The organism is Novosphingobium subterraneum, from assembly GCF_000807925.1.
GTDB lineage: Bacteria > Pseudomonadota > Alphaproteobacteria > Sphingomonadales > Sphingomonadaceae > Novosphingobium > Novosphingobium subterraneum.
The window spans coordinates 1-113,213 of the sequence record NZ_JRVC01000009.1 but is presented as its reverse complement, the minus strand read 5'-3'; the positions used below and the strand labels follow the sequence as shown (position 1 = coordinate 113,213).

General features: G+C 63.8%; 104 protein-coding genes and 2 tRNA genes (1 of these 106 running past the window's edge). 69 read left to right on the top strand and 37 right to left on the bottom strand.

The window, feature by feature from the left end; genetic code table 11:
* The 3 genes from NJ75_RS10700 to rpsA form a co-directional block, all read right to left on the bottom strand.
* Nucleotides 1-987 carry the 5' portion of a LacI family DNA-binding transcriptional regulator gene (locus tag NJ75_RS10700; RefSeq protein ID WP_174544567.1) on the bottom strand. It extends 42 nt beyond the left edge of the window, so only the first 987 of its 1,029 coding nucleotides appear in the window; its start codon is at nt 985-987; its stop codon lies off the left edge, out of view.
* Nucleotides 988-1,026: 39 nt separating this feature from the next.
* Nucleotides 1,027-1,791 (bottom strand): hydroxyacylglutathione hydrolase, encoded by a 765-nt coding sequence (gene gloB, locus NJ75_RS10695; protein WP_039334261.1) that lies wholly within the window; start codon nt 1,789-1,791, stop codon nt 1,027-1,029.
* Between the two features lie 148 nt (nt 1,792-1,939).
* Nucleotides 1,940-3,646: a 30S ribosomal protein S1 gene (rpsA, locus tag NJ75_RS10690; protein WP_039334259.1), complete on the bottom strand. Its 1,707-nt coding sequence runs from the start codon at nt 3,644-3,646 to the stop codon at nt 1,940-1,942.
* 284 nt (nt 3,647-3,930) lie between these two features.
* On the opposite strand from rpsA, the gene NJ75_RS23315 reads away from it, so the two are divergent.
* On the top strand, nt 3,931-5,217 hold the full coding sequence (locus NJ75_RS23315) for an adenylate/guanylate cyclase domain-containing protein (protein ID WP_052242342.1): 1,287 nt from the start codon (nt 3,931-3,933) through the stop codon (nt 5,215-5,217).
* Here NJ75_RS23315 and NJ75_RS10680 read toward each other — a convergent pair.
* From NJ75_RS10680 to aroA, 3 genes are read right to left on the bottom strand one after another with little or no spacing between them, the layout of a single operon-like run.
* On the bottom strand, nt 5,214-5,843 hold the full coding sequence (locus NJ75_RS10680) for a (d)CMP kinase (protein WP_039334257.1): 630 nt from the start codon (nt 5,841-5,843) through the stop codon (nt 5,214-5,216). The two genes, NJ75_RS23315 and NJ75_RS10680, sit on opposite strands and share 4 nt — an antisense overlap.
* Nucleotides 5,840-6,097, bottom strand: a complete 258-nt coding sequence (locus tag NJ75_RS10675; protein WP_039334256.1) for a CBU_0592 family membrane protein — start codon at nt 6,095-6,097, stop codon at nt 5,840-5,842. The genes NJ75_RS10680 and NJ75_RS10675 overlap by 4 nt, the downstream gene beginning before the upstream one ends.
* A complete protein-coding gene (aroA, locus tag NJ75_RS10670) occupies nt 6,094-7,416 on the bottom strand; it encodes a 3-phosphoshikimate 1-carboxyvinyltransferase (protein WP_039334255.1) in 1,323 nt (440 codons plus the stop codon). Before aroA ends, NJ75_RS10675 begins: the two co-directional genes overlap by 4 nt.
* 198 nt (nt 7,417-7,614) lie before the next feature.
* Here aroA and NJ75_RS10665 point away from each other — a divergent pair, with 198 nt between their 5' ends.
* From NJ75_RS10665 to NJ75_RS10650, 4 genes are all read left to right on the top strand, one after another.
* Nucleotides 7,615-7,932: a TIGR02300 family protein gene (locus tag NJ75_RS10665; protein WP_039334252.1), complete on the top strand. Its 318-nt coding sequence runs from the start codon at nt 7,615-7,617 to the stop codon at nt 7,930-7,932.
* A 153-nt stretch (nt 7,933-8,085) separates the two neighbouring features.
* Nucleotides 8,086-8,161: transfer RNA gene (locus NJ75_RS10660), tRNA-Ala, on the top strand.
* A 228-nt stretch (nt 8,162-8,389) separates the two neighbouring features.
* Nucleotides 8,390-8,920, top strand: coding sequence for a hypothetical protein (locus NJ75_RS10655; protein ID WP_236727125.1), 531 nt, complete (start codon nt 8,390-8,392; stop codon nt 8,918-8,920).
* Nucleotides 8,920-9,627, top strand: coding sequence for a COG3904 family protein (locus NJ75_RS10650; protein ID WP_039334248.1), 708 nt, complete (start codon nt 8,920-8,922; stop codon nt 9,625-9,627). The genes NJ75_RS10655 and NJ75_RS10650 overlap by 1 nt, the downstream gene beginning before the upstream one ends.
* A 49-nt stretch (nt 9,628-9,676) precedes the next feature.
* On the opposite strand, the gene NJ75_RS10645 is transcribed toward NJ75_RS10650, so the two are convergent.
* Nucleotides 9,677-10,618, bottom strand: a complete 942-nt coding sequence (locus tag NJ75_RS10645) for an isopenicillin N synthase family dioxygenase (RefSeq protein ID WP_039334246.1) — start codon at nt 10,616-10,618, stop codon at nt 9,677-9,679.
* A gap of 64 nt (nt 10,619-10,682) precedes the next feature.
* Between NJ75_RS10645 and NJ75_RS10640 the strand changes: the two genes are divergently transcribed.
* The 3 genes from NJ75_RS10640 (at nt 10,683) to NJ75_RS10630 (ending at nt 11,808) form a co-directional block, all read left to right on the top strand.
* Complete coding sequence (locus tag NJ75_RS10640) at nt 10,683-11,126, top strand: EVE domain-containing protein (protein WP_039334244.1); 444 nt, start codon at nt 10,683-10,685, stop codon at nt 11,124-11,126.
* Between the two features lie 80 nt (nt 11,127-11,206).
* Complete coding sequence (locus NJ75_RS10635) at nt 11,207-11,389, top strand: CsbD family protein (protein ID WP_039334242.1); 183 nt, start codon at nt 11,207-11,209, stop codon at nt 11,387-11,389.
* A 161-nt stretch (nt 11,390-11,550) separates the two neighbouring features.
* Nucleotides 11,551-11,808, top strand: coding sequence for a hypothetical protein (locus tag NJ75_RS10630; RefSeq protein WP_039334239.1), 258 nt, complete (start codon nt 11,551-11,553; stop codon nt 11,806-11,808).
* On the opposite strand, the gene NJ75_RS10625 is transcribed toward NJ75_RS10630, so the two are convergent.
* Nucleotides 11,809-13,119 (bottom strand): MFS transporter, encoded by a 1,311-nt coding sequence (locus NJ75_RS10625; RefSeq protein ID WP_039334426.1) that lies wholly within the window; start codon nt 13,117-13,119, stop codon nt 11,809-11,811.
* 135 nt (nt 13,120-13,254) lie between these two features.
* Here NJ75_RS10625 and pgsA point away from each other — a divergent pair, with 135 nt between their 5' ends.
* Nucleotides 13,255-13,848, top strand: coding sequence for a CDP-diacylglycerol--glycerol-3-phosphate 3-phosphatidyltransferase (pgsA, locus tag NJ75_RS10620; RefSeq protein ID WP_039334423.1), 594 nt, complete (start codon nt 13,255-13,257; stop codon nt 13,846-13,848).
* A 150-nt stretch (nt 13,849-13,998) separates the two neighbouring features.
* Nucleotides 13,999-15,318 (top strand): chromate efflux transporter, encoded by a 1,320-nt coding sequence (gene chrA / locus NJ75_RS10615; RefSeq protein WP_039334237.1) that lies wholly within the window; start codon nt 13,999-14,001, stop codon nt 15,316-15,318.
* 5 nt (nt 15,319-15,323) lie between these two features.
* Here chrA and NJ75_RS10610 read toward each other — a convergent pair whose 3' ends face one another.
* Together NJ75_RS10610 and rnd are read right to left on the bottom strand one after the other, a co-directional pair.
* Nucleotides 15,324-16,220, bottom strand: coding sequence for a hydrogen peroxide-inducible genes activator (locus NJ75_RS10610; RefSeq protein WP_039334235.1), 897 nt, complete (start codon nt 16,218-16,220; stop codon nt 15,324-15,326).
* A gap of 6 nt (nt 16,221-16,226) precedes the next feature.
* Nucleotides 16,227-17,444, bottom strand: coding sequence for a ribonuclease D (gene rnd, locus NJ75_RS10605; protein ID WP_039334233.1), 1,218 nt, complete (start codon nt 17,442-17,444; stop codon nt 16,227-16,229).
* Between the two features lie 174 nt (nt 17,445-17,618).
* Between rnd and aspS the strand changes: the two genes are divergently transcribed.
* From aspS to NJ75_RS10570, 7 genes are all read left to right on the top strand, one after another.
* Nucleotides 17,619-19,400: an aspartate--tRNA ligase gene (aspS, locus tag NJ75_RS10600; protein ID WP_039334231.1), complete on the top strand. Its 1,782-nt coding sequence runs from the start codon at nt 17,619-17,621 to the stop codon at nt 19,398-19,400.
* Nucleotides 19,401-19,517: 117 nt separating this feature from the next.
* The gene (locus NJ75_RS10595) at nt 19,518-19,754 is read left to right on the top strand and encodes an acyl carrier protein (RefSeq protein WP_011444997.1); all 237 of its coding nucleotides are present in this window, start codon (nt 19,518-19,520) and stop codon (nt 19,752-19,754) included.
* 134 nt (nt 19,755-19,888) lie between these two features.
* Nucleotides 19,889-21,151, top strand: coding sequence for a beta-ketoacyl-ACP synthase II (gene fabF / locus NJ75_RS10590; protein WP_039334225.1), 1,263 nt, complete (start codon nt 19,889-19,891; stop codon nt 21,149-21,151).
* 11 nt (nt 21,152-21,162) lie between these two features.
* Complete coding sequence (gene mltG, locus NJ75_RS10585; protein ID WP_039334222.1) at nt 21,163-22,140, top strand: endolytic transglycosylase MltG; 978 nt, start codon at nt 21,163-21,165, stop codon at nt 22,138-22,140.
* A gap of 228 nt (nt 22,141-22,368) precedes the next feature.
* Nucleotides 22,369-22,932 carry a 2'-5' RNA ligase family protein gene (locus NJ75_RS10580; protein WP_052242356.1) on the top strand — a complete coding sequence of 188 codons (564 nt, stop codon included), beginning with the start codon at nt 22,369-22,371 and terminating at the stop codon, nt 22,930-22,932.
* Nucleotides 22,929-24,209 (top strand): adenosylmethionine--8-amino-7-oxononanoate transaminase, encoded by a 1,281-nt coding sequence (locus tag NJ75_RS10575; protein ID WP_039334219.1) that lies wholly within the window; start codon nt 22,929-22,931, stop codon nt 24,207-24,209. Before NJ75_RS10580 ends, NJ75_RS10575 begins: the two co-directional genes overlap by 4 nt.
* Nucleotides 24,210-24,286: 77 nt before the next feature.
* Nucleotides 24,287-24,362 (top strand) — tRNA-Thr (locus NJ75_RS10570).
* 99 nt (nt 24,363-24,461) lie between these two features.
* Here NJ75_RS10570 and NJ75_RS10565 read toward each other — a convergent pair.
* The 5 genes from NJ75_RS10565 to NJ75_RS10545 all read right to left on the bottom strand — a co-directional run bounded on the left by NJ75_RS10565 (nt 24,462) and on the right by NJ75_RS10545 (nt 30,507).
* Nucleotides 24,462-25,241 carry an SMP-30/gluconolactonase/LRE family protein gene (locus tag NJ75_RS10565; RefSeq protein ID WP_211257938.1) on the bottom strand — a complete coding sequence of 260 codons (780 nt, stop codon included), beginning with the start codon at nt 25,239-25,241 and terminating at the stop codon, nt 24,462-24,464.
* A 311-nt stretch (nt 25,242-25,552) separates the two neighbouring features.
* The gene (locus NJ75_RS10560; protein ID WP_039334217.1) at nt 25,553-27,112 is read right to left on the bottom strand and encodes a carboxylesterase/lipase family protein; all 1,560 of its coding nucleotides are present in this window, start codon (nt 27,110-27,112) and stop codon (nt 25,553-25,555) included.
* On the bottom strand, nt 27,109-28,107 hold the full coding sequence (locus tag NJ75_RS10555; protein ID WP_039334421.1) for an alpha/beta hydrolase: 999 nt from the start codon (nt 28,105-28,107) through the stop codon (nt 27,109-27,111). Before NJ75_RS10555 ends, NJ75_RS10560 begins: the two co-directional genes overlap by 4 nt.
* Before the next feature lie 34 nt (nt 28,108-28,141).
* A complete protein-coding gene (locus NJ75_RS10550) occupies nt 28,142-28,645 on the bottom strand; it encodes a DUF3237 domain-containing protein (RefSeq protein WP_236727124.1) in 504 nt (167 codons plus the stop codon).
* Nucleotides 28,642-30,507, bottom strand: a complete 1,866-nt coding sequence (locus NJ75_RS10545) for a bifunctional sugar phosphate isomerase/epimerase/4-hydroxyphenylpyruvate dioxygenase family protein (protein WP_407668263.1) — start codon at nt 30,505-30,507, stop codon at nt 28,642-28,644. The genes NJ75_RS10550 and NJ75_RS10545 overlap by 4 nt, the downstream gene beginning before the upstream one ends.
* 99 nt (nt 30,508-30,606) lie before the next feature.
* Here NJ75_RS10545 and NJ75_RS10540 point away from each other — a divergent pair, with 99 nt between their 5' ends.
* The 4 genes from NJ75_RS10540 (at nt 30,607) to NJ75_RS10525 (ending at nt 36,666) form a co-directional block, all read left to right on the top strand.
* A complete protein-coding gene (locus NJ75_RS10540) occupies nt 30,607-31,437 on the top strand; it encodes a TetR/AcrR family transcriptional regulator (RefSeq protein WP_236727123.1) in 831 nt (276 codons plus the stop codon).
* Nucleotides 31,438-31,510: 73 nt separating this feature from the next.
* Nucleotides 31,511-32,728, top strand: coding sequence for an MFS transporter (locus NJ75_RS10535; RefSeq protein ID WP_039334216.1), 1,218 nt, complete (start codon nt 31,511-31,513; stop codon nt 32,726-32,728).
* Nucleotides 32,729-32,868: 140 nt separating this feature from the next.
* Nucleotides 32,869-35,784, top strand: coding sequence for a TonB-dependent receptor domain-containing protein (locus NJ75_RS10530; protein WP_236727122.1), 2,916 nt, complete (start codon nt 32,869-32,871; stop codon nt 35,782-35,784).
* A 54-nt stretch (nt 35,785-35,838) separates the two neighbouring features.
* Nucleotides 35,839-36,666 carry a shikimate dehydrogenase gene (locus tag NJ75_RS10525; protein ID WP_039334214.1) on the top strand — a complete coding sequence of 276 codons (828 nt, stop codon included), beginning with the start codon at nt 35,839-35,841 and terminating at the stop codon, nt 36,664-36,666.
* A gap of 63 nt (nt 36,667-36,729) precedes the next feature.
* Here the strand turns inward: NJ75_RS10525 and NJ75_RS10520 are convergent, their stop codons facing one another.
* From NJ75_RS10520 to NJ75_RS10505, 4 genes are read right to left on the bottom strand one after another with little or no spacing between them, the layout of a single operon-like run.
* The gene (locus tag NJ75_RS10520) at nt 36,730-38,595 is read right to left on the bottom strand and encodes an asparagine synthase-related protein (protein WP_156135763.1); all 1,866 of its coding nucleotides are present in this window, start codon (nt 38,593-38,595) and stop codon (nt 36,730-36,732) included.
* 4 nt (nt 38,596-38,599) lie between these two features.
* Nucleotides 38,600-38,866: a PqqD family peptide modification chaperone gene (locus tag NJ75_RS24730; protein WP_039334211.1), complete on the bottom strand. Its 267-nt coding sequence runs from the start codon at nt 38,864-38,866 to the stop codon at nt 38,600-38,602.
* Between the two features lie 47 nt (nt 38,867-38,913).
* A complete protein-coding gene (locus tag NJ75_RS10510) occupies nt 38,914-39,744 on the bottom strand; it encodes a sulfotransferase domain-containing protein (protein WP_052242338.1) in 831 nt (276 codons plus the stop codon).
* A 5-nt stretch (nt 39,745-39,749) separates the two neighbouring features.
* The gene (locus tag NJ75_RS10505; RefSeq protein ID WP_156135762.1) at nt 39,750-40,697 is read right to left on the bottom strand and encodes a hypothetical protein; all 948 of its coding nucleotides are present in this window, start codon (nt 40,695-40,697) and stop codon (nt 39,750-39,752) included.
* Between the two features lie 129 nt (nt 40,698-40,826).
* On the opposite strand from NJ75_RS10505, the gene NJ75_RS24330 reads away from it, so the two are divergent.
* Entirely contained in the window at nt 40,827-40,991 is a 165-nt protein-coding gene (locus NJ75_RS24330; RefSeq protein ID WP_156135761.1) for a hypothetical protein, read from the top strand.
* Between the two features lie 393 nt (nt 40,992-41,384).
* Entirely contained in the window at nt 41,385-42,737 is a 1,353-nt protein-coding gene (locus NJ75_RS23310) for a lasso peptide biosynthesis B2 protein (protein WP_052242336.1), read from the top strand.
* A 45-nt stretch (nt 42,738-42,782) separates the two neighbouring features.
* Here the strand turns inward: NJ75_RS23310 and rnhA are convergent, their stop codons facing one another.
* The 3 genes from rnhA to ispH are packed head-to-tail and all read right to left on the bottom strand — an operon-like array spanning nt 42,783 to nt 45,163.
* Nucleotides 42,783-43,214, bottom strand: a complete 432-nt coding sequence (gene rnhA / locus NJ75_RS10495) for a ribonuclease HI (RefSeq protein WP_039334207.1) — start codon at nt 43,212-43,214, stop codon at nt 42,783-42,785.
* Nucleotides 43,211-44,182: a homoserine kinase gene (thrB, locus tag NJ75_RS10490; RefSeq protein ID WP_039334205.1), complete on the bottom strand. Its 972-nt coding sequence runs from the start codon at nt 44,180-44,182 to the stop codon at nt 43,211-43,213. The genes rnhA and thrB overlap by 4 nt, the downstream gene beginning before the upstream one ends.
* A 12-nt stretch (nt 44,183-44,194) precedes the next feature.
* Nucleotides 44,195-45,163 carry a 4-hydroxy-3-methylbut-2-enyl diphosphate reductase gene (gene ispH, locus NJ75_RS10485; protein ID WP_039334202.1) on the bottom strand — a complete coding sequence of 323 codons (969 nt, stop codon included), beginning with the start codon at nt 45,161-45,163 and terminating at the stop codon, nt 44,195-44,197.
* Nucleotides 45,164-45,298: 135 nt separating this feature from the next.
* Here ispH and NJ75_RS10480 point away from each other — a divergent pair, with 135 nt between their 5' ends.
* The 3 genes from NJ75_RS10480 to NJ75_RS10470 all read left to right on the top strand — a co-directional run bounded on the left by NJ75_RS10480 (nt 45,299) and on the right by NJ75_RS10470 (nt 48,655).
* Nucleotides 45,299-45,961, top strand: coding sequence for a hypothetical protein (locus tag NJ75_RS10480; protein ID WP_039334200.1), 663 nt, complete (start codon nt 45,299-45,301; stop codon nt 45,959-45,961).
* 131 nt (nt 45,962-46,092) lie between these two features.
* A complete protein-coding gene (gene argS, locus NJ75_RS10475; protein WP_039334199.1) occupies nt 46,093-47,841 on the top strand; it encodes an arginine--tRNA ligase in 1,749 nt (582 codons plus the stop codon).
* 37 nt (nt 47,842-47,878) lie between these two features.
* The gene (locus NJ75_RS10470; RefSeq protein WP_039334409.1) at nt 47,879-48,655 is read left to right on the top strand and encodes an SPOR domain-containing protein; all 777 of its coding nucleotides are present in this window, start codon (nt 47,879-47,881) and stop codon (nt 48,653-48,655) included.
* 13 nt (nt 48,656-48,668) lie between these two features.
* Here the strand turns inward: NJ75_RS10470 and NJ75_RS10465 are convergent, their stop codons facing one another.
* Nucleotides 48,669-49,715, bottom strand: a complete 1,047-nt coding sequence (locus tag NJ75_RS10465) for an aromatic ring-hydroxylating dioxygenase subunit alpha (RefSeq protein WP_039334198.1) — start codon at nt 49,713-49,715, stop codon at nt 48,669-48,671.
* Between the two features lie 108 nt (nt 49,716-49,823).
* Between NJ75_RS10465 and NJ75_RS10460 the strand changes: the two genes are divergently transcribed.
* From NJ75_RS10460 to tatC, 7 genes are all read left to right on the top strand, one after another.
* Nucleotides 49,824-50,474 carry a TetR/AcrR family transcriptional regulator gene (locus NJ75_RS10460; protein ID WP_169745715.1) on the top strand — a complete coding sequence of 217 codons (651 nt, stop codon included), beginning with the start codon at nt 49,824-49,826 and terminating at the stop codon, nt 50,472-50,474.
* 87 nt (nt 50,475-50,561) lie between these two features.
* Complete coding sequence (gene nagZ / locus NJ75_RS10455; RefSeq protein ID WP_039334195.1) at nt 50,562-51,578, top strand: beta-N-acetylhexosaminidase; 1,017 nt, start codon at nt 50,562-50,564, stop codon at nt 51,576-51,578.
* Complete coding sequence (locus tag NJ75_RS10450; RefSeq protein ID WP_039334193.1) at nt 51,578-52,375, top strand: segregation and condensation protein A; 798 nt, start codon at nt 51,578-51,580, stop codon at nt 52,373-52,375. The genes nagZ and NJ75_RS10450 overlap by 1 nt, the downstream gene beginning before the upstream one ends.
* Complete coding sequence (gene scpB / locus NJ75_RS10445; RefSeq protein ID WP_039334191.1) at nt 52,372-52,983, top strand: SMC-Scp complex subunit ScpB; 612 nt, start codon at nt 52,372-52,374, stop codon at nt 52,981-52,983. The genes NJ75_RS10450 and scpB overlap by 4 nt, the downstream gene beginning before the upstream one ends.
* A 66-nt stretch (nt 52,984-53,049) precedes the next feature.
* Complete coding sequence (locus tag NJ75_RS10440; RefSeq protein WP_039334189.1) at nt 53,050-53,289, top strand: twin-arginine translocase TatA/TatE family subunit; 240 nt, start codon at nt 53,050-53,052, stop codon at nt 53,287-53,289.
* A 27-nt stretch (nt 53,290-53,316) separates the two neighbouring features.
* Nucleotides 53,317-53,727: a Sec-independent protein translocase protein TatB gene (tatB, locus tag NJ75_RS10435; protein ID WP_039334187.1), complete on the top strand. Its 411-nt coding sequence runs from the start codon at nt 53,317-53,319 to the stop codon at nt 53,725-53,727.
* Complete coding sequence (gene tatC, locus NJ75_RS10430) at nt 53,724-54,542, top strand: twin-arginine translocase subunit TatC (protein ID WP_039334185.1); 819 nt, start codon at nt 53,724-53,726, stop codon at nt 54,540-54,542. The genes tatB and tatC overlap by 4 nt, the downstream gene beginning before the upstream one ends.
* 151 nt (nt 54,543-54,693) lie before the next feature.
* On the opposite strand, the gene NJ75_RS10425 is transcribed toward tatC, so the two are convergent.
* Together NJ75_RS10425 and NJ75_RS10420 are read right to left on the bottom strand one after the other, a co-directional pair.
* Nucleotides 54,694-56,382 carry an amidohydrolase gene (locus NJ75_RS10425; RefSeq protein WP_039334183.1) on the bottom strand — a complete coding sequence of 563 codons (1,689 nt, stop codon included), beginning with the start codon at nt 56,380-56,382 and terminating at the stop codon, nt 54,694-54,696.
* Nucleotides 56,379-57,311, bottom strand: a complete 933-nt coding sequence (locus NJ75_RS10420; protein WP_052242354.1) for an NAD(P)-dependent oxidoreductase — start codon at nt 57,309-57,311, stop codon at nt 56,379-56,381. Before NJ75_RS10420 ends, NJ75_RS10425 begins: the two co-directional genes overlap by 4 nt.
* Before the next feature lie 95 nt (nt 57,312-57,406).
* Here NJ75_RS10420 and NJ75_RS10415 point away from each other — a divergent pair, with 95 nt between their 5' ends.
* The 5 genes from NJ75_RS10415 (at nt 57,407) to NJ75_RS10395 (ending at nt 66,570) form a co-directional block, all read left to right on the top strand.
* On the top strand, nt 57,407-57,793 hold the full coding sequence (locus tag NJ75_RS10415; RefSeq protein ID WP_052242334.1) for a VanZ family protein: 387 nt from the start codon (nt 57,407-57,409) through the stop codon (nt 57,791-57,793).
* A 37-nt stretch (nt 57,794-57,830) separates the two neighbouring features.
* A complete protein-coding gene (locus NJ75_RS10410) occupies nt 57,831-59,081 on the top strand; it encodes a threonine ammonia-lyase (RefSeq protein WP_039334181.1) in 1,251 nt (416 codons plus the stop codon).
* 217 nt (nt 59,082-59,298) lie between these two features.
* Entirely contained in the window at nt 59,299-60,165 is an 867-nt protein-coding gene (locus tag NJ75_RS10405) for an arginyltransferase (RefSeq protein ID WP_039334179.1), read from the top strand.
* On the top strand, nt 60,134-62,365 hold the full coding sequence (locus tag NJ75_RS10400) for an autotransporter assembly complex protein TamA (protein ID WP_236727121.1): 2,232 nt from the start codon (nt 60,134-60,136) through the stop codon (nt 62,363-62,365). Before NJ75_RS10405 ends, NJ75_RS10400 begins: the two co-directional genes overlap by 32 nt.
* Nucleotides 62,365-66,570, top strand: a complete 4,206-nt coding sequence (locus tag NJ75_RS10395) for a translocation/assembly module TamB domain-containing protein (RefSeq protein WP_039334178.1) — start codon at nt 62,365-62,367, stop codon at nt 66,568-66,570. Before NJ75_RS10400 ends, NJ75_RS10395 begins: the two co-directional genes overlap by 1 nt.
* A 66-nt stretch (nt 66,571-66,636) precedes the next feature.
* Here the strand turns inward: NJ75_RS10395 and NJ75_RS10390 are convergent, their stop codons facing one another.
* A complete protein-coding gene (locus tag NJ75_RS10390; protein WP_039334177.1) occupies nt 66,637-68,061 on the bottom strand; it encodes an aldehyde dehydrogenase family protein in 1,425 nt (474 codons plus the stop codon).
* A gap of 122 nt (nt 68,062-68,183) precedes the next feature.
* Nucleotides 68,184-68,330 (bottom strand): lmo0937 family membrane protein, encoded by a 147-nt coding sequence (locus NJ75_RS24325; protein WP_118073370.1) that lies wholly within the window; start codon nt 68,328-68,330, stop codon nt 68,184-68,186.
* A gap of 235 nt (nt 68,331-68,565) precedes the next feature.
* On the opposite strand from NJ75_RS24325, the gene NJ75_RS10385 reads away from it, so the two are divergent.
* Nucleotides 68,566-70,776, top strand: a complete 2,211-nt coding sequence (locus NJ75_RS10385) for a bifunctional diguanylate cyclase/phosphodiesterase (RefSeq protein WP_236727120.1) — start codon at nt 68,566-68,568, stop codon at nt 70,774-70,776.
* On the opposite strand, the gene NJ75_RS23305 is transcribed toward NJ75_RS10385, so the two are convergent.
* The 6 genes from NJ75_RS23305 to NJ75_RS10355 form a co-directional block, all read right to left on the bottom strand.
* The gene (locus NJ75_RS23305) at nt 70,777-71,469 is read right to left on the bottom strand and encodes a tetratricopeptide repeat protein (protein WP_052242332.1); all 693 of its coding nucleotides are present in this window, start codon (nt 71,467-71,469) and stop codon (nt 70,777-70,779) included.
* Nucleotides 71,470-71,570: 101 nt separating this feature from the next.
* The gene (locus tag NJ75_RS10375) at nt 71,571-72,056 is read right to left on the bottom strand and encodes a CHAP domain-containing protein (protein WP_039334400.1); all 486 of its coding nucleotides are present in this window, start codon (nt 72,054-72,056) and stop codon (nt 71,571-71,573) included.
* A gap of 214 nt (nt 72,057-72,270) precedes the next feature.
* Nucleotides 72,271-73,680 (bottom strand): type I glutamate--ammonia ligase, encoded by a 1,410-nt coding sequence (gene glnA / locus NJ75_RS10370; protein ID WP_039334175.1) that lies wholly within the window; start codon nt 73,678-73,680, stop codon nt 72,271-72,273.
* A gap of 155 nt (nt 73,681-73,835) precedes the next feature.
* Entirely contained in the window at nt 73,836-74,174 is a 339-nt protein-coding gene (locus NJ75_RS10365) for a P-II family nitrogen regulator (RefSeq protein WP_039334174.1), read from the bottom strand.
* A gap of 272 nt (nt 74,175-74,446) precedes the next feature.
* Complete coding sequence (gene map / locus NJ75_RS10360; RefSeq protein ID WP_174544569.1) at nt 74,447-75,277, bottom strand: type I methionyl aminopeptidase; 831 nt, start codon at nt 75,275-75,277, stop codon at nt 74,447-74,449.
* A gap of 54 nt (nt 75,278-75,331) precedes the next feature.
* Complete coding sequence (locus NJ75_RS10355) at nt 75,332-76,132, bottom strand: DUF4163 domain-containing protein (protein WP_039334172.1); 801 nt, start codon at nt 76,130-76,132, stop codon at nt 75,332-75,334.
* A 53-nt stretch (nt 76,133-76,185) separates the two neighbouring features.
* Here NJ75_RS10355 and NJ75_RS10350 point away from each other — a divergent pair, with 53 nt between their 5' ends.
* From NJ75_RS10350 to argC, 3 genes are all read left to right on the top strand, one after another.
* Nucleotides 76,186-77,568 (top strand): leucyl aminopeptidase family protein, encoded by a 1,383-nt coding sequence (locus NJ75_RS10350; protein ID WP_039334399.1) that lies wholly within the window; start codon nt 76,186-76,188, stop codon nt 77,566-77,568.
* A gap of 99 nt (nt 77,569-77,667) precedes the next feature.
* The gene (locus NJ75_RS10345; RefSeq protein WP_039334398.1) at nt 77,668-78,006 is read left to right on the top strand and encodes a hypothetical protein; all 339 of its coding nucleotides are present in this window, start codon (nt 77,668-77,670) and stop codon (nt 78,004-78,006) included.
* Nucleotides 78,003-78,932, top strand: a complete 930-nt coding sequence (gene argC, locus NJ75_RS10340; RefSeq protein ID WP_039334170.1) for an N-acetyl-gamma-glutamyl-phosphate reductase — start codon at nt 78,003-78,005, stop codon at nt 78,930-78,932. Before NJ75_RS10345 ends, argC begins: the two co-directional genes overlap by 4 nt.
* 129 nt (nt 78,933-79,061) lie before the next feature.
* On the opposite strand, the gene NJ75_RS10335 is transcribed toward argC, so the two are convergent.
* Nucleotides 79,062-82,043 (bottom strand): TonB-dependent receptor domain-containing protein, encoded by a 2,982-nt coding sequence (locus NJ75_RS10335; RefSeq protein ID WP_236727128.1) that lies wholly within the window; start codon nt 82,041-82,043, stop codon nt 79,062-79,064.
* A 595-nt stretch (nt 82,044-82,638) separates the two neighbouring features.
* Entirely contained in the window at nt 82,639-82,956 is a 318-nt protein-coding gene (locus tag NJ75_RS10330) for a 2Fe-2S iron-sulfur cluster-binding protein (RefSeq protein WP_039334168.1), read from the bottom strand.
* Between the two features lie 137 nt (nt 82,957-83,093).
* Between NJ75_RS10330 and NJ75_RS10325 the strand changes: the two genes are divergently transcribed.
* Nucleotides 83,094-83,711, top strand: a complete 618-nt coding sequence (locus NJ75_RS10325) for a DNA-3-methyladenine glycosylase family protein (protein WP_039334165.1) — start codon at nt 83,094-83,096, stop codon at nt 83,709-83,711.
* A 35-nt stretch (nt 83,712-83,746) separates the two neighbouring features.
* On the top strand, nt 83,747-84,550 hold the full coding sequence (locus NJ75_RS10320; RefSeq protein ID WP_039334164.1) for an SDR family oxidoreductase: 804 nt from the start codon (nt 83,747-83,749) through the stop codon (nt 84,548-84,550).
* Nucleotides 84,551-84,581: 31 nt separating this feature from the next.
* Here NJ75_RS10320 and NJ75_RS25425 read toward each other — a convergent pair whose 3' ends face one another.
* Both NJ75_RS25425 and NJ75_RS10315 read right to left on the bottom strand, forming a co-directional pair.
* The gene (locus NJ75_RS25425) at nt 84,582-84,680 is read right to left on the bottom strand and encodes an NTF2 fold immunity protein (protein ID WP_169745714.1); all 99 of its coding nucleotides are present in this window, start codon (nt 84,678-84,680) and stop codon (nt 84,582-84,584) included.
* Nucleotides 84,681-84,934: 254 nt separating this feature from the next.
* Nucleotides 84,935-85,225 carry a 4a-hydroxytetrahydrobiopterin dehydratase gene (locus NJ75_RS10315; RefSeq protein ID WP_039334162.1) on the bottom strand — a complete coding sequence of 97 codons (291 nt, stop codon included), beginning with the start codon at nt 85,223-85,225 and terminating at the stop codon, nt 84,935-84,937.
* A gap of 86 nt (nt 85,226-85,311) precedes the next feature.
* Here NJ75_RS10315 and ccmA point away from each other — a divergent pair, with 86 nt between their 5' ends.
* The 25 genes from ccmA (at nt 85,312) to NJ75_RS10185 (ending at nt 112,908) form a co-directional block, all read left to right on the top strand.
* On the top strand, nt 85,312-85,887 hold the full coding sequence (ccmA, locus tag NJ75_RS10310; protein WP_039334160.1) for a heme ABC exporter ATP-binding protein CcmA: 576 nt from the start codon (nt 85,312-85,314) through the stop codon (nt 85,885-85,887).
* Nucleotides 85,884-86,546 (top strand): heme exporter protein CcmB, encoded by a 663-nt coding sequence (gene ccmB / locus NJ75_RS10305; protein WP_039334158.1) that lies wholly within the window; start codon nt 85,884-85,886, stop codon nt 86,544-86,546. The genes ccmA and ccmB overlap by 4 nt, the downstream gene beginning before the upstream one ends.
* A gap of 76 nt (nt 86,547-86,622) precedes the next feature.
* Nucleotides 86,623-87,621: a cysteine synthase A gene (locus NJ75_RS10300; protein WP_039334156.1), complete on the top strand. Its 999-nt coding sequence runs from the start codon at nt 86,623-86,625 to the stop codon at nt 87,619-87,621.
* Between the two features lie 14 nt (nt 87,622-87,635).
* Nucleotides 87,636-88,052, top strand: coding sequence for a hypothetical protein (locus tag NJ75_RS10295; RefSeq protein WP_052242329.1), 417 nt, complete (start codon nt 87,636-87,638; stop codon nt 88,050-88,052).
* Entirely contained in the window at nt 88,053-88,769 is a 717-nt protein-coding gene (locus tag NJ75_RS10290; protein ID WP_052242327.1) for a Gldg family protein, read from the top strand. It begins immediately after the preceding gene.
* A 311-nt stretch (nt 88,770-89,080) separates the two neighbouring features.
* Nucleotides 89,081-89,578: a division/cell wall cluster transcriptional repressor MraZ gene (locus NJ75_RS10285; RefSeq protein ID WP_039334154.1), complete on the top strand. Its 498-nt coding sequence runs from the start codon at nt 89,081-89,083 to the stop codon at nt 89,576-89,578.
* Nucleotides 89,575-90,561 (top strand): 16S rRNA (cytosine(1402)-N(4))-methyltransferase RsmH, encoded by a 987-nt coding sequence (rsmH, locus tag NJ75_RS10280; protein WP_039334153.1) that lies wholly within the window; start codon nt 89,575-89,577, stop codon nt 90,559-90,561. Before NJ75_RS10285 ends, rsmH begins: the two co-directional genes overlap by 4 nt.
* A complete protein-coding gene (locus NJ75_RS23300) occupies nt 90,558-91,391 on the top strand; it encodes a hypothetical protein (protein ID WP_052242323.1) in 834 nt (277 codons plus the stop codon). Before rsmH ends, NJ75_RS23300 begins: the two co-directional genes overlap by 4 nt.
* Nucleotides 91,388-93,133 (top strand): peptidoglycan D,D-transpeptidase FtsI family protein, encoded by a 1,746-nt coding sequence (locus NJ75_RS10270; RefSeq protein ID WP_039334151.1) that lies wholly within the window; start codon nt 91,388-91,390, stop codon nt 93,131-93,133. Before NJ75_RS23300 ends, NJ75_RS10270 begins: the two co-directional genes overlap by 4 nt.
* Nucleotides 93,130-94,578, top strand: a complete 1,449-nt coding sequence (locus NJ75_RS10265) for a UDP-N-acetylmuramoyl-L-alanyl-D-glutamate--2,6-diaminopimelate ligase (protein ID WP_039334150.1) — start codon at nt 93,130-93,132, stop codon at nt 94,576-94,578. The genes NJ75_RS10270 and NJ75_RS10265 overlap by 4 nt, the downstream gene beginning before the upstream one ends.
* The gene (locus NJ75_RS10260; protein ID WP_039334148.1) at nt 94,575-96,044 is read left to right on the top strand and encodes a UDP-N-acetylmuramoyl-tripeptide--D-alanyl-D-alanine ligase; all 1,470 of its coding nucleotides are present in this window, start codon (nt 94,575-94,577) and stop codon (nt 96,042-96,044) included. Before NJ75_RS10265 ends, NJ75_RS10260 begins: the two co-directional genes overlap by 4 nt.
* A complete protein-coding gene (gene mraY, locus NJ75_RS10255) occupies nt 96,045-97,109 on the top strand; it encodes a phospho-N-acetylmuramoyl-pentapeptide-transferase (protein ID WP_039334147.1) in 1,065 nt (354 codons plus the stop codon). It begins immediately after the preceding gene.
* Entirely contained in the window at nt 97,106-98,437 is a 1,332-nt protein-coding gene (gene murD / locus NJ75_RS10250; protein ID WP_039334145.1) for a UDP-N-acetylmuramoyl-L-alanine--D-glutamate ligase, read from the top strand. Before mraY ends, murD begins: the two co-directional genes overlap by 4 nt.
* A gap of 38 nt (nt 98,438-98,475) precedes the next feature.
* The gene (locus NJ75_RS10245; RefSeq protein ID WP_052242321.1) at nt 98,476-99,669 is read left to right on the top strand and encodes an FtsW/RodA/SpoVE family cell cycle protein; all 1,194 of its coding nucleotides are present in this window, start codon (nt 98,476-98,478) and stop codon (nt 99,667-99,669) included.
* On the top strand, nt 99,666-100,832 hold the full coding sequence (gene murG / locus NJ75_RS10240) for an undecaprenyldiphospho-muramoylpentapeptide beta-N-acetylglucosaminyltransferase (RefSeq protein WP_039334144.1): 1,167 nt from the start codon (nt 99,666-99,668) through the stop codon (nt 100,830-100,832). Before NJ75_RS10245 ends, murG begins: the two co-directional genes overlap by 4 nt.
* A complete protein-coding gene (gene murC, locus NJ75_RS10235) occupies nt 100,829-102,241 on the top strand; it encodes a UDP-N-acetylmuramate--L-alanine ligase (RefSeq protein WP_039334142.1) in 1,413 nt (470 codons plus the stop codon). The genes murG and murC overlap by 4 nt, the downstream gene beginning before the upstream one ends.
* Nucleotides 102,238-103,131, top strand: coding sequence for a UDP-N-acetylmuramate dehydrogenase (gene murB, locus NJ75_RS10230; RefSeq protein WP_230487676.1), 894 nt, complete (start codon nt 102,238-102,240; stop codon nt 103,129-103,131). Before murC ends, murB begins: the two co-directional genes overlap by 4 nt.
* A complete protein-coding gene (locus NJ75_RS10225; RefSeq protein ID WP_039334137.1) occupies nt 103,128-104,081 on the top strand; it encodes a D-alanine--D-alanine ligase in 954 nt (317 codons plus the stop codon). The genes murB and NJ75_RS10225 overlap by 4 nt, the downstream gene beginning before the upstream one ends.
* Before the next feature lie 3 nt (nt 104,082-104,084).
* Nucleotides 104,085-105,050 carry a cell division protein FtsQ/DivIB gene (locus NJ75_RS10220; RefSeq protein ID WP_039334123.1) on the top strand — a complete coding sequence of 322 codons (966 nt, stop codon included), beginning with the start codon at nt 104,085-104,087 and terminating at the stop codon, nt 105,048-105,050.
* A 9-nt stretch (nt 105,051-105,059) separates the two neighbouring features.
* Nucleotides 105,060-106,343, top strand: a complete 1,284-nt coding sequence (ftsA, locus tag NJ75_RS10215) for a cell division protein FtsA (RefSeq protein ID WP_039334122.1) — start codon at nt 105,060-105,062, stop codon at nt 106,341-106,343.
* Between the two features lie 195 nt (nt 106,344-106,538).
* Complete coding sequence (gene ftsZ / locus NJ75_RS10210) at nt 106,539-108,020, top strand: cell division protein FtsZ (protein WP_039334121.1); 1,482 nt, start codon at nt 106,539-106,541, stop codon at nt 108,018-108,020.
* A 66-nt stretch (nt 108,021-108,086) separates the two neighbouring features.
* A complete protein-coding gene (locus tag NJ75_RS10200; RefSeq protein WP_052242319.1) occupies nt 108,087-110,348 on the top strand; it encodes an SPOR domain-containing protein in 2,262 nt (753 codons plus the stop codon).
* Nucleotides 110,349-110,560: 212 nt separating this feature from the next.
* Complete coding sequence (locus NJ75_RS10195) at nt 110,561-111,064, top strand: type III secretion system chaperone family protein (protein WP_039334116.1); 504 nt, start codon at nt 110,561-110,563, stop codon at nt 111,062-111,064.
* A gap of 170 nt (nt 111,065-111,234) precedes the next feature.
* Nucleotides 111,235-112,041: a pyrroline-5-carboxylate reductase gene (gene proC / locus NJ75_RS10190; RefSeq protein WP_039334115.1), complete on the top strand. Its 807-nt coding sequence runs from the start codon at nt 111,235-111,237 to the stop codon at nt 112,039-112,041.
* 123 nt (nt 112,042-112,164) lie between these two features.
* Nucleotides 112,165-112,908 carry a Bax inhibitor-1/YccA family protein gene (locus NJ75_RS10185; protein ID WP_039334114.1) on the top strand — a complete coding sequence of 248 codons (744 nt, stop codon included), beginning with the start codon at nt 112,165-112,167 and terminating at the stop codon, nt 112,906-112,908.
* The last annotated feature ends 305 nt before the right edge of the window (nt 112,909-113,213 follow it).

Sequence of the window (113,213 nt, the reverse complement as noted above, 5' to 3'; positions counted from 1 at the left end):
GCGCCGTCCCGACCCACCGGTGCCGTTTATCTTCGCCAAGAGTTGCTCGACCAGCAGGGCCCCTGCCATCTGGAAGTCCGGTTCGATCGAGGTGAGGGGCGGGGTGGACCACGCGCCGGCGCGGATGCCGTCGAAGCCGATGATGCCGACCTGGTCTGGGATAGCGTAGCCGCGCGCGGTCAGTTCCTTGAGCGCGCCCAGGGCCATGTCGTCGCAGACGGCGAAGATGGCGTCGAACGGGGTGCCGCTCTCGGCCAGGGCAATCGCGGCGCGGCGGCCCTGTTCTTCGCGGGCGAGGCCGCTTTCGACCTGTTGCAGGACAGGTTCCAGGCCTGCCGAGCGCATTGCCTCGGCATAGCCTTCATAGCGCTCCTGGAACTGGCGCTGGGGCGAGGTGGCTGAGCCGATGCAGACGATCTGGCGGTAGCCGCGCACCAGCAGATGGCGGGTTGCGAGCGTTGCGCCCGAGAGGTTGTCGCTGCGCACCCATGGCATGTCGTTGTCGGGCGAGCCCCAGCAAGTCCAGTGCGTGCCTTCCGGCATGTCGCGGAAATAGTCCCAGGCCTTGGTGTTGGTGGTCGTGCCGATCACGATCATGCCGTCGGCCTTGCGGCGCTCCTGAAAGTGGCCCCAGAAGTTCTCGGGCGCATCCTGGAAGGAGACAAGGGTTTCGTAGCCCTTGGCCGAGGCGGCGGCGCAAGTGGAGCCGAGCAGCGAGAAGTAGAAGGGGTTGATGTCCTTGCGGTCCTGCGCCTCGCGACAGATCATCACGACGGCCAGTGTGCCGGTGCGGCCCCGACGCAGGCGAGCGGCGTTCTCGTCGACCTGATAGTTCAGGCGGCGGGCGGCTTCCATGACACGCTGGCGGGTGGGTTCGCTGATCGAGGTGTCACCGGCAAGGGCACGGCTGACGGTCGACTGGCTGACGCCCGCCGCCTCGGCCACGTCGAACGACGTTACGCGGATGATCTTTCTCTCGCCGGCCATGCTACCCCCAAGTCAACTATCGCTTTAGCAGGATCGGCGTCAGCGGAAAGTGTCCTTGGCCTTGCGCAGGGCGGCAAATGTCTCTTCGGGCGATGATCCGCCCCAGCGCGAGGCCATCTCCGCGTCGTCCGCGCGCAGGAAGGGGTTGGCGGCGAGCTCTGCGGCGAGGGTGGTAGGCACGGTCCATTCGCCGCGCGAGCGCTTTTCATCCACGCCTCGGGCATAGCCGGCGAGGGCTGCGTTGTCCGGATCGGCGAAGAGCGCAAAGCGGGCGTTGGACTGGGTGTACTCGTGTGCGCTGTAGAGCGTGGTTTCCGGCGGCAGGGCCTTGAGGCGCGAGAGGCTGGCCCAGAATTGCGGCGGGGTGCCTTCGAACATCCGCCCGCACCCTAGCGGGAAAAGCGCGTCACCGACAAAAGCCACCGAAGCTGTGGGCAAGTGGTAGGCGCAGTGACCCATGGTGTGACCGCCAACGTCAATGACCGTCGCATCAAAGCTGCCGAGTTGCACGGTGTCGCCTTGAGCCACAGTGCGGTCCACGGCGGCGATCTTTCCGGCGTCATCTTCGGGGGCGATGACGGTGCAGCCGGTGGCCGACTTGATCGCCTCGTTGCCGCCGGCATGGTCGGGGTGCCAGTGCGTGTTCCAGATCTGAGTGATGCGCCAGCCCTTCGCCTCGGCCTCGCGCAGGTAGGCTGGCGCGTCGGGCGTGTCGATGCACGCGGTTTCGCCGCTTGCCGGATCGTGGACGAGGAAGCCGTAGTTGTCGGACAGGCAGGGGAATTGGTGGATCTTTAGCGTCATGGCTGCAGCTTAGCGCCGCGTTCCGGACAAAGCAAAAGCCCGCCCGGATTTCTCCGGACGGGCTTTTGCTTTTTGCTCGCTTCGAGGAAGCGCAGCGCTTGGCCGAGGGAGGCCCCCGCCTTCGCGGGGGCGCAACCTTCGGTCGCGCTTACTGCTTCGCCTTCAGAGCGGCGCCGAGGATGTCGCCCAGCGATGCGCCGGCATCCGACGAGCCATACTGTTCCACGGCTTCCTTCTCTTCGGCCAGCTGGCGGGCCTTGACCGAGAAGTTCGGCTTCTTCGAACGATCGAAGCCGGTGACCATGGCGTCGAGCTTCTGGCCGACCTGGAAGCGGTCCGGACGCTGTTCGTCACGGTCGCGGCCCAGATCCGAGCGCTTGATGAAGCCGGTTGCGCCGTCTTCGCCAGCCTGCACTTCGAGGCCGCCGTCGCGGACTTCGAGAACGGTGACGGTGACGACTTCGCCGCGACGCAGCGAGCCAGCGCCAGCAGCCGAAACGCCACCAGCAGCCGGAGCGCCCTTTTCAAGCTGCTTCATGCCGAGGCTGATGCGTTCCTTCTCGACGTCGACATCGAGAACCACGGCCGAAACCTGCTCGCCCTTGCGGTGCAGAGCCAGCGCGTCTTCGCCCGAGATGCCCCAGGCGATGTCGGACATGTGGACCATGCCGTCCACGTCGCCATCGAGGCCGATGAACAGGCCGAATTCGGTCGCGTTCTTGACTTCGCCTTCCACGGTCGAACCGACCGGGTGCTTTTCGGCGAAGGCTTCCCAGGGGTTCTGCTGGGCCTGCTTGAGGCCGAGGCTGATGCGGCGCTTGTCGCTGTCGACTTCCAGAACCAGCACGTCGACTTCCTGCGAGGTCGAGACGATCTTGCCGGGGTGGACGTTCTTCTTGGTCCAGGACATTTCCGAAACGTGGACGAGGCCTTCGATGCCGGCTTCGAGTTCCACGAACGCACCGTATTCGGTGATGTTGGTGACAGTGCCCGAGAGCTTCGCGCCGACCGGGTACTTGGCGGCAACGCCATCCCACGGATCGCTTTCAAGCTGCTTCATGCCGAGGCTGATGCGCTGCGTATCCTGATTGATGCGGATGATCTGCACCTTGACGGTATCGCCAATGGCGATGACTTCCGACGGGTGGTTGACGCGCTTGTAGCTCATGTCGGTGACATGGAGCAGGCCGTCGATGCCGCCGAGGTCCACGAACGCACCGTAATCTGTGATGTTCTTGACGACGCCGTCGATGATCTGGCCTTCCTTGAGGTTCTGGATCAGGCCCGAGCGCTGTTCGGCGCGGGTTTCTTCCAGCACCGCACGGCGCGAGACGACGATGTTGCCGCGGCGGCGGTCCATCTTGAGGATCTGGAACGGCTGCGGCATGTCCATCAGCGGGGTCACGTCGCGGACCGGGCGGATGTCGACCTGCGAGCCGGGGAGGAAGGCAACGGCGCCGTCGAGGTCGACGGTGAAGCCGCCCTTCACGCGGCCGAAGATCACGCCTTCAACGCGCTTGCCTTCGCCGAATTCATTCTCGAGCTTGTCCCACGCGGCTTCGCGGCGGGCGCGGTCACGCGACAGCATGGCTTCGCCATCGGCGTTCTCTACGCGGTCGACGTAGACTTCGACTTCGTCGCCGACCTTGAGGCCGTGCGCCTGGCCGGGGGCAGCGAATTCGCGCAGGGCAACGCGGCCCTCGCTCTTCAGGCCCACGTCGATGACGGCCTTGTCGTTTTCGATGGCGGTGATGGTGCCCTTGACGACGCGGCCTTCGAAGCCACCGTTGGCGGCTCCGCCAAGCGATTCGTCAAGCAGCGCGGCGAAATCGTCGCGCGACGGGTTGGTAGCCATTATCAAAGCTTCCTGTTTCTAGGTATTCCGGCCAGGCGGTTGTTTCCGCCGGTCTTTCCTCCACGTACCGCCCCATGCGGGCCGTGGGCCAAAAAGGGCCGAACCGCCCCCGGAGCCGAATGCTGCCGAAGGCACCCGCTCAGGCAAAGACCTGCGCGGACGGGCGGCGCTTAGGCTCATGGCCCGAGAAAAGCAAGGAAAATGGGGTATTCAAGATATCGTGTGGCCGTTCGCAGAACCTGTTAAACTTCTCGTGATAGTCTGCATCTTCAAGGAGATCCGCGATGGAGCAGCCCGGGGTGTTCAGCACGTTCCATGACGCGGCGACCGAAGCCCGCTACAACGAGACGGCGCGTACTTTGCGGACGCCGTTCGTCCGGCTTTACGCTGTCCTGTTCATGGCAGTGATGCTGGCCTATTCCGTCATCAATCCGCTCTATCTCGATCCGGTCGAGAATGCGCGTCTGGCCTTCTGGCTGGGCATCGGCCTGATGTGCATCGGGGCCTATATCGGCGCCACATTCTGGCAGGACTACGTCCGTCATCCGATGGTCGATTTCACCGCCCTGCTGGTGATTTCGCTGATCGTGGCGCGGATCAATTTCGTTCTGTTCGACCATCTGCTGCACATCCATACCAACCTTCACGCCGTCGGCGTCATCAACAGGCTGGCGATCACGGCATTTGCGGCAGTGACTCTGGCCGGCCGTCCGCACCTTTTTCTGGGATGGCTTGGATGCGACCTTCTTGGCTGGCTGGGTCAAGTCATTCCGGAACAGTCTGTCGATGCCGCGGTGGTCTATGCCTTGCTGAGCTACTTGAGTGGAGCCCTGGTCATGGCGGCGATAAATCTGGCGGTAGGACGGACGAGCCGCGCTGCCTTCATGCTGGCGGATTCGCTGGACGCAGAGCGTGCCCGCAACGAGGAGCTGGTGCTCAACATGCTGCCCACCACGGCGGTGGAGCGGATACGGACAGGGCAGATGGTTGCGGATTCGTACGCCGATGCCAGCGTGATCTTCATCGACATGGTCGGTTTCTCGAAGCTGACGAAGCGGGTTTCGCCGGGCCATCTGGTGGAGTTGCTCAACAGCTTCTTCAATCATGCTGACGCCTGCGCCCGCGAGTTTGGAGTCGAAAAGGTCAAGACGGTGGGCGATGCCTACCTCGCGATCGCCGGCGGGAACATACCGAGCGGTAACAGTGCCGATGCCGCCATCGCGTTTGCACGCGCGGTGCTCTCCGGTGTCGAGGAGCTCAAGCGCGTTGCCGGCGTCGATGAAGTAGGCCTGCGAGCCGGCATCCACTCCGGACCTGTGGTTGGCGGCGTGATCGGCGCGACCCGCATGGCATACGATTATTGGGGCGACACGGTGAACATTGCAGCACGCCTCGAAGGGACCGCGGCGGCAAATGGGATCGCGATCTCGGAAAGCACATGGCTGCGCGCAAATGACCGTGGCGCGTTTGGTCCGCCCATGATGATGACGTTGAAAGGAATCGGCGAGACCTGCGTTTTTCAAGCGGTGGTCGAAGAGGCCGATCTGAAGATGCGTCCAGCTGCGGCCTAGGCCTTTTCCCCTAGCTGTTTTTCGACAAGCGCAATCGCTGTCGCCACTGCCATTTCCTTGGTCAGATTTGATGTATCGAGCAGCGCCGTGCCTGCGGCCTGGCGAAGCGGAGCCTCGGCGCGGTTGCGGTCGCGTTCGTCCCGGGCTTCGAGGTCGGCTTCGATCTCGGCGCGCTCCACGTCCTTGCCAAGCTGCTTCATTTCCACCCAGCGGCGCATCGCGCGGGCGCTTACGCTGGCGGTGACAAAGAGCTTGGCGTCGGCGTGGGGGGCGATGACGGTGGCGATGTCGCGGCCGTCGAGGACCGCGCCGCCGGGCTGGTTGGCAAAGGCTTGCTGGCGTTCGAGCAGCGCGGCGCGGACGGCAGGGTGGACTGACACGCGGCTGGCGTAACCGCCGGTCTCTTCGCTGCGCAGTTCAGGGTCAGCCAGCAGGCTTTCCGGGAAGGCGCAGGCAGCAAGGGCGGCGCCCGCGTCATCCGGGTTGCCTTCGCTCAGAAATACCTGTCGGCCCACGGCGCGATAGAGCAGGCCGGTATCGAGGTGAGGCAACCCGTAATGTGCGGCCAGCGCCCTGGCGATGGTGCCCTTGCCCGAAGCGGTCGGGCCGTCGACAGCGATGATCACGGGTTGGAACTCCGGTTGCGGAAGGCCTTGACCAGCCCCCATATCGCAATTGCCGCCCAGAAGAACTCCAGCACGAACGAGGCGGGGTTCATGTTGAACAGCAGCGAGATCGTCAGCAGCACCGCGCCGAGCAGGTTGACGCCGTGCTGGACGAGGGGGTCGGGGCGGTCCTGCCGGGTGGCATAGCCGTAGGCGAAGATAATGCAGGCGGTGCCGCAGAAGCCGATGATGTTGGCCAGATCGTGACTGGTCAACGCGTCGCGCCCTCCAGCAGGCTTTCGAAGACCGGGAAACTGGTGGCGATGGGGCGGGTGTCGTCAACCTCGACGCCGCGCTTGCTGGCGATGCCGGCAATGGCCATCGACATGGCAATGCGGTGATCGAGGTGGGTGACGACGCTGGCACCTTCCGCGGTGCCGGGAAGCGGATCGCCGCCGGTGCCATCTATGATCAGCCCGTCCTCGGTTTCGGTGACGGTAGCACCGGCCAGTTCCAGTGCGGCGCGCATGGCGCTGATGCGGTCGCTCTCCTTGACGCGCAGTTCCTCGAGACCGGTCGTTACCGTGCGGCCCTTGGCCAGCGCAGCGGCGACGAACAGGATCGGGAATTCGTCGACCATGCTGGGCACCACGGCGGGATCGACGTCGATGCCGGAGAGCAGCGAATGCCGCACGCGCAGGTCAGCCACGGGCTCGCCGCCGACATCGCGACGGTCAAGCTCCTCGATGCTGCCGCCCATGAGGCGCAGCACATCGAACAGCGCAGCGCGCGTGGGGTTGAGGCCGACGTTCTCGACCACGAGGTCCGAGCCTTCGATCAGAAGCGCGGCGACCACGAAGAACGCGGCTGAGGAGGGGTCGCCGGGCACGACGATGTCCTGTGGCTTGAACTCGGCCTCGCCCCGCACCTTGATCACGCGCGCGCCGTCATCGGCGATGTCGACCGTCAGCTCGGCGCCGAAGCCGCGCAGCATGCGTTCGGAATGGTCGCGCGTGGGGATCGGCTCGATCACCGTGGTGATGCCGGGGGTGTTGAGGCCTGCGAGAAGGATCGCGCTCTTCACCTGCGCCGAGGCGACTGGCAGTCGGTATTCGATCGGGACTGCGGGCGAGATGCCGCGCAGCGTGAGGGGCAGGCGGCCGCCGGGGCTCGCGGTGAATTCCGCGCCCATGGTCGAGAGCGGATCGATCACGCGCCCCATCGGGCGCTTGGACAGCGATGCGTCGCCCACGAATGTCGCGGTGATCGGATGCGTGGCGACAAGGCCCATGAGCAGGCGAGTCGAGGTGCCGGAATTGCCCATGTCGAGCGCGGCCTGAGGCTGCAGCAGGCCGCCGACGCCGACGCCATGGACGTGCCACATGCCATCGGCATCACGCTCGATCGTCGCACCCATCGCGCGCATGGCAGCAGCGGTCGAGAGCACGTCCTCGCCTTCGAGCAGCCCTGTCACTCGCGTCTCGCCCACGGCCAATGCGCCGAGCATGATCGAGCGGTGGCTGATCGACTTGTCGCCGGGCACGCGGATCCGGCCCCTGAGAGGTCCGTTGGCAGTGAAGCGGCGGGGGCGCATCTGCGCCGGATCGTGAGAGGACACGGAATCTCTACTTTCGAAGCGGGGAGGGCTGATAAAGCGCGCGGCTTTTGACAGCAGCGCGCCGCTATGGCAAGGCGCGCGCTCTCTTGATTCCGCGCACGAGCGGACCCATCAAGCGTGCAGTTCTCCGCCCGGCGATGTTCTGTCCTGCCGGGCCAGTCTTGAGGAAGTTTCATGGTCAAGCCGGAATGGGGCGCCAAGCACAGCTGTCCGAAGTGCGGCACTCGCTTTTACGATCTGGGCAATGCCGACCCGATCACCTGCGTCGAGTGCAAGTACACCTGGACCGCCGAGCCGGTGCTCAAATCGAAGCAGCCGATCCCGTACGAGGAGATCCAGAAGGACAAGGTTGATGTCGCACCTGACGTCGATCTGGCCGACGAGGATCTCGACATCGATGAGGACGGTGATTCGCCGGACAACGACGTCGATCTCGGCGGCGACGATGATCTTGGCGTTGCCGGTCACGACGGCGACGACGACGAAGTGTAATGGTTTCGGGGCCGGTTTTCGGACCGGCTCCAAAAAATTTCCGGGGGCGATTTTTTCGTCTTGCCAGCCAAGGCAACCTCCCTTAGAGGCGCGGCTCCCGGCGAGAGACACCGCCGGAACGGTTCGCCTCCCAGGGCGAGCCTGATGGGAAATGGGGCCTTAGCTCAGCTGGGAGAGCGCCTGCATGGCATGCAGGAGGTCAGCGGTTCGATCCCGCTAGGCTCCACCATCCCCTCCTTGAAAGGCCGCCTCCGGGCGGCCTTTTGCGTTGGTGCGCGTAGCATCTGAGGTGGGTGATGTGATCAGCCTGTCGCGCCGCGATTGACGAAGATCACAGCCTTGCTAGCCTCCGGTCACCTAAAGGGCCGCACAAGTCACATTGCCGGAAAGACCTGTCATGCGCCGCGCGCCAAAGCCTCTTGCCATTTCCTGCCGTATTGCGGCGACTCTCGCAGCCATGGCCCTGGTCGGTAGCCAGGCCTCGGCGCAGTTCGGCGGCTTCAGCATTCCGTCGATCCCGCGCAGTTCGTCGTCCTCGCAAAAAAGCGCAGACGGCTGCCCCAAGGGCAAGAGCAAGAGTACCGGGTCTTCGATTCTTGGCGGGCTGATCGGACAGGGCGTGGGGCGGGCCGCAAGTTCGGCAGGTGTCGGCAGCTTCTTCCCTTCGGCCGAGTTCGCCGACACGCTGACAAACGCGATTGCCTGCCGTCTCGATCCCGAGGAGCAGAAGCAGGCAGCCGAAGCCACGGTTGAAGCGACGCGGGGCGAAGAGGTTGGCAGCACCTCGTCGTGGACGTCGAACACCCGCGAGAACGTGTCGGGCACTTCGACCGTCACCGCGCGCAATGATGAGCTGGCATCGAACGGAGCGGTGGGACGCCAATGCATAACCGTGACCGACGTCATCATCGTCAACGGTGAGGAGACGACTGCCAACAAGCGCATGTGCCGTGCTCCGGGTTCCGCACGCTATTCGCTGGCGGCCTGATGCGGCTGGCTTTCCCGTTTCTGGCCCTGCTGCTGGCCACAGGGGCAACAAAGCCGGTCGCGATGGACCCCAGGAACCCGACATGCCCTGAGAAACCGGAATGGGGCCTTGCCCAGGCCATGAAGCTGACCCCTGTCGACAAGGGCGGCAAGCGCGTGCTGATTGCCGACGGCATCATCGATTCGCGTTTGCCTGAACGCCTGAAAGCGGCGATCGACGCCGACGAGCGGATCGAGGAGGTCTGGCTGAAATCCCGAGGGGGAGATGCCGCTGCCGGCAATCGCGCGGGGAAGGTGATTCGGTCCTATCCCGGCATGGTCACCCGCATTCCTTCGGGATGGACGTGCTTTTCGGCCTGCAATTTCGTGTTCATGGGCGGCGATCGCCGGTTTGTGGAGCCCGGTGGAATGTTCATGGTCCACATGTTCACCCACACCGGCGACCGCGACGTCATCGAGATATCGGTCGATGAAGGCACCGAGGAGACCACTCGGTTGATCGGCGAGATCGAACAGGCCAGCGCCTTGTTGGCAAGCGAGGACAACGATTTCCTGATCCGCATGGGCATCAGCCGAAAGCTGCTGACCGAGGTGATGTACAAGCAGCAGGCCGTGGCGACGAAGGAGAACCCGTCGACACGCTATTGCCTGAGCCAGGATGAGGTGCGCAAGTACAACGTTGTCCCGGTGGAGCGGCCGGCGGGCTGAATCTGCAATGCCGTGCCCCCGCTCGGGCGGGGGGCGCGGAATTCCGAGGTTACTTCTTCAGCCCGATCTCGCGCAGGCGTTCCTGCAGGTAATCATCGGCCGTGATCGAAACCGGGTAACGGTCGGGGTTTTCCGGGGTGATGCACTGGTCCAGCGTCCTGAAGGGGAAGTCGCTGCGCAGGTGCAGGAAGAAAGGCATCGAATACCGGCTGTGGCGGGCGCGCTCGCCTTCGGGATTGCGCACGCGATGCGTCGTCGAGGGCAGGACGTGGTTGGTCAGGCGCTGCAGCATGTCGCCGATGTTGACCACCAGCGCGCCTTCAGGCGGCGAGACGCCAATCCATTCGCCCTGCTTCGTCAGCAGTTCAAGGCCTGCTTCCTCTGCGCCCAGCAGCAGCGTGATCAGGTTGATGTCCTCGTGCGCACCGGCGCGAATCGCGCCGGGTTCGGCATCGGCGGGCAGGGGGGGATAGTGCAGGAGGCGCATGACCGAGTTTCCATCCTCGATCGCCGGGTCGAACCAGTGCTCGTCAAGCCCCAGCCACACCGCAATGCGCGACAGGATGCGCGCGCCGACGCGGTCGAACTCGGCATAGAGCGCTTCGAAAGTCTCGCGGAAGCCTGTGGGGCGGGTCGGCCAGACGTTGGGGAACATCGACATCGCGGCAAGCGGATGGTCTGCTGGCAGATCGCGGCCGACGTGCCAGAATTCCTTGAGGTCGTGGCGCTTTGCACCCTTGGCGATTTCAGTGCCGAATGGCGTGTAGCCACGGGCGCCGCCAAGGCCCTCGATGTAGTAGCTGCGCTTCTCGTCCTCGGGCAGGGCGAAGAACTCGGCGGTGAGAGTCCAGGCGCGCGCGATCAGTTCGGCATCGATACCGTGGTCGCGGACCATGGCAAAGCCGAAGGTCTGGAAGGATTCGCCAAGGTCACGGGAAAGCGTTGCGGGCTCGCTGTTCAGCGAGATCACCGGCAGGGTTTGCAGGGGCATGGTGTTCCAGTTCGGAAAATTGTCGCTATGGAAACCGCCTGTAACGGGATTCGCGTGGGGTTTCATGACCAAAATCAACATCACCGACACGACTGGCCGCAACCTGTGGCTGATGAAGTCCGAACCGGACGTCTATGGCTGGGATGACCTCGTCGCAGAAGGGGAGGGGACGTGGGACGGCGTGCGCAACCACCTCGCCGCGCGCAACCTGCGCACAATGCAGGCTGGCGATCTGGCGTTCTTTTATCATTCCAACATTGGTGTCGAGGTGGTTGGCGTGATCGTGATCAGCGAGGGCGGTCTGACTGATCCTACCGATCCGGAAGGCAAGTGGGCGGCGGTGAAGGTTAAGCCGGTCGAGAAGTTGCCGCAGACAGTGACCCTGAAGCAGATAAAGGCCACGCCGGAACTTCAGGAGATGGATCTGATCCGGCTTTCGCGCCTTTCTGTGGGTGCCGTGCGACCAGTCGAATGGAACCTTATCCTGCGCATGGCAGGCGTGCTCTAAGCCGGAACCGCGGCGGATTCAGTGCGTACTGATCTTCGTGAAGGCGATGCAACTTCGCCGTAAATTCAAGGAGATCAAAGATGGGTGAGCTGACCGATCGCGCCAAGGGCCTTGCCAACGAAGCCATTGGCAACACCAAGCAGGCAGCGGGCAAGGCAACCGACAATGCCAGCCTCCATGGTGAAGGCGTGGCGCAGGAGCGCAAGGGTGAAGCGCAACAGGCGGCCGGGAAGGTCAAGGGCGCACTCGGCGACGACGTCTGATTCAATTCAGGACCAGTTTTGACCGGCAGGCCGGTCACAGGAGGCCGTCCCGGATGGGGCGGCCTCTTTCTGTGTGCGCCAGACTGTCCCGAACAGGCACGACTGCAAAAAGCGCAGAATGCCGGGATACCGAAGGGTGAAAAAAGCGTTAAGGTCAGGTCATGACCATGTCGCCCAGCACCGCCTATGGCACCGCACGCCACCCGTTCCGCGCCCAGTTGCCGCGGCACGCGTTGCGCGAGTTGCCGCGCCATGAGCCGGAAGTGCTGGCGGCGATGAAGCGGGCAGAGGCTCTGCTGCGCGAAGCAGACATACGGTCTGAACCAGTCAACCTGCGGCGCATATCCATGCAGGATATCCGCGATTTCCTGATCGCCTATTGCGCCTGCTTCCTGGCAATCATGGTGTTTATCGCCTGATCAGACTGCCTTGGCAGCCTTCTCCGCGCGGTACAGCAGATAACCGAGCCAGGCCGAGACCACGCACATCGCTGCGCCGAGCAGCAACTGGTCGACAATGGCGACCCCTGCTGCGCTGAGGCCAACCGCGAGCAGCGACCCCACCACCATGGCTCCTGAATTAACGATGTTATTGGCAGCGATCGTGCGGGCTGTCTCGGACTTGTCGACCACGGTCGTCAGGAATGCGTAGAGCGGCACGACGAACATGCCGCCTGCCACTGCGATGCCGAGCAGGCAAAGCAGCAGGGGGATGGCGAGGGGCTGAGCGATGAAGGTGGCAACGTCCATCAATGGCATGCCGGGATGTGCGGGCCAGTAATCGCAAACCTGATGGAACGCGGCGATGAACAGGCCCATCACGATCACCGACGCGGGCGAATAACGCGCCGAGACGGTCCCCTTGAGCAGCGCGTTGATCGACATCGAACCGATGGCAATGCCGATCGAGAACATCACCAGAAAGAGGCTTGCCACCTCCTTGCTGGCAGAAAGCACGTTCTTGGCAAGGGGCGGAAACTGGATGAACAGCACGGTGCCGACGGTCCAGAAGAAGCTGATCGCCACGATCGCCATGAACACCTGTCGGTGCCGCGTCGTGTTGCGGATCAGTCTCCACGATGACGTGAAGACGTTGAAATCGATCTTCTGTGCCTCGATCATCGGCGGGGCAGGGGGGACCTGTCGACCGGAGAAGTAGCCGATGAGCGCCGTCACGACTACGCCACCTGCCGCCACTTCCACCGGAATCCAGCCTGCCAGGATCGTGCCGGCGAGGATGGCGATATAGGTGCCTGCCTCGACGAGTCCGGTGCCTGCCAGAACCTCGCCGTCATGGAGATGCTGCGGCAGGATGGCGTACTTGATCGGGCCGAAGAACGTGGAATGCACGCCCATTGCCAGCAGGGCGGCAAGCATCAGCGGAATCGCCACCTGTTCGACTTCAAGCCCCAGCCAGGCCAGGACGAGGCCCGTCCCACCGACAAGCATGATCGCGATCTCACACGCTTTCACGACGCGGATGATCTTCGCCTTGTCACGCATGTCGGCCAACTGGCCTGCCAAGGCTGAGAGCAGGAAGAAGGGCAGGATGAACAGGCCCGAAGCGATAGCGGAGAAGCGCGCTTCGGCAGCCTCCGAATTGTAGACGCTGTACACAACGTACAGGACCATCGCGTTCTTGTAGAGATTGTCGTTGAAGGCCCCCAGCAGCTGGGTGACGAACAGCGGCAGGAAACGGCGCGTGCGCACCAGATGCGTCGATGTTGTCATGAACCCTTTGCCGACATCGCTTCTTGAGCGCACCCTTAGCCCGGTGAGGATTGCGGGCAAGAGGTTTTGCGGTGGCTGTCTTAAGCGGTGAATGTTGCGATTCCGTTTGGCGCGAATGCAGGCTATGCCTTTTCCATGCTGACGCTGCCCAATCTGCTCACCCTGTCACGGATCGTTACGGTGCCCTTGCTGGCAGCGCTGCTTTGGTGGCCGGAATGGCACCTCGGTTATGGGCTCGCCTTTGGCGTCTATTGCCTGATGGGGATCACCGATTATTTCGATGGCTATCTTGCTCGCGCTCAGGGGACCGTCAGCAAGCTGGGCGTCTTCCTTGATCCGATAGCGGACAAGATCATGGTCGCTGCCGTTATCCTGGTGCTGACAGCGCAGGGCGTGCTGCGCGGACCGTACGTTGGCGACATGCACGTGATCGCCGGATTGGTGATTCTGCTGCGTGAGATCGCGGTGTCTGGTTTGCGGGAGTTTCTCGGGGGCCTGCGTGTCTCCGTGCCGGTCAGCCGCCTCGCCAAATGGAAGACGACGTTCCAGATGATCTCGCTCGGCGCGTTGATCCTCGGTCAGGCCCTGCCCGATTGGCTGGTGACAGCTGGAGGTTTGACGGTGAACGTCCCGCATACCGTTGGCCTCACCACGCTGTGGGGCGCAGCGGTGCTGACCGTGGTCACGGGCTGGGACTACTTGCGCGTCGGCCTCAAGCACATGGATTGAGCGCGCTTGCGGTTTTGGATAGCGGCAGTTAAATGAGCACTACTGGATGTCCGGGGCGATGCAACCTCCCGGTCAGGCGTTCTGCCATGGCAGAAGCCCAAGCGTTGCCTGCACGGCCCGCTTTGCGGGCCGCAGGTAGTTGGGCTGACCATGAGTGAACGTACAGATTTGCTGAATAAACCCGATTTCTCCGAGCTGGTTCGCGTGGGCGCGCGGATCGGCTGCCTCAGTTTCGGCGGTCCGGCCGGACAGATCGCCCTGATGCATCGCGAACTGGTGGACGAACGCCGCTGGGTCAGCGAGGACCAGTTCCTGCACGCGCTGAATTTCTGCCATCTTCTGCCTGGCCCTGAAGCGCAGCAGCTGGCGACGTGGATCGGCTGGAAGGTGCACGGCAATCGCGGTGGGCTGGCCATGGGGCTGCTCTTCGTCCTGCCGGGGGCCGCGGTGATCCTCGCCCTGTCGATGCTCTATGCGGCCGCGGCAGGTCTTGGCTGGTTTTCCGCACTGTTTCTCGGCATCAAGGCGGCCGTTCTGGCGATTGTCGTGCAGGCGCTCCTGCGGATTGCCGGGCGGGCGCTTGGCACGCCGACCAAGAAGATCATAGCGCTCGCGGCCTTCATCGGGCTGGCGTTATTTGCCGTACCGTTCCCTGCGGTCGTTCTCGGAGCAGGGGCACTCGGCATGGTGCTCGCAGCGCGGCGACCCGACATGCTCGGGGTCAAGTCCAGCGCGCCGGCTGAAACCAGCGGGCCGCGACCCTGGGGTGCCACGATGCGCGCCATTGCCGTGGGCGCGATGATCTGGGTGTTGCCCCTGGCTCTGGTGCTGACAACTCTGGGCGCCGACCACGTGCTGTGGAAGATCGGCGTGTTCTTTTCCCAGCTGGCAGTCGTGACCTTCGGCGGGGCCTATGCCGTGCTTGCCTACATGGCGCAGCAGGCGGTCGACGGGTTCGGCTGGCTGCGGCCCGGTGAAATGGCCGATGGACTGGGCCTTGCCGAAACGACGCCCGGGCCGCTGATCATGGTTACGCAGTTCGTGGGCTACCTTGCCGCGTTTCGCGCGCCAGAGCCGTTCGGCCCCTACCTTGCCGGACTCCTGGGCGCAATCCTGACGACTTGGGTGACCTTCGTGCCTTGCTTCATGTGGATATTCGCGTTCAGCCCTTGGTTGGACCGGCTGGAGAATGCGCCGCGTCTGAAGGGTGGATTGGCGGCTATCACCGCGGCCGTGGTGGGCGTGATAGCGAACCTGACGCTGTGGTTTGCCCTGCACGTCCTGTTCGCGCGTCTTACGCCGACTAGCTTGGGGGCCATCACGCTGGATCTGCCCGACCTAGCTTCCCTTGACTGGAGAGTGCTGGTCATCGCGCTTGGAAGCGCGGTGATGATCTTTCGTCTGCGCCTGGGCATCATCACGACGCTTGGTGTCTGCGCCTTGGCGGGTCTCGTGCTAGCGGGAATTTAGAGCGCTCAACCCGCCCGGAGTTCCTGCGCCAGCATGTGGAACTCCTCGGCGCGGGGGCTGTTGCGGCGCCAGACCAACGCAATGTCGCGCCAGGCGTGGTCGGCCTTCAGCGGGCGGGCGACGATCTGGGTATCGTGCAGGATGCCCGCATCGATCGCCATCTGTGGCAGCATGGTGAGGCCAAGCCCGTTGTCGACCATCTGCACCAGCGTGTGGAGCGATGTGCCGATCATCGTGGCACTGGCGCGCATTTCGGGGCGGTTGCAGGCGGCCAGTGCGTGCTCTTTCAGGCAGTGGCCGTCTTCGAGCAGGAGCAGGCGGTTCTCGTCGATCAGGTCTGCGGTGATCGTTGCAGGCGGATCGCGCGGATCGTCCTTGGGGAAGGCGACCAGCAATTCGTCTTTGAACAGGACTTCGGTTTCGACTTCGCCAGTGGCGTAGGGGAGGGCCAGCAGCACGCAGTCAGCCCGGCCATGGTGGAGCGATTCGATTGCCGCGGCGCTCGGCTCCTCGCGCAGGAAGAGCTTGAGCTGCGGGCGCTCCTTGCGCAGGCGCGGCAGTATGCGCGGCAGCAGGAACGGCGCGATCGTCGGGATCACGCTCATGCGCAACTCGCCGGCGAGGGGCGCGCCGTGGCTCTGCACCAGTTCGGAAAGCTCCTCGGCCTCGCGCAGCAGACGATGCGCCTTGGCCACCACCTGATTTCCCAGCGGCGTGAAGCGGACCACGCGGCGAGTGCGTTCGACCAGCACGACGCCCAGCAGCGATTCCAGCTCGCGCAGACCGGCTGACAGCGTCGATTGCGAGACGAAGCACGAGTCCGCCGCACGCCCGAAATGCCCATGCTCGTGCAAGGCCACGAGGTACTGCAATTGCTTGAGCGTGGGCAGGTATGTGCTCATCTTGACCTATTCGTCCACGTGAACGACGACTTCGGGCTTGTCTGCGGAACCGCCGATATCGTCGATATGCGCCATCTTGAGCCGGCCGTTCACCACTGCAAACGCCAGCTTGCCCTCAACCAGTTCAAGGGCATCGCGACCGAACTGTTCGAAGCGCCAGCCCTCGAGGATCGGCAGATTCTTGCGCTGACCTGCCGCCAGCAGTTCGAGATCGTCCGTCCGCGCGAGCAGGCGCGCAGCGATATCGATCTCGCGGCTGCGGATCTTGAGCAGGAGCTTGAGCAGATCGGCGACCAGCGCGCCTTCCTTGCCGAGTGGGGCGCCGCGGGGCGCCTTGGGCGGCATCTCGGCATCGGTCAGGGGCTTGGATTCGGCCAGCGTCTGCATCAGTCGGCGGCCGATGTCGTTATCCTTCCATCCCGTCGAGAGCCCGCGCACCTTGGCAAGGTCCTGCTGCTCCTTGGGCGGGTGGCTGGCGATATCCGCCAGCGTTTCATCGCGCATGATGCGGCCGCGCGGGATGTTCTTGTCCATCGCCTCGCGCTCGCGCCATGCAGCCAGCGCCTTGAGCCGACCGAGCACGGCCGGGTTGCGGCTGGGCGCGCGGATCTTCTGCCAGACGGTGTCCATGTCGGTCCGGTAATTCTCCGGATCGGCGAGCTTCTCCATCTCGATGTCGAGCCACTCGCCACGACCGGTCTTGATCAGGCGCTTGAGCAGCTTGGGGAAGATCTTGGACAGATGCGTGACGTCGCCGATGGCATATTCGATCTGCCGGTCGGTCAGCGGACGGCGCGACCAGTCGGTGAAGCGGGCGCCCTTGTCGATCGAGAAGCCGAGCCAGGATTCGACGAGGTTGGAATAGCCGATCTGTTCCGACTGGCTGACCGCCATCATCGCGATCTGGGTGTCGAAGATCGGGTGCGGGGTCTTGCCTGTGAGGTTGTAGATGATCTCCACGTCCTGCCCGCCGGCGTGAAAGACCTTGAGCACATCCTCGTTGTCCACCAGCAGGTCGAGCAGCGGCGTCATGTCCAGCCCAGGCGCCAGCGGATCGATCGCTGCGGCTTCCTTGTCATCGGCGATCTGCACCAGGCACAGTTCCGGCCAGTAGGTGTTCTCGCGCATGAATTCGGTGTCGACCGTGATGAAATCGGCTTTTGCCAGACGCTCGCACAAGTCAGCCAGAGCGTCGGTCGTCGTGATCAGGGGATGTATCTTCATCGGTCTTTTCTGTATGGCGCGCCGGTAAGGGCGACCAGGTGGTGCTCCCTGCCGGGGGCTTCGGCTGGCCCGCCTTCCTTCGTCAGTCTGGGCGTGGCTTGACAAAAGCGCGGCCATCGCCTGTTAGCCGCCCATTCCCCCTGCCCGATTGCAGACCGATTGGAAAGAGTTTCGATGCACCTTTACCGTTCCCATACCTGCGGCGCCCTCACGCGCGGTGATGTCGGGCAGACCGTCCGCCTTTCGGGCTGGGTGCACCGCAAGCGCGATCACGGCGGCGTTCTCTTCGTCGATCTGCGCGATCACTATGGCATGACGCAGATCGTCGCCGATGCTGACAGTCCGGCACTGCCGATCCTGGAAGCGCTGCGCGTGGAATCGGTCGTGACCATCGACGGCGAGGTCAAGGCGCGCTCGGAAGGCACTATCAATGCCAACCTGCCGACCGGCGAGATCGAAGTCTTCGCGCGTGGTGCAACAGTGCTTTCCGCCGCCGAGGAATTGCCGATGCCGGTGGCTGGCGAGCAGGAGTACCCTGAAGACATTCGCTTGCGCTATCGCTTCCTCGACCTGCGCCGCGAGACGCTGCACGCAAACATCGTCACGCGCACCAAGGTCATTTCCGACATGCGCCGCCGCATGGAAGGCGCTGGCTTCACCGAATACTCGACGCCGATCCTCACCGCATCCTCGCCCGAAGGTGCGCGCGACTTCCTCGTGCCGAGCCGCATCCATCCCGGCAAGTTCTACGCGCTGCCGCAGGCGCCGCAGCAGTACAAGCAGCTGCTGATGGTGGCGGGCTTCGACCGCTACTTCCAGATTGCCCCCTGCTTCCGCGACGAGGATCCGCGTGCAGACCGTCTGCCGGGCGAATTCTATCAGCTCGACCTCGAGATGAGCTTCGTCACCCAGGAAGAAGTGTGGGAAACGATGGAGCCGGTCATCGGCGGCGTATTCGAAGCATTTGCCAACGGGCGCTCGGTAACGCCGACTGGCAGCTTCCCGCGCATTCCCTATGCCGAAGCGATGCTCAAGTACGGTTCGGACAAGCCGGACCTGCGCAACCCGATCATCATCTCGGATGTTTCGGAAGAATTCACCCAGTCGGGCTTCGGCCTGTTCGAGAAGATCGTCGGCACCGGCGGCGTGGTGCGTCTGATTCCGGCGCCGGGTACTGCGGACAAGAGCCGCAAGTTCTTCGACGACATGAACGATTGGGCGCGTTCGGAAGGGCATGCAGGCCTAGGTTACGTGACCCGCAAGGGCGGCGAATTCGGCGGGCCGATCGCCAAGAACCACGGTGCGGACAAGATGGCCGCGCTGTTCGACAAGCTCGGCCTCGGCCCGGATGATGGCTGCTTCTTTGCCGCGGGCAAGGAGAGCCAGGCCGCCAAGCTTGCCGGTGCCGCGCGCACCCGCGTCGCCGATCAGCTTGGCCTGATCGACAAGGACCGCTTCGAGTTGTGCTGGATCGTCGACTTCCCGTTCTACGAGTGGGATGAGGAGAACAAGAAGGTCGAGTTCAGCCACAACCCGTTCTCGATGCCGCAGGGCGGGATCGAGGCGCTGAACACCCAGGACCCGTTGACGATCAACGCCTTCCAGTACGACCTCGTCTGCAACGGCTTCGAGATTGCTTCGGGTTCGATCCGCAACCAGTCGCCCGAAACGATGGTCAAGGCCTTCGAGATCGTCGGTCTGTCCAAGGCTGACGTGGAAGAGCGCTTCGGCGGCCTCTATCGCGCCTTCCAGTATGGCGCCCCCCCGCATGGCGGCATGGCTGCAGGCGTCGATCGCATCGTCATGCTGATCTGCGGTGCGCAGAACCTGCGCGAAATCACGCTGTTCCCGATGAACCAGCGCGCCGAGGATCTGCTGATGGGTGCACCGTCTCCTGCCGCACTCAAGCAGCTGCGCGAGCTGAACATCCGCGTCGTCGAGCAGACAAAAGGCTGAGACGGACAGGGCGCGCGCTGAGGTGATCCACAGCGCGCCTCTTGCCAGCGCCCTTTGCGTTGATTAGGGCGAAGTCCGAAACAGATAACCAACCGCTTTCCTTCGAAGGGGCATTTCATGAGCGATACCGCCGACCGCGTTAAGAAGATCGTTGTCGAGCACCTCGGCGTCGAGGCTGACAAGGTCACCGAAGAAGCCAGCTTCATCGACGATCTGGGCGCTGACTCGCTCGACATCGTTGAGCTGGTGATGGCGTTCGAAGAAGAATTCGGCGTCGAGATCCCCGACGATGCGGCCGAGAAGATCTCGACCGTTTCGGACGCGATCAAGTACATCGACGAAAACAAGGGCTGATCGCCCACATCCCCCTATTGCCCTGAGCGTGTCGAAGGGCTGCCAAGGCACTCGATGTCGGGCAGGGGAGGACTTCGGCAGGCTCAGCCCTAATTCAGGGGCTGGGCCTGTTTGCTTATTTTCCGGAGATTTCAATGCGTCGTGTCGTCGTAACCGGACTTGGCCTCGTCACCCCGCTGGGCGCAGACGTGGAGACCGTGTGGAAGAACCTGCTCGCCGGCAAGAGCGGGGCAGGGTTGATCACGAAGTTCGACACCAGCGACCAGAAGTGCAAGATCGCCTGCGAGGTGAAGCCTGCTGACCACGAGTACGGCTTCGATGCCGGAAAGCGCGTCGATCACAAGATCCAGCGTCAGGTCGATCCGTTCATCGTGTTCGGCATCGATGCCGCTGGACAGGCGCTCGAAGACGCCGGCCTTGCCGACATGGACGATGATCTCAAGATGCGCACCGGCTGCTCGATCGGTTCGGGCATCGGTGGCCTTCCGGGTATCGAGAGCGAATCGATTGTCCTGCACGAAAAGGGCCCGGGCCGCGTCTCTCCGCACTTCGTCCACGGCCGCCTGATCAATCTGATCTCCGGCCAGGTTTCGATCAAGTATGGCCTGATGGGGCCAAACCACGCAGTGGTCACTGCCTGCTCGACCGGCGCGCACTCGATCGGCGATGCCGCGCGCATGATCAAGGATGGCGATGCCGACGTGATGCTGGCAGGCGGTGCGGAAAGCACCATCAACCCCTTGGGCGTGGCCGGATTCGCTCAGGCCCGCGCATTGAACTGCAGCTATAACGACCGTCCCGAAGAGGCGAGCCGTCCTTACGACAAGGACCGCGATGGCTTCGTGATGGGTGAGGGCGCAGGCGTTGTCGTGCTCGAGGAATACGAGCATGCCAAGGCGCGTGGGGCAAAGATCTATGCCGAAGTCGTGGGTTACGGCCTCTCTGGCGATGCCTACCACGTCACTGCTCCGCACCCTGAAGGCAAGGGCGCCGAACTCGCCATGCGCATGGCGATGCGCAAGGCGGGCATGGAGCCGGGCGACATTGATTACGTCAACGCTCACGGCACTTCGACGATGGCCGACACGATCGAGCTTGCGGCGGTCAAGCGCGTGCTTGGCGATGATCTTTCGGGCGCTTCGATGAGCAGCACCAAGTCGGCCATCGGCCACCTGCTTGGCGGTGCCGGCGCGGTCGAGACGATATTCTGCATCCTCGCCATCCGTGACCAGATCGTCCCGCCGACGCTCAACCTGCACAACCCCGACGAAGGCACCGAGGGCGTAGACCTTGTCCCGCTCAAGGCCCGCCAGCGCAAGGTGCGTGCGGCGCTGAACAATTCGTTTGGTTTTGGCGGCACCAATGCCAGCGTGATCGTCAAGGCGATCGAAGACTAAGGACGCAAGCGATGGCCCGCCGTCGTCCATCCCGGCTGCCGTTGCTTGCGGCAGCCGTCTTCTTGCTTGCTCTCGCCGGCTGGCTCGTCGGGGGCTGGTACGCTTCCGGGCCGCTGGAGCAGCAGATCGAATTTGATGTCGGCGAAGGCGAGGGCTTGAGTGCTTTGGCCGACGATCTGCAAGGGCAGGGTGCGATCGGCTCGGCCACGCTGTTCAAGTTGCGGGCGAAGCTGCTTGGCGGCGGCACCGAGATCAAGGCAGGCTCGTTCTTGATCCCCAGGCACGCCAGCGAAGCGACCGTTCTTGAAATCCTGAAGGGTGACAAGGTCATCCGCCGCCTGATTACCGTTCCCGAGGGCATGCCATCTATCCTGGTCGCGGAGCGTCTGTCAGCCAACAAGGACCTGACTGGCGAGATCTCAGCTCCCGAGGAAGGCTCGGTCCTGCCGGACAGCTACGACTGGCAGAAGGGCGAACCACGTGCCGCAGTGCTCAAGCGCATGCAGGCAGCAATGGACAAGACGCTGGCCGAGCTTTGGGCAAAGCGCAGCCCCCGCACCGTCGCCAAGACGCCACAAGAAGCTCTGATCCTCGCCTCCATCGTCGAGAAGGAAACCGGCAAGCGCGAAGAGCGCCGCATGGTCGCCGGGCTTTACTCCAACCGTGTGCGCAAGGGCATGCTGCTGCAGGCCGATCCGACAATCATCTACCCGATCACCAAAGGCAAACCGTTGGGCCGGCGAATCAAGCAATCCGAGATTCAGGCGGTCAACGGCTACAACACCTATACAATGGTCGGTCTGCCGAAGGGACCTATCACCAATCCCGGGCGCGATTCGATCGCTGCGGTGCTGGATCCTGCCGAAACGGATGCATTATTCATGGTCGCCGATGGGACCGGTGGCCACGTCTTCGCAGACACCTTGGAACAGCATAACGCCAATGTTGCCAAATGGTTCGCGCTGCGCAAGGCCCGCGGCGACTTGTAACCTGGAACCGATTCGGCAGGATTTCCGATAATCGCAGGTTCTTCCATTATTAAGTAACATCGCTTAAAACTCTGCCCCGGAGGCACGGGAGGAGCTTGCTTCTCCAGTATCCAGGGAACATTCCGGCTGTGCCGGGCAGCGGACGCGTGCCGCCGTCTCGACTTTGCCGAATGTTCCCACTTCTCCATTTCTCTTGAAATCGCTGTGAATGCTGCTCAGGCAGATGCGGTGGTATCGCATCCTTCCCGAACAGCGCCGCTGGTGGTGACGGCTAGCCTTCCGCCAGAATTGCAGGCCCGGCTTGATCGTCTGCGCCGCGCCCACTTCCCCGCGGAGCGCAACTGGATCTCGGCCCATGTCACGCTGTTCCATTCGCTGCCCCCGCAGGTTGAGGCGGAGGCGCGCGATCTGCTGCCTCGGATGGCGAGCGCCACGCCCCCGGTCGATGCGCAGTTGCGGCGCGTCATGGATCTTGGCACGGGCACCGCGTTCCTGATCGAAAGTCCTGCAATGATCGCCCTGCGCGATTCTATTGCCGAGCACTTTCATGGAATGCTGACGGTGCAGGACAGCCATCGCCCCCGTCTCCACGTGACCATACAGAACAAGGTCTCGCAAGGCGAAGCGCGTGCATTGCAAGAACTGCTGGCGCGCAATTTCGAGCCTTCCCGCTTTGCCTTTGCCGGGCTGGCGCTACACCGCTATCTGGGCGGACCATGGGAAGCGATCGGACGCTGGCCGTTTCGTGCGGCCCTTCAGCACAAGCCACGCAGGATAAGGACAGTCACATGACCGCGCCAGACTGGTTCGACAAGGGCCGGAAGCATGTGTGGCTCCCGTACACCCAGATGCAGACTGCCAGAGCTCCCCTGCCGGTGGCATCTGCGGCCGGTACTCGGCTTCGTCTCTCCGACGGAAGGGAGCTGATAGACGGCATTTCCAGCTGGTGGGCCTGTGTTCATGGCTACCGCCACCCGCATATCGAGGATGCGGTACGTCGCCAGCTTGAGACGTTGCCCCATGTCATGCTTGGCGGTCTGGCCCATGAGCAGGCCTATACCTTGGCACAACGGCTCGCTGCATTGCTGCCCGGCGATCTGGACCACGTCTTTTTCAGCGACTCCGGTTCGGTCGCCGTCGAAGTCGCAATGAAAATGGCTTCGCAATATTGGCTCAATCGCGGACGGCGCCGAGTGAAGTTCCTCTGCTTCAAGGGCGGCTATCACGGCGATACCTTCGCAACGATGAGCGTTTGCGATCCCGACGAAGGTATGCACAGCCTGTTCAAGGGCGCATTGCTCGAACAGATCGTGGTCAACCTCCCCACGAACGCTGCGCAAGAGGCTGCGCTTGGCGAACTGCTGGAGCAGCATGGCAAGGATCTTGCCGGCATTGTTGTCGAGCCCTTGGTACAGGGTGCGGGCGGCATGGTCTTTCACGATCCGTTTACATTGCAGGCTCTTCGGCGCCTTGCAGATACCCACGAACTCCTGCTGATCTTCGACGAGATTTTCGTGGGGCTTGGACGGCTTGGCGACGCGATGTTTGCCTGTGAGATCGCGGGCGTGCAGCCAGACATTGTCACGTTGTCCAAAGCCTTGACCGGCGGGACACTGCCACTTGCCGCCACGATCGCCAGTCGCCGTATCCACGAAGGCTTCCTGTCCGACGATCCGATGCATGCTTTGATGCATGGGCCGACCTATATGGGCAATGCCCTGGGTTGTGCAGCGGCCAATGCTTCGCTTGATCTTTTCGAACAGGAACCGCGTCTTGCCCAGGCCCGCGCAATCGGTCGTCAGCTTCAGGCGTTGCTCGAACCTGCCCGGGAATTGCCTGGGGTGAGGGACGTGCGCGTGCGCGGTGCGATCGGCGTGATCCAGCTGGATGGTCCTGCGCCCGCCGACCGCCTTTCCGAAAGCTGCATCGCAAGTGGTGTCTGGCTTCGCCCGTTCCGGGATATCCTGTACACCACGCCCCCGCTTGTCGCCCAAGAGGAGGATGTTGCGCATATCGCAAATGCCATGGTTGCGGCTGTCAGCGAATGGAGCGCCGACCGGGCAACGTGAATCGCTCCGGCGCGAGGCGAAAAAGGGTTGCCTAGCACCCGGGTGCTGGCTAAACGCCGCCCCTGCCCAAGAGGCACGCCGCTTTAGCTCAGTTGGTAGAGCACATCATTCGTAATGATGGGGTCACGTGTTCGAGTCACGTAAGCGGCACCACCTTCTTTAGGGTGTTTTCCCAAGGAAAATCATCGGCTTCCTACCAACGGGCGTTAGCACCATGTGCTGCGGTCGAGGCTGCTATGGGAAGGGCCGCCACTATTTATCTCGGGCCTCGGGACCTCCTGCGATTCCCAAACGTTCGCTTTGGAAGGAACCGAGCCACAGTTCACGCCCCACCAAGGCGGCTGCCGACAGGCCGTTAAATTGCTGGCGCGGGGTGCCATAGGCGAAAGTTGCGATGCGTCCCGTGCCCGTGTCGAGTTCGCCGACGATCCAGCCTCGCTTGCAGAGCATCGGGTCCGCTTCTCCCTTCACGACCTTGCGAAGGCCGCCGCAGGCCGGTTCGTCGAGCCGCATGCCGGCGAGCAGAAGGTGTCCGCCAGTCCAGTGGATATTGTCCGGCATGAAGTCCGGCGCGCTGATCCGAGCTAGCGGGCGACGCGTGTCCTTTCGGTCGAAGACGACGACGGCGTGCCAGCCAAACGCCACGACATAGAAGCGGCGCTGGTCGGGATCGGCTTCGATGCCGTTGTTGCCGGGAAGTTCAGTGCCGGGCAAGAGCCGAAATTGGTGGTCTGCGGGACCGCGTTGCCAGACGGCACCTGTCTTCCGGCCCAGCATGAAATCGCCGATCGTGGTGCCCGGGCGGGTGAGCACCGTGACCAGCATGGTCCCGTCCGCGAACTGCGCGACGCTGTTGCCGACTTGTCCTGCGGGCATGACGACGCAGCCGCGCCACAGGAGGTTCGGCTCCTTGCCTTGTTCGAGCGTTACATCGAACGCCTCGATCGATTCCCGCCCGCCATGGTTGACGACGAGCAGTCGGAAATGGCCGGCGGCGAGGGGGCGCAGCGACAGCCCGCGGGTGTTGAGCAAGGCAGGGTCTGGCCGGCCTGGGCAATCAGAAAAGGCTTCCGCGTCGGGGGCAAGCTGGCTTTCCTCGCCAGTATACCATTGCCGGTAGGATCGCGTACGGGCGTCGACCAGTTTCAGGCCGGCGCCTTTCGCAAATCCGCTTACGACCAACCATGACGTGCCGGGCACGGCCAGCAAATCTTCCGGCTTCTGCAGGCCGCAGAGATAGGTAAGCTCTGCATCGGGACTGCATTCGGCGGGCTGACCACGTCCCGGCGCAGAGGCGAGCAGTGCCACAAGTCCCGCGCAGATAAGCCTGTAGAATGGGCGCATCAGTCTCGCGGCCGTGAGGATGCCGGTCGGGTTGGCGCTTTGCCATCCCGCAGCAGGGCAAAGTCGCTAAGATGCGGCCAGGTTACCACCGACAATTTTTCCCCAAGCCAGACGAGTTGCGGCTTTTCCGGCCTGAACGCGGGCCATGAGCCGACCGTGGTGCTGGCAGGAACGCCGGTGCGGGCGAACGAGAGGAGCGCCCCTGCCATCTCATTCTCGAGCGACTCATCGGTGGGCTCCCAGATGCGGGTCTGGCGGAAGAGGTTGAGCGAATCTCGCGTGCGCAGCCAGTAGGGCACGTCGCCGGTGTGGTAGGCCCCGACCGTGGCCGGATCGTGATCGCTGAACCTGGTACCCGGCGCATAGGGCTGGCGTCGGGTGAACAGATAGGCATAGGTGGGTGCTCTTCCATACTTGCGCTGCGCCAGTGCCCAGTCACCCATCTGCAGGCCCACCGAGCCATCGCGCGCGATGTCGGTAGCGGCGCGCGGGCCGCTTGAAGCATATGCCTTCAGGATCGCGTCGGCGCTCGCGGGATAGCGTTCGCGGACGGCGGCAGCGAGGCCGAGGCTGTTGTCCGCAGGTGCGAAGGGGCGAAAGCTCTCGTCGCGGGTGTAGCCGATCAGTATCGGAACGTCGGACTGTTGGCGTGCAGCGAAAACCTCTTCGTTGGAGCCGGTGACGACCTTGCCGTCGCGGACGATAGGACTTCGGGGCGTTGTTGCGGAAATGATGCGGTCACCGGGGAGGCCGCGCATTTCGGTTAGCGAGGCTGCACCAAGTTCCTTTTGCAGGGCAAGGCCCTGCTCTTCCGCCGTGGCCAGCGAGATGGGGCCGAGCATGCCACCGAACGCGCTGCCGCTCATGGCAACGGCCTTTGCAAACAGGCCCTTGGCGAGCGGAGATGCCTGCAGCAGCGAGACTGACATTGCCCCTGCCGATTGGCCGACAATGGTGACATTGGCAGGATCTCCACCGAACCTGGCGATATTGCGCTGAACCCATTGCAGCGCGGCGATTTGGTCCATCAAGCCATAGTTGCCCGAAGTGCCCGCTTCGCCGGTAAGGTCTGGGTGGGCAAGAAAGCCCAGCGCACCGACGCGATAGGCGAGGTTGACCCGGACCACTCCATCGCGCGCCAGTGGTGCGCCCGAATAGTTTGCCATCGAGGCCGAGCCGATGTTGAAACCGCCGCCGTAGATCCACACCACGACGGGGGCCTTGGCGGCATTCTTCGGGGCCCAGATGTTGAGGTAGAGGCAGTCCTCGCTGGTCGCCTCGTTGCCGAAGTAATGGTTCTGGAGCGAACCGCGCAGGGGCTGGAGGCATTCGGGGGCGAAGCGGTCGGCGTGGCGAAGGCCCGACCAGGGCTCCACCGGCTGTGGTGACTTCCAGCGCAGTTCACGCAGGGGCGGCGCGGCAAAGGGCACGCCGAGCCATGCTTCGATTCCGGAGGGGAGGGTGACGCCTTCGATCTGACCGCCGTCGACTTCGATTGGCTCGGCCAGCGCCGACTGTGCGGCGGCGAGGGACAGTGCCGCGATCAGCTTGCGGATCACTTGCGCGGCACCCCCAGCTTGTCGTGGAAGAAATCGAAGGTCGCGTTCATCGCCTTGAGCGAGGTGCGGCGGGTATCGTCGGGCGTCGCTCCCATGAAGCTGTGGTCGATGCCGGGGTAGTAGGTGGCGCTCACAGGAACGCCTGCGGCCTTCAGCGCGGCTTCGAGCTGTTGCGACTGGCCAACGGGCACGACCTTGTCGTCCACGCCGTGGAGCAGGAGAACCGGTGCGTCCTTGACATCGACATAGCTGATCGGGCTGGCGGCGCGGATGCCTTCGGGCGTGCAGGTGCTGTCCTTGCAGCCGAGCAGGCGCTGCTCGGCAGAATCCTTCTGCGTTATGCGCGGCATCGTGGCGAAATCGTGGATGCCATACCAAGCGGCGGTGGCTTGCACGCAGCCATCATTGGTCGAGGCGGGATCGAGCGTGGCGTCGATCTTGCCGTCGGTGCAGGCAAGGCCCGTAAGTGCAGCGAGGTGGCCCCCCGCCGAACCGCCGAACACGCCGACGCGCGACGGATCGATGTGATATTGCGCTGCGTTCTGGCGCAGGAAGCGCAGGGCGGCAAAGATGTCCTTGGCCTGTGCCGGGAAGGTCGCTTCGCCCGACAGGCGATATTCGACGCTGGCGACGGTGAAGCCCTCGGCGGCAAAGGCGGCGAGCATTTTCGGGAAGTTGTCGAAGGCACCTGACTGGCGGGTATGGCCTCCCATCCATCCGCCGCCGTGAATATAGAGCACAAGCGGATGCGGGCCTTTGCCGGCGGGCACATAGATGTCGACGATCTGCGGGCGGTAGCCGGGGTTGACCTGATAGGTCACGTCGCGCCACGCCTTGACCCCGCCGGGAAAGGCGACCGCCACCTGCGGGAACTTGTCGGCCATCGACGGTTCGGGATTGACCGGGACGGAGCGCTCGGCGGGTGTCTTGGCGCTGGTGGGCGCAGCGACCAGGGCAGCGCAGGCGAACGCTGCCAGTGGGGTGAAACGGGCCATCTTGTCCTCTCCTTTGTCTGTCATCGTTGCGCGTTCAGCTGACGCGGTAGAAGCGGATGCGCACCGCGCGCTTGCCACCGGGCAGGCTCACCGGATCGAGCGTGCCGATGAAGCAGCCTTGCGAGAGCCAGTCGTACTTGCCCTGCGGCGCTTCGAAGACGGGGTGGGTACGGACGACTGCCTTGGGGTCCTTGGCGCGGCAACTGACGCCGGTGTTGACGACGTTGATCACGCCACCGTCATCGGTGCGCAGCATGTAATCAGCCTTGATCTGCAGGCAGCCATCGGCGCGCCGCGATTGCCAGTCCCAGCCACCGCCCATTATCGTGCCGCGAATGCCGGGGCCTTCGAAGGTGCCGCCTGTAATGGGCACGATGTTGCGGGTGCCAAGCGAGGTCTGGCCGACAGTCACATCGGCATCGAGCGTGACCGTTTCCTCGAAGGCGAATTCGAGCGCGGGTTCAGCGGCGTGCGCGCTTGTGGCAGTTGCCAGCGCGGCGGTGGCTATCGTGGCGATCAGGCGCATGAGCTTCCTCAATCGAGATATTCGGGTTTGTGTCTGGCTTGCGCGGCAAGGCGGATCGGGGCATTGGCTGCACCGTATCCGGCGTATCCGCGTCGCTCGACCACTTCGAAGAAGACGCGTCGGGCGAAGGCGCGACTGTAGAACTGGAAGTATTCCGCCTCGCCGTCGCAGTCGTAGAGGATGCCGAGCCGAGCCATCCGCTCGATCAGTCCGGGATCCAGTCCCCAGCGCGCTTCGAGATCGTCATAGTAGTTGCGCGGAATTTCGAGGACCGGCAGGCCATCGGCGCGGGCAGCTTCGGCTACGGCGAAGACATCGGACGTGGCAAACGCGATATGCTGCACCCCCGCACCGAAATAGTTCTGCACGAATCGCGAAGTAAGCGACTGGCTGGCGAGCGAGCCGTTGAGCGTGAAACGTACCGAACGATCGGCGTTTTCAACCGCCTGACTCTGCACGAGGCCCATCGGGTCGGCGATCTCGAGCTGGGGCGTCTTTTCAACATCTAGCAGGGCGACGTAGAACAGAAGCCAGCTGAGGAATTCCTCGTACTGCATGGTCTGCGCAATGTGGTCGACGCCGTTCAGCAGTGGCGCGGCTTCGGGTTCGAGCGCGTGAGGGAACTCATGAGCCCACATCGCCTCGCGGCTGGCTGCATCGACGAGGTAGATCAGGCTGCCTCCGACGCCGCGCACGCTCGGGATCGGCCATTCGTCGGGGGCGACTGCCTGCTCGAACCGCGGGACGCGCAGAAAGTCGGCGCGAGAAAGCGCTGCGGGAACGTCCGGCACGGTAAGTCCGAGCGCGCAGACGGCGGCGCCGTGGACCATGTCAAAGCTGTGGGCGAGGCCTTCGGGCTCGCAATTCACGACGATGCTCGCCGCGCCTTGCGTCCAGCGGGTAACGTCCTTGCTGCGATGGCGCGCGGTGGGTCGGAAGCCGAGCGGGCGGAGCATCGCGCCAAGTGCCTCGGCTTCTTCGTGGCTGGCGGCAAATTCGATGAACTCGACGCCCGTGGTGGTGGCCCGCGGCGGCAACGTGGGGGCAGCGGCAGAGGGCTTCGCAATTCCGCCCTCCAGAAGGCGCAGTGAGCGATAGCCATCGAGCGCCACGCCGCTGGCCGAACCTGCGCGGAAGCGGTCGTTGAAGATCTCGAGGCTCCAATACCCGTCGTAGCCGATCTTGCGGATCGCCTGCGCCCAATCATCGAGTGGAAAGTCGCCTTGGCCCGGCATCGAGCGGAAGTGCCGGCTCCACTGCAGAAGGTCCATGTCGAGCACCGGGGCGTCGGCTACTTGCACAATGAACAGCTTGTCGGCGCGGATATCGCCAATGCTGGAGGAGGGGATGCGGCGCGAGAGCGAGTGGAAGCTGTCGAGCACGAGGCCGATGGCCGGGTGATCCACGTCGCGCACGATGCTCCAGGCATCGCGGTGATCGTTGACGTGGCGGCCCCAGGCAAGCGCTTCGTAGCCGATGCGCAGGCCGCGTGCGGCGGCGCGTTCCCCGGCTTCGTGAAGATCGGCGATGGTGTGGGCGCGATCGGCTGAAGCGATGGGTGAGCAGCTTGAGCAGAGCAGGAGCAGATCGGTGCCAAGTTCCTGCATGACGTCGAACTTGCGCTCGAGCCGGTCGAACGCGCGGGTGCGCTGCGGTTCGGGCAATCCGTCGAGATCGCGGAACGGCTGGAACATCGTGCAGGCAAGGCCGAGATCAGCCATCATGCTTGAGATGTCGCGTGCCGAGAGGTGCGTCGAAAGAAGGTCGTTCTCGAAGATCTCGGCCCCGTCGTATCCGGCAGCAGCGATGGCCTGCAGCTTGGCATCGAGCGTACCACTGATCGAAACGGTGGCGATGGACGTCTTGATGGGCACTGCAGGCTCTCCGTCGCCTCGGCTCTTGCGAGGTTGACATCTATAAATGTTAGGGACTAGTTCGTTACATAAATGGAGTGCGGGCGCAAGGGGAGGAATGTGAAGGGAATTTCTGATGCGGTGGCCGGAACGGCGCTTATGGGCGGGGAAAACCTGCGCGCGCGCTGTGTCACGGGCAGACCGCAGCCGAAAATCCCGCTAGCATCGCTGCCAACGGGGCAGGCGCTCGATGGCGAGCGACAGGACCTCGTGCCAGTCGCGGAGACCACCATCTTGCCCGAGAGCGAAATAGCGAAGAAGCCGGAACGCCGGAGTCGCGCGGAAAGCCGCGAGCAGGCGATCAACCAGATCATCGACATCGCCACCAACGAATTTGTCGAGAAGGGCCTGGCCGGGGCGAGGATCGACGAGATCGCGGGCAAGGCGACCAAGCGCAAGATCTACTATTACTTCGAAGGCAAGGACGAGCTTTATCGTGCCGTCCTGCAACGCGCTTATGCTCGCGTCCGCGAGAGCGAGGCCGAAGTCGACATCGAGAGCGGCAGCGCTACCGACGCGCTGCGCCGTCTGATCGAGCATGACGTGCGCTATCACGCGCGCCATCCTGAACTGGTGCGACTGGTGATGAACGAGAACATCCACCGCGCCGAACATCTCAAGCAGATCGAGGGCCTGCCCCAAGGCAACCGCCGGGTCATCGGCATCCTCGAAAGCATCATCGCCCGGGGACAGGCGGAAGGTACTTTCCGCGATGGCATCGACCCGGTGGACCTGCATCTCAATCTGACCGCATTGAGTTTCTACAACGTCTCCAACCAGTTCACCTTCGCGCACAACTTCGGGGTGGACATGACCAGCCCCGAGGCGATCGAGCGACGGGCAGGGCAGGTGGCGGACATCATTCTGGCCTGGGTGACGAAGAAGGACTGACCGGCCGGGCAGCTATTGCTGCTCGTCCATGGATCGGCCGGACGTCTGCCCTTGCGCCAAAAGGAGAGGACGAATGGCACTTCCCGCACCCGATTCCATGGCCGACGGCCCCACGGAGTGGTCGCGCAAGGCCTTGGGCATCGTTGCTCTGTGCTTCGCGATCAACATGGCCGACGGCGTGGACGTGACGATCCTGTCGTTCATTGCTCCGCGACTGCAGGCGGAATGGGGCATTGACGCAGCAACGATGGGCAACCTGTTCAGCGCTGGCCTTCTCGGCATGGCCATCGGCGGCATGTTCATTGCCCCGCTGGCTGATCGGCTTGGGCGGCGCGCGGTTATCCTTGCGGCGCTGTGCCTGATGTCGGTCGGCATGTTCGCCAGCAGTATCGCTCCGAACGAGCCATTCCTGTTCGCGATGCGGGTAATCGTGGGCTCGGGCATCGGAACGGTGCTCGCGGCGATGGCGGCGCTTGCCGCGGAGAGCGCGCCTCCCGCACAGCGCAATCTGGCGGTGGGCGTGGTACAGGCAGGGTATCCCTTCGCGGCGGTGTTCACCGGGCTGATCGTGGCGCATGCGCTTCCGATCCATGGCTGGCAGGCCATGCTGCTGGGCGCTGCGGTGCTGACGGTGGCGCTGTTGCCGGCAGCGTGGCTGGTCCTGCCTCATGTGAAACCTGAGGCGAGCCAGGGGCGCGCCTCGGCGGGCAAGGTAGGCCAGTTGTTTGCTCCGGCCCTGCGCGCACGGACCATCGCCCTGTGGTGTGCCGTGTTCTTCGGACTGATGGTGCTCTACTTCGTCGTCAGCTGGATCCCGAAGCTGTCGATCGCGGCGGGCCTTTCGGAGACCAACGGTATTTACGCTGGCGCGCTCTACAACCTTGGTGCCTTCGTCGGCACGATGGCGATGAGCGTCCTTGCATTGCGCGTGCCGCTGGGAAAGCTGGTTCCCGTGATGCTGACCGGCGCGGGCGTGGCGATGGTGGCTTTCGGATCGATCGCAATGCCGGTGTGGCTGACGCTGGTCGTCGCCTTCGTGATCGGCGTGACCCTGCAGGGGGGATACAATGGCGTCTGGCCGATCGCGGCGGGCGCCTATCCCGGCGAGGTGCGCGCCACCGGCGTGGGTTGGGCCATTGGCGTGGGCCGGGGCGGGGCGGTGATCGGCCCGATGCTGGGCGGCTACCTGATGGCGGCAAACGCACCGTTACCGGCGCTTTTCGGAGCCTACTGCGCGCCCTTGCTCATCTGTGCGGCAGCAGCGTTTCTGGTGGAACGCCACAAAGTGTAACTAACCAGTAACAAGTTATTTGACAGGGACTAGTTCGTCACATAAATGAACCCTCGGTGAAGGGCGGCGAATCCAGCTGCCCCTGGAGGAGGATGACCATGAATTTGAGGGGCACTCGCCTTGCGTTTTCCGCGTCCCTGTTGACCGTAGCTGCCGCGCTCTCTGCGCCCGCGCTCGCTCAGGATGCGGCCCAGAATGGTGCAGAGGACCAAGCTGCTGAAGCGCCGGGCGACACCAAGGAAATCATCGTTACCGGCTCGCTGATCGCGCGACCGAACAACACCGCCGTCAGCACGATCGTCTCGGTGGGCGAGACCGCGCTCAAGGAGACCGGACAGGTCAACCTGCAGGACGCGCTGAACCAGTTTCCGAGCTTCACGACCGCGGGCAACGCCAACACCGGCGGGCAGGGCACGGGTGGCCGCGCATCGGTCAACCTCCACGGCCTTGGCACCAACCGCAATCTTGTGCTGCTTGATGGCAAGCGCCTGCCGCTGTCGGATATCAATGGCAACGTGGACATCAACATCCTGCCTGAATCGATCATGGGTGGTGTCGACATCATCACGGGCGGCGCGTCGGCTATCTACGGTTCCGATGCCATCTCGGGTGTCGTCAACTTCAAGACCCAGCGCGCTTTCGACGGCGTGCGCATGGACGTGCAGAACTCGATCAGCGACCGCGGCGATGCCTACAAGTTCAACGGCTCGCTCGCTTTCGGATCGAGCTTTGCCGAGGATCGTGGTCACGTCATGGCGGCGTTCAGCTATGCTCATCAGGACCAGGTGAACGGCTCGACCCGCGACTTCTTCTTCGACAAGACGCCCTCGTCGTTTATCGGCAACGGCACCTTCGTGCCGAGCGCGACCAATGCTCCTGACGCGGCGGTCGTGTCGGCCGTATTTTCGGGATACGGCATCAGCAATCTGCCCGCCAATTTCCAGCTGCTGAACCTCGGTTTCAACAATGATGGCACGTTGTTCACGCAGACCGGTGCGCGCAACTACAAGGGTCCCAACGGCTCAAACGGCTACCTGATCGTCGGCAACAACGTGCGCATGCCGGTCGGCCAGCAGATCGATTTCGCCAATGGCCTCAAGCGCAAGACTGCCTTCGTCAAGGCCGACTACGACCTTGCGCCGGGCCTCACCGCCTATGGCCAGTTCATGTACGTCGACCTTTCGGTCAAGACTGCGTCAGGCGGCAGCCTCACCCAGTTCGGTTCACTGACCACGATCCCGGTCACCAATCCGTTCATCCCGCAGGACCTTCGCACGATCCTCGCTTCGCGCCCCAACCCTAATGCGCCGTTCACTTGGAATGGCCGCTACGTTGGCGTGCCTTACAAGAACTGGGACGAGAACTACGTCGTCCAGCAGTACATGGCCGGCCTGAAGGGGGACATCACCTCGGGCTGGTCGTTCGATCTCTATGCATCCTACGACCAGTCGGTCCATGACCAGCAGCTCAACGACGCCGTGGTCAAGAGCCGCGTCCAGACCTTGCTGAACGCGGCTGACGGTGGCCGTTCGCTTTGCACCGGCGGCTTCAACATCTTCGGTGATGCCAACGCCCGCTCGCTGTCGCAGGCCTGCGTGGACTACATCACCAAGACCGCATTCTCGAAGGAGAAGCTGTCTCAGACGCAGGCCCAGTTGCAGGTCAACGGCAAGCTGTTCGATCTTGGCGCTGGCCCTGCCCAGATCGCCTTCGTCGCAGGCTATCGCAGGAACAGCTACAACTACATTCCAGACAGCGATCTTCGCGCCCAGAACATCGAATCCGTGATTGCCTCGCAGCCCGCCTCGGGTCGCATCTCCGTGAAGGAATTTGCTGCGCAGGTTGACGTACCGCTGATCGCCGACAAGCCGTTCATCCAGGAATTCGGCATCGGCGGCGCGATCCGCTACTCCGACTATTCGGTCACCGGCGGGGTCACCAGCTACGAAGTCGACGCCCGCTGGAAGCCGGTGGAGCCGCTGCTGTTCCGTGGCAGCTACCAGCGCGCGGTGCGTGCGCCGAACATCGGCGAACTGTTCTCGCCGCAGCAGGGCAACCAGCTGGTGATCGGCACGCCGCCAGGCGCACTGGGCGATCCTTGCGATATCCGCTCGACCGCGCGCACGGGTGCCAACGGTGCCAAGGTTGCAGAACTCTGCGTTGCACAGGGCATTCCGCAGGCTGCAATCTCCAGCTACACCTTCCCGACCACGGCCACCGGCCAGATCGTCTCGGGCAACACCAACCTGACGCCCGAACGCGCCGATACCTACAATTTCGGCTTCGTGCTCAATTCGCCCTTCCAGAGCGGGCTTCTGTCGGACTTAACGCTTTCGGTCGACTACTACAATATCGCGGTCAAGAACGTGATCTCGACCGTGCCCGGCCTGACCGTGCTGTCGAAGTGCTTCAACCTCGATGGCTCGAACCCCAGCTACGACAAGACCAACCTCTATTGCGGCCTGCTCTCGCGCGATAACTCGGGGCAGCTGGTCAACGTCGCCACGCCGTTCCTCAACCTTGGATCGGTCAAGACCGATGGCGTCGAGGCGCAGGTGAACTGGACAGTGCCGTCACCGATCCTGCGTGGAGACAGCGGTCGTCTGTTCGTGAACGCGGCCGTGGGCTGGCTGCACAAGTACAAGCTGCAGCTGATCCCTGGCGCGGCAGAGCTCGACTACACGGGCATCAGCAACGGTGCGGCAGGCGTCAGCAGCCTTCCCCCGCGCGCCACGCCGAAATGGAAGTCGGTCACCAGCTTCGGCTACCGTTCGGACGCCACCACGCTCGGCCTTCGCTGGCGTTACCAGAGCGCGATGAAGGACACGACCTCGGTCCTTACTCCTGCCACCGCCCAGGTTGGCGTGGGTGCCTATGCGCTGTGGGACATGTTCGGCACTGTTCGCGTCAACAAGTCGATCGAGTTTCGCGCCGGCGTGAACAACCTGTTCGATCGCGGCCTGCCCTTCGTGGCGAGCTCGCAGAATGGCACGGACGTTGCGCTCTACGATCCGATCGGTCGCTCGTTCTATCTTGGCGCACGCGTAAACTTCTGATCCACCCTATGTCCCGGCATCCCCGTGGTGCCGGGACGCTTTTCGAAGGCACAAATGATCCTATCCGGCCTTCTTGGACGTTCGATCCTCGCCTCGCGCTCGCCCGAGTTGCACGAGAAGGAAGCGCAGGCGCAGGGTATCGCCTTGCGTTACGACCTTTATGATTTTTCCGCGCGAGGCTGGGCCGACAGTGATCTTCCACTGGTCCTGAAGCGCCTGCTGGACCAGGGCTACAGCGGCTTCAACGTGACCTATCCGTTCAAGCAGGCCGTGGTATCGCTGCTTGATGAACTCGACGAGACCGCGCTTTCCGTGGGCGCAGTCAACACCGTATCCATCCGCGATGGCAAGCTGTGCGGCTTCAATACCGACATGGCCGGCTTCCGGGACTCCATTGCCGAAGGATTGCCGGGCGTCGCCTTGAACAATGTGGTCCAGCTCGGTGCAGGAGGGGCGGGGGCTGCCGTCGCCAATGCCCTGCTCTCGCTGGGGGTCGGCACGCTGCAACTGGTCGATGTGGACGAGAACCGCGCAAGGCTCCTGGCAGACGATCTTGCTGCGCGTTTCACCAATGCCCGGATCATCGCCCTTGCTCCCGATGCGGTCGAGATGGCGGTTGCTGACGGTATCGTCAACGCCACGCCGATCGGCATGAACGGCAAACCCGGTATGCCGATTGCCGAAGATGCCGTCGAAGCGCGGCACTGGGTCGCCGATATCATCTACTTCCCGCCCGAAACGGAACTGCTTTGCCTTGCCAGGCAGCGGGGGTGTCGCACGATCAATGGTATCGGCATGGTCATCGGACAGGCGGCCCGCGCATTCGAAATCATCACTGGCCGCGTTGCAGACAGAAGCAGAATGGCGTCCAGCCTCGTATAGTCCGAAAGCAGCAGCGGGCCGAGTGTCGCGCGCGAGCGCGGGTGAGGCAGGCCGATTGACTGCTTATCTAAAGCCGGACAGTCGGTGGGCAGCAATGAGGCACTCCACGGCCATCAATGGCAACCAGGGCGGCGTGTCCCTGTCCAGCGCTGCACGACCCAGCTGTGAAATATCATCCAGCCTTGCTGCATCGGGTAAAAGCCGGAGCCCGGCGCCGATCGCGTCCAGATCGAAGATCGTCGACTGTCCATCGACAGAGGCGCGCAGCAGATCAAGCGACAGCAGCAGTTTCTCTTTCAGCTCTGCGTAGCCCATGAAGCGCTCGTCGAATAATCCGACCTTGACCTGCGCCGAACGGACTTCGTCGGGCAGGATGCCCTCCATGGCGGTGCGGAAGGGTTGGCGACTGTACCCGTCGTGCACGAAGTGATGCAGCGGCAAAGACAACATGAAGTCCACGACCGTTCGATCAAGCATCGGAAAGGTTACCGCCAGTCCATGGCGGGCAGCCATTATCGAGAAGTAGGTGCAACGCGATGGGATATGATGATCCGCAAAGGCCGTGACTCGCTCCCTTGGCGTATTCGCCTGGAGAATCGGCTGCATGCTTCTGTCGAGGATTTCGCTCCTGAATGCGGGTTTCACGAAGCGGAGAATGCCTGAAGCTGCATCCATCGGTGAACGGGATGGTCCGCGACGCGTCATCGGAAGCTTGGCAAGCAGGGGTTTCAGAAGGCGAGCGCGGATCGTGGCTTTCAGCGATTTGCCATCGGTCCTGGCGCGCGACCGGAGTTCCCGGGCGAGAGTTCGCATATCCCCCTTCAGGAACAGGGCAGCGTAAAGGTTGGCGCCGTTGTAGGTCGCTCCTTCGTCGCCACCGACGCCGCTGAGGACCCGATCTGCGCCGGCTTTGGCCGCCAGCGCCATCATCTGATCGTCATGCCCGCCGATCACACCGCCCGGCCAGTCCGTATCCTCCGGCTGGCCGGGCATATGCAGGCAATCGTGGACCACGTGGTGTTCAACGTCCGGATATTGCTTCAGGAGAGCTTCGATCAAGGGGCGCTCATCGAGCTGCGCTGGGCCGATCGGCTTGAGTGTTGTCATGCTTAGCGCGATGACGCCCGCGCCGCGCCCGCGCGCGGCCTTGGCTGCCAGCGCCGTTATCGCCGAACTGTCGAGCCCTCCGCTGAGGTGGCAGGCGACGGGCTTGTCCGTTGGCAGACGCCGCCGAACGGCTTCGTCGAGCAGCGTTTTCAGCTTTCGGGCGGCAGCGTCCCGGGTTCCTGTCCATTTGCCGACGGCGCTTTCGTCCGGGCGGTATGCCCGATGAATCTGCGGAGCTTGGTCCTCGACACTGAACCGCAGGCTATGACCGGCAGGGAGATAGGCGATTTCGGCAAAGCCACTGTCGCTGCCCCGAAAGAATGACTGGCGCAGTCTGATTGCATGGGCAGGCTGGTCCGGAATCGCGGATGCCACACCGGCTTTGTGAAGACCTTTCGGCAGGCTGGCGAACGCGAACCAGCGTCCCGCGCGCAGAGTCCAGGCCAAGGGCCTTGCCCCGATGAAATCGCGGGCCAGCCAGAGGACGTTTTGCTTCTGCTCCCACATCGCCACGGCGAAGTCGCCATTGATGCGATCGGGAAAGTCCGCGCCATGCGTGGCAAGGCTAGTCAGAAAGATCTGCTCCGGACAATCCGAGAAGACATCCAGTCGCACATCTGCTGCTACGATCCACGCCTCCTTCTCGACCGGACGCGCGCCTTCATGCGAGAAATCCAGGATGGCCATGCTCAGGCGACCATGTGTCTGGCGGCTGACGGCGGGGGACAGCCCCTCGGGAATCATCGCCTCAATCATGCCGTCGAGCATTTGCTCTGGCGGGCAGGCATCATCCAGGCGCACAATACCGCAGATCAGTTTCACGCCGTTACACCACTTCCAGCATCCCGCGCTCCCTCAGTTCGCGGAGAAATGCTATCACCTGATCCCGGCAATCGGCAGCCGGCACATCATACTCGGCCTCAAGCGTTGCAACGATATCGTCTTCGTCGATAGGCTGTGCGAGGAGTTCCCAGATCCGCGAGGCCACCTCGTTCAATTCGTGGTAGCGCCCAGCCTGCACATTGAGCAGCAAGGTGGAGTTCTCCTGAGCCGAGCCCAACATGCCCCACGCGCGCTGAACCAATTTTCCCATCTGTAACTCCCTTGGAATGTACGGCCGATCAGACGTGCGGCCTGCGATCAGACATGGTGCACCTGGGAATAGCCCCACTGTTCCATGACCGGCCCAAATGCGTCTTCGATCTTGCGGATCTGACCAGGGGTCAGCGCCTGACGCCATTCCCCGGCCTTGCCCGACCGGAAAAAGCGCTCCTGCTGCGGCAGGCTTTCGCGAAAGCCGTGCGTTGCCTCCTGGCGCTGCAGTTCTCTGAGAGACGAATGGTCGATCGCTCGATCCACTTCCGCAGAACTGGCGGTGCCATTCAACCACCCGATGATTCTGGTAAATTCGGCTTTGGTGTCCTGCCGCAGATCCTCATATCGCACGACCTTAACCGGAATTTCCTCTTGCGTGGTCCAGCCCGTCACATGCGAAGCCCAGTCCCCCAAGGCGTAGCGCAACTGCATCGGTCCGTCGGAGTGGGCCGTCGTATCGAGCATCTGTGCAATGGCTGCATCGATCGAAATGCCGGCGTGATGCGAAAGCGAGATCGCGACATCGCGGGGATCGCGGACAAGGTATAGGCCGCGGCTTCCTGGCAGTCCGGTTACTTCGGTATCAAACCTGTCGTGGGTCTTGCAGATGAAAGGTGTCTCAAGACGCCTTGCGACGAACGCGCCTTGCATCGCGCGAAGTTTCGCCAGCTCTGCCGAATAGAGGCTGTCCGGTTCCACCAGAAGCTCGTCGCAGAACCGCCAGCGGCTTATCAGCAGTTCTTCCTCGGACAGCCGGTTGATGTTGCAAGGTTGTTCGCTGCCAGTCAGCAAGTTGGCAAACAGGACGCGCATCCAGGTGTTGCCGGACTTGGGATAGGATGCGAGCCAGATCAGTCCGGCCGGTAGGGTCGCCACGGTCGCTACGCCACGCTCGGACTTTGCCAGTGCTTCATCAATGCTGCAGTCGTCTCGTCCAGACGCTCCAGGTCGCGAGGCCTGCTCAGGTGATAGACTCCGATCCCGGCTGCAAGCGCGCCGATGCGGCCAGCCAGCCCGCTCTGGTTGGCATAGGAAAGTGCGATCTGACGCCGGTATGATTGCCGCAGGAGAGCTTGAGCCGCATTCAGGGGTGTCATCCGGGTTATGGCAGGAGCCTGTGCCGGATCGGAAGCTGTCAACATGTAGATTGCCGCGATCGGCACGGCTCCGCCTTGGTCCGCCGTCGTCGGCGGAGCAACGTGAAACTTCTCGACGAGGTGTCGTACGCGAGGGCCTGTCGAGCTCCCCAGCGCCAGGTGTTCAATGCTGTCAGCGTACAGGCGGAGCGCCCGTCCATCGCGCTCCACCATCGCCGGCCCTTGGTCTGGCTGGATGATGGCACACATGTCATCGGACAGAAAATCGCATCCGGCGCGGCATAAAGCCGCCGAAAGAGTGGATTTGCCGGCGCCGCTCGGCCCGCAGAAGAGGTAGGCGCGACCTTCGTGAACCACCGACGAGGCATGAAGCAACAACCCACCGCGCTGGTACAGAATGGCCGAGAGTCCCGTCCCGGTCGCGAATATCAGTACGTCCTCGACTGGCATGTCCGGCGCTGGGCAAATGCTGATGCGGTTACCGTCCGTAGCCATGAAGCGGCCGGTATCCGGCAGGTTCAGCAGGAAGCTGTTCCGGTTGATTTCCCAGTTGGCGCCGCTGTGCAGGATGTCTTCAAGGTGTTCGGGGACATCCTCGACATGCATTGTCACATCCGCCTCGGCTACCTCGACGGCCCCCGTATCCGCTCGCATCGGCAAAGCGATCATGGATCGGACATTCAGTCCTGACATTCGATAGGTATACGGTGGGGGACCAACAGGCTCGATCATGCTGAACTATCGCCGACAAGCAGACATATGCAAGTCGCAATGCAGATTAAAAATCCAAAACAATCATTGATCTAATCACATTATTTCTGCACTGCTATACGTTGCGTGAAAGAGCTTGGAGGTCTCCTTATGCCTAACCAAAAGTTAACGATCGAAACTGGTGAAGAAGTTCAGGCCCCCGCTCGCAAGGCTTGGCAGTCACCGCGCATCGAAGATGCAGACATCAGCGCACTGACCGCGGGCGGCGGCACTTCGGGCATCGAAGGTTCGCCGTTCCTCAAGACAGGTTCCTGAAGTCGAGCCATCACCGATGGGGCGTGTGCGCTGGGTATCCTCAGCACCCGGAAAGACACGTCCCTACAGAGTCCTCAAGGGATGAGTGTCTGGCGAAGCCTCCCTTTTGACGGGCTTGGCTGGGGACGTTGCGCCGATCGTGACGTCGGTCGATGTCGCCAGTGGGCGTCGGCCAGGTGGTACGGCAGGTTTCCGGTTGTTCTGCGTCCCGTTCTGTTCTGCGCAAATCGCATTGCCTGGCCCATTGCGGCTTTGGTTCGGGCAGCACGCTTTGCGCGTTTGCGAAGGCTGGAACTTCGCGCATTCCTTTCGCTTTACCGGGATTGCCTTCTCACAGGCGCCGACCCTGTCGACGCTTTCGTGTGGCGGCGGCTGTATCGTCGCGCTCCCCTCATGTCGGCACGCTCCGCAGCGTTGCTGGTGCAGGAGCTTGGCTCTCCCGACGGACAGGCGCTTCTTTCAGACAAGCAGGCGCTGGCCGAGCGCCTGAAAGCGGCCGGCGTGTGTGTGCCGGGCACGCACACGGTACGTAATCCGCTGTGCATCGAAGAACTGGCGCGCGTCATCGGGCCGACCGGGCTGGTCCTCAAACCCCGTTATGGTTCTGGCGGTCGCAACGTATCGGCGATCACCCGAAGCGGCGATCGTTGGCAGATCGATGGCCTCGATGTCGATGCAGGCAGGTTGAGTGAACACCTGACGCAATTGAGCGCAGGGCACGAGTTGATTGTGCAGGACCGGCTGGTGTCCGCTGATGGCCTCGCCGATCTGTCATGGCGCGGCCGCGCGCCAGTCCTGCGTCTGGCAACGTCGCGCATTCCCGCTGGCCCGCCGCAGTTGGACTCTGCCTTGCTGATACTGCCTCGCCCCGGGTTCAAGCCTCGGAACTTCCTGAACGGCCAGATTTACGCTCCGATCGATCCGGACACCGGCATTGCCAAAGGCGGAGTCGTGCTCGAAAGCCCCGACACGATGCTGGATTTCCGGGAGGTGGATGGACCTCGCATCTCCGGGAGGAGGGTCCCGTTCTTTGCCGAAGCGGTTCGGAACGCGCTTCTCGCGATGTCGACTGTTCCTGCCGTTCCCGCGATTCATTGGGATATCGTCCTGACACCGATGGGACCAGTATTTCTGGAAGGCAATGGCAACGGGAACTGGATCATCGCAAATCTGGCCGGTCGATATGGGGCGCAGGTCAGGCCGCTCGCTGCAACGCTCGATCGATGGCTGGAAACGGCGGCGCCAGTACGCCGCCGATCTGCTCTCGCAATACTGCGGGATAAATGGGAAAGGACAGGCAAGCCTGTCCGCGCATCAGGCCTGGTGCTCGAAGCCGTTCTTTGTCTTGCCCTTGCCCGCCTGATCTTGATGGTCATGCCGTTTCGCAAGGTGGCGGAACACCTCGGCGACCTTGTGGCACCGGACGACCCTCGCGCCATCGCGGCAGCTTCTGTGGCACCCTCGGCGAATGCAGACACCGCAGCCCGGATCGGGCGAACGCTTGAAACCGTTGCCCGATGGGTGCCGTTCCGGGCGGTCTGCCTTCAGCAGGCACTGGCGGGCCACGCCATGCTCCGTCGCCGGCATATTCCGTCGGTCCTGCATCTGGGCTCAGGCCGGGACACGGACCGGAAGTTCATGGCTCATGCCTGGCTCGAGGCGGCGGGCCTCCCCGTGACGGGCTACCCTCCAGCGCCTCAGATCCGTGAAATCGGATGCTTCATTCCGGCAACGGCCTGTCGATAGCAAGTCTGCGTATGCTGCCAGTCTCCTTGGCGGCGGCAGCCGCCGTCAGGCCGCCACTGCCGCGTCGCTTGCCAGCTTGTCGACCCGCTCGTTCTCGGGGTGGCCGTCGTGGCCCTTGACCCAGACCCATTCGACCTTGTGCGGACGCACGGCTTCCACCAGCGCGCGCCACAGGTCTTCGTTCTTGACCGGCTTGTTGTCGGCCGTCTTCCAGCCCTTCTTCTGCCAGCCGAACACCCACTTGGTGATGCCGTCGAGCACGTATTTGCTGTCGGTATGGAGTGTCACCCGGCACGGCTGCTTCAAGGCCTGCAGCGCCATGATCGCGCCCATCAGCTCCATGCGGTTGTTGGTCGTCTCCTTTTCAGAGCCGGCCATTTCCTTCTCGTGCTCGCCCATGCGCAGCAGCGCACCCCAGCCACCCTTGCCGGGATTGCCCTTGCACGCGCCGTCGGTGAAGATCTCGACGTGCTTCACGCGAATACCCCCGGGTTCGCCGCATAGAACTGCAAGCGCCGGGCGAATGCCATCGGGTCCTTGCGCACCACCAGCGCGTCGGCGGGTGTATTGAGCCAGTCGTAGGCGCGGCTCGAAGTGAAGCGCATTGCCGCCCCTTGCGCCAGCAGGGGCAGGGCAGCCCGCTCCTTCGCCGACAGTGGCCGTACCGCCTCATACCCATCGAGCAGTGCTGCCGAGAGCTCGGTGCTGAAGTTCCGGCCCGTCGCGTCGAAGCACCACGCCGCATGCGTCACCGCGACGTCGTAGGCCATCAGGTCGTTGCAGGCGAAATAGAAGTCGATCAGCCCGGTAACCTTGTCGCCCAGCATCAGCACGTTGTCGGGAAACAGGTCGGCGTGGATGACCGCACACGGCAGGTCCTGCGGCCAGCCTGCAGCGATCTTCGGCATGTGCTCGGCAACCAGCCCGGCCAGTTCGGGATCGATCGCGGCCAGCCCTTCGGGTCCGCAGGCATCAAACAGCCGCTGCCATTCGGCGAGGCCCATCCCGTTCGCACGCGTGCCGACAAAGTCCGCCGACGCCTGATGCATCTGCGCCAGCGCAGCACCTACCGCTCGGGCCTGTCCCACCGTCGGTTCGCTCACCGAAACGCCGGGGAGGAATTCAATCAGCGCCAGCGCCTTTTCGCCCCGCCTGCGGAACAGCGCCCCCTCGCGATCGTGGATGGTGCGCGGCACCGGGCAGCCCTTTGCAGCCAGGTGATCGAGCAGCGAGAGGAAGTAGGGCAGGTCCTCCAGCTCGATGCGGAACTCGTACATCGTCAGGATGAAGCGCGCACCGCTGCCATCCCGGCCCGTCGTTTCCAGCAACCAGTTGGAGTTCGAGACGCCCTCGGCGATGCCCTTGGCCGAGACCAGTGCGCCCACGTCGAATTCGTTGACAAGCGCGGCCATCTCTTCCGCGCCGATCTGGGTATAGACCGCCATGTTGCTTGCGCCTTAGTCGAGCAGCTGGCGCGGCAGCTTGAAAACCATCTTTTCCTCGGCGGTGGTCACCGTCTCTTCCGAGATGGGGCGCAGCTCTCCGATCTTCGCCACCACTTCCCGCACCAGCACTTCGGGCGCGGAGGCCCCCGCGGTGAGCCCCAGCGTGTTCACGCCTTCTAGCCATTCGGGATCGATCTCGTTCGCGCGCTGGATCAGGCGCGAACGCGTGCCCATGCGCTCGGCCACCTCGACCAGACGCAGCGAATTGGAGCTGTTCGGCGCACCGATTACCAGCAGCAGGTCGCATTCCCCGGCAATGGCCTTGACCGCTTCCTGCCGGTTCGAAGTGGCATAGCAGATATCTTCGGCCTTTGGCCCGGCGATCTGCGGGAACTTCGCACGCAGCGCCGCCACGATTTCGGCAGTATCGTCCACCGAAAGGGTCGTCTGCGTCAGGAACGCAAGCGGCGCGTCGGCCGGGAATGACAGCTTGGCGACGTCATCCACGGTCTCGACCAGCGAGATCGAACCTTCGGGGACCTGGCCCATCGTGCCGATCACTTCGGGATGACCCTTGTGGCCGACGAACAGGATGTGGCGCCCGGCCTCGACCTGGCGCTCGGCTTGGCGGTGGACCTTGGACACGAGTGGGCAAGTGGCATCGAGCCAGTCGAGCCCGCGCGCGGTCGCATCCTGCGGCACGACCTTGGGCACGCCATGCGCCGAGAACACCACCGGCGCGCCATCCGGGACCTGATCCAGTTCCTCCACGAAGATCGCGCCTTTGGCCTTCAGGCCGTCCACGACGAAGCGGTTATGCACGATCTCGTGCCGGACATAGACCGGCGCGCCATAGCGCTGCAGCGCGCGTTCGACGATCTCTATCGCCCGGTCGACCCCGGCGCAGAAGCCGCGCGGAGCAGCAATGAGAAGGCGTAATGGAGCCGTTTCGGCAGCGACGTCTGGCAAGCTGGCGTTCATCCTGCGGCCCTTAGCAGCAAGCGCGGCGTACCGCCATTGCCGAAAGCGGCTGCGGTGGGTAGAGGTGGCCGAAATGTTGGCCGGAGTTCGGTTTCCGGTCGATCAGACGCTGCAAGTATCGAGGATCGAGTGCCCATGAACGCAAGTGCCCGCCGTATCGCAATTCTGGGCGCCCCGCTCGTGGCAGCCCTCGCGCTTTCGGCCTGCGGCGGCAAGAAGGGCGAGCTTGTCGTTGATGACGCGGTGGGCGTCACGGCGCTGCGCGATCCGTGTCCGCGCGTGGGCATCCCTGATTACACCGGCGACGTCACCGTTTTCAGCGATCCGTCTCGCACCGATTCGGCGGCGATCGATATCGAGGCGACGATCACCAACCTGCGCGCACAGTGCACCGACGGTTCGAAGCTGCACTCTGTCGCCAGCTTCGACGTGCTGGCCCGCCGGTCGAGCAAGGTCGGCGCACGCCGCGTCGAACTGCCCTATTTCTCCACTGTCGTGCGCGGCGGTAACATCGTCGTGGCCAAGCGCGTGGGCAAGGTCGTGATCGATTTCGCCGACGGGCAGGATCGCGCCACGGGTCGGGCGCAGGCCGGAGCCGATGTGGACAAGGCCGAGGCATCGCTTCCGGAAGACATCGTCAAGCGCATCTCGCGCAAGCGGCGCGCGGGCGACGAAGACGCAGCAGTCGATCCGCTTTCGCAGCCCGATGTCAAGGCAGCTCTCTCCAAGGCCAACTTCGAACTGCTCGTCGGCTTCCAGCTGACCGACGCGCAGCTCCAGTACAACGTCCGCAAGTAAGTCTCCAACTCTCGGGGGCAGAGGGGCAACTCACCTGCAACTCTCGCAGGCAGAGCGGCAACTCGCCGGAGTGAAGGGCAGGTAGATCGATGCCCTTTCGCTTTGTCCGTGATTGGGCTAACCGCCCGCCCATGACTGACGCCCGGATCAACCTCCACGCCGACTTCGCCTCGGTAATCGACACCGCGCTGACTGCGCTCGAAGCCGCAGGAACCCTCCCTGCTGGTCTGAACCGAGGCGCGGTGACGTGCGAGCCGCCGCGCGATCCTTCGCATGGGGATCTGGCGACCAACGCGGCGATGGTGCTGGCCAAGCCCGCGGGCACCAATCCGCGCGCGCTGGCGACTGCGCTGGTGGCCGAACTTGAAAAGGAGCCGCGCGTCGTTTCGGCCGAGATTGCCGGGCCCGGCTTCATCAACCTGCGGCTGACCGACGATGCCTGGCGCGGTGAACTCGCGCTGATCGCGTCGGCAGGCGCGAATTATGGTCGGTCGGCCATGGGCGGCGGCAAGATCGTCAACGTCGAGTACGTCTCGGCCAATCCGACCGGGCCGATGCACATGGGCCACTGCCGTGGCGCGGTGGTCGGCGATGCGCTGGCGGACCTGCTCGTGTTCAGCGGGCACAAGGTCATCAAGGAATACTACGTCAACGATGCAGGGGCACAAGTCGATGTCCTCGCCCGCTCGGTGCACATGCGCTACCGCGAGGCGCTGGGCGAAAGCATCGAAATCCCCGAAGGCCTCTACCCCGGCGACTATCTTGTTCCCGTGGGCAAGGCGCTCGCGGACGAGTTCGGCGACAAGTACGTCGGTGCGCCCGAAGCTGACTGGCTGATCCTCTTCCGCACCCGCGCCGTTGCCGCGATGATGGACATGATCCGCGCCGATCTTGCCACGCTCGGCATTCACCATGACCTTTTCTCATCCGAAGCGGAGCTTCAGGCTTCGGGCAAGGTGGACGCGGCCGAACAGTGGCTGCGCGCCCACGATCTTGTCTATGATGGCCTGCTCGAAGCGCCCAAGGGCAAGACGCCGGAAGACTGGGAGCCGGTTGAGCTGCCGCTGTTCCGTTCGACAAAGTTCGGCGACGATCAGGATCGTCCGATCAAGAAGTCGAACGGCGCCTGGACCTACTTCGGCGCAGACCTCGCCTACCACTTCCAGAAGGCGCAGTCGGCTGATGCCCTCGTGGATATCTGGGGCGCTGACCATGCTGGCACCGTCAAGCGGATCAAGGCCGCGGTTGCCGCGCTGACCAGCGCGGAGGGTGGTGAGCCCAAGCCGTTCGAGGTCAAGCTGGTGCAGATGGTGCAGTTGATGAAGGGCGGCCAGCCCTTCAAGATGTCCAAGCGTTCCGGCAACTTCGTCACGCTGGCCGATGTCGTCGAGATGGTCGGCAAGGACGTGGTGCGTTTCACCATGCTCACCCGCAAGCCCGACGCGCAGATGGACTTCGATTTCGACAAGGTGGTCGAAGCCAGCAAGGACAACCCGGTGTTCTACGTGCAGTACGCCCACGCGCGCATCTGCAGGAACATTCGCAAGGGCGCCGACGAAGGCTTTGCCCCGTCAAGGGAAAATCTCTCGCTGCTGGGCGAGGAGGAGCTGGCACTGGTCAAGCTCGCTGCGCAATTCCCGCGCACGGTCGAAGCCGCTGCCGTGGCGCGTGAGCCGCACCGCATCGCCTTCTTCCTCCACGATCTCGCCTCGGCGTTCCACTCGTACTACAATCTCGGCAACGACCGGCCCGAGAAGCGCTTCATTGTGGCACAAGACTCCGCAATGACTGCAGCCCGCCTTTTCCTCGCCCAACAAATCGGGCAGGTAATTCGTAACGGTCTTGCGCTATTGGGCGTTGAGGCAGCGCAAGAACTTTGACGTCAATCGGGGCAGGGCACTCATGAACGGGTCTGGCATGAACGGGGAAAACGGGCAGAATTCGTGGGACGAAGAGCCGGGCAAGCCGTTTGACGTCTCTGCCGAGATGGCGGAACCCGCAGGGGACCGGCTTGCGCTCGGCGACGAGGAACGCCTGCCCTGGCTCGAAAGCGCTGACGATATCGATGGTGAGGACGAAGACAGCGGCAATGGCCGTCTGATCGGCTTTGCCGTGATGGGCCTTGTGGTGCTTGCGGCGCTGGTTGGCGGGATCTGGTACGCCAGCAACCGCACGGCAGGGCCTCCCGGGGCCGACGGGAGCCTGATCGAGGCAAGCCGTGAACCCTACAAGGTCGCGCCAAAGGATCCCGGCGGCAAGACTTTCGAAGGCACCGGGGATTCCAGCTTCAAGGTCAGCGAAGGGGAAAAGCCTGTCGCCAACCTTGCCGGTTCCGCCTTGCCAACCCCGGCGCCAACCCCGGCGCCAGCCCCTGCAGCTGCCCTGTCGCCAACACCTTCGGCCAAGCCGAGCGCCGGCGCGACCTCTGCGCCGAAGCCGAACCAGGCCGCTGCGACCGGCGGTGTCGGCGTGCAGGTCGGCGCCTTCTCGTCCAATGCAGCGGCGGAAGCGGGCTGGCAGAAGCTCATTGCCAACCATGAAGCCTTGAAGGGTCTCTCGCACCGCGTGATCGAGGGCAAGGCCGATATCGGCACTGTCTACCGCCTTCAGGCGGTGGCGGGTGATCTGGCTTCGGCCAACGCGCTCTGTTCACGGTTGCAGGCCAATGGCCTGAAGTGCCAGGTGAAGCGCTGAACCAGCGGTTACGTCAGGAAGGGCAAAGCTCCTTCCTGATTTGCGCTTCCAGTCTGCGCCGTACTTTCAACGCGCCGTTATCGACCCGCGCGCTGATCTCGGTCGGCAGTGTTGCTCCTGATTGCAGCACCGTCTCGATCGCTTCGATCGCGGCAATATCCTCTGGCTGTATGCGTGCGCCCATGGCGATCTGCATTGCGCCCAGGGCCGGATTGTCTGTCGCAAAGTCGCGTGCGGTGTTGACAAAATACCGAACCAGCGTTGGCGAGACGGGCGTGATGAGGTGGATGTAGTTCTGCGTCCCCAAGGTTCGACCGGTCAGCGCATCGGACATCGCTCCCCTGGTACGGATCAGGGCAGGCGAGAGATACTGCGCATCGAAGTGCTGGTGCACGGGACCTTCCTGGTCCGGAAACTGGCTTCGGATCAAAGAGTTGGCAGGCAGGTTCTCGCCCCTGCGAACAACGGTTATGGCGGCTTCGCTTTCTTCGACTTTGACTGGAATCGAGGCCACTTGCTCGCCGCCGGGGATCGTAGTGGCGTGAATGAAGGTCACATGGCTCAAATCAAGCAGGTTTTCGATCAGCAGGGTATATCGGGCAGCAATGGTGACCGGTGCGTGCTGCTCGACCGCCCAGTCCGCGCAGCCCAGGCCAATCGCGCCAAGATCGGGAAGCATGCGCTGATCCGCAGCCTCTGCATTGCCCGTCCACACCCAGACAAGCCCGCCAGTCTCGATCACGGGATAGCGACGCAATGCCGATTTCTGGGGCACGCCTGACTGGCTGGGCACGCGCTGGCATGTCCCGTCGGCTCCGAAGGTGAACCCGTGATAGCCACACTGTACCGAATCGCCGACCAGACGCCCCAATTCCAGCGGAAAGGCGCGGTGCGGGCAGACTGCTCCGAGCGCTACGGCGTCGCCCGCCTCGGTCCGGTACAGGAGAACCCGCTCACCCAGCATCTCGCGCATGAGCAGCGATCGCCCGACTTCGTTGCCGTAGGCGGCAACCCACCACTGGTTGCGGGGATAGGGCTGCTCGACCTTGAGCGGATACATGGCTGTTCTCCCGAAATAACACCGCCGGATGTTTGTCAGTTGTTAAGGATATTTGTCAAGTGACAAACTTGGCTTGCCAAATCCGCGGCGGCAGGCCATTCGATGCGGATGGTCCGACAAGCTCGCGCTCCCGTGTTGAAACCGTCCCGCTATGACGGTGACGAGAACAGGCGTGTCGTGCTCGAAGCGGCGTTGCGGGTTTTCTCGGAAGTCGGCTTTGCAGCTGCCAGCACGCGGGCGATTGCGGCTGCGGCAGGGATCGAACAGGGCCACCTGGCCTATTATTTCCCGACCAAGCTTTCGCTATGGCAAAAGGTGGTCGAGGCGTTCGCGCGCGCTGGAGAAGTTCATCTTCGGCACCAGCTGGCGGGCGATGCCCTTGGTGATCCGGTTGCGACGGCATGGCGCATCCTGCCCGGCTTCCTGCGCACCTTTGCCGAAGAGCCACGCCTGACGCGGCTGATGCTGCAGGAGTTCTCGGTGAACTCAGAGCGACAGAAATGGCTGGTGGAGGCGTTTGGAACACCGGTGTGGGAACTGCTTGCCCCCTTGTTCACGGCGCTTTCGCTGAAAGGGTACCTTGGTGGGAGCAGGCCGGAAATCGCCTATTTCAGCCTGATCGGTGCGGCCCTTGTCACATTTGGCAATGGCGATCTGATACGCACCATGTCCGGCGCGGATCCTGCTGACACGTACTGGATCGAAGCGGCCATCGCGCACATGATTGCGCCGGTGGTCATGGTTGCGCCAGTGGCCTGAGGCATCACGTCGCAAACGGCGCAATTATCCCCCATTGCCGCGGCTGGAACTCTTGCCAAAGGCTTCGAAACTCGCAAGTTCGCTGCCATGTTGCCTGCAATTTTCGGGCTTTCCGGCCTGACCCTGACTGAAGACGAACGCGCCTTTTTCCGCGACGCGGATCCGGCGGGGTATATCCTGTTCGGGCGCAACGTCGAAAGTCGCGCGCAGGTGCGCGCGTTGACCGACGAGTTGCGGGCACTGCATGGGCGGGACCGCACCTTCATCTGCATCGATCAGGAAGGCGGGCGCGTCGCGCGGATGAAACCCCCGGTCTGGGCGGCCTACCCGCCGGGCGAACGCTTTGACCGGCTTTACGACGTGGCGCCCGCCAGCGCGATCGAGGCGGCACGGGCCAACGCCCATGCGCTGGGGCTCGATCTGGCAGAAGTGGGCATCAGCGTGGACTGCCTTCCGCTGCTCGACGTGCGCCAGCCCGTGGCGCATGACGTTATCGGCGACCGTGCGTTGGGGGCCGAGCCGATGCGCGTTGCCGCGCTTGGCCGGGCCACGCTCGACGGACTGGCGCGAGCAGGCGTTGCAGGCGTGGTCAAGCATATGCCCGGCCATGGTCGGTCGATGGTCGACAGCCACAAGGAAACTCCGGTTGTTACGGCGAGTGCCGAGGAGCTGGAACTGGACCTCGCGCCGTTCCGCGCGCTGAAGGATGCGCCGATCGCGATGACCGGCCATTTGCGCTTCACCGCATGGGATGCCGAAAACCCGGCAACTCTATCGCCTTATGTGATCGAAACGGTGATCCGCCAGGCCATCGGCTTTGACGGCCTGCTGCTGACCGATGATCTCGATATGCAGGCACTTGGTGGGACTGTCCCCGAACGGGCGGTCCGCGCGCAGGCCGCCGGATGCGATCTTGCCCTCAATTGCTGGGCGAAGATGGACGACATGATCGGCATTGCTGAAGGTCTCACGCCGATGAGTGCGACGACGGCGGAGCGGCTGGAGCGCGCCCTGCGGGGCACGGCGGCGTTCGATGGACCTGCCGACATTTCGGCCCAGGCCGAACTCCTCGCCACGCGCGACCGGCTGCTGGAACTTGCGTGATGACAGGCGATGTCGTTCCTGCGCTGTTTGATGGAGACGAGGCGTGGGACGGCATTGCCACTGCACCAACCGGCGATGCGGCGCTCTATCTAGAGCTTGATGGCTGGGAGGGACCGCTTGACCTGCTGCTGGAACTGGCGCGGCGGCAGAAGGTCGATTTGCGCACGATCTCGATCCTTGAGCTGGTCGCCCAGTATCTCGACTACATCGATCGTGCCAAGGCGCTGAAGCTGGAGCTTGCCGCCGATTATCTGGTGATGGCGGCGTGGCTGGCCTATCTCAAGTCATTGCTGCTGCTGCCACGCGATCCCGAAGTGCAGCCGAGTCCTGAAGAACTGGCGCTCAAGCTGCAATTGCGGCTGCAGCGTCTGGGCGCGATGCGCGAGGCAGGCGCGCGGCTTATGGGGCGGGACCGCACCGGCCGCGACGTGTTCCTGCGCGGGCGCCCTGAAGGCCTTCGCGTTGACCGCAAGGCGCTGTGGAAGTCCGATCTGTTCTCGTTGATCCAGGCCTATGGGGCGATCAAGCTGCGCAGCCAACCGGTCGTCCATATGGTACGCGAGCGTGCCGTCGTGACGCTGGATGCAGCGCTGGCACGGGTCTCGCAGATGCTAGGCATCGCGGTGGAATGGACCGATCTGCGGGCGTTCCTCCCGCTGGATGCCGATCCCGCGTTGCGCAAGTCTGCATTGGCTTCAAGCTTCCTGGCCGCGCTTGAGCTGGCCAAGCAGGGTCGTGCCGAACTTGCGCAGGACGAGGCATTCGGGCCGGTCATGCTGAGGGCTTCGCGGGCATGACGGAGCGGGCGGGCGATCTCGAGCGTGCGGTGGAGGCTACGCTGTTTGCCGCAGAGCAGCCGCTGACCGCGCTGGAAATCTCGGCGCATCTGGGCGGAGCAGCGGTGGACGATACGCTGGTGTCGCTCACGCAGGCCTATGCGGAAAGAGGGATCAATCTTGTCGAACGAGGCGGACGCTGGCACTTCCAGACGGCGGCCGATCTTGCCCATCTGCTGCGGCGCGAGAAGGAAGAGCCACGCCGCCTGTCGCGCGCGGCGACCGAGGCCTTGGCGATCGTTGCCTACCATGAACCCGTCAGCCGCGCCGAGATCGAGGCGATTCGCGGCGTGCAGACGGCCAAGGGCACGCTGGACGTGCTGCTGGAAGCGGGCTGGATTCGCATTGCCGGGCGTCGCGAAGTGCCCGGCAGGCCGACGATCTATGCGACGACCCCCGAATTCCTCACGCATTTCGGCCTGGCTTCGCGGCGCGACCTGCCGGGAATCGAGGAATTGCGCGCTGCGGGGCTGCTCGACCCGGTCGAAGAGGCGTTTGCCGTCTTGACGGGGGGCGAGGATGGGGACACGGGGTTGATTGATCCGTCAGGCGGGGAAGACGCCGACTGACGCGACGGAAAAACTGGCATGTGGGGCGCGCGGTCCCTATCTAGGGAACGCAAAGGAGTTAGTGACATGGGTGGTCTTTCCCTTCCGCACCTGATCGTGCTTGCGCTGGTCGTGCTGATCCTGTTCGGCCGTGGTCGCATTTCCGAAATGATGGGCGATTTCGGCAAGGGCATCAAAAGCTTCAAGCAGGGTATGAACGACGAGGACAACAAGCCGGTCACGCCGCCGCCTGCGCAGATCCAGCAGCAGCAGGTGCCGCCTCCGGCACCGGCGCCTGCGCCGACCTCGACCGATCAGGCTCAGTAAGCTGCTGTAAGACAAGGCGACAGGGCCGTGTTCGACATCGGCGCGTCCGAACTTCTGGTGCTGGTCATCGTGGCGATCGTCGTGATCGGCCCGAAGGACCTGCCTATGGCACTGCGCACCGCAGGGCGGTGGGTGGCGAAGATGCGTCGCGTTTCCAACCACTTCAAGTCGGGCATCGAAACCATGATCCGCGAGGCGGAAATGGAGGAGATGGAGCGCAAGTGGAAGGAACAGAACGAGCGGATCATGCGCGAGACTGCGGCTCAGGAAGCCGCCGCCGAAGCGCAAGGCCAGACCGTGGCTGCCGCAGAGGACCAGAACGATCCGTTCCCGAACCCGCTGCCTTCGGATGCGCCACCCTCTGCCGCAGATCCGGTGATGATCGGGCCGATGCCGCCTGAGGAAAAGACCGCCAGACCGGAAGCTCCGCTGCCATGATCTCGGACATCGACGAGACGCAGGCCCCGCTGCTCGACCACCTGCTGGAGTTGCGCACGCGCCTGCTGCGCTGTGTCTATGCGCTGGCGATTGCCTTTGCCGTCAGCTTCTACTTTGCTGACCAGATCTTTGCGCTGCTGGCGCAGCCGCTGGTCCATGCCTTTCCGCCGGGGCAGGGCAAGCTGATCTATACCAAGCTTTACGAAGCCTTCTTCGTGGAACTGAAGGTTTCCATGTTCGCGGCGTTCTTCGTCAGCTTTCCGGTGATCGCCAACCAGCTCTGGGCGTTCGTCGCGCCGGGGCTCTATGCGCGTGAGAAGCGCGCGTTCCTGCCTTTCCTGTTCGCGACACCGGTGCTGTTCACCGCAGGTGCGAGCCTTGCCTACTTCGTGGTGATGCCGACAGCGTTCAAATGGTTCCTCGGGTTCGAGGGTAACAAGGGCGGCCTGCAGTTGGAGGCACTGCCGGGAACGGGCGATTACCTCAGTCTGGTCATGCAGTTCATCCTCGCCTTCGGGATCAGTTTCCTGCTGCCTGTGCTGCTGATGTTGCTGAATCGCGCGGGGATCGTCAGCCGCGACCAGCTGGTCAAGGCGCGGCGCTATGCGATCGTGGTGATCTTTGCCGTGGCGACGGTGGCGACGCCGCCTGACGTCGTTTCGCAGCTGATGCTGGCGATTCCGCTGCTGATCCTGTTCGAGGGAACGCTGCTGCTCATGCGCTTCACCGAAAAAGCCGATGCAAAGCGCAAGGCTGAGGAAGAAGCCGAAGCCGCTGCACTTGCGGCTGGCGAGACGCCACCCCTTCTTCCGTAAAAGGAAACGGGGGCACACAGGCCCCCGTTTCGGTACTTATAACTCAGAGCCTCGCAAAGCTCGCGAAACCTCAGGTGAGAGGGCGGGTTCCGCGACGCAGCCGTTGGGCAGCATCCGGAAAGAGCGCCCCCAAGCCTTCCGCGTCGCCACCCTAACGCTTTGAAGGCGTTTCGGTTTCCACCCCTTTTTCGGCGGACCAGACCTTGCCCCCGCCAATCCACGTTTCCAGGACTTTCGTCTTCCTGAGCTGTGCAGCATTTGCGGTGAGTGGATCGGTGTCGACCAGCACGAAGTCTGCCCTAAGACCGGGCGCAAGGCGGCCGAACCGGCTTTCGGCAAATCCGGCATAGGCAGCATCGACAGTATAGGCCGCCAGTGCTTCGGCGGGCGTCACGCGCTCCTGCGGCTGCCAGCCACCCGCGGGCTGATCGTCCGGTCCCTGGCGACTGACAGCAGCGGCAATCCCCGACCAAGGGTCGGCCACTTCGACCGGAGCGTCGGACCCGAAGGCAAGACGCACGCCAGCGGACTTGAGCGATTTCCAGGGATAGGCGCCGGCAAGGCGGTCCGGACCGAGCCTCGCTTCGGCCATCACGCGGTCAGAAGTCTGGTGTATCGGCTGCATCGAGGCGATGGCACCGCTCGCCGCGAAACGGGCGATGTCGCTCGGATCGACGATCTGGGCATGTTCGATGCGCCAGCGGCGATCGCCCTTGTAGGTCTCGGAAAGGTCGGCGATTGCGCCGATGACGGTGGCATTGGCCTGATCGCCGATAGCGTGGATCGCGACCTGGAAGTTGTCCATCGCCGCGCGGCTCATCAGGTTGCCGAGCTGGGTCTGGTTAAGTTGCGGGAGCCCGCGCGTGGCAGGCGCATCGGCATAGGGCGCTTTCAGCCAGGCACCGCGCGATCCCAGGGCGCCATCGACATAGAGCTTTACGCCGTTGAGCCGGAGCCGGTCTTGATAAAGCCAAGGCGAGGGGCCGGGGCCGCCGATGAGAACCATCTGCTCGGTGCCGCGGGCATAGGCCATGATGCGGACATAGAGCTTGTTGGCATCGCCGGCGCGGCGATAGGCCTGCCAGTCCTCGATTGCAGTGCCCATGTCGGCCACGGCGGTGACACCCCGCTTGAACAGGATCTGCTGGGCATTGGCGAGCGCGAGATCGCGGTCTTCGGGGCGAGGCGCCGGGACCTTTGCCTCGATCAGTTCCATCGCGGCATCGACGAGCACACCGCGCGGGGAGCCATCGGGGGCACGATCGATGCTGCCGCCCGCCGGGTCCCTGGTTGCAGCCGTGACACCTGCAGCCTTGAGCGCCGCGCTGTTGGCCCAGCCAGCGTGACCATCCACGCGCTGGAGCCAGACAGGCCTGCCGCCAGTAACCGCGTCAAGTTCGGCAGCGGTGGGGAAACGACCAAGCTGCCACCTTTCCTGATTCCAGCCGCGCCCGATGATCCACGGACGGTCCGGGTGCTCGGCGCTGAACTTGGCGATGCGGTTCAGCGCATCGGCAAGCGAGGTAGTGCCGGATAGATCGAGGCTCAAGGCGGCGAAGCCGATGTCCATCACGTGAACGTGCGCATCGATCATGCCCGGGAGCATGACGCGGCCCTTGCCATCGATGTGGTACTGGTAATCCTTGCGCGGTTTCGGCTTCTTTTCGCCGGTATGGATCACGCGCTTGACGACGCCGGCGCTGTCGAACAGCAGGCCGGTGAATTGCTCCACCTGGCCATTGGCGCCGATTGTCGTGCCGCGCACATTGTCGACCAGGGTATCGGCATAGGCGGCTGGAGCGGTGGCGAGAAGCAGTGCAGCGAGGGCGAAGCGCTTCATGCCTTCTTCGCCCGGCGCGGCAGGCGACGGATAAGCGCCGAGGTATCTTCACGCCCATGGCCCATGGCCTGCACGTCGACATAGAACTGATCGACCAAGGCCGTTACCGGCACGCTGGCGCCAAGGTTTCGTGCCTCGTCCATGGCCAGGCCGAGATCCTTGCGCATCCAGTCGACCGCGAAGCCGAAGTCGAATTCGTCCTTGGCCATGGTGTGGAAACGGTTGTCCATCTGCCAGGACTGCGCAGCTCCGCCCGAGATCGCCTCGAAGACCTTGTCGAGATCGAGATGGGCGATCTGGGCAAAGCGGATCGCTTCGGACAGCCCGGCCAGCGTGCCGGCAATGCACATCTGGTTGGCCATCTTCGCGGTTTGCCCGGCACCGGACTTGCCGACATGGACGACGCGTTTGGCATAGGCAGCAAGGATCGGGCGCGCGGCATCGACAGCCTTGGCGCTGCCGCCGCACATGATGGCAAGGGTGCCAGCTTCCGCGCCTGATTGGCCGCCGGTCACGGGGGCGTCGACGCAGAGCAGCTCCTTGTCGCGGCCCTCGACCGCGATCTGCCGGGCGATGCGGGCCGATACCGTGGTGTGATCGATGTAAAGCGCGCCGCGCTTCAGCGTCGAGAACACGCCGTTAGGGCTGAGCACGACATCGGCAAGATCGTCGTCGTTGCCGACGCAAGTGATGACGGCATCGGCTCCGTCAGCGGCTTCGGCAGGGCTGGTGGCGATGCGGACGGAAATACCGGGATTGGCCGCCGCCCAGGCTTCGGCACGCGCCGTGGTGCGGTTGTAAATCGTGAGAGTGTGTCCCGCCTTGCCGAGATGCCGCGCCATCGCGCCGCCCATTACGCCAAGGCCAAGGAAGGAAACATTTGCGGGGGCAGCTGCTGGCCCGGTCGATGCTGGTGTCTGGTCGCTCATGATGCGCATTCATATCCGGTTTGCTGCCGAGTGCCAGTAGCTCCGTGCCAGTAGCCGCTTGCCTGCAGAACAGGGGCAAAGCATAGCGGTTGGCGATGCAGCGCTTGATCGACCTTACCTCCCGCGTCGCACGGTTTGCGTTCTGGCCGGCTTTCGCATTTGCGCTCATCATGGCTGTCCTGCCCAAGCCTCCGAGCCTGCCGATCGACAGTCTGGGCGACAAGTTTGCGCACATGCTGGCGTTCTTCACGCTCTCGCTGCTTGCTGGCGTCGGCTGGCCGAGGGCATCGTTGCTGCGTGCTGCGTTGTGGCTTTCAGTTGTCGGGGCTGGCATCGAAGTGGTGCAACTGATCCCGTTCCTCCACCGCGACTCGGACTGGCGTGACTGGGTGGCGGATAGCGCGGCCATACTCGTGGCGATGGTTCCGGTGACCGGTTTTCGCTGGTTCGCTGTCTCCCGCGCCGAATCCGGTAAAGCTTGAGGTTTTCTTGGGGGCCGCTTTCCGTTAGGGCGCGGCCATGGAAAACGTAGCGCTCAAGCCCGCCATGCAGGGAGATTCCCTGCTGACCCTCGCCGATGTTCGTGCCGCGGCGGAGCGTATTTCGGGTCAGGTTGTGCGGACGCCCACGCTTTACAGCAAGACGCTCAGCAACATCACCGGGGCCGACATCTGGCTCAAGTTCGAGAACCTGCAGTTCACTGCCGCCTACAAGGAGCGCGGTGCGCTCAATGCGCTGCTGCAGCTGACCGAGGAGCAGCGGTCGCGCGGGGTGATCGCGGCGTCGGCCGGGAACCATGCCCAGGGCCTGAGCTATCATGGCACGCGGCTGGGAATGCCCGTTACCATCGTGATGCCGCGCACGACGCCGACAGTGAAGGTGATGCAGACCGAATCCGTGGGGGGCAAGGTCGTTCTCGAGGGCGAAACCTTCGATGAAGCCTATGCACATGCGCGCAAGCTCGAAGGCGAACTGGGCCTGACCTTCGTCCACCCGTTCGATGATCCGCGCGTGGCAGCCGGGCAGGGCACTGTCGCGCTCGAAATGCTGGAAGACGCGCCGGAGATCGAGACGCTGGTGGTTCCGATCGGCGGCGGTGGCTTGCTGTCGGGCATGGGCACCGCTGCGCGCGGCATAAAGCCGGGCATCGGGCTTGTCGGCGTTCAGGCGCAACTGTTCCCGTCGATGTATGCCAAGCTCAAGCATCTCGATCTGCCTTGCGGTGGCGATACGCTGGCTGAAGGCATTGCCGTGAAGGAGCCGGGCGAGTTTACCTCGAAGGTTCTCGCCAACATCGTCGATGATGTCGTGCTGGTCAGCGAAGCCGCTCTGGAGAGTGCGGTTGCGGTGCTGCTGCAGATCGAGAAGACCGTTGTCGAAGGTGCCGGCGCAGCCGGGCTGGCCGCCGTGATGACACACAAGAAGCGGTTTGCCGGGCGCAAGGTCGGCATCGTGCTGTGCGGCGGCAATATCGATACGCGCCTGCTGGCCAATGTGCTCCTGCGCGATCTGGCCCGCTCGGGCCGGCTTGGCCGCCTGCGCATCACGTTGCAGGATCGCCCGGGCGCACTGTTCAAGGTGGTCGAGGAGTTCAACCGGCACCAGGTCAACATCCTCGAAGTCTGGCACCAGCGCATCTTCACCTCGCTTCCCGCCAAGGGGCTGACGGCTGAGATCGAGTGCGAGGCGCGGGACCGTGAGCAGATCGACAGGCTGGTCGCAGGGCTGCGTGCCAAGGGCTACGATCTGGAGCAGGTTGAGCTGGGCTGATACAGCCAAGCCGCCTCGCTCGGCGTTAACCTTCGGGGCGAGGACTGTCCTGCGAAGGGACTCGTGCCGTCGGCCATGGCCAAATCGCCATTCCGGTCAGGAAATGGCGCGAATTTGTGCATGAAAGGTAGTTAACGGGCTTTTAGGATTTGCCTGGCTGAGGCATGTTTGTTGCTGACACGCCGGATAGTCCGGCCTCAGGAGCACAAGCCCCGCCGTGACCGCGCCCGTTCGCTTCCCGCGCTTTTTCGTCACCAGCCCCGCGCCGTGTCCGTACCTGCCGGGGCGGAGCGAGCGAAAGGTGTTCACCGAGCTCAAAGGCCCCAACGCGGACGAGCTGAACGATGCGCTGGGCCGCATCGGATTCCGCCGCAGCCAGACTGTTGCCTACCGCCCCAGCTGCGTCGAATGCACTGCCTGCATCTCGGTGCGGGTGGTCGCCAATGCGTTTCAGGCCTCATCAACGCAGAAGCGGATCTGGAAGCGCAACCGCGATCTTGTCGTAAGTGTGTGCAAACCTTGGTCAACTCCGGAACAGTTCGAGCTGTTGCAGCGTTATCTCGCCGTGCGTCACCCGGGCGGGGGGATGGCCGCCATGGACGAGATGGATTTCGCGGACATGGTGGAACACACCCCGGTCAAGAGTTACGTCATCGAATACAGGGAGCCGACCACCGATGGTTCGCAGGGCAGACTGGTAGGGGCCTGTCTGACCGACGAGCAGGGCGATGGTCTCTCGATGATCTACAGTTTCTACGATCCACAACACGAGACGCGGTCCGGGCTTGGCACTTTCATCATCCTCGACCATATCCAGCGAGCAGGCCAAGTCGGCTTGCCGTATGTCTATCTCGGCTACTGGGTCGAAGGATCGGAGCGCATGCAATACAAGGTGCGCTTCCGCCCGATGGAGAAACTGGGCCGCGATGGCTGGGAACGGTTCGAACCTGCTGAACAGGCCAGCGCCATCGAGCGCGCCGTCACTGCACGGCAAGGCGCTGATGCCGATCTGCCGCGAAGCGGCATCGAAGGGAGCCTCAAGGACGGGGTTCATGGGGCGCAGGAGCGCTACGCCCACACCTGACCTCCCGCTCGCGCGCATTCTGGCGGCGGTCTTGCTGCTTGCTCTGCCGACGCAGGCCTTGGCACAGTCGCGTGATGCGGATCAGGAGCTTGAGGCCCTGATCCCCGACTCGGCGCTCGATAATGCGGATACATGGGCGCTTGATACCGAGGCTGCTCGCACCGGCGCGCCGGCTGCGACCGTGATCGAGCAGATCGAGGCCGATACCGCCATGCCGGATATTCCCGGCATGACCATTCCGTGGCCGGACGGGAGCGAGATTCCCGATATCCAGCCGCTCACGCCCGATCCCGATATCGACGTGGCCGAACAGTCCACCGATGCGGCAGTCGATGCCCTTCCCGGGCAGGAAGAGGGTGACTTGCCCGCCGGCGTGCGGCTGGCTGATGCCGACGTTTCGCGCGTGGGCAAACAGGTGGAGGTCGCGTTTCCCAGCGGCAAGGACGCCATTGCCGATGCGGGCGACATCGTCGACCGGTTCGCCGGACTTTCGAGCCTCAAATCCTTCGACGACGATGAAGACAACCTTGCCCAGATCGTCCGGCGCGCCAGAACCGATCGCGAGACGCTGGCCGAGGTCATGCGCGTTTACGGCTATTACGATGCGCAGATCTACCAGACCCTCGGGGGACTCGAGGATCGCGCCGAGGGCGAAGCCACAGGGCCGATCGATGTCGAGAAGGTGGTCGTGCGCTTCGACGTGCAGCCTGGACCACAATACAAGGTTGGCCAGATCGCGCTTGGCGATCTTTCCGCGACAGGCCCGGATTATGAGGCTTTGCGCGGGGCCTTCAAGATACAGCCCGGGGACGCGATCAATGGCGACAGGATCGTGGCCGAGCGCCTCTCGTTGCAAACGGCATTGGGCGAGACAGGCTACGCCTTCGCCAAGCTTGGCGATCCCGACCTGCTGATCGACCATGAACGGCGCGAGGGCGACCTGACGGTGCCGGTAACGCCGGGCGGGGTCTATCAGTTCGGCAAGATCAACTCTTCGCGCGACCGCTTCCTGAGTGCGCGGCATCTGCAGCGGATCGCGCGATTCGATCCGGGCGATCGCTTCAAGCGTTCGGAAGTGGACGATCTGCGTCAGGCAATCCTGGCGACCGGACTTGTTTCCTCGCTGACCGTCGAGGCACGCGAGGTGGCAAAGCCTGACGGGCAAGCGCCAGGCACGGTCGATGTCGACGTAACGCTCACCCCTGCACCCCTGAGGACCATAGCCGGGCTGATCGGTTACTCCAGCGGTGAAGGCTTCCGTGTCGAGGCCAGCTGGGAGCACCGTAACTTCTTCCCGCCCGAAGGCACGGTGCGCGTACGCGGAGTTGCCGGCACGCAGGAGCAGCTTGCCGGCCTCACCTTCCGCCGCAACAATTTCCTGACGCGCGATCTCGTGCTCAATGCCGATCTCTATGCGCGCAATCAGACGAGCAGCGCCTTCGAGGCGCGCACCGTTTCGTTCACTGCCGGGATCGAGCGGCAGCAGACGCTGCTGTTCCAGAAGCCGTGGGTGTTCTCGGCAGGGGTCGAGATATTGGCCACGGGCGAGCGCGATGCGGCGGCGATCCTCGCCCGCCAGGCGCGCAAGACCTATTTCATCGGCGCACTGCCGATGCGCGCAGCCTATGACGGCAGCGATGACCTGCTCGATCCCACACGGGGTTTCCGCGTGGGTCTGCGCGTCTCACCGGAGATCTCGGTGCAGAACGGCGTGAAGTCGAGTTATGGCAAGGCTCAGCTCGATGCGAGCTATTACCAGCCGGTAGGCGAGAAGCTGGTCGTGGCGGGCCGCGTACGGTTCGGCACGATTCTGGGCACAGACATCACCAACATCGCGCCGTCGCGCCGGTTCTATGCCGGCGGTGGTGGATCGGTGCGTGGGTATGGCTATCAGCTGATCGGTCCGCGCGACACCGCAGGCGAGCCGAGCGGCGGCCGCGCCCTGAGCGAATTCTCGCTCGAGGCGCGCGTGAAGACCGGGCTGCTGGGAGGCGCAGTGAGCCTGGTGCCGTTCGTCGATGCCGGTGCGGTGGACACCACGACGACCCCGCGCCTGCGCGATATCAAGGTCGGCGCGGGCATCGGCCTGCGTTATGAAACCAACTTCGGACCCATCCGCATCGATCTGGGAACGCCGCTCAACCCGTCCAAGGGCGACAGTCGCATCGGCGTCTATGTCGCGCTGGGTCAGGCTTTCTGATGGCGGACGATGTGCCTCAGCCAGAGCAGCCTGCAGCCGAGCCTGCAAGGCCGGTGCGGTCGCGCAGGTCGCGCTTCGTGCGTGGCGCGGCGCGACGGGTGGCGATCCTGTTCGTGGCGGGCATCGCGCTTGTGCTGGCTGCCCTGGTGGTCCTTGACTCCTCGCTCGGTCACCGTCTGCTGGCAGATCGCATTGCCGCGATCACGCCGGGGTCGGGCCTGCGGATCGAGATCGGCCGGATCGATGGGTCCATCTACGGAGCCGCGAAGCTGCGCGACATCAGGGTGAGCGATCCGGAAGGGGTTTTCCTGACAGTGCCCGAGGCGGAGCTGGATTGGCGACCGCTTGCCTGGCTCAGGACGGGGCTCGACGTGCGGTTGCTTGCCCTTCATCGCGGCGTATTGCGCCGGGCGCCCCGCCTGCGACCAAGCGAAGACCCTGATGCGCCGATTCTCCCGAACTTCGACATTCGCGTCGACAGACTGGTCATCGACAACCTGACGGTATCTCCGGCCATGGCAGGGCAGAAGCGCCGGGTGGACGTGGTTGCCAAGGCGGATATTCGCGGGGGCCACGCCATCGTGGACGTCAACGGCCGGGTCGCAGGCGATCGCGTCGTTTTCAGGCTGGACAGCGAACCCGATCGCAACAAGTTCGATCTCCAACTCGCCTATGATGCGCCACGCGATGGCATGATGGCCAAGATGTTGGGCGCCGATGGCGACATTCGCGCGCGTGTTGGCGGCAAGGGCGGCTGGACGCGCTGGGACGGCGTGGCGTATGCGACCATCGGTGAAGAACGATTGGCCGCATTTCAGCTGGCAAATCGCGCTGGTGCCTACAGCCTTGGCGGCCAAGTGTGGCCGGGCAAGATGCTGAAGGGCACGGCAGGGCAGGCAGTCGGGCAAACGCTATCGCTGCTTTACGACGGGACCTTTGTTGACAGGGCGTTCGACGGCACGCTCCGTGCGGCGGGCGATGCTTTCAAGGTAAGGGCCGAGGGCAAGCTCGATCTTGCGAACAACGAAGCCGAGGATCTCAAGGTGCGGGCACTGGTGCTCAGGCCCGAACGGCTGATGACTGCGCCGCAGCTTTCCGGTGTCGCGATCGATGCTACTTTCAACGGCGCGTTCTCCGATCTCTCCATCGAACATCAGGTGGCGGTGCAACGGCTCAAGCTGGGCACTCTTGATGCGCAGGGCCTGCGCTCGTCCGGCACGGCGGCATGGGACGGCAAGCGGTTTGTCCTGCCGCTGAATGTCAGCGCGCAAAGGGTCGTCACTGGCAACGCAATGATCGATCCACGCTTTCCCGGTGCGCGCGTAAATGGAGACCTGGTTTTCGCCGGTAATCGTCTCACTTCAGACAACCTCGCGCTGACGATGAAAGGCCTGGCCGCACGCCTTGCCCTGAGCGGCGACATGGCGCGCGGAGGTTATGCTCTGGCGGGGCCGGTGGTGGCACGAGGATTTGCGATCGAGAACCTCGGTGCGGTCGACGGTACGGCCAAGATCCTGTTCAAGATCGGCAATGGCGTGCCGTGGACCCTGCAGGCAAACCTTGCCGGGCGCATGACGCGGATCGACAACGCCACCTTGCAGTCGCTGACGGGCGGTGGCGTGCGGTTTACTGGCGGACTTGCTCTTGGTGAGCGCATTCCCGTCACATTCCGCAAGGCACGGATAAGCTCGGCCAAGCTGCAGATGGCGCTGGATGGCAAGGTGTTGCCCGGTGGTGCCGCATCGCTGCGCGGTAGTGGCCGTCATGCCGACTATGGCGCCTTCACGGTGCAGGCGGCGATGACCAACGAAGGTCCGAATGCAGTGCTGGTATTCGCCAGCCCGCTTCCCGCAGCAGGACTGAAGGACGTTCGCGTGGCGCTCTCGCCCATTGCCGACGGCTTCCGCATCGAGACGGCGGGCGATTCCACGCTGGGGCCGTTTACGGGGACACTGGGCCTGTTCATGCCTCCGGGGCAGGGCACCCGCATCGATATCCAGCAGTTCCGCGTCTGGCAGACGGACGTGACGGGCGGAGTGACGCTCGGCAAAGATGGCGTTGCCGGTCAGATCGCGCTGGCAGGGGGTGGCTTGAATGGCACGGTATTGCTTAGCCCGCGTGAGGGCGGGCAGGGCTTCGATGCCAATGTCATCGCCCGCAACGCCCGGTTCGGTGGGGCGCGGCCGCTGTCCATCGGCAATGCCAAGATTGACGCAACCGGCCTGATCAAGGATGGGCACTCGACCGTCGAAGGCACGCTGCTCGCCGAAGGCATCGGCATGGGCAAGGTCTTTATCGGCAAACTTGCCGCTTCGGCCTATCTGCAGGACGGCAGCGGATCGGTGACCGCTTCGGTCTCGGGCCGGAGAGGTACGCAATTCGCGCTGCAAGGGACCGCGGCCTTCTCGCCCGAACAGATCGTGACCTACGTCTCGGGGGAGTACGCCGGACGGCAAGTCAGAATGCCCCGCCGCGCGATCCTGACGCGCGAGGGGGAGGGCTGGCGCCTGTCGCCCACCCAGATCGGCTTCGGGCGAGGCATCCTGATTGCCGAAGGCCATGTTCTGGGCGGGCCTACACAGCTGCGTCTTCTGCTTTCGCGCATGCCGCTTTCGGTGGCGGACATTGTCGTGGCTGACCTTGGCCTCGGCGGCGTTGCCTCAGGCATCGTCGAGTACAACAACGACGGGCAGGGTGCGCCTTCGGGCAATGCTGCGCTGATGGTGCGGGGGCTGTCGCGGTCGGGGCTGGTCCTCACATCGCGTCCCATCGATGTGGCACTTGTCGCAAAGCTTGATCCCGACGCCCTGCAGATGCGAACCGTGCTGCGCGAGGGCAACGACATTCGCGGTCGGCTCCAGGCCGTGGTAAACGGCCTGCCGCGCGGCGGCGGCTTCATGGACCGGCTCGAAAGCGGACGGCTTGCCGGGCAACTGCGCTATTCCGGTCCCGCAGAATCGCTCTGGCGCCTATCAGGCGTGGAGATATTCGATCTTACCGGGCCATTGGGCGTGCGGGCCGATATCTCGGGTTCCATCACCGCTCCGGTACTGCAGGGCGCGGTCGCCTCGAAAGGGTTGCGTGTACAGAGCACGCTTACCGGCACCGATCTGCGGCAGGTGGAACTGGCAGGAACCTTCACCGATTCCCGCCTGCAACTGGCCCGGTTCTCCGGCGTGACCACGAATGGTGGCAGGGTCAGTGGAAGCGGCTCGATCGGGCTTGCGGAATTGTCCGAACATGGCCCGACCATCGATCTCAAGCTCTCTGCTCGCAATGCACAGCTGATCTCGCGCGATGACATGGCCGCGACCGTCACCGGCCCCTTGCGCATCGTCAGCAATGGCGTGGGCGGAACTATCGCCGGCCGGGTGAGGATCGAGAGTGCACGCTGGGCACTGGGCCGCGCCAGCGCAGTGCAGGAACTGCCGGTCATCGCCACGCGCGAGATCAATGCCCCTGCCGATGCTGCGCCCGCCAGGGCCGCCGCAGCGCCGTGGCGCTTTCTGATCGACGCATCGGGCGCCAACCGCATCGATGTGCGGGGTCTGGGCCTTGAAAGCGAGTGGGGCGCCGATATTCGCCTGCGCGGTACGACCGCCGCTCCGCAGATCATCGGCACCGCCGACCTGGTGCGAGGCGGCTACGAATTTGCCGGCAAGCGCTTTGAACTGACGCGCGGACGCATACGCTTTACCGGCGAAGTCCCGGTCGACCCGCAACTGGACATTGTCGCCGAGGGCGATGCCAACAACATCAACGCCAAGATTTCGATCACCGGCACCGGTAACAAGCCGATCATCGCATTCTCCTCAACGCCCTCGCTGCCTGAGGAAGAACTGCTCAGCCGTATCCTCTTCGGCAGCTCGATTTCGCAGATCTCCGCGCCCGAAGCTGTGCAGCTGGCATCGGCCCTGGCCAGCCTGCGCGGCGGCGGCGGGCTCGATCCGATCAACAAGCTGCGTGCTGCGATCGGTCTCGATCGCTTGCGCATCGTCGGGGCGGACCCGACAGTGGGATCGGGGACCAGCATTGCCGTGGGCAAATATATCGGGCGCCGCTTCTTTGTCGAACTCGTGACTGATGGCGCGGGCTACAATGCGACCTCCGTCGAGTTCCGCATAACCCGCTGGCTTGCGCTGCTCGGCACGGTTTCGACGATTGGCGATGAAAGCCTCAACCTCAAGGTCAGCAAGGACTACTGATTGCGCAAAAGCGAAAGGGGCCACTCTTGCGAGCGGCCCCTCCGGCTTTCTGCTTTTCGTCGTGGATCAGGCGGGCAGGCCGCTGATCGCCTTCATTTCCATGAAGTCCTTGAGGCCATAGAGCCCGCCTTCGCGGCCATTGCCCGATTGCTTGTAGCCGCCAAACGGCGCACCCGGCGTCGGGCCCCAGTTGTTGATTGCCACCATGCCGGCCCGCAGGGCAGGGGCCACTTCCGCAGCCTTGGCCGGATCACCGGTGATGCAGGCAGAAAGGCCATAGGCGGTGTCGTTGGCAATCTCGATAGCCTGTTCGAGATCGTCGTAGGTCATGATCGTGGCAACGGGACCGAAGATCTCTTCCTGGGCGATGCGCATGTCCGGCGTCACGCCCGAAAACACCGTCGGCTTGATGTAGTAGCCGCGATTGACGTTGGACGGCAGGTCGGGACCACCGGTCTCCAGCTTGGCGCCCTCGTCGATGGCGGATTGAATCAGTCCGCGGATCTTGTCGAACTGTGCCTTGTTCACCACCGGGCCGAGATGCTGGCCTTCCTGCAGAGGATCGCCAACGGGCATCGCGGCATACATTGCCGAAACGAACGCTGCCGCTTCGGCCTCGCGCTCCTTGGGCACAAGGATGCGGGTCGGCGAAATGCAGGATTGGCCCGAGTTGACCAGCGGACCGGAAGCCGTCGACGGCAAGTGCTTGGCAAAGTCCGCATCGGGCAGGACAAGGTTGGGTGACTTGCCGCCCAATTCCTGATGGACGCGCTTCACCGTGTCAGCAGCGGCCTTGGCGACAAGAATGCCCGCGCGGGTCGAACCCGTGAAGCTGACCATGTCGATACCGGGGTGCGAACTGATCGCCGTGCCAACGCCCGGTCCATTACCCTGAACGAGGTTGAAGACGCCAGGCGGAACGCCTGCCGCATCAAGAATCTCGGCAAAGATGGCCGCATTGGTCGGGCACTCTTCGGAAGGCTTGAGGATCATCGTGTTGCCAGCAGCCAGTGCAGGTGCGACCTTCAGTGCGATCTGGTTGAGAGGCCAGTTCCAGGGCGTGATCATCCCGACAACGCCGATCGGCTCGTAAGCGACCTTGTAGGCGCCGTTGTCTTCCATGAAGTTGAAGTTCTTGAGCGCGGCCATCGTGCCCAGGAATCCGCCGATACCGGCACCGACCTGAGCCGTGCCGGCGAAGCTCACCGGGGCGCCCATTTCCTCGGCCATGGCGACCGCAAGTTCCGGCGCACGTTTCTTGAACTCGGCGACGATGCGATCCATCAGGGCAAGGCGCTCTTCACGAGTGGTCTTGCTGAAGGTCTTGAACGCACGCTGGGCAGCGGCCACAGCCTTGTCGACATCGGCCTGCGTGCCAAGCGTAATGGCGCAGACGGGTTCTTCGGTTGCTGGGTTGATCACTTCGTGGCGCGTACCACCTTCGCTATCGACCCATTTGCCATCGATGTAGTGCTGCAGCCTCTCGCGCATTGCCGTCTCTCCCGAAGTGAGTGCGCCGAACCGACCGTCCGGCCCTTTGCGTTCGGAAAAGTAGGTGCGTGCGTTGCATTCCGCAACCGGTCAGGCCTGCCGGATCATGTCATATTGCCGCGTCAAATCCGGCGCCCGCGAAAGAGGTGGACCAGTCCGATCAGGATGGCGATGACCAGAACGACATGGATGAAGGCTGCGGTAACCTTGAAGGCAAACACGCCCAGCGCCCAAAGGACAAAGAGAATCAAGGCAAGAGTGAGAAGCATGTGACGATCTCCGCTGCGTTCCTCCCGTCCGCGCCCGTCTGATTTCTCAATCCGCCAATTCCTTCGGGGTTCCGGATATCTGTTCAGATTGCATCTACGAATACGAACATCCGGATTGATAACGATTTCTTCGGAAGCGGCCTCTAGACAAGGCCGGATGGGGACGGGACCTACCCTCAGTCGCGCCGCGTCGCGGCACCACCACACCGGGGCACGCGGCGCCGTATGGATCGTCGTGGGCACGTTTCTTGCGCTTGTGGCGCTGACAACCGCACTGGTTGCGGCTTTCGTCAATTCGACCAGCATTGCCGATGTTTTCACCCGCCAGGAGGAGCAGCGGCTGGTCCATCGCTTTCTCGAGCGGAGCGAGCGACAGATCATGGAGGCCGATCGGCTTCAGATCACGTGGGACGATGCCGTCGTGAAGCTCAACGCGCCCGACGCAGAGGGATGGGCGCGCAACTATCTGGCCGGCTACTTCTGGGGCAGCCACCGCATCGACCGCATCTACCATGTCAGGTTCGATGGCACGCTGGTGCGCTGCTGGAAGGGCGGCAAGATCACGCAAGAGTGCCGCTACAACCAGATCGGGGGAAAGGTTGCAGACCTGATCCGGCAATCCCTGAAGGACGATCCGGGATCGGAGAAAGTCGGCGAATGGCGGAAATTGGGTGATGTACGCTGGCCGTACAGTGCGAAGGGTCTGCCTGTTGGCCGTGCTGCAGCTTCGATGGACAATTTCGACGGTAAGCCGGCGCTGATAGCGGCGGCGTCGATAGTGCCGGACGTGACTGCTTCGTTGCTCAAGGGACCGCCCGATTACATCGTCCTCGTACGCTACGTCGACGCGCGCATGATTGCCGATTTGCAGTCTGCGCTGTTGCTCGACGATGTCCGGTTCGATCAGGCGCCTGATGCAGACGAGAAGCGCTACTCGCTCGCGGTCACGAACCTGAGCGGAGAGCGCATCGGATGGTTCTCGTGGATTGCAAAGCCACCGGGCCCGGCGATCCTGCGCCAGACGGCACCGCTGCTGGCAGTCTATATCCTCTTCTTCATGGGTGTCGTGGCCGGTGGAGCGATCATCGTCCGCCGGATGCGGCGGACGACCAGCGAACTCATTGCCAGTGAAGCGCAGGCTCAACACAATGCCTTGCACGATGCGATGTCGGGATTGCCGAACCGCGCCCATTTCATGCAGAGGCTGCGACAGGAATTGTCTGCCTGCATCGAGCGGCCTGAGTTCGGCGACGTCTTCATCGCCTATCTGGATATCGACCGTTTCAAGGTGGTGAATGATACGCTGGGTCACCATGTCGGCGATGAACTGGTCCGGCAGGTCGCCCTGCGCCTGCGTCGTTCGCTTCCACCCGGCGATTTCCTTTCGCGCTTCGGGGGGGACGAATTCGTGCTGTTGCGGCGCTCCACAGGCGGGCGCGCTGCGGCCGACATGCTCGGGCGGCAACTGATGGCGCTGGCCCTCGAGCCTTTCGTGATTTCGGGCAACAATCTCGAAGTCAGCCTGTCTTGCGGGATAAGCTGGGGGCCGGAGCAGAGCGAAGACCCGGGCGAGCTGCTGCGTCGCGCCGACATCGCGCTATATCGGGCGAAACAGCGGGGCCGGGCGCGCTATCGCCGGTTTACTCGCGACATGGATGCTTCGGTCAAGCTGCGGCGCGACATGGAGATGGAGCTGCGCCGCGCGATCAATCGCGATGAGCTGGCCCTGGCCTATCAGCCGATCGTCAATGCCGCGGACGGTGCCGTGGAGGGCTTCGAGGCGCTATTGCGCTGGACACATCCCGAGCGCGGGCCGATCCGTCCCGGCCTGTTCGTGCCGATTGCAGAGCAGGCGGGACTGATGATGCCGCTGGGGCAATGGGTCCTGCGCCGTGTCTTCGAGGATTGCCGCGACTGGCCGGACTGCGACATCTCGGTAAACCTCTCGCCGCTGCAGATCATGGCGAGCGACTTCCTGCCGGAAATCGACCGACTGGTGCGCGAAACTGGCGCCGATCCGCGCCGGTTCGTGCTCGAGGTGACCGAGGGGGTGATGCTGGATCGCAGCGAGCACGTGGTCGACGTGCTCAAGGGTTTGAAATATCGCGGTTTCCGCATTGCTCTCGACGATTTCGGGATCGGCTACTCATCGCTGAGCTATCTGCGCTCGTTCCAGTTTGACCGGATCAAGATCGACCGCTCGTTCGTGCAGAACATCGAAGCCGATCTTGATGCCCATTCGATTCTGCGTGCAATCGTTTCGCTCGGGCACACCTTGCGCATGAAAGTCGTCGCCGAGGGCGTTGAAACCCCGATGCAGCGCGCGCTGGTGCAGGCTGCCGGATGCCAGATGATCCAGGGCCACCTGTTCTGGCAGGCCATGCCTTTGCACGAAGCGCGTGCCCTGCTGGAGCCAGCAGCAATGGAAAAGCGCCGAACTGCCTGATCAGGTGTTGGGCTCGCCGCGTATCTGTTTGATGTACTTGAGCTCGTTGGCGGCTGCAGGGCTGTCAGGCTGATAGGTCAGGGATTCGTTGAAAAGGGTCTCTGCCTCGTCGAGCTGGCCCATCTCGATCTTGTTGAAGCCCATGCCGCGCAGCGCTCGTGCCTTGTATAATGCGCGCTGGCCGTCCGGTGCTGTCTCAGCCGACCTCAACGCTTCTTCGAACAAGCCGAAGGAACGCTTCCAGTCCTTCTGGGCCTTGAACCATTCCGCCAGCTCGTTGGTGTAGTGCGCATTGAGCGGCGCACGGTCATGCGCCAGCTGCAGCCACGGCAGCGCTTCGCGTCCACGGCCGAGATCGATCAGCGCATAGCCCTTGTAGAAATATCCGTCGCACCATGCGGGGCCGACGATCGTGAGCTCCATCGTGACTTCGGCATCGTTCTTCTTCGCCAGTGCCTCGGCCTGTTCCTGCGATTCGGCGCATGCGTGGGCGCGCTTTGCCTGGCGGACATTGAACGCAGCGATCAGCTCATCAGCCTTGTCGATGGCCGAGGCAGGTTTGCCTGCAACGATGTCATTGAAGATGGCCGAGGAAAGCTGCTCGACCTGTGCGTCGGTCATCGAATCGGCCGCTGCGGCGGGCGTCGCGATCAGGCAAACTGCCGAGGCGATGATGGTACGGCGGAACGGCATGGGCAGCTCTCCCTTTCTGGGAAGAGTGCAGTGCCGCCGCTGAACTTGCAAATGCAATTCCCGCCTCGACGGCGGCAATCTCTTTTCGGGTTCAGGGGAGGTCAGCCCTTGGCCGAGGTGGCTTTCGTCGCGTCTGCCGTCATGGTGCGGGGATAGATGAAACCGTGGGCCGGGCTGGCGCGCAGGCCGACCGACTTTGTCGGAGCGTACCACACGCGCACTTCGCTCCAGTCGCCAGCGGCCGAAACGTCAACCGCCATTACGCCCTTTTCGACCATGCCCGGGCCGGACCAGTTCGCGTGGTCGATCAGGATGTGGCGGTCATCGACGACCTTGCGGACAACGGCAACGTGTCCGTAGGGCATTGCACGCGTGCCGCTGAAGGCGAGGACGGCGCCGGCTTTTGGCTGCTGGCCACGGTCATAGGTGCCCGCAGCATTGCTCCACCAGTCACGCGCATTGCCGCTGATCTGAACGTCGGAAATCTGGCGGGCGTAGGTCACGCACTGGAGGCGGGCCTGGGCAGCGGTCGGCAGAGCGACGACTGCGAAGAATGCCAGGAATGCTGCGACCGCGTTCTTTATCATGGGCAGCATCACTAAGGATTTCGGCGGATTCGAGGAGTCCTGCGCCCTTCCGTTCATCCTGCCGCAATCACAGCTCGTCTCGCTTCGTCGCAAAAAGTTCGTGCGCTGTGGATAAAATCACAAACTCGTGCGTTTCCCGCTGCAGGCGGTGCCTCAAACCAAAAGGGCGCCCGGTTTCCCGGACGCCCCTTCGTATCTTCTCTGATCGTTTGGATCAGAGCGAGTAGTACATGTCGAACTCGACGGCCGACGGCGTGGTTTCCCAGCGCATCACTTCCGGCCACTTCAGTTCGATGTAGGCTTCGATCTGGTCCTTGGTGAACACGCCGCCCTGGAGCAGGAAGTCGTGGTCGGCTTCGAGGCTTTCCAGCGCTTCACGCAGGCTGCCGCACACGGTCGGAACCTGGGCGAGCTCTGCCGGCGGCAGGTCGTACAGGTTCTTGTCCATGGCTTCGCCCGGGTGGATCTTGTTCTTGATCCCGTCGAGGCCGGCCATGAGCAGTGCCGAGTAGCACAGGTAAGGGTTGGCCATCGCGTCGGGGAAGCGGAACTCGACGCGCTTCGCCTTGGCACCGGCGCCATAGGGGATGCGGCACGAGGCCGAACGGTTGCGGGCCGAGTAGGCCAGCAGAACGGGGGCTTCATAGCCCGGCACCAGACGCTTGTAGCTGTTGGTGGTCGGGTTGGTGAAGGCGTTGAGCGCCTTGGCGTGCTTGATGACGCCGCCGATGAAGTACAGGCACATTTCCGACAGGCCAGCATAGCCGTTGCCGGCGAAGAGCGGCTTGCCAGCTTCCCAGATCGAGATGTGGGTGTGCATGCCCGAGCCGTTGTCGGTCTTGATCGGCTTCGGCATGAACGTCGCGGTCTTGCCATAGGCATGGGCGACCTGCTGCACGACGTACTTGTAGACCTGCATGCGGTCGGCGGTCTGGACCAGGGTGCCGAAGGTCAGGCCGAGTTCGTGCTGGGCCGAGGCCACTTCGTGGTGATGCTTGTCGCAGGGCAGGCCCATCTCGATCATGGTGCGGACCATTTCGCCACGGATGTCGACGCAGCTGTCGACCGGAGCGACCGGGAAGTAGCCACCCTTGGCGCGCGGACGGTGGGCGAGGTTGCCGCCTTCGTAGTCCTTGTTCGAGTTGGTTGGCAGCTCGATGTCATCGATGCGGAAGCCGTTGCCGTCGTAGCCGTCGTAGAACTTCACGTCGTCGAACAGGAAGAACTCGGCTTCCGGACCGACGTAGACAGTGTCGCCGAAACCGGCCGACTTGACGAAGGCTTCTGCGCGCTTGGCGGTCGAACGCGGGTCACGGCCATAGAGTTCGCCGGTCGAAGGTTCGACGATGTCGCAGTTGATGATCAGCATCGGCGAGGCCGAGAACGGATCGACATAGACCGAGTCGAGGTCGGGCTTGAGGATCATGTCCGACTCGTTGATGGCCTTCCAGCCTTCGATCGACGAACCGTCGAACATCAGGCCGTCTTCCAGTTCGTCTTCGCCGAGAACGGTCGAGACCATGGTCAGGTGCTGCCACTTGCCCTTCGGGTCAGTGAAGCGCAGGTCGACCCATTCGATTTCCTCGTCCTTGATGCGGGCGAGGATGTCCTTTGCAGTTGCCATCGCTGGTCCTTCTTCTTCATTGCCTCCGGTGGAGAGCTCCGGAGGGTATCTGGGGTGGTTGTCGTCTGGAGGCTTGCCCGTCCACAGGCCCACCCCCGCTATGCTGCCCGGCGGGTCAGGCCCGCCGCGGCATCAAACTTGTCATGTCGTTCTGATCAGATAGCGTCGTCGTTGCGCTCACCGGTACGGATGCGCAGGGCGCTCTCGATCGGGATCACGAAGATCTTGCCATCGCCGATGCGGCCGGTCTGTGCTGCGGCAGCGATCGCTTCGACCACGCGGTCGACCAGCGCATCGCCAACCACGACCTCGAGCTTCACCTTGGGCAGGAAATCGACGACGTATTCGGCACCGCGATAGAGCTCGGTGTGGCCCTTCTGGCGGCCGAAGCCCTTCGCTTCGGTCACGGTGATGCCCGATACGCCAATCTCGTGCAGCGCTTCCTTCACTTCATCGAGCTTGAAGGGCTTGATGATCGCTTCGACCTTTTTCACGTCGTTCAGACCCCTGCAACGCGGGCCGGACCGCCAAGGTCGGCGTTCCGGCAATTTATCCCGTGTGTGGCAACGACGTTACAAGAATCGTGCCACGCGCTGAGGGCAAGCACTAGGCTATCGCGCTGCAACGCGAAAGCCGTAAAATCAGGGGCTCGGCAAGATTTGAATCGAATGCGCAAGGCTTCCATGCGCAAGATTGCGCAGCATTGTTCAAATCATGCACATTTTTTACGCAGGGGCTGCCTTATTTTTGGGCAGGCCCTATATCGTCAAGCTGCGTAAGGCGGCTTGTCCAAGCCTTTCGGACTTGCGGTAAAGATCTCGCAGCCGTCCTCGGTGATGCCGATAGAATGCTCGAACTGGGCCGAGAGCGAGCGGTCTCGCGTCACAGCCGTCCAGCCATCGTCGAGGATCTTCACGCCCGGCTTGCCCAGGTTGATCATCGGCTCGATCGTGAAGAACATGCCGGGCTTCAGCTCCGGCCCAGTCCCGGCGCGCGCGGCGTGGACAACTTCCGGTGCGTCGTGGAAGAGCCGGCCGAGGCCATGACCGCAGAATTCCCTCACCACGCCGTAACGCTGCTTTTCGGCATGGGCCTGGATCGCCGCGCCAATGTCGCCAAGCCGCGCACCGGGCTTTGCCTGCTCGATGCCGATCATCAGACACTCGTAGGTGACGTCGACCAGGCGCTTTGCCTTCAACGGCACGTCGCCGACGAGGTACATCCGGCTCGTATCGCCGTGCCAGCCATCGAGCAGGGGCGTGACGTCGATGTTGACGATGTCTCCGTCCTTCAGCGTCTTGTCCGAAGGGATGCCGTGGCAGACCACGTGGTTGATCGAGATGCAGCACGAATGGGTATAGCCCCGATAGCCAAGAGTCGCCGGCACGGCGCCGCCATCGAGTGTCATCTTCCGCACCACATCATCAAGGTAGTCGGTCCGTACGCCGGGCACCACCAGCGGGGCCAGCGCATCGAGGATCTCGGCCGCGAGCCGGCCGGCCTTGCGCATGCCATCGAAGCCCGCGGGGCCGTGGAGCTTGATCGTGCCGTCGCGCAGCAAAACGTCGTGGTCTTCAACAGTCAGATATTCGGTCATGCCGTCCATGTAGCGACAAAACCGGCAAATTGCGAGAACCGGACTAAGGGCATTTCATCTTGCGACGAACGCGGCCTTGAATTCGGGCCTGACAGCATCAAGCACCTTCTGCGTCACCGGGAGGGTCACTTCATAGTCCCCCTCGGCATAGGGACCTGCAGCATAAGGCGCGACGAGAATGCCGATCCGGTCGAACGCCTTGCCGTTCGAGGAGCCGAGGATCACGGTCTGCTCGGTGGGATCGATGCAGTCGCTGAACTCCGGGATATCTCCCCTGCCTGAACCAGAGCGCTTCCTGGCGCGCTGGCGATCGAGCTCCTCGCAGAACCGCGCCCGGATCGCCCCGCGCAGCGCCTCCTTCGATGTGAACAGGTCCACCGGCGCACGGCGCTTGGCGGCGATCCTGTCCCACAGCACCGTGTCGTAAACGTAGTTCGGGTGTGCCCCGCCGCTGTAGAATCCGACCAGCGTCGAAAGGCTGATCCAGGCCGGCAAGTCGGTGACTACCTTCCATTCGACGGTATGCGTATAGGGATTGTACGGAAAGCCGCTCTCCTTTGCCGCCTTGCGTCCTTCGGTCGCCTGCGCCTTGAGCTCGCGGCGCGCTTCTTCCAGTTCATTGTCGAGCAGTGCCTTCAGTTCCGGCACCGCCCCCGCGGCCGCCGGATAGGAATAGTCGAATTCATAAAGCTCGTTCTTCTCGTGCACCTCGCGCGCGGTGACCGGCGTCTGTACAGGCGGCTCCGGCGGCATCGGCGCGGCGACGGGAGCATTGGTGCTCGGCGCCGGGGCAGGGGGCTTCTCGCCCGAACAGGCGGCCAGTAGCACCAGCGGGGTCAAAAACAGCACACGCATCAGGCAATTTCCTCTCGCAACGTGCCGCGCTCTGCGGCATGTCCTTGTGCAGCATGACCGACAGACAAGCACTGATCCAGCCCGATCGCGGCCAGCCGGCAACGGCGCTCCACCTCGTCGACAAGGCAACGCTGCCCGACTTTCTCAAAGGGCTTAACGCCGGACAGCGCGCTGCCCTTTCCGCGCAGAAGTTCGAAGGCGGCGGATACGAGCACGCGATTGTCCCCGATGGCGACGCATGGTTCGCCGTGGCGGGCGTCGCCAATATCGATGACCTGTCCTCGTGGTGCATGGCCAAGCTCGCCGACGTACTCCCCGGCGGTACCTATCGCCGCGCAGGAGGGGAGCCCGGCAAGGCGCTCCACGGCTGGATCACCGGCCAGTACCGCTTCGACCGCTACCGCAAGGACGCGAAGGACGCCGAACCGCGAATCCTGCTGACCAAGGACGTTGCGCTGATCGAGCCCGCGATTGCCGAGGCAACGGCCGTCCTCATGGTCCGTGACCTCGTCAATACGCCCGCCGAGGACATGGGGCCGCTGCAGCTTGAAGCCGAGGCCCGCGCGCTGGCCAAGCGCCACCATGCCGAAGTCCACGTTGTCTCGGGCGATGCGCTCGAGCACGACTACCCGATGGTCCACGCCGTCGGCCGTGCCGCGGCGCGCAGCCATGCTCCGCGCCTGATCGAAATGACGTGGGGCGATGCCAGGCACCCGCGCGTCGCCATCGTCGGCAAGGGGGTTTGCTTCGATTCGGGCGGGCTCGACATCAAGCCTTCCTCCGGCATGGCGCTGATGAAGAAGGACATGGGCGGGGCGGCTCACGCGCTGGCCCTGGCCGGTCTGATCATGACGATGGGCTTGAAGGTCCGGCTGCACGTGCTTGTTCCTGCAGTCGAAAACGCGATCTCCGGCAACGCGTTCCGTCCCGGCGATATCCTCCGGTCACGCGCCGGGCTTTCGGTCGAGATCACAAATACCGACGCCGAGGGGCGGCTCGTGCTCGGCGACGCGCTGACTCGCGCTACTGAAATGAAGCCCGAACTCGTCATCGACTTCGCGACCTTGACCGGCGCAGCCCGTGTCGCGCTGGGGCCGGACCTCCCGGCGATGTTCGCGCGGCAATGTCCAACTGCCACCCAACTCCTCGAGGCAGGGCGGCAACTCGACGACCCTTGCTGGCAACTCCCCCTGCATGAAGGCTACCGCGAGTACCTCAAATCCGACGTTGCCGACCTGCAGAATTCGCCGGCCAATGGATTTGCGGGCGCGAGTGTCGCCGCACTGTTCCTTGACCGATTTGTCGGCGAGGGGATCGACTGGGTGCATTTCGATACCTTCGCCTGGCGCCCTGTTGGAAAGCCCGGCCGACCCAAAGGCGGCGATGCCCTGGGGTTGCGTGCGGCGTGGGGGCTGCTCAAGGCGCGCTACGGCTGAGGGGGCGGGCAAGTGCACCATAGCTTGCCTGATGACGCGAGCGCCGCTAATCGCCCGGCTTTCTTGCTGCGGGGAACCCCTGAATTGACCGTCGAAGCCATGCCTCTTTCCACCGAACTGCCCACCGGCCAGCTCCAGCTTTCCCGCGCTGCTGACCGTTCGGACAAGCCGCACCTGCCGGTGCGCGGCGATCTTGCGCATATCGGTCTCGCCGGAAAATACTTCGTGCCGCATTACGCGGTGCCGATGGCGCATGGCGTGAAGTCCGAAACGGCGCTGCGTGCTGCGGGCAAGCAGGATGGGGCGGAATTGCGCGCCCTGGTGGCCGGCGAAGTCTTCGATGTTCTCGACATGGCAGGAGGCTGGGCCTGGGGGCAGGCGAAATCCGATCTGCTCGTCGGCTATGTCGAGATGAGCCAGTTGGAGGCCTGCGCATGACCACATCGGTCTTCATCGACGGTGCTGCGGGCACCACCGGCCTCGAAATCGCCGAGCGGCTTGCCGGGCGCAGCGAATTCGCCATGATCGCACTCGATGATGCCCGCCGCAAGGACGATGCCGCGCGCGCCGAAGCGATCAATGACGCCGACGTGGTGATCCTGTGCCTGCCAGATGACGCTGCGCGCGATGCCGTGGCGATGATCCGCAATGACCGGACAAAGGTGATCGACGCTTCGACCGCACATCGCGTGGCGGACGGCTGGACTTACGGATTCCCTGAAATCGTCGGCCGCGAGACCGTCGCTGAATCGAAGCGGGTGTCAAATCCGGGATGCTATCCGACGGGGTTCATCGGCCTGCTCGCCCCGCTTGTTCACAACGGCCTGCTGCCCGCCGCCTGGCCATACAGCTGCAATGCGGTCACCGGTTATTCGGGTGGCGGCAAGGCGCTGATCGGCCGCTTCGAGGCTGAGGCCGACATCGCCTGGCGAGGGTACGGCCTGACTTTCGGGCACAAGCACATTCCCGAAATGCAGCGCTACACCGGCACGGCAATCGCCCCGTTGTTCAGCCCGGCGGTGGTCAATGCCCATCGCGGGATGGTCGTCGAGATTCCGCTGCCGCTGGGCGTCATGCCCGGCAACGTGCCAGCCGAGTTGCTGCGCGCTGCTCTCACGCAGTTCTATGACGGCTCGCGAGTGGTGACTGTGGCGCAGGATCTTCCTGCCGACGGCGAGATGCTGCTGCGCGCTGCGATGGAACCATGGGACGGTCTTGCCCTTCACGTCATGGGCAGCGCCGACGGCGAGCAGGCCCGCTTGGTTGCCGTACTGGACAACTTGGGCAAGGGCGCCAGTGGCGCGGCAGTGCAATCGCTGAACCTGATGGCCGGCCTCGACGAAACCGCAGGCCTGCGCCTCTAATTCCATTAGCGCCGACTTCCAAAAACGCCTCCGCGAAAGCGGGGGCGTTCTTGCGCGTGCCCTTCGGGAGCAAAAAAAGGGCAGCATCTTGCGATGCTGCCCCCAAGTCGGACACGTGGCACCAGACCTTTAGAAATCAGCCTGGAAACCAACCTTGAAGTAACGTCCCAGAATGCCCTGGCCGCCCTGGATCGGATTGTAGAGGTGCGCGCCGTAGGTCACGACATCCACTGGCGGCATGTTGTCGAACAGGTTCAGCGCGGTGAGCGACAGCGTGAAGCGGTCGTTGACCTTGAAGCGCGTCTGCAGGTCGAATGTGATGTAGCGCGGAATGTCGCAGCCGGTTGGACTGTAGCCCGGGTTCTGGCCGCAGTCCTTGTAGAGATCGCCCTGATCCATCGCCGAGAGGTTGTAGCCACCAAAGTAGTTGACTGTGGTGTTGATTTCCAGGTTGTCATCGAACTGCAGGCCATTCAGCCAGTAGCCGTGCCACTTCGGCGTGCCCGAACCTGCGGTCAGGTTGAAGTTGCCAAGCGTACCGTCATAGCGCTCCAAGCCACCGCCGCTGTTGGTCAGGTCCGATTCCAGCTTGATGATGTAGCTGGCCTCGAGATGGCTGGTGAAGCGGATATTGTCGGTCAGGTTGATCCGGCCGTCGATCTGGAAATCGAGGCCTGAGACGGTCTGCGTGTTCGCGTTGATCAGCTGCGACTGGATGAAGGCGAGGCGTGGCGTCGCATTCGGGAAGTCGGGGCTGACTGCATCGGCGATCACGGTGTAGCCCGCCGGGATCGGCTGGCCGGTGTAGTAAGCCTCGAGCGCGGGCGCGTTCGAAGGCTGCGTGATCACGCCGGTCTTCTTGATGTTGTAGTAGTCGACCGACAGCGTGAAGTTGCGGACCGGTTCGAACACGAACCCAGCGGTGAAGCTGCGCGACCGCTCCGGCTTCAGGTCCGGCGAGGCCAGCGTGGTCTGGCCGTAGGAAGCGGAGCGAAGGTAGGTCGGGCAGTCGCTGAACGTGGCAACCGTGCAGCCATACTGGCTGAGATAGGCATCGTTGAAGATGCCAGCGCCGTTGGTCACAAAGCCCGTTGTCGGAAGGGCGTTTGCCTCACCGAACGAAGGGATGCGGAAGCCCTTCGACCAGGTGCCGCGGATCAGCAGTTCGTCGACCGGCTTGAACTTGATGCCGGCCTTGGGGCTGAATGCGTTCTGACCGCTCGAGTACTTGTCGTAACGACCGGCGAGGTTGATTTCGACCTTGTCGAGAACCGGCGCGTTGATTTCGGCAAAGCCCGAATAGACCCAGCGGCTGCCCTTGGTGCCGAAAGCGTTCAGGGTGAAGTAGCGCTGCGTCGGGCCGAAGTAGTCAGGGTTACCCGAAGGCGCGTCGACCGCTTCGTAACGGGCGCCTGCGCCCACTGCGACCTGCAACTTGCCGCCCGGAAGTTCGAACAGATCCGCACCGAGCGTGCCCTGGAACTGGACCTGATCGGAGGTGGCGTTCAGGATCTGGGTAGGACGCAGGAAGTCATTCTGCTCCTGCGTGTTCTGCGTCGGGTCAACGAAGTTGTACGTGCCACGCGCGATGGCCGTCAGCAGGTTGGCTATGTAGACATAGCCCTTCTGCGTACGACGAAGATCGTCATGCATCGCGGTCGCGCCGAAGTCGAAGTTGATGTTGTCGGTCAGGTCGCCCTTGATGCCGATTGCACCGCGATAGGCGCGGTTGCGGGTTTCATTGTAGGTGGGCTGGTCGAACAGACGGCCCTGGATGCGGGCAAGCTGTCCGGCACCGGCGAACGGGTTGTTCGGGTTGAGCGTGCCGTTGGTGGCGTTGCAGCCCGTGTTGAGGCCGCTTGCGTCGCCCACACCGTTGGCGCAGACATAGACCGGCAGGGTCAGCGCAAACGAACCGGGCGCGCGGCTGGCTGCATTGTTCGACGTTGAGAAGCCTGGGAACAGGATACCAGCGTTAGCATTGCGCGAGATCGCTTCGGGCAGGCCTGTGTAGGCCGATTTGCTCTGCAGGAAGTTGAATTCGGCATAGCCTTCGATGCTGTCGCTGAGGGCCGCCGTGACGCGGGCAGAGACGCCCCAGCGCTCGATTTCCGGCTGGATCACGCCGTACTTCCGGGTGAGGTCTACGGTGCAGGTCTGCAGGGGGGCTGCCGCGCTGGCGGCAAGCTGCGCAGCCGTCAGTGTGTAAGCACTGTCGCAGCCGACGTTGTTGAGCAACTGGAAGCGGCCGAGTGCAGTGGTGTTGGTGGGATCGTAAGGACGCACGACAAGCGGGCCGCCGGCACCGGTAAAGCTGGTGGCGGTGGGTGAATTGATGCGGTCGTCGCTGCCGCACTCATCATCGGGCGAACATACGTTGCGCAGGTCGTCCGTGTTGAACGGATAAGGACGATCGCGGTTCATGAGCTTGTTGCTCTTGTAGTAGAACCCCGAGACGTAGGCGTTGTAGCCGTTCTCGTCGATGTCGCCCACGCCGGCGGTCAGCGACAGGCGATACTGCGAGGCATCGCCGCGATCGGAAAGGCCGGCTTCGCCACGGGCGCGCACGCCCTTGAATTCGCGCTTGGTGATGATGTTGACCACGCCTGCGATGGCGTCGGCACCATAAGCCGCCGAGGCGCCGTCACGCAGGATCTGCACGCGGTCGACAATGTCGTCCGGAATGGTGTTGAGATCGACGAAGTTGCGCGAACCGTCATCGGCCAGCGGGTAATAGGCCGCCCGCATGCCGTCGAACAGCACAAGCGTCGAGTTGGTCGAAAGGCCGCGCAGCGAGATCGCCGAGGCACCGGCCGCGAACGCGCCGTTGGCGGTGAACGAGTTGGTCAGCGCCGGACCGTTGTTGGCCGCCAGCGATTGCAGGCCTTCCTGCACGGTCGAGATGCCGCGCTGATCAAGGTTCTCCTGCGTCACCGTGGTGACCGGCGAGACGGTCTCGGTGTCGGTGCGGCGCAGGATCGAGCCGGTGACGACGATCGCCTGGGTGTCGCCGCAGCTGGGATCATCCGGTGTGGTGCTGCAGTCGACGCTCTGCGGTGCAGCCGTCGTGGCCGCATCCTGCGCAAAGGCTGCGGTGGAGACCAGCGCCATGCCGATCGCCAGAGGGGTCGCGCCCGAACGGAGCGCGGAGAGATACTTGATGTTCACGTGGCAGTCCTCTTGTCCTGAACGTCTGCCGCCGTGGGGAACGGCGACAGGCCCGCGCGCCCAGTCCATATGCCGCCGCATTTGCGGTCAGCCGGGGTATGGATGCGAGAGAGGCGCCTGTCTGACGAGGCCAAGCTGCGCTTTCAAACCGGAAACACGTAGTTTCACATTAAACGATAGTTAGTGTGGTGTTCATGTAACAACGCAATGAAAAACCTAGAGAAATTTCTCATTGAAACATTTTGTCACAAAATGGAATTGTATGCCAATAACTTTCGACATGGAGTAATTTAATTTCCTCTGTAACTATCCAAATCGCATGGATGATGCGTTGCCGCATGCCACAAAGGCCGCCAGGCAGGCGCAGAAGCGCCGCGGTACGCCTGAGGCGCGAAACCGTTCCTCAAAAAATCGACGAAGCGATCCACTTTCTGCAAAAGGGTGGTCCAACATTGCCGTTCACCGGTGCGGCTGACATGAAAAAGGCCCGCGCTCCTGCTGGAGGCGGGCCCTTCAAGCGGCGCAGAGGCCGGATAGATCAGTCTTCCGGCGCGATCGTGACGCGAAGACCGTCGAGGTCGCCCGTGATCTGCACCTGGCAGGAAAGGCGCGAGGTTTCGTTGCGGTGGTCCGAGCTGTCGAGCAGGTCGTTCTCGTCCTCGCTCATCGGCGCGACCTTGTCGGCGAATGCAGGGTCAATGTAGACGTGGCAGGTGGCGCAGGAGCAGCAGCCGCCGCACAGGGCGAGCAGCTCGTCGAAGCCATTGTCGCGGATCGCTTCCATCACCGAAAGGCCGGCATCGGCCTCTACCGTCTTCTCTTCACCCGCACGATTGACAACCACGATCTTCGGCATCGTTCGTTCTCCAAATGCGGCGACGGGCACCAACGCAAGACCCGCGCCCCCTGTTCGCCTTTGGACGGGGCTGCTATCGCGCCATTTCGGCTTTGGCAACTGTCGATCCGGCCAAAACACTGTTGCGGAGAACTAGGGTGGGATTGACGGCAGAGGCGCTACGCGAAGGACTCGACTACATCGCCGCCCGCAGCCCCGCCATGGCGAGTGCCATTGGCCGCGTCGGATATCCCGAGCCACGCATTCGTTCGACCGGCTATGCCACCTTGCTGCGCACCATCGTCGGCCAGCAAGTCAGCGTGGCCGCCGCTGCTTCTGTGTGGAACAAGCTCGAGGCACTGCTGGGGGGGGATATTCCTCCGCACGACCTGCTTGGCGCCGACTTCGACGCCTTGCGCGCCTGTGGGCTATCGCGCCAGAAACAGGGCTATGCGCGGTCCTTGTGCGAACTGGTGGTATCGGGCGAACTCGATCTTGATGCGCTGCCAGCGGACGACGAAGAAGCGATTGCGGAACTGGTCAAGATCAAGGGCATCGGACGTTGGTCGGCGGAGATCTACCTGCTGTTCGCCGAAGGGCGGCCCGACATCTGGCCTGCGGGCGATCTTGCGGTGCAAGTGGGCCTTGGCAAGCTGCTCGGCCTTTCGGAACGGCCGAGCGAGAAGGAGACGCGCGCTCTGGCCGAGGACTGGCGGCCGCATCGCGGGGCAGCGGCGATCTTCACCTGGCATTGCTATAACAATCCGGCGCTGTAATGTCTTGCTGACAACAATGTGAGCAGGGGGTGCCAATGGCGCGCAAGACGATCTTCATCACCGGTGGCGCTTCGGGCATCGGCCGCGCCGTGGCGCAGCGCTTTGCACAAGGCGGGTGGTTTGTCGGCATTGCGGATATCAACGAGGCCGGCATGGCCGAAACCGCAGCGCAGCTTCCCACCGGGCAAAGTTCGTGCCACCGTCTCGACGTGCGCGACCGCGCGGCATGGGATACCGCGCTCTCCGATTGCGCCAAGGCGGCTGGCGGGCAGATCGAGGTGGTGTTCAACAATGCCGGCATCCCTATCGGCGGTGGCATTGTCGATCTGACGGCCGAGGAGATCGAGCGCACGCTCGACATCAACCTCAAGGGCGTGATTTTCGGGGCGCAGGCGGCGTTTCCGTGGCTCAAGGCGAGCGCGCCGGGTTCATGCCTGCTCAACACCGCCAGCGCGGCGGGGATTTATGGCTCACCCGGCGCATCGGTCTATTCCGCCACGAAGTTCGGCGTCAGGGCGCTGACTGAATCGCTCGACGGGGAATGGGCCGAGTACGGCATCAAGGTGCGCAGCCTGATGCCGGGCTTCATCGAAACGCCTCTGCTGGATCACGCCCCCAACCGCGCCAGCAACGAGGACATTCGCACCCGCGTTCGTGGCGCGGGCCTGGAAATCACGCCGGTGAGCGAAGTCGCCGAGGCGGCGTGGGCGGCGGTGCATGGAGACAAGGTGCACACTTTGGTCGGCAAGACCGCGCGGCGGCTCGCGTTCGCCTCGCGCTGGATGCCGGGTACTTTGCGCAAGCAGATGCGGTCTGGCGGGAGGCCTTTGGGGAAGTAGCGGCGTTACGTCCCTTCTGATAATGCATTGCTCACTTGTCGTGAAAAATGCGCAAAACTTTGCCGTTCCGGCGGCAAATCGAGATGTGTGCGACGCCGCCATCCAAGCCTCTTGGTAGCGAGCCTGTCACTATTCAGACACCGTCGCGCAGTGTAGCCTTAAAGGGTCGCTGCCCTTCAATCTGTTTGGTGCCATAAACGGGCTTCAGGTAAATCATGGCCACTGACTTTGCCGTCTCTGCCGACCCTACAACACCCGTCTTGGGCTGAAATGAGGCGACATTCTCAGCGCAAGTGGGAGGTTCGGCACGGGCAACTTGTACCGATAGCAAGATGAGTAGCGCGGCCGAGCCATGCCGTAACCAATTGCTCGGTGAGGTGAGCTTCACAGAAAGCCTTCCATCGCCCGCGCCATCGCCGCATCCCGTGCCGAGAGGCCATCGGCATCGTGCGTCGTCAACGTCACCTCGACGCGGTTGTAGACGTTGAACCATTCGGGGTGGTGATCAGCCTTTTCGGCGTAGAGGGCGACGCGGTTCATGAAGGCCCAGGCCTCGGAGAAATCGGCAAAGCGGAAGGTGCGCACTATGGCTAGGCCGTCTTCACGCAATTGCCATTCCGGGAGCTCGGCCAGCAGGGAAACGCGTTCGGAATCGGTCAGGCGGGCGACGGTCATGCTTGGTCCTTTGGCATCCTTGGCAGTTGCCGCCGTTTCCCCTATCGCCCGATTTCATGCAAGCCCCTCCCATGCAGTCCCACGCCATGCAAGAGTGCGGTCTCGTCGCCACGGATATTGCCTGCCGGCGCGGGGACCGGGTTCTGTTCCGGGGGCTGTCGTTCGATCTTGCGCCGCGTGCAGTCGTCCATCTTGCCGGCCCCAACGGCATCGGCAAGTCGAGCCTCATCCGCATCCTTGCCGGATTGCTGCGGCCATTCATGGGGTCGGTTGAGCGTCATGGTGCGCTTGCGCTTTCGGATGAGCGGCTGGCGCTGGACGGCCACGAACCGCTCGAGAACGCGCTGGCGTTCTGGCAGCGGATCGACCGCGCACCGCAGGGCAACGCCGATTTCGGGCTGGCCGACCTGCTTGACGTTCCGGTGCGCTATCTTTCCACGGGGCAGCGCAAGCGGGCGGCCCTTGCCCGCGTGGCGGCAAGCGGCGCGCCGATCTGGCTGCTCGACGAGCCGCTCAACGGGCTCGACACCCACTGGTCGTGCATCGCGCAGGCGGCGATCAAGGCGCATTGCAATGCCGGTGGGGCGGTGATCATTGCATCGCACCAGCCGCTTTCGCTCGACGCGGTAAAGGTGATCGAATTGCTGGATTTCCAACCGTGATCGCCAAGCTTCTTCCGATCTTCCTGCGCGATCTGGTGCTGCTGACGCGAGGGAGCCAAGGGCGCGGTGGAGCGGTTCTGCCGCTGCTGTTCTTCCTTGCTGTGGCGATGCTGTTTCCCTTTGCCGTTGGCCCCGATGCCCGGTTGCTGGCACGGACCGGTGCGGGCGTGATCTGGGTTGCGGCGCTGCTGGCGGCGATCCTGCCGCTCGACCGCCTGGTCGAGCCGGACGTTGAAGCCGGCATGTTCGACCAGTGGGCCTTGCGGGGCATTGCCGAGGAGGCGCTGCTCCTGGTGCGCATCCTGGCGCACTGGCTGAGCTTTGGCGTGCCCCTGATGCTGGCAGCACCGATCTCGGCAGGGCTGCTCGGCCTTGATGGCCAACAGTTGTGGACAGTGGAAGTCGGGCTGCTGCTGGGCACACCGGGTCTGGCAGCGATCGGCGTGACCATCGCGGCGCTGACGGCAGGGTTGCGGGCAGGTTCGGCGCTGGGCGGATTGCTCGCGATCCCTCTGGCCGTGCCGCTCCTGATCTTCGGCGCGGGATCGCTGCAACCGGGGGGCGAGGGGGGCTTGCTGCTGCTGGGCGCATGCAGCCTTGTGGCGCTGGCCGTTGCGCCGTTTGCGGGTGGTGCCGCGATCAGGGCCGGACGCGAATAACGCCGCGAGCAGGGCTTGCACGCCGCAAAGCGCAAATTCGTTGGCAATCGCGCAAAGTCTCCCTAACTCGGGGACCATGACTGCACCTTCGATTACACCCGATACCATTTCGCTCATCGGCAACACGCCGCTCGTCCTGCTGAAGGGGCCGAGCGAGGCGGCAGGCGCCGAGATCTACGGCAAGTGCGAGTTCGCCAATCCCGGTGCTTCGGTGAAGGACCGCGCCGCGCTGTGGATCGTGCGCGATGCCGAGGAGCGGGGCGTGCTGCAGCCCGGCGGGACGATCGTCGAAGGCACGGCGGGCAATACCGGCATCGGCCTTGCGCTGGTGGCCAACGCCCGCGGGTACAAGTCGGTCATCGTCATGCCCGAAACGCAATCGCGCGAGAAGATGGACACGCTGCGCGCGTTGCGGGCCGAACTCGTGCTGGTGCCGGCGGCGCCGTTCTCCAACCCCGGCCACTTCGTTCACACCTCGCGCCGGATTGCCGAGGAAACCGAAGGGGCGGTCTGGGCCAACCAGTTCGACAATATCGCCAATCGCCGCGCCCATATCGAAAGCACCGCGCCAGAACTCTGGGAGCAGATGGAGCACCGTATCGACGGCTTCACCTGTGCTGCCGGCACGGGCGGGACGATCGCGGGCGTGGGCCTGGGGCTCAAGGCTTTCGACGAGAACATCACGATCGCCCTGACCGATCCGCACGGCGCGGCGCTGTACAACTATTACGCCAATGGCGAGCTGAAGGCCGAAGGCTCCTCGGTGGCCGAGGGCATTGGCCAGGGGCGCATCACCGCCAACCTCGAAGGCGCACCGATCGACACGCAGTTCCGCATTTCGGACGAGGAAGGGCTTTACTGGGTCGAGCGCCTGCTGGCCGATGAGGGCCTGTGCCTTGGCCTGTCGAGCGGGATCAACGTGGCGGGCGCCGTGGCGCTGGCCAAGCAGCTTGGCAAGGGCAGTCGCGTGGCGACGATCCTGTGCGATACTGGCTTCCGCTACCTTTCGTCGCTCTACAATCCCGAGTGGCTCAAGGCCAAGGGGCTGCCGGTGTTCCCTTGGCTGGAGCAATAGGCTAGGCTGCGGTCATGGCACTGTTCGGTTTCCCCGCAGGCAAGCAGGTTTCCGCCCCGACCGAGGCGGAAATCGCTGCTGCCAGCGCACTGGCCCATGTGCCGCCGACCACGCGCGAATTGCGGGCACAGGCGGTTCATCGGCTGCAGGTCGGGCTGTTCGGGCTGGCCGGGATGCTGCTGCTGGTAAGCCTTGCCAACGTGATCATGGATCGGGCCAAGTTCATCAACGCGAGTGCGGTCAATACCGCTGCGCCGAAGGTCGAGGCGAGCGAGACATCGGCGAAGGACCCGCTGGCCGACATGGGCGTGGCTCCGCAACTGCCGGTCACGGCCAAGGAAAAGCCGACCGTCACGATCTCGCCCGCTCCGCCCGCGCCGACTCCGGCCCCTTCGGTCCCGGCCCCTTCGGTTAACGCGCCGAAGAACTGAGTGCATCGTCGGATCGCTCTTGCCGTGCTGGCAGCGGTTGTCGCGCTGGCGGGCTGGTGGGCGTTCTCCGCCGAGCGTGCCCCTGACAGGACCGTGGGCCTGTTTACCAGCCTGCCGATCGTGTGGAGCGAGGCGGACGATATCAAGGGCATGATCGACCCGCCAGCCGCGCCGCACTGGGCGCGCGCCGTGCTGGAGTCCAAGGGCAAGGTGATTGCGCTCGATACGCTGCTTCAGCTCGAACAAGTCGACTTGCTGGTCGTGGCGCAGCCGCGCCCGTTGGTGCCGGAAGAGAATCTTGCGCTTGACGCCTGGGTGCGGGCAGGCGGCCACCTTCTGATGTTCGTCGATCCCATGCTGACGCAGGAGAGCGCATTTGCGCTGGGCGACCGACGCCGCCCGCAGGACGTAGCGCTGGTTTCGCCGATCCTGGCGCGGTGGGGGTTGGAACTGCAATTCGACGACGGGCAACCCGGTGGTCTGCGGGAAAGTGCGGGCGAGGGCCTGCCGATCAATCTGGCAGGCGCCTTCAAGGCAATTCCGGGCGGGCATGAAGCGGACTGCGCAATTGCCAGGGACGGGCTGATTGCGCGCTGCGGGATCGGCCAAGGCCAAGCAACGCTGGTCGCTGACGCCGCGCTTCTGGAGCCGGAGGATGATGGGGATCGGCGTGCAGTGCAGCTTCAACGCCTTCTCGAAGGGGCGATGACGCGATGATCCCTTTTTGTTCGCGGGAAACTACGGGCAAGGTGCCGGGTACGGCCGAGGACTTCGGCAAAATGCCCGCATCTGCGCGATTACTTTTGCAGCAGGTCATGGTTACTCAAGCGGTAAGATGTAGAGAAAATGCTACGGAATCATAGCTAGTCCGCATTTTCCCGCATTTTCCCCTTTTCGCCCGCCCCGTCCCGCGTTAGTAGTGTGGGTTATCGGGACGAACTCCAATCGCATCCGCGGGGGATGAGTCGGCAACGCGCGATGGCGCGGGGTCGAGCGATGGAGCTTTGTCCGCGAGCGGGGTGTCCAGCGTGGCGGGAGGGCCGGTAAATCTGGTGGGACAGGGCTTTTCGCCGCGTGGCGAAAAGGGCCGCTTCGTCCTGCCTGCCGACTTCCGCTCCGACATCTACGCAGCTTCCGCCAACCAGCGCGTTCTCTGCCTCGACAAGCACCCCCGCCTGCCTTGTCTGACCGGATTCGGCCTGTCCCGCCTGGACGAACTGGCTGCAGAGATCGATCGCGAGGAAGAGAAGAAGCTCCGGCTGGGCCTCGATTTCGACCGCGATATGGCCGAAGCGCAGGCCTACGGCTTTACCCGCGTGAGCTTCGATGAAAGCGGTCGTTTCGTCCTGCCCGAGTACCTGTCCGAACTCGGTCAGGTGGAGGATGGCCTCTATTTCCATGGTGGCGGCCGCCAGATCACGATCTGGAACCCGCAGATCCTGTTCGAGCAGGGCGATGGCTGGGCCAGTGCCAAGGCTGGCTGCCGGGCCAAGATGGCCGAAGCTGCAAAGGGGAAGCGCAAGTGACCGCCGCAGCGCCAAAAGCCCCGCACATTCCCGTGCTGCTCGAAGAGGTCGTCGCGGCCCTTGATGCAAAGCCGGGCGATCTGATCGTCGACGCGACTTTCGGCGCGGGCGGCTACACCCGGCGCCTGCTGGAATCGGGCGCGACGGTTCACGCCTTTGACCGCGATCCCGATGCGATTGCGGCGGGAAGGCTCTGGGGAGAAACCTGTGGAAAAGATCCGCGCCTCGTTCTGCATCCCCGTCGCTTTTCCGAACTTGCGGAAGGACTTGCAGAGGCCGGAATTGCGGGCGTTCAGGGCGTCGTGTTCGACATCGGCGTGAGCTCGATGCAGCTCGATCAGCCGGGGCGCGGATTTGCGTTCTCGTCGGACGGACCGTTAGACATGCGGATGTCACAGGACGGTCCAAGTGCGGCGGATTTCCTGAATGAAGCGGACGAGGGGGAAATAGCAGACGTTCTCTATCGCTACGGCGAGGAACGCCAATCGCGCCGGATTGCCCGCGCCATAGTGGCTGCCCGTCCTCTCACCACCACCGGCCAGTTTGCCGCAGTCGTACGCAAGGCGCTTGGCTATCGCCCAGACATCAAGGGCCCCAAGGCGCAGAAGGACCCGGCGACCCGCAGTTTCCAGGCCGTGCGCATCCACGTGAATGGCGAACTGGACGAACTGATCGAGGGCCTCGCTGCGGCGGAGAAGGTGCTGGTCCCCGGTGGCCGCATCGCGGTGGTGAGCTTCCACAGCCTCGAGGACCGCATCGTCAAGCAGTTCCTGCGCGAAGCTGCGGGCGCCGTGCCAGCCGGCTCGCGCCACCTGCCGCAAATGGTCGCGAAGGTCGAACCGGTCTTTGAAAAGCCCTCGGCTGCCATTCGTCCGACGCCCGAGGAAGAGGAGCGCAACCCGCGCGCCCGTTCCGCCACGCTGCGCTGGGCCGTGCGCACTTCCGCGCCAGCACGCAATCATGCCGGGAGGGCTGCGGCATGATCTCGACGACAAGCCGTCTTCGCTCGGTTGGCTGGGTGGTCTTGCTGGGCTTGTGCCTGGCGCTGGTCGTGGCGCTGGCATTCCGGGTCAATGCCTTGCGGAGCCAGATCCATCATGCCGAAGCGCGCATCGTCGCATTGAAGCAGGAGAAGATGTATCTCGAGACGGAATTCGAGACGCGCTCCAATCAGCAGCAGTTGAAAGCCTGGAACGATGTAGAGTTCGGCTACGCCGCGCCCAACGCCAGCCAGTACCTCGAAGGCGAGCGCCAGCTTGCCGCACTGAGCGTGCCGGCCACGCCGGATGCGCCCGCACCGATCCGCGTCGCCAGCGTGGATGACAGCGTGATCGCTTCCGCCGCGTTCCCGGCGATGGTTTCGCCGCTTTCGGGCAAGGCGCTGGCCAGCAATGACAGCAAGGCCGTTGCCGACGACGGCGACGAGGACCGTCCGGCGCGCACTGTCGATCATGCTGAAGCGGTCGAGACGCTGAAAGACCGCCTTGGCAAGGTCGTTGACGCCCGCCCGCGCGGGCCGGTGCGGAAGGAAACGGCTTCGGACAAGGAGCGCCCGGCCAAGAAGGACAAGTCCGAGTCCGCGACGTCGGCCAAGCCCAAGGTGGCGCAGAAGGCTGCTGCCAAGGACGCTGCTGCCAAGGGCGTTGTTGCCAAGGAGAGGGCAAAGACCGCGAAATCTGACGCGCGACCGGCCGGTAAGCCCGCTGCCAAGTCCAAAGCTGTCGCAACTGCGGATAAGTCAGGCGCAAGCAAGGCGAAGTCCAGTTCGGCCCCTCGCGCCGCCAAGGGCAAGGAGGCTAAGGCAGCCCGGTGAATGCACTCACCGCCTCCGCCGCCATCGCTTCCGGCCGCGTCCTGCTGGCCAACGTCCGTCAGCGCTCGCTGGTCGAGGCCAAGGTCCGTGCGCTGGTGGTGGCGGGCTTCATCCTGTTCTTTGGCTTCGCGGCGCTCGCAAGGATCGCCCAACTCGGCTTTTTCGAAGGCTCCCCTGAGCGTCGTTCACTGGCCGAAGCGCTGCTCCCCCCGCGAGGCGAGATCACCGATCGCAATGGCGTTCCGCTGGCGCGGGCGTTCCCGGCCTATGCGCTGTGGTACAATCCCAAGGCATTCGGCGAAAACGGCACTCCGCTCGTCAAGTCGCCCGAAGAGGTGGCCAAGGCGCTTGTCGCCATCTTCCCCGACGCCGACTACAACGACCTGCTCCGGCGGCTGAAGTCTGACAAGCCGAGCTATCTGCGCCAGCGTGTGATGCCGGAGGATGCCAACCGCATCTTTGCCTTGGGCGAGCCTGCGCTGGAATTCCCGCGCGAGAACCAACGCTATTACCCGCAAGGATCGCTTGGCGCACACGTGCTCGGCTATGTCGACAGTGAAGGCCATGGCCATGTCGGCATGGAGCAGGTGCTTGAGAAGCAGCTGCTCGATCCTGCCCGCCGTGGCAAGCCGGTGGCGCTTTCCATCGATATGCGGGCACAGGGCGCACTTGAGGACGAACTTGGTCGCGGCATGCTGGAGACCGAGGCCAAGGGCGCGGCAGGCATTGTGCTTGACGTCGACACCGGGGAAATCGTGGCCTTGGCATCGCTGCCTTCGTTCAATCCGAACCGTTCTGACCAAGCGCTCAACAACCTCGTGTTCAACAAGGTGACCAATCAGGTCTACGAACTTGGGTCCACCTTCAAGCCGTTGAGCATCGCTGCGGCAATTGACGCAGGTGTGGTGACCGACCTTTCAGTGCGCTACCCGTCGGACAAGCCGCTGGCGATCGGGGGCTTTCATATCCGCGACAGCCACAGCTTCGGCGCTTCGCTGAACGTGCCCGAGGCGCTGATCCATTCCTCGAACATCGTCACCGCGCAGGTAGCCGACAAGCTTGGCGGGCCGGGTTTGAAGAAGACCATGGCTGCTCTCGGCATGAACGAGCGGCCTTATATCGAACTGCCGGCGCGCGGCTTCCCGCTCTGGCCGCGCGGCACCAACAAGAACGGCGACTGGGCGCGCATCACCACGATGACGGTCAGCTATGGCCATGGCATCGCGGTGACGCCGCTGCACCTGGCAGCAGCCTATGCTGCAATGGTCAACGGCGGCATCTGGCGACCGGCAACGCTGTTCAAGCGTGAGCCGACGCAGATCCCTGAAGGCCGCCGCGTCTACAAGGCTTCGACCAGCGCCCGCATGCGCCAGCTTCTGCGCATGATCGTCGTGGACGGCACCGGCAAGAGCGCCAATGCCTCGGGCTATCGCGTCGGAGGAAAGACCGGCTCGGCGGAAAAGCCCGGCGGGAAGGGCGGCTATAACCGCACTTCGCTCGTCGCGACCTTTGCAGCCGCCTTCCCGATGGACAAGCCGCGCTATGTGGTGATTGCCATGCTCGACGAGCCGAAGGGAACGGCGGCGACATCGTACCAGCGCACTGCCGCATGGAACGCCGCGCCAATCGTCGGCCGCGTCGTTCCGCGCATCGGGCCGTTCCTCGGCGTCGTTCCCGACGATACACGCGATATCGACATTTCGGACTTGTCGCCGCTGGTCGGCAACGGAGATGGTGAATGAAGCTCGGCGCGATCCTCGAAGCAGCGGGTTTCGCAGGTGAGAACGGTGATGCAAACGTCACCGGCTTTGCTATCGACCATCGCAAGGTCGCGCCGGGCACGATCTTCGGCGCCTTCCCCGGCACCCGCTTCAATGGCGAGGACTTCATTGCGGACGCCGTGAAGGCAGGCGCCGTCGCCGTGGTCGCGCGTCCGGGGGCGAAAGTCGAAGGGGCGGTGCACGTTGCCGATGTAGAGCCGCGCCGCGCGTTTGCCGCGCTGGCTGCGCGCTTCTTCCAGCCCGTGCCCGAGACGGTAGTTGCCGTCACCGGGACCAACGGGAAGACGTCCACGGTCGAAATGACGCGGCAGATCTGGCGCATGGCCGGCCATTCTGCTGCATCGATTGGCACGCTCGGCGTGACAACGGCGGACGAAAGCGTCTCCACCGGACTGACCACGCCGGACATCGTGACGTTCCTGTCGAACATGACCGGCCTTGCCCGCGAGGGCGTGACGCATGTTGCCTACGAAGCGTCCAGCCACGGCCTCTCGCAGTACCGCAACGAGGGCCTGCGTGTCGGTGCAGGCGCCTTCACCAACCTCAGCCGCGACCACCTCGATTACCACGCGACGATGGACGATTATTTCGCGGCCAAGATGCGCCTGTTCGACCATGTCGTGGAAGAGAGCGGCACGGCGGTCGTCTGGATGGACGACGAATGGTCGGGACGGGCAGTGGAGCACGTCCGCGCAAGGGGTCTGCGGCTGCTCTCGGTGGGCGAGCAGGGGACCGACATCCGCCTGCTCGCCCGTACCCCTACGCAACTGGGGCAAACGCTCGAAATCGCGTTCGAAGGCCAGGCGCGCAAGATCAACCTGCCGCTGATCGGGGCCTATCAGGCCGCGAACGCACTGGTCTCGGCAGGGCTGGCAATTGCTTCAGGGACCGATGCGGCGAAGGTATTCGACGCGCTTGGACGGTTGCAGCCCGTGCGCGGGCGGCTGGAGCGCGCGGCGATCAATCGAGCCGGGGCGCCGGTCTATGTCGACTATGCCCATACGCCGGACGCCATCGAGGCCGCGATAGCCGCATTGCGGCCGCATACCTCGGGCCGCCTGATCACGGTGTTCGGTGCCGGTGGCGATCGTGACGGCGGCAAGCGTCCGGAGATGGGCCGTGCAGCCTGTGCCGGCTCGGATCTGGTGATTGTCACCGACGACAATCCGCGCGGCGAAGATCCGGCGGATATCCGCCGCGCAGTCATGGCCGGCTGCGATGGCAAGGCCCGCGAGATCGGGGATCGTCGCGCCGCCATTGCTGCGGCCATTGCCGAGGCAGGCCGTGAAGACATTGTCCTTGTTGCAGGGAAGGGGCACGAACAGGGACAGATCGTGGGCAGGGGCGATGCTGTCCGCATCCTGCCGTTTGACGATGTTCAGGTCGCCAGGGAGTGCACCACATGACCGCCCACCCCGCTTTGATCGCATGGCCAGAGGACCCGTCCGACGCGGCGGGTCTTGCGCTTTGGACGAGCGAGGAAATCGCTGCGGCGACAGGTGGCCGGGCCAGCGCGAAATTCGCGGTTTCCGGTGTCGAGATCGATAGCCGCGAGGTGGTGGAAGGCGACCTGTTCTTTGCCTTGAAGGGCGAAGCTTCGGACGGTCACCGCTACCTCGAGGGCGCATACGGGCGCGGCGCGGCAGGCACGGTCGTCGAACATGCGACGTTCGGCTCGCACGTGCTGGTCGGTAATACGATGGCCGCGCTCGAGGACCTTGGCCGAGCGGCGCGTGCACGCGTCGATGCCGGCATCATCGGCGTCACGGGTTCCGCAGGCAAGACCGGCGTCAAGGAAGCGCTCTATGCGGCACTCGACCGTGCCAGCAGGGGCCGCGCCCACCGCTCTGTAAAGAGCTACAACAATCACGTCGGTGTTCCGCTGAGCCTTGCGCGGATGCCCGCGCGGACCAGCTTCGGCGTCTTCGAGATGGGCATGAACCACGCAGGGGAACTGGCCGCACTTACCCGGCTGGTCCGTCCCCACGTCGCCATCGTCACCACCATAGCGCCTGCCCACATCGGGCACTTTTCGGGCGAAGAAGCGATTGCCGATGCCAAGGCGGAGATTTTCGAAGGTCTCGAACACGGCGGCGTCGCCATCATCCCGCGCGACAACCGCCACTACGAACGTCTCCATGCCAAGGCGACAAGGCATGCGGGACGGGTGGTCAGCTTCGGACAACATCCCGATGCAGGCGCGCGCCTTGTCGATGCCGTGGCGGCGCCGGGCGGTGGAACCCTGGTGACGGCGGACCTTTCTGGACGCAAGGTCTGCTACACGATCTCGCAACCGGGCGACCACTGGGTCGCCAATTCGCTGGCCATAATGGCTGCTGTCGAAGCGATCGGCGGCGACCTGGGCGCTGCCGGACTGGCGTTGGCCGAGATGGAAGGCCTCGCCGGGCGCGGTGCCCGCCACGAGATTGCCGCTACTGGTGGCGATGGCTCTGGCAAGGCCCTGTTGATCGACGAAAGCTACAACGCCAATCCTGCCTCCATGGCCGTCACCCTGCGCCAACTGGGCGCGACGCCCGCCACCCGCCGCGTTGCCATTCTCGGCGCGATGAAGGAGCTGGGCGAGGCCGAGGCACGCTATCACGCAGAGCTGGCAGGCCCCGTTTCTGAGGGCAAGGTCGACAGGCTGGTGCTGGTAGGCGCCGAAATGGCGGCGTTGGCTGACGCGCTGGGGAAAAGCGGGGCGTTGTCGCTTGCCGGTAAAATCGATGTGGCGCATGTGCAGACGGCTTCGGAAGCGGCGGAATGTCTGGCTGCCGACGGTGTGCGCGGGGGTGATGCGATCCTCGTGAAGGGGTCGAATTCGGTGGGACTGGGCGCGATCGTGCGTTCGCTCACCACCAGGGAACGGTGAATGCTCTACCAGCTGGCCGAGTGGCTGCATTTTGAGGGATTCAGCAACCTCATCCGCTACCAGACGTTCCGCGCGGGCGCGACGTTGCTGACCGCGCTGATGATCGGCCTGATCATCGGTCCGCGCTTCATCAACATGCTGCGCGTGCGCCAGGGGAAGGGGCAGCCGATCCGCGAGGACGGCCCGCAGTCACACCTCGCCAAGCGTGGTACGCCGACCATGGGCGGTCTGATGATCGTCACATCGCTCACGCTGTCGTTGCTGCTGTGGATGGATGTGACCAGCCGCCTCGTCTGGTCCTGCGTGGTCGTGACGCTCGGCTTCGGCCTGATCGGCTTTCTCGACGACTACGACAAGGTGACCAAGTATGCGCACAAGGGCGTTCCTGCCAAGGTGCGCCTCGCCGGTGAGTTCGTCGTGGCCGGGATCGCCGCGTGGCTGGCGGTTGGTGAAACGCACCTTTACGTTCCGCTGTTCAGCAATCTCTATGTGCCGCTCGGGCCGTTTTACTATCTGTTTGCGATTTTCGTGATCGTTGGCGCGGGCAATGCCGTGAACCTTACTGACGGTCTGGACGGCCTTGCCACCATGCCTGTGATCATCGCGGCCGGCACTTTCGCAATTATCGCCTATCTTGCCGGCCGTGTGGACTACTCCACCTACCTCGGCATTCCGCACGTGAAGGGCGCCGGCGAACTTGCCATCTTCTGCGCCGCTATGATGGGGGCGGGTCTTGCCTTCCTGTGGTTCAATGCGCCCCCGGCGGCTGTGTTCATGGGTGACACCGGCAGCCTTGCGCTTGGTGGCGCGCTGGGCGTGATCGCGGTCGCGGCGCATCACGAGATCGTGCTGGCCATTGTCGGCGGACTGTTCGTCATGGAAGCCGTCTCGGTCATCGTGCAGGTGGCGGTCTACAAGCGTACCGGCAAGCGCGTGTTTCGCATGGCACCCATCCACCACCACTTCGAGCAGCTCGGCTGGAAGGAATCGACTGTCGTGATCCGCTTCTGGATCGTGTCGATCGTGCTTGCGCTGATCGGCCTTGCCACGCTGAAGGTGCGATGATCGTCTCGCCCGCCTTCACGGCCAAGCGCTTCGCCGTGCTCGGCCTTGCCCGTTCGGGGCAGGCGAGCGTCGAGGCGCTGCTGGCAGGCGGGGCGGAGGTCACCGTGTGGGACAGCCGTGAGGAACCGCGCGCCGCCTACGAAGGGCGCTGCACCATTGCCGATCCACTGTCGATCGACCTGACCGGATTTGCGGGCGTGGTGGTCAGTCCCGGCGTGCCGCTTAACCGCCATCCGATTGCTGCCCATGCCGCTTCATTCGGCGTGCCAGTGATCGGCGACATCGAGCTTTTCGCGCAAGCCCGCGCCGACCTGCCGCCGCATCGCGTCGTCGGCATCACCGGCACCAACGGCAAGTCGACCACCACGATGCTGGTCCATCACATCTGCCAGGCGGCAGGTCTGCAGGCCCGGCTTGGTGGCAATATCGGCCTGCCGGTCCTTGGGCAGGAGCCGCTGCCCGAAGGCGGCGTCTATGTGCTCGAGCTTTCCAGCTACCAGATCGACCTGACGCAGAGCCTCGATTGCGATGTCGCCGCGCTGATCAATCTCAGCCCTGACCACCTCGACCGTTACGATGGCTTCGATGGCTACGCTGCGTCCAAGGCGCGGCTGTTCCGGATGCAGTCGGCGCGCCATCACGCGGTGTTCGGTTGCGGGGACGAGCACACCCTGAAGATCGCGCGCGAGACTTCGGCCACGCACGACGTGGGCTTCGTCCATGTGGTCCAGCCCGATACGCTGGAAGGACAGGCGGCATGGCCTTCGCTGCAGGGGCCGCACAACCTGCAGAATGCTGCGATTGCGGTTGAGATCGCCCGCCAGCTCGGCATCGGCGAAGACGTATGGCGTCCGGCGCTGGCCAGCTTTGTCGGCCTGCCGCACCGCATGGAGCGCGTGGCCGAGGCCAATGGCGTCCTGTTCGTCAACGATAGCAAGGCCACCAATCCAGCCTCGACCGCGCCTGCGCTTGGCGCCTACCCGCGTATCCACTGGATACTTGGTGGCCTGCCCAAGAGCGACAATCTCGACGAGTGCGCGCCCTACTTCGACCATGTCGTCGCAGCCTATACGATCGGCGAGGCCGGTCCGATGTTCGCGCAACTTCTTGAACCGCTCATGCCCGTCACCCGCAGCGAGATGATGTGCGATGCGGTTCGCCAGGCGATGGAAGCTGCGCAACCCGGAGACGTGGTAATGCTCTCTCCAGCGTGTGCCAGCTTCGATCAGTTCCGCGATTTCGAGGCGCGGGGCGACAGCTTCCGCCAGATCGTCGAAGCGCTGATCGAGGATCGCGAGGCACCCTGTCCGCCAGGAACCGGGTCATGAGCACGACGCCAACTCCGACACGCCTTGTGACCACCACCATGCCCGATGGCGGCGTGCGCGTGGTCGGCCACGGTGCGCGCTTTCGCCGCAGCCGTCGCAGCGAACTGCTGATCTGGTGGCGCGAGATCGATCGGGTGCTGTTGACGCTGATCCTCTCGCTGGTGACGATCGGCTGTATCGCCGTCGCTGCTGCTTCCCCTGCTTCGGCGCATCGCCTTTCCACGAACCAGAAGTCGCTCGGTGATCTTTACTTCTTCTGGATTCACCTGCGTTGGGTCGCGGTGGGGCTGGTCGCGATGTTCTTTGCGTCTGTCCTGCCCAAGGAGGCGGCTCGACGCGGGGCCATCCTGCTCGCGGCGGCGATGATTTTTGCGCTGGTGCTGGTGCCGATTGTCGGCAGCGAGGTTAAGGGTGCGAAACGCTGGCTGTGGATCGGCTTCAGCCTGCAGCCTTCGGAATTTCTCAAGCCCGGTTTCGCCATTGCCCTCGCCTGGATCCTGTCGTGGCGGGTGCGCGATCCGAACATTCCCGTCATACCCATCACCGTGGCGATCATGGGGCTGGTCGGCATCCTGCTAATGGCCCAGCCGGACTTCGGTTCCACCATGCTGTTCGGCGGCGTGTGGTTCGTGCTGGCGCTGCTTTCGGGCCTGTCGGTCAACAAAATCCTTTACGCCATGGGCGGGCTGATCCTGGTGGTCATTGCCGCGTACTTCTTCTACCCGAACGCAACGCACCGCATCGACAACTTCATTTCGGGTGGCAGCGAGTTTGACCAGGTCGACCTTGCCATGCGCACGCTGATGAACGGCGGGTGGAGCGGGACCGGCCTGTGGCTCGGCAGTCGCAAGAATGCGCTGCCCGAAGCGCACACTGACTACATCTTTTCGGTGGTCGGAGAGGAATTCGGGCTGATCGCCTGCGCGGTGATCGTCACGATCTATTGCGCGATCGCGCTGCGCGTGCTGATGCGCCTTCTTGATGAGGACGATCTGTTCACCATCCTCGCGGCAGCCGGGCTGACCGCGCAGCTGGTCGGACAGGCGTTCATCAACATCCTTGTGAACCTGCAACTTTTCCCTTCGAAAGGCATGACCTTGCCGCTGATCAGCTACGGCGGATCGTCCACCATCGCGCTGCTCATGGGCGTCGGGCTGCTGCTCGCGATCACGCGGCGCAACCCCTACCTTTCGCGCGAGAAGTTCGACGTTACGGAACTGGTGCGCAAATGAGTGGCGCTTCTCGGCATTACGTGCTCGCTGCGGGCGGCACGGGCGGACACCTTATTCCGGCCTTCGCGCTGGCGGTCGAGCTGGAACGCCGCGGCCACCACGTGGCTCTGGTTACGGACGAGCGCGGCGCGAAGATCCCCGGCAAGCCTGATTTCATGCCGGCGCACGTGCTTCCGGCCGGGCGTCTGGCAAAGAGTCCGGTGGCGCTGCTCAAGGGCCTGAGCGCGATCTGGCAGGGCAGGGCGATGGCTCTGCGCCTGTTCGAAAGCTTCGAGCCGTCGTGCGTGATCGGCTTTGGCGGTTACCCCGCACTGCCAGCGCTGCTGGCGGCTCATTCGGCGAAGATCCCCACGGTGATCCACGAACAGAACGCGGTGCTGGGCCGGGTCAACCGCTTCCTTGCCAAGCGTGTGGACGCCATTGCGACGGCTTACGGAGAAGTGGATCGGCTTGATCCCAAGCTTTGGGGCAAGGTCCACCGCGTCGGCAATCCGGTGCGTCCAGAGGTGCTGGCACTGCGCGGCGAACCGTTCCCCGAGTTCACCGAGGACAGCCTGTTTCGCGTGCTGGTGACCGGTGGCAGCCAGGGCGCTTCGGTTCTTTCGGAGGTCGTGCCCGATGGCCTTGCCATGCTGCCGCCCGCACTGCGCCATCGCTTGCAGGTAACGCAGCAGTGCCGTCCCGAAGACCTTGAAGCCGTCCGCGCACGCTACGCATCGCATGAGATCCCGGCTGAACTTGGCACCTATTTCGAGGATATGCAGTCGCGCCTTGCGGGAACGCACTTGTTCATCGGCCGCGCCGGCGCTTCGACGATTGCCGAGCTGACAGCGGTGGGCCGCCCGGCGATCCTCGTGCCGCTGCCCATCGCTACCGATGACCATCAGGCCGCCAATACGCGCGAGATGGTTTCAGCGGGCGGCGCCCGTGCCATCCGGCAGACCGGCTTCACTCCCAAGGAACTGGCGAAACAGGTTCAGGCCATGGCCCAGCACCCGCATACCCTTGCCAATGCCGCGCATGCCGCGTGGAACTGTGGCCTGCCCAACGCCGTCAGCGATCTTGCCGATCTGGTCGAGAGCTTCGGGGGCGAGCCGATCATGGACGTGATCCGCGTTGATACGCGCAGTGCTGCGCCTGCGGGGCAGGAGCAACTGGCATGAAGGGCGTCGGCACCGAGATCGGGACGATCCACTTCGTCGGCATTGGCGGCATCGGCATGTCGGGCATTGCCGAGGTCATGCACAACATGGGCTATTCGGTGCAGGGCTCCGACATGGCCGAAAGCTATGTAGTCGACGGCCTGCGCTCGCGTGGCATCAAGGTGATGATCGGGCAGAAGACCGAGAACGTCGATGGCGTGGCGGTGGTGGTCACCTCGACTGCGGTGAAGCGCGACAACCCGGAAGTTGTCGCCGCGCTCGAAAACCGCATTCCTGTGGTGCGCCGCGCCGAAATGCTGGCTGAACTGATGCGGCTCAAGAGCACGGTCGCGGTTGCTGGCACCCACGGCAAGACCACCACTACGTCGATGGTAGCCTGCCTGCTCGATGCCGGAGGGATCGATCCGACCGTAATCAACGGCGGCATCATCAATTCCTATGGCTCCAATGCCCGTCTTGGTGACAGCGAGTGGATGGTTGTCGAGGCCGACGAGAGCGATGGCTCGTTCCTGCGGCTCGATGGCACGCTGGCGGTCGTCACCAACATCGACCCGGAACACCTCGATCACTACGGCAGCTTCGACAAGGTGAAGTCGGCCTTCGTCGAGTTCATCGAGAACGTGCCGTTCTACGGCGCAGCCATGCTGTGCATTGATCACCCTGAAGTGCAGGCGATCATCCCCCAGGTACGGGACCGCCGCGTCGTGACCTACGGCTTCTCTGCGCAAGCCGACGTGCGCGGCGAAGCCGTCACGCCGATCCCTGGCGGCAATCGCTTTACTGCCGTGCTGCGCCAGCGCGATGGCTCGTTCCGCCGCATCGAGGGCATCGAACTGCCGATGCCGGGCCGCCACAACGTCCAGAACGCACTCGCTGCGGTCGCGGTCGCAGTGGAAATGGGCGTTTCCGACGAACTCATCCGCACCGGCTTCGGCAAGTTCGGCGGGGTCAAGCGCCGCTTCACCAAGGTTGGCGAAGTCGATGGCGTTACGGTGATCGACGATTACGGCCACCATCCTGTGGAAATCCGCGCCGTTCTTGCTGCCGCGCGTGAAGGCGTGCAGGGCCGGGTCATCGCCGTGGTTCAGCCGCACCGCTTCACTCGCCTTCGCGACCACATGGATGACTTCCAGGGCGCCTTCAACGATGCCGACGTCGTCTATGCCGCGCCGGTCTATCCCGCTGGCGAACAGCCGATCGAGGGCGTGGACAGCGCCGCGATGGTCGAAGGCATCAAGGCGCGCGGCCACCGCTCGGCGCATCTGACAGCCGGGGCCGACGCGCTGGCAAAGGAACTCGCCGCAACGGCGCAGCCCGGTGACATGGTCGTCTGCCTCGGCGCGGGCGACATCACCAAGTGGGCAGCGGGTCTTGCCGACGCGATTGCGCGTGAAAGGGGGCAGGGGTGACCACTCTTGCGCTGCCTTCGGTTCGCGGCAAGCTGACACCGAATGCCCCACTTGCCCCGTTGGTATGGTTCAAGTCCGGCGGCACGGCCGATTGGCTGTTCGAGCCCAAGGACATTGCCGACCTGAAGGAGTTTCTCGCGGGTCTGGCGCCGGACGTGCCCGTCATGGCGCTGGGCCTGGGCTCCAACCTGATCGTTCGCGATGGAGGCGTTCCGGGCGTCGTCATTCGTCTGGGCAAGGCTTTCGCCAAGGTCCAGAAGGTCGACGAGGTCACGCTCAACTGCGGCGGCGGAGCCAGCGGCATTCTCGTATCGTCCACTGCGCGTGACAACGGCATCGCGGGCCTCGAATTCCTGCGCTCGATCCCCGGCACTGTCGGCGGCTTCGTGCGCATGAACGGCGGCGCCTATGGCCGCGAGGTCAAGGACGTGCTGATCGATTGCGATGTGGTGATCCGTTCGGGCGAGGTGGCGACGCTGCCGGTCTCCGAACTCGGCTATACCTATCGCCACTCCGACTTGACCGATGGCTCCATTGTCGTCGCCGCGCGTTTCCGCGGGCATCCGGGCGAGCCCGCAGCGATCCAAGCTGAAATGGACCGTATCAGCGCGGCGCGCGAAGCTTCGCAGCCGCTGCGCTCCAAGACTGGTGGCTCCACCTTCAAGAACCCTGATGGCGCGAAGGCGTGGGAACTGGTCGACAAGGCCGGTTGCCGTGGGCTCACGATGGGCGGCGCACAGGTTAGCGAAAAGCACACCAACTTCCTGATCAACACCGGCGAGGCCACCAGTGCCGAGATCGAAGCGCTGGGCGAGGAAGTGCGCAAGCGCGTGAAGAATATGTCGGGCGTGGAGCTCGAATGGGAAATCAAGAGGATTGGCAGACCGTGACGCTTTCAAAACTCCACGTCGCGGTGCTGATGGGCGGCTGGTCGAGCGAGCGCCCCGTCAGCCTCATGTCGGGCGAAGGCGTGGCCAAGGCGCTTGAGTCGAAGGGCCACAAGGTCTCGCGGATCGACATGGATCGCGAGGTTGCCCTGCGCTTGGCTGAAGCCAAGCCCGATGTCGTGTTCAATGCGCTTCACGGCACGCCCGGCGAGGATGGCTCGATCCAGGGTCTGATGGACATCATGGGGCTGACCTATACCCATTCCGGCCTCGCCACCTCGGTCATCGCGATCGACAAGGAACTCACCAAGCAGGCGCTGGTGCCGCATGGCATCCCCATGCCGGGCGGACGAATCGTGCACACGGAGGAGCTCTACAAGGCCGACCCCCTGCCGCGTCCTTATGTGCTCAAGCCAGTGAACGAAGGCTCGTCGGTTGGCGTCGCGATCGTCACGGCAGACGGCAATTACGGCAATCCGATCAGCGCCGACGCGCGCGGGCCATGGCAGGAGTTCGACGAGCTTCTTGCGGAACCCTTCATTCGTGGCCGCGAATTGACCACGGCGGTGATCGGCGACCGTGCGCTGCTCGTCACCGAACTGCGCCCCAAGTCCGGTTTCTACGATTTCGATGCCAAGTACACCGACGGCATGACCGATCACATCTGCCCGGCCGAGATCCCGGACGAAATCACCGAGGCATGCAAGCAGATCGCCCTGCGCGCGCACCAGTTGCTCGGCTGCAAGGGCACCAGCCGCTCCGACTTCCGCTGGGACGACGAGCAGGGCGTGGAAGGCCTGTTCCTGCTGGAGGTCAACACTCAGCCCGGCATGACTCCGCTCAGCCTCGTACCCGAGCAGGCCAGGGCACTGGGCATGGACTATCCCGATCTGGTCGAGGCGATCATCGCCGAGGCCCTGAAGGACTCCGGCAAGGCAATGGGGAAGGCCTGAACCATGGCGCAGACGATCAAGCGTGGCGGAAAGGGCGTGCGGCGGGCAGCGGCCGCACGGACGACGCAGCGCAAGGTCCAGGCTGCGCGCCAGCAGACCGGTTCGGTGCTCGACACCGTGATGCACTGGCTGCCGTTCAGCGAGGAGACGCTGCACCGCATCCTCATGACGCTGATTCTGGCGGCTGCAGCCGCAATCGTGTGGACCGTGGCGGTCATGGCTGGAATCCCGACGCTTGCGTCCGAACAGGCGGCGCTGATCGCGTCCGATGCCGGGTTCAAGGTCAGCCATCTCGAGGTTCGCGGCGTCAACCGCATGAACGAGCAGCGTATTTACGAGCGTGTGCTGGGTCAGAATGACCGCGCGATGACCACGCTCGATCTCGCGGCTTTGCGCGACGAACTCAACCAGTTGCCGTGGGTCAAGGATGCCCGCGTTTCGCGCAAGCTGCCCGACACGTTGGTGATCGACATCGTCGAGCGCAATCCGCATGCCGTGCTGCGCAAGCCCGACCGCATGGTGCTGATTGACGATTCCGGCGTGGAGCTCGAGACCGTGAAGCTCGACAAGGCCAAGGGTATGCTCGTGCTGTCGGGCCTAGGCGTCGGCCAGCGTGTTCAGGACCTCACGCGGCTGCTGGATGCCGCGCCTGCTTTGAAGCCGCAGGTTTCGGAAGCCGAATGGGTTGGCAATCGCCGCTGGAACCTTACGTTCAAGACGGGGCAGGTTCTTGCCCTGCCTGAAGGCGACGAGAAGTCTGCCGGAGCGCTGCTGAGTTTCGCCCGGATGGACGGGGTGAACCGGCTGCTCGGAGGCAAGGTCGCCGCGTTCGACATGCGCGCGCCCGACCGCATCTACATGCGCGTGCCGGGGCACGCCGACGAAGTTGCGGCGGAAAAGCGCGCTGCCGATCAGGCCAAGGCCGAAGCCAAGCGCATCGCGGCTGCGGCCAAGAGCGACGAGGGCTGATCCACCGCAATGGCAACGCCCCGCATCACCAAGGTCTTTGCTGCCGTAAACATCGGCTCGTTCCGCGTTTCCGCGATGATCGCGGGGCTTTCGGAAACGGGCGAGATGGTCGTTCTTGGTTCCGGCCACCGTGCCGCCCAAGGGATCAAGCGCGGCTATGTCACCGACATGCAGGCGGCGACCCATTCGGTGCGCGACGCGATCGAGCGTGCCGAGAAGATGGCCAATGTCGATATCCAGAAGGTCTGGATCGGCTGTGCCGGCGCAGGCCTTGCCAGCACCACTGCGCGGGTCGAGGTCGAGGTCGGCGGACGGCGGATCGAACAGGACGACATCGAGCATCTGCTGGTGGCCGGACGTGGCGTGATACAGCCAGACGGACGCACCGTGCTTCACGCCCAGCCTGCGCACTACACGCTCGATGGCGCCCACGGCGTGCCCAACCCCAAGGGCCTTCATGCCGAACGGCTTGCCGTCGACATCCACGTGATGCTTGCCGATGGCGCGCCGGTTCGCAATCTTCGCGAGGCAGTGCAGAACGCCCATCTTGAGGCCGAAGCTGTCGTCGGATCGCCGGTCGCAGCCGGGCACGCATGCCTCACGCCGGAAGAGCGGGAACTGGGCGTGGCGCTGGTCGAGTTCGGGGCGGAGGTCACGACGGTATCGGTCTATGCGGCGGGCATGCTGCTCGGCATGCAGGTGATCCAGTACGGCTCGGGCGATATCACCGACGCGATCGCCTCGGCCTTCGGCATTCGTCGCTATCAGGCCGAACGGCTCAAGTGCATGTCCGGCTCGGCAATTGCCAGCCCTGCTGACCATCGCGAGATGATCCCGGTCAACGCGCCGGGAGATCCCGAAGGCGGTCCGGTTGCTCGCCATGCAGACGACAAGAACCGCATTCCGCGGGCAGAGCTGATCTCGGTCATTACCCAGCAACTGGGCTTCTTCACCGAGGAAGTGGGCAAGTCCCTGAAGTCGATGGGCTTTGTTGGCCAGACCGGGCAGCAGGTCGTGCTGACCGGAGGTGGCGCGCAGCTTCCCGGGCTTGCCGACTATGCGCAATCGGCGCTCGGTCGGCCGGTACGCATTGGTTCGCCGCCGACGATGCTCGGCCTTCCGCCGGGCCATGCCACGCCAAGTTCCTCCACCCTTGTAGGGCTCGTCCTGTTCGCTGCGGCCGATCCGGTGGACATTCGCGCCATCGGTCCAGCCAACGATCCGGTTGGCGGAGCATATGGCGGCAAGAAGCTGCTGATTCGCCTCATGCGGGCGGTAAGGGATTACTTCTGAACGGCCTTTCGGCCCGGTTCAGCGCTCTCGGGGCGCGAAGTTGGCCCGTCATGGTGTTGCAACCTGTGGAAAAGGTTGCTGCGCCTTTGATTCGCCGCGCAGCCTTGTGCAACAGGTTAATGTGAAGCTTTCCAATCTCGTTTGGTGCGCGTTCCGGCCAGCAGCGAGACATATGACCCGATTGGGAGACCGACTATGAGCATCAACATCGGACCGCCGGCAATTGACGAACTTCGTCCCCGGATCACGGTGATCGGGGTTGGTGGTGCAGGCGGCAATGCCATCGCCAACATGATCAACGCGCAGATCGAGGGCGTCGAGTTCATCGTCGTCAATACCGACGCGCAGGCGCTCAACAATTCGATCGCCGAGAACCGCATCCAGCTCGGGCCGGACATCACACAGGGCCTTGGTGCAGGCGCCCGTCCCGAAGTGGGCCGCGCTGCTGCAGAAGAGACGATCGAGGAACTCGAGCGCGCGCTTGAAGGCGTGCACATGGTGTTCATCGCGGCCGGCATGGGCGGCGGCACCGGCACGGGCGCGGCTCCTGTGATTGCTGAAGCGGCGCGTCGCAAGGGCGTGCTGACGGTGGGCGTGGTGACCAAGCCGTTCCTGTTCGAAGGCACGCGCCGCATGCGCTCGGCAGAAAGCGGCATCGAGGAGCTGCAGAAGCACGTCGATACGCTGATCGTCATCCCCAACCAGAACCTGTTCCTGGTGGCCAAGGCCGAAACGACCTTCAAGGAAGCGTTCCAGCTGGCTGACGAAGTGCTGCAGCAGGGCGTCCGCTCGATCACCGACCTCATGGTCATGCCGGGCCTGATCAACCTCGACTTTGCCGACGTGCGGTCGGTCATGGGCGAGATGGGCAAGGCGATGATGGGTACGGGCGAGGGCGAAGGTCCGAACCGTGCGCTCGAAGCTGCCGAACGCGCCATCGCCAATCCGCTGCTCGATGGCGTGTCGATGCAGGGCGCCAAGGGCGTGATCATCTCGATCATCGGCGGCGACGACATGAAGCTGCTCGAGGTTGACGAAGCCGCCAACCACATTCGCGAACTGGTCGATCCGAACGCGAACATCATCTGGGGTTCGGCCTTCAATCCCGATCTCGATGGCAAGATCCGGGTTTCGGTTGTCGCAACCGGCATCGAACAAAGCCAGGAGCAGGCCGAAATCGCGTCGCGTCCGGTCTCGATTCCGAGCAGTGCGCGCGGTCCTGCCGTGCCAACGGCTGCGCCGGCTGCACCCGTCTACACGCCACCGCCACCCGCCGCCCCGGAGCCTGCTCAACCGGCATGGACGCCGGCGGCCGAGCAGGTCCAGCCCGAAGTGCCAGCGGCGCCTGAGCCGGAACCGCTGGATCTTACGCTGGATCTTTCTGCCGCGCAGGAAGAACCCGCTTCGGAAGAGTTGCTTCTGGGTGGCCTGGAGGTTCCTGCCGAACCGCCAGTGGCCGCGCCGGCACCCGCGCCCGCGCCCGATCCTGCGCCCCAGATGCCCCGCCTTGGCCGCGCGCCGGAGCAAGAGCCTGCAAAGCCAGCCGGTGGCAGCACCCTGTTCGAGCGCATGGCCAATCTTTCGCGCGGTAACCGCGCGCCCACCGGCGACGACGATGGCGATGAAGGCGGCTCGCTCAACATTCCGCGCTTCCTCGGTCGCCAGAACAACCAGTAACCAGTTGCGAAGCGGCGGCCCTTGTTGCCGCCGCTTCATCTTCAAGACGGTAAAGAGCGCGGCAGGATGACGAATCGGCTCCCCATCGCGCAGTTCTCGGGCTCATCGCGTCTAAGGCTTGCTCTGGCGCTCCTGCTTTGCGCTGCGTCGCCGCGGGCGTTAGCCCAAGCGGACGACGATCCTGATGGCCCCGCGACGGTATCGCGCCCGGTGGTGCAGTCTACTGCCCCCAGTCCCAGCCGCGAACTCAATGCCGCTTTGGCTCGGCTCGGCGCCGATCCGAGGAATGTTACCGCCCTATTCGATGCGGCAAGCGCCGCGTTGAAGCTGGGTGACAGCGATGCCGCGATCGGGTTCCTTGCCCGGGCTGACGAGGTCCAGCCGGGCAATGTCCGAACCAAGGCCCTGCTTGGCAAGGCCCAGCTTGTCGCGGAAAATCCCGTTGAGGCCATCCGCGCCTTTGACGAGGCAGAGCGAACCGGTGCCGATACCTTTGCCATGGCTGCGGATCGGGCGCTCGCCTACGATCTCGTCGGGGACAATGGACGCGCACAGCGTTGGTATCAGGTTGCGCTGAGCCGGGGCGGGGATGACGAGATCACGCGCCGCTATGCAATGAGTCTTGCCATATCGGGCGATCGGCGCGGGGCCGAGGCCCTGCTGGCCCCGCTGATTGAAAAGCAGGATCGTGCAGCGTGGCGCACCCGCACCTTCGCGATGGCGGTGACGGGTGGTCCGGACGAGGCAGTGGCCATTGCCTACGCCTCGATGCCGCAGGATCTGGCATCGGGCATCGCGCCCTACTTGCGCTATATGCCGCGCCTAACTCCGGCGCAGCAGGCGGCTGCGGCAAACTTCGGGCGCTTTCCCCGCGCAGCAGACATCGGGCGCGATGATCCTCGAGTGGTGCAATATGCTGCGCTCAACCCGCGTGCCCCGCGCACGGCGGAAGCGGGCCTTATTCCGGCAGGTGCGCCTCTTGGCCCTTCCGTCGCGGCCAGCGAAAAGCCCAGTCGCGAAAAGCGCCGTCGCCCCGGGAAGAGCGACAGTGCCGCATCTGCCACGGTCGTTGTCCGTCCTGCAGTGCGCACCTCGCCGCCGGCTGAACTGCCGCCGGTCCAGACTTATGCGAGCGCCGCGCCAGCAGTGCGGCCCGATCCTCCGTCAAGCACGACTCCGGTCGTTCCCCGACCGACGGTGCTTTCGGCGCTCGATGTACCACCCGGATCGGTGCGCCCCGCAGTTCCACCCATTCGCCCGGCGCCATCGGCATCCGCCCAGTCGCCGGTTGCGAGGCCGCTGACAACTCCGGCACCGACGACGACGATCGCGCCATCGGCAAACCCGATTGCAAGGCCCGGCTTCCAACAGGACCCGACCGCTGCGCCAGCTAATAATCCTGCGCGAGCAACGGCCTCGCCCCCTGCTCAGGCAAGCAGCGTAGCAATTGCATCCGCTGCGCCGGTGAGAGCGGGTCCCACGGCCACTACCCAACCAGCTTCGCCCGTTGGTGCTGCCAATAGCCGGCCAGCACCATCGCTCACGTCGGCGGGCGGGTTTGATCTGGCCAAGGTCGGACCGGCTTCTGTCCCCCCGCCTGCGACTGCCGCTTCTCCGACAACGGCATCCGCAACAGCGCCAGGCGCTGCGCCTGCCCCGGTTGGTGCTCAGGTTGCAATGCCCGCTGCGGTCGCGCCCGTGTCGTCATCACCCGAGGTGCCGACGGCAGCGGCCAACACGCCGCCTCCTGCGCGCGACCTCGCAACCTTGTTCAAATCTTTCGCTCCTCCTCCAGAGGAGCGCGCCACTTCGGTCCCTGCAGTCGACATAACGCGGATTGCTCCGGCATCCGCCGCCAAGGCCGTCAAGCCCGACCCACGCGGCGAACGGCCCGATGGGCCAACGGACGTTTCGCGCGTGCCGACCAAGGAGCCACAGAGGCCCTCGGCCAAGGACGCGGTGAAACTGGGCAAGGACGGCAAGCCGGTCAAGGATCCCAAGGCTGCAGCGAAAGAGGCGCAAGAGGCCAAGGCCAAGAAGGCCGGCCCCAGCCATCCAAGCCGGATCTGGGTGCAAGTGCTGACAGGGGCGAACAAGGACGTCATGGACACCGAGTGGCGCCGTCTCTTGAAGGAAGCACCTGCGCTCCTGCGCTCGCGCAAGCCTTATCTGTCGCCCTGGCGCAGCAATTTCCGCCTGCTGACCGGCCCCTTCGCTAGCGAGGCTGAGGCGCAGGATTTCGTCACGAAGCTCAAGAAGGACGGGGTTTCGAGTTACCAGTGGACCAGCCCGGCGGGTCAACCGGTCGATACTCTCTCTCTCAAATAGGGTGGGAGGCGGAACCTCGGGCGGAGTTTGCTGTTCACTCCTTGTCCACAGCTTTCCCACAAGGTTGTCGAGTTTTGCCCAACCGCCTGTTAACCCGCGATTGTCGGGCGGGGGTGTGAACCGCCATTGACGTTTCGAGCAGCAGTCAGGGCAGATCGCCCTGCCGGGCCAACCAGCCGAGGAGGCCCGATCAAGTGTTCAGGGGACGTACCATGCGGACCGGCCATGACGACAACGAGCGCGAGGAGGCAGCGCCTGTCGACATGATCGCCTCGCTTTTCGAAGCGCGCGGCTGGCCATGCGAATTTGTCTCGGACGACGAGGTTACCGGCGAAATTCAAGGCTCCTGGGCCAATTATCAGTTACGGGCCATCTGGCGCGTCGAGGATCACGTCCTCCAGATTCTCTGCCTGCCCGATATCCGCATTCCCGACGACAAGAAGGGGGCCGTCTATGAATTGATGGCCCTGATCAACGAGCAAGTGTGGATCGGTCACTTCGACATCTGGTCCAATGGTTCTGTCCTGCTGTACCGCCATGGCCTGATGCTCGGTGACGAGGGTCTGCTCAGCATCAGTCAGGCCCAGGCGGCGATCGAAGCAGCGGTGGACGAGTGCGACCGGTTCTATCCGGCGTTCCAGTTCATCCTGTGGGGCGACAAGAGCCCGGCCGACGCGCTTGCCAGCGCCATGGTGGATGCGGCGGGCGAGGCCTGAACCTGCTCGACGCTGATGCGTCCCCGCGCAGGCGGGGCCTCGGTGGTCCCTCGGAGCTTCAGCGTAGCACGACTGAGGCCCCGCCTTCGCGGGGGAGCAGGGCTTAAGCCATTGCGATAAGCCCACCGTCCCGGCATTGACCGCGCAAACGCGACTCAAGGAAATCCCCCATGACCAAAACCTTCCTCCAGTTCGGCTGCGGCAACATGGGTGGAGCCATGCTCAAAGGCTGGCTTGCAGGCGGCTACGCGCCCGAGATTTTCACGATTGTCGATCCCTACCTGGAGGTCGCGCCGGAAGGCACGCGCCTGCTGGGCTCCGCGCCTGAGGGTGAAGGCGCGTTTGATGTGGTGCTGCTTGGCTTCAAGCCGCAGCAGTTGCCCGATGCGGTCGCCTCGGTCCGGCCCTACGTCGGCACGAACACGCTCCTGCTCTCGATTCTGGCAGGCGTCGATCTCGCCACCTTGCGCGCCAGTTTTCCTGCTGCCCGCGCAATCGTCCGCGTCATGCCGAACCTTGCCGCCGCTCTCGGCAAGTCGCCAATTGCGCTGGTCAGTGATGCGGACGATGCTGCGCGTGCCGAGACCGATGCCCTGATGGCCCCTCTGGGACAGGCCGAATGGCTGTCTGGCGAGGATCAGATGGATCTAGTCACCGCACTTGCGGGCTCAGGCCCTGCGTTCGTCTACCGTTTCATCGATGCGCTCGCCCAAGGCGCGGCTGCACTGGGCCTGGCGCGGCAGCAGGCGGACCGGCTGGCGCTGTCGATGGTCGAGGGCGCGGCGATGCTTGCGGCCAGGTCCGAGCATTCGCCCGCTGAACTCGCCTGCCGGGTCGCCAGCCCGGGAGGAGTCACCCAGGTCGGCATCGACGTGCTCGATGCCGATGATCGCCTGGTCCGCCTCATCGAGGATACATTGCGCGGCGCGCGTGATCGCAGTGCCGAGATGACCGAGATGGCGCGGAAGGCGCGCTGAGCGCGGCAACAATTCGTTACAGTCGGCGACCTGTCGGTCGGTCCGGTTTCCCTTGAAAGCACAGGCGAAAGCGCCGATATTCCGCGTACGTGGCCATTGGGGCCACAGAACGGAGCTTTGAAAATGGCAAACTGGAACGACCCTCGGCCCACCGGAACGGGCTTCGGCGCGTCTCCGAGCCTTTCCGGCGTTTCCGCTCGCGGCGAAGTGTTCGACGCGGGTCTGCGCCGTCACATGCTGTCGATCTACAATTACATGGCCTCGGGCGTGATGCTCTCTGGCATCGTGGCGCTGCTGTCGGCAACCACCGGCTTCACGCTGACGCTGCTCGGCACCCCGCTGATCTGGCTGGTGATGCTTTCGCCGCTCGCCTTCGTCATGTTCATGAGCTTTGGGGCGAACAAGTTCTCGACCACGGCTCTTCAGGGCATGTTCTGGGGCTTTGCGGTTGCCATGGGCCTTTCGCTGTCGACGATCTTCCTCGTCTACACGGGCGCTTCGATCGCGACGACGTTCTTCGCCACGGCCGGCGCTTTCGCGGGTCTGAGCCTTTACGGCTACACCACCAAGAAGGACCTGTCGGGCATGGGCAGCTTCCTGATCATGGGTGTCTTCGGCATCCTGATCGCGTCGCTGCTTAACATCTTCCTGAAGTCGTCGGGTCTGGGCTGGGCTATCAGCTTCCTCGGCGTGCTGATCTTCGCGGGCCTGACCGCCTATGATACCCAGCGCCTCAAGGAGCAGTATGCCTACGTCGCCGGAACCGAATTCGCCGGCAAGGCCGTCGTTCTCGGCGCGCTGAGCCTCTACCTCGACTTCATCAATATGTTCCAGTTCCTGCTGCAGTTCATGGGCGAGCGCCGCTGATCTGAAAAGCACCCGAACCGAACCATATTGACCCGGCGGACCGCAACGGTTCGCCGGGTTTTTATTGTCTGGGGGATTCTCATTTGCCCGCGCGGGCGCTACGCTTACCTTCATCTTGCATACAGGATGGTTCGTGCAGCATTTTGACACGCTGCAGCAAGGGACCGTCTGCCTGTCACGGTCCTTTTCGGGATCGGAATTGGGGGAATGCCAATGTTTCGTTTCCGGCGTATCGTCGCGCCAAGTCTTGTTACTGCAGGGTTGGCCATCGGCCTTGCTTCGTGCGCGCCCAAGCCGCCGCCGCC

What these genes read in the sequence shown, in the direction of transcription:
- gloB (WP_039334261.1), bottom strand. Translation starts at nt 1,791, where the DNA reads ATGACGCTAAAGATCCACCAATTCCCCTGCCTGTCCGACAACTACGGC.
- rpsA (WP_039334259.1), bottom strand. Translation starts at nt 3,646, where the DNA reads ATGGCTACCAACCCGTCGCGCGACGATTTCGCCGCGCTGCTTGACGAA.
- NJ75_RS23315 (WP_052242342.1), top strand. Translation starts at nt 3,931, where the DNA reads ATGGAGCAGCCCGGGGTGTTCAGCACGTTCCATGACGCGGCGACCGAA.
- aroA (WP_039334255.1), bottom strand. Translation starts at nt 7,416, where the DNA reads ATGCGCCCCCGCCGCTTCACTGCCAACGGACCTCTCAGGGGCCGGATC.
- NJ75_RS10665 (WP_039334252.1), top strand. Translation starts at nt 7,615, where the DNA reads ATGGTCAAGCCGGAATGGGGCGCCAAGCACAGCTGTCCGAAGTGCGGC.
- NJ75_RS10655 (WP_236727125.1), top strand. Translation starts at nt 8,390, where the DNA reads ATGGCCCTGGTCGGTAGCCAGGCCTCGGCGCAGTTCGGCGGCTTCAGC.
- NJ75_RS10650 (WP_039334248.1), top strand. Translation starts at nt 8,920, where the DNA reads ATGCGGCTGGCTTTCCCGTTTCTGGCCCTGCTGCTGGCCACAGGGGCA.
- NJ75_RS10645 (WP_039334246.1), bottom strand. Translation starts at nt 10,618, where the DNA reads ATGCCCCTGCAAACCCTGCCGGTGATCTCGCTGAACAGCGAGCCCGCA.
- NJ75_RS10640 (WP_039334244.1), top strand. Translation starts at nt 10,683, where the DNA reads ATGACCAAAATCAACATCACCGACACGACTGGCCGCAACCTGTGGCTG.
- NJ75_RS10635 (WP_039334242.1), top strand. Translation starts at nt 11,207, where the DNA reads ATGGGTGAGCTGACCGATCGCGCCAAGGGCCTTGCCAACGAAGCCATT.
- NJ75_RS10630 (WP_039334239.1), top strand. Translation starts at nt 11,551, where the DNA reads ATGACCATGTCGCCCAGCACCGCCTATGGCACCGCACGCCACCCGTTC.
- NJ75_RS10625 (WP_039334426.1), bottom strand. Translation starts at nt 13,119, where the DNA reads ATGACAACATCGACGCATCTGGTGCGCACGCGCCGTTTCCTGCCGCTG.
- pgsA (WP_039334423.1), top strand. Translation starts at nt 13,255, where the DNA reads ATGCTGACGCTGCCCAATCTGCTCACCCTGTCACGGATCGTTACGGTG.
- chrA (WP_039334237.1), top strand. Translation starts at nt 13,999, where the DNA reads ATGAGTGAACGTACAGATTTGCTGAATAAACCCGATTTCTCCGAGCTG.
- NJ75_RS10610 (WP_039334235.1), bottom strand. Translation starts at nt 16,220, where the DNA reads ATGAGCACATACCTGCCCACGCTCAAGCAATTGCAGTACCTCGTGGCC.
- rnd (WP_039334233.1), bottom strand. Translation starts at nt 17,444, where the DNA reads ATGAAGATACATCCCCTGATCACGACGACCGACGCTCTGGCTGACTTG.
- aspS (WP_039334231.1), top strand. Translation starts at nt 17,619, where the DNA reads ATGCACCTTTACCGTTCCCATACCTGCGGCGCCCTCACGCGCGGTGAT.
- NJ75_RS10595 (WP_011444997.1), top strand. Translation starts at nt 19,518, where the DNA reads ATGAGCGATACCGCCGACCGCGTTAAGAAGATCGTTGTCGAGCACCTC.
- fabF (WP_039334225.1), top strand. Translation starts at nt 19,889, where the DNA reads ATGCGTCGTGTCGTCGTAACCGGACTTGGCCTCGTCACCCCGCTGGGC.
- mltG (WP_039334222.1), top strand. Translation starts at nt 21,163, where the DNA reads ATGGCCCGCCGTCGTCCATCCCGGCTGCCGTTGCTTGCGGCAGCCGTC.
- NJ75_RS10575 (WP_039334219.1), top strand. Translation starts at nt 22,929, where the DNA reads ATGACCGCGCCAGACTGGTTCGACAAGGGCCGGAAGCATGTGTGGCTC.
- NJ75_RS10555 (WP_039334421.1), bottom strand. Translation starts at nt 28,107, where the DNA reads ATGGCCCGTTTCACCCCACTGGCAGCGTTCGCCTGCGCTGCCCTGGTC.
- NJ75_RS10535 (WP_039334216.1), top strand. Translation starts at nt 31,511, where the DNA reads ATGGCACTTCCCGCACCCGATTCCATGGCCGACGGCCCCACGGAGTGG.
- NJ75_RS10525 (WP_039334214.1), top strand. Translation starts at nt 35,839, where the DNA reads ATGATCCTATCCGGCCTTCTTGGACGTTCGATCCTCGCCTCGCGCTCG.
- NJ75_RS24730 (WP_039334211.1), bottom strand. Translation starts at nt 38,866, where the DNA reads ATGGGAAAATTGGTTCAGCGCGCGTGGGGCATGTTGGGCTCGGCTCAG.
- NJ75_RS10505 (WP_156135762.1), bottom strand. Translation starts at nt 40,697, where the DNA reads ATGATCGAGCCTGTTGGTCCCCCACCGTATACCTATCGAATGTCAGGA.
- NJ75_RS24330 (WP_156135761.1), top strand. Translation starts at nt 40,827, where the DNA reads ATGCCTAACCAAAAGTTAACGATCGAAACTGGTGAAGAAGTTCAGGCC.
- NJ75_RS23310 (WP_052242336.1), top strand. Translation starts at nt 41,385, where the DNA reads ATGTCGGCACGCTCCGCAGCGTTGCTGGTGCAGGAGCTTGGCTCTCCC.
- thrB (WP_039334205.1), bottom strand. Translation starts at nt 44,182, where the DNA reads ATGGCGGTCTATACCCAGATCGGCGCGGAAGAGATGGCCGCGCTTGTC.
- ispH (WP_039334202.1), bottom strand. Translation starts at nt 45,163, where the DNA reads ATGAACGCCAGCTTGCCAGACGTCGCTGCCGAAACGGCTCCATTACGC.
- NJ75_RS10480 (WP_039334200.1), top strand. Translation starts at nt 45,299, where the DNA reads ATGAACGCAAGTGCCCGCCGTATCGCAATTCTGGGCGCCCCGCTCGTG.
- argS (WP_039334199.1), top strand. Translation starts at nt 46,093, where the DNA reads ATGACTGACGCCCGGATCAACCTCCACGCCGACTTCGCCTCGGTAATC.
- NJ75_RS10470 (WP_039334409.1), top strand. Translation starts at nt 47,879, where the DNA reads ATGAACGGGGAAAACGGGCAGAATTCGTGGGACGAAGAGCCGGGCAAG.
- NJ75_RS10465 (WP_039334198.1), bottom strand. Translation starts at nt 49,715, where the DNA reads ATGTATCCGCTCAAGGTCGAGCAGCCCTATCCCCGCAACCAGTGGTGG.
- NJ75_RS10460 (WP_169745715.1), top strand. Translation starts at nt 49,824, where the DNA reads ATGGTCCGACAAGCTCGCGCTCCCGTGTTGAAACCGTCCCGCTATGAC.
- nagZ (WP_039334195.1), top strand. Translation starts at nt 50,562, where the DNA reads ATGTTGCCTGCAATTTTCGGGCTTTCCGGCCTGACCCTGACTGAAGAC.
- NJ75_RS10450 (WP_039334193.1), top strand. Translation starts at nt 51,578, where the DNA reads ATGACAGGCGATGTCGTTCCTGCGCTGTTTGATGGAGACGAGGCGTGG.
- scpB (WP_039334191.1), top strand. Translation starts at nt 52,372, where the DNA reads ATGACGGAGCGGGCGGGCGATCTCGAGCGTGCGGTGGAGGCTACGCTG.
- NJ75_RS10440 (WP_039334189.1), top strand. Translation starts at nt 53,050, where the DNA reads ATGGGTGGTCTTTCCCTTCCGCACCTGATCGTGCTTGCGCTGGTCGTG.
- tatC (WP_039334185.1), top strand. Translation starts at nt 53,724, where the DNA reads ATGATCTCGGACATCGACGAGACGCAGGCCCCGCTGCTCGACCACCTG.
- NJ75_RS10425 (WP_039334183.1), bottom strand. Translation starts at nt 56,382, where the DNA reads ATGAAGCGCTTCGCCCTCGCTGCACTGCTTCTCGCCACCGCTCCAGCC.
- NJ75_RS10420 (WP_052242354.1), bottom strand. Translation starts at nt 57,311, where the DNA reads ATGAGCGACCAGACACCAGCATCGACCGGGCCAGCAGCTGCCCCCGCA.
- NJ75_RS10415 (WP_052242334.1), top strand. Translation starts at nt 57,407, where the DNA reads ATGCAGCGCTTGATCGACCTTACCTCCCGCGTCGCACGGTTTGCGTTC.
- NJ75_RS10410 (WP_039334181.1), top strand. Translation starts at nt 57,831, where the DNA reads ATGGAAAACGTAGCGCTCAAGCCCGCCATGCAGGGAGATTCCCTGCTG.
- NJ75_RS10400 (WP_236727121.1), top strand. Translation starts at nt 60,134, where the DNA reads ATGGGGCGCAGGAGCGCTACGCCCACACCTGACCTCCCGCTCGCGCGC.
- NJ75_RS10395 (WP_039334178.1), top strand. Translation starts at nt 62,365, where the DNA reads ATGGCGGACGATGTGCCTCAGCCAGAGCAGCCTGCAGCCGAGCCTGCA.
- NJ75_RS10390 (WP_039334177.1), bottom strand. Translation starts at nt 68,061, where the DNA reads ATGCGCGAGAGGCTGCAGCACTACATCGATGGCAAATGGGTCGATAGC.
- NJ75_RS24325 (WP_118073370.1), bottom strand. Translation starts at nt 68,330, where the DNA reads ATGCTTCTCACTCTTGCCTTGATTCTCTTTGTCCTTTGGGCGCTGGGC.
- NJ75_RS23305 (WP_052242332.1), bottom strand. Translation starts at nt 71,469, where the DNA reads ATGCCGTTCCGCCGTACCATCATCGCCTCGGCAGTTTGCCTGATCGCG.
- NJ75_RS10375 (WP_039334400.1), bottom strand. Translation starts at nt 72,056, where the DNA reads ATGATAAAGAACGCGGTCGCAGCATTCCTGGCATTCTTCGCAGTCGTC.
- glnA (WP_039334175.1), bottom strand. Translation starts at nt 73,680, where the DNA reads ATGGCAACTGCAAAGGACATCCTCGCCCGCATCAAGGACGAGGAAATC.
- map (WP_174544569.1), bottom strand. Translation starts at nt 75,277, where the DNA reads ATGACCGAATATCTGACTGTTGAAGACCACGACGTTTTGCTGCGCGAC.
- NJ75_RS10355 (WP_039334172.1), bottom strand. Translation starts at nt 76,132, where the DNA reads ATGCGTGTGCTGTTTTTGACCCCGCTGGTGCTACTGGCCGCCTGTTCG.
- NJ75_RS10350 (WP_039334399.1), top strand. Translation starts at nt 76,186, where the DNA reads ATGACCGACAGACAAGCACTGATCCAGCCCGATCGCGGCCAGCCGGCA.
- NJ75_RS10345 (WP_039334398.1), top strand. Translation starts at nt 77,668, where the DNA reads ATGCCTCTTTCCACCGAACTGCCCACCGGCCAGCTCCAGCTTTCCCGC.
- argC (WP_039334170.1), top strand. Translation starts at nt 78,003, where the DNA reads ATGACCACATCGGTCTTCATCGACGGTGCTGCGGGCACCACCGGCCTC.
- NJ75_RS10335 (WP_236727128.1), bottom strand. Translation starts at nt 82,043, where the DNA reads ATGGCGCTGGTCTCCACCGCAGCCTTTGCGCAGGATGCGGCCACGACG.
- NJ75_RS10330 (WP_039334168.1), bottom strand. Translation starts at nt 82,956, where the DNA reads ATGCCGAAGATCGTGGTTGTCAATCGTGCGGGTGAAGAGAAGACGGTA.
- NJ75_RS10320 (WP_039334164.1), top strand. Translation starts at nt 83,747, where the DNA reads ATGGCGCGCAAGACGATCTTCATCACCGGTGGCGCTTCGGGCATCGGC.
- NJ75_RS10315 (WP_039334162.1), bottom strand. Translation starts at nt 85,225, where the DNA reads ATGACCGTCGCCCGCCTGACCGATTCCGAACGCGTTTCCCTGCTGGCC.
- ccmA (WP_039334160.1), top strand. Translation starts at nt 85,312, where the DNA reads ATGCAAGAGTGCGGTCTCGTCGCCACGGATATTGCCTGCCGGCGCGGG.
- NJ75_RS10300 (WP_039334156.1), top strand. Translation starts at nt 86,623, where the DNA reads ATGACTGCACCTTCGATTACACCCGATACCATTTCGCTCATCGGCAAC.
- NJ75_RS10295 (WP_052242329.1), top strand. Translation starts at nt 87,636, where the DNA reads ATGGCACTGTTCGGTTTCCCCGCAGGCAAGCAGGTTTCCGCCCCGACC.
- NJ75_RS23300 (WP_052242323.1), top strand. Translation starts at nt 90,558, where the DNA reads ATGATCTCGACGACAAGCCGTCTTCGCTCGGTTGGCTGGGTGGTCTTG.
- NJ75_RS10265 (WP_039334150.1), top strand. Translation starts at nt 93,130, where the DNA reads ATGAAGCTCGGCGCGATCCTCGAAGCAGCGGGTTTCGCAGGTGAGAAC.
- NJ75_RS10260 (WP_039334148.1), top strand. Translation starts at nt 94,575, where the DNA reads ATGACCGCCCACCCCGCTTTGATCGCATGGCCAGAGGACCCGTCCGAC.
- mraY (WP_039334147.1), top strand. Translation starts at nt 96,045, where the DNA reads ATGCTCTACCAGCTGGCCGAGTGGCTGCATTTTGAGGGATTCAGCAAC.
- murD (WP_039334145.1), top strand. Translation starts at nt 97,106, where the DNA reads ATGATCGTCTCGCCCGCCTTCACGGCCAAGCGCTTCGCCGTGCTCGGC.
- NJ75_RS10245 (WP_052242321.1), top strand. Translation starts at nt 98,476, where the DNA reads ATGCCCGATGGCGGCGTGCGCGTGGTCGGCCACGGTGCGCGCTTTCGC.
- murG (WP_039334144.1), top strand. Translation starts at nt 99,666, where the DNA reads ATGAGTGGCGCTTCTCGGCATTACGTGCTCGCTGCGGGCGGCACGGGC.
- murC (WP_039334142.1), top strand. Translation starts at nt 100,829, where the DNA reads ATGAAGGGCGTCGGCACCGAGATCGGGACGATCCACTTCGTCGGCATT.
- NJ75_RS10220 (WP_039334123.1), top strand. Translation starts at nt 104,085, where the DNA reads ATGGCGCAGACGATCAAGCGTGGCGGAAAGGGCGTGCGGCGGGCAGCG.
- ftsA (WP_039334122.1), top strand. Translation starts at nt 105,060, where the DNA reads ATGGCAACGCCCCGCATCACCAAGGTCTTTGCTGCCGTAAACATCGGC.
- ftsZ (WP_039334121.1), top strand. Translation starts at nt 106,539, where the DNA reads ATGAGCATCAACATCGGACCGCCGGCAATTGACGAACTTCGTCCCCGG.
- NJ75_RS10200 (WP_052242319.1), top strand. Translation starts at nt 108,087, where the DNA reads ATGACGAATCGGCTCCCCATCGCGCAGTTCTCGGGCTCATCGCGTCTA.
- NJ75_RS10195 (WP_039334116.1), top strand. Translation starts at nt 110,561, where the DNA reads ATGCGGACCGGCCATGACGACAACGAGCGCGAGGAGGCAGCGCCTGTC.
- proC (WP_039334115.1), top strand. Translation starts at nt 111,235, where the DNA reads ATGACCAAAACCTTCCTCCAGTTCGGCTGCGGCAACATGGGTGGAGCC.
- NJ75_RS10185 (WP_039334114.1), top strand. Translation starts at nt 112,165, where the DNA reads ATGGCAAACTGGAACGACCCTCGGCCCACCGGAACGGGCTTCGGCGCG.